We start from the raw sequence: 112,143 nt of genomic DNA on the forward strand, positions 1-112,143 counted from the left end.
CGTCGCACCGCTGTCGGCCCAGCCGTGCGCGAGCAGGTGCGCCGCCGAGAGGTTGTCGACCTTGAACGCGAAGCCCATCACGATCTGCGCGGCCGCGGGGAACGGCTTGGTCAGTCGTCCTGCGGATGCGGCCTTCACGCAGGAGCCGAGAGCGTACCGGGGCACTTCTGCATACGACGGTGCCGAGGCGAGGGTGGAAACCCACTTCGCGGTCGCATCCTGCGCGTCGAAGCTGTCGATGAAGATGAGGGACATTGGATACTCCTAGCCGTAGTAGACCTGGATCAGAAGATCGGCGCCGGGATCTCCGGAGCCGACCGTGGGCACCTCGACCGTCATGCCATCGCCGGGGAACCACAGAACGCTGTCGAGATACATCGAGCTATAGGGGCCCGTCGGGTGGGCACCATGGGGCCCGTGCGTGTAGGCATTCGGCTCGATCGCGACCGTTGTTTCGCCCGCGGGGATCGTGATCGGCGTTGTCGTGATGCTGTTCCCGTCGACACGGATGACGATCTCGATCGGCCCGCCGGTCGGAGCGGCCTTGACGGAGGCCCGTACGAGCCCGACACGGCGGGCATCTGTTCCGTCGTTGACGAGCGGCACGCTCTCTTCGCGGGGCGTCAGGTTGCCGCTGGCCGAGATCTCCTTTGAGACACTGCGCGACTGGACGTGCCGCCAGTAGAAGGCGTCGAGCGGCCAAGCGATGTCACGACCCACGTCGTCTTTCTCGATCGCGATCGCGGGCGTGATGATGTTTTGCCAGCGGTTCCACTGGACGGCCCAGCACGTCTCTGCATCCGTGCCTGCCGGGAGCACGAGCCGATTCCAGTAGTAGCTCGGGCTGCCCGGGTTCGGGTTGTACTCCCACGGCACGATGCCGCTGTCCGGGTACCGGTAGGCAGTCGTCTGTGCCACATCGTTCGACCCGAAGTCGAGCACTGCCGAGTGCTCGCGCTCCTTGTAGATGCGAATGTTGAAGTTCATGTTCTGGAGGCCACCGAACCCCCAGCCGTCGGACGGGATGAAAACCTCGAACTGCTCACCGTCGTAGTGCGGGCGCAGTTCGATGTCGTAGTTGATCGGGAATTGATCCCAGCTGATCCCCTGGTTGAAAGGGCTGTTCCACGAGACGAGCGACATGCTCTTGCCGTTGTTCTCGAACTCCACGGCGGGCAGGCCGCTCTCGCCGGTATCGGTGCTGCCGGTCGTGAGCCAGGTGAGCTGGTTCCACCCGTACCAAGGCGCGCCATCCTCGAGAACGACGTAGAGCGTCGGAACCCCGCCCGCGAGGTTGGGATACCACTGGGGTTCGCCAGCCGGGTCGGTCTGCACCGCGTGCCCCGCGAGGTAGCCATCGTCAGGGCCGGCGGGCAAGCCCTTCCGCTTCTTGAGCTCTTCGATTTCGATCTCGTGCTCGTCGACCTGGGCCTGCGTGTCCTGGTTCGCGACGTTCACCGTCGCGCCGAGGTTCATCGCCGAGACGGCGCTCTTGCGGGCCGACTGCCCCGTGCCGGTCGCGGCCTCGAGCGCTGCCCAGAGCGCTTCCCGATCAGCCTCGAGCCAGCGGAGGTAGTCGGTCATCTCCCGGGGCGCGTTGCGCCGCGGGCGCTTCGGTCGCGGGGGCAGCGTCACTGGATCGCCAATACGGTCACGACGAGATCGACAGGGGGCGTGCCGGTGCCGATGTCGTCGACGTCCATGGTGAGGAACGCCCCAGCCTCCCAGACGGTGACGTTCGGGTCGGTTGCGACGTCGCTCGTGAGGCCGGTCGGGCGTCGCGACTGCGTCGTGAAGATCGTGGTGCCGCCTTTGTGGATGTCGACGATCACGTTGCCGGATCCGGGTGCAGTGCCGATCTCCATCCGCACCGATGTGATGGTGAGGTCGTGGCCCGTCTCGTTGACGTAGCGGAGCTTGCCCGTCTCGACAGCGAGGGCCCCGCGGATCGTCCAGCGGTAGACCTGAGGCGGGACGATGCCCGGCGTGGCCGGCGTGAAGACGACCCACTTATCGCCGTCGTGGATGAGCATGTCGCCCGCGATGGGCGCGGTCGTCGTCGTGTCGACGTCGGTGAGGTCATCGAGCACGGAGACGCCGCCGCCGTTGCCGGGCAGGAACTTCCCGACCGACTCGTCAAAGACGAGCGTGTCGCCATCGGCGACGCCCGCGATATCGACGTCGGAGAGGGAGTCGATCGACGCGGTGCCAGGAATGAACTTGTCCTCGGCCGCGCTGAAGACGAGCGGCTGACCGTCAACCGGGGGCGTCGTCGTGGTGTCGACGTCGGAGAGCGAGTCTGTCGTGAGCGCGTCGAGGCGGGTGATCGCGGTGTCAGCCGTCGCGGCCGCGGCCTCGATGCCCTCCTCCATGTGGTTGAGGCGCGTCGCCGTGATCTTGGTGCCACCCGGAGCGAGCGGGTACCACGTCTGCCGCGTGTATCCCATTCAGCCAGCGTACGGGCGACGTTCAGGGAACGCTCAGACTTCACTCCGCGGGGTAGACCTCGTCGGGGTACCACGCGTCGGGGTAGACGTTCGTGATCGGCTGCACGGGGGCGTCGACGGGCCGCAGGCGCATGTCGTCGAACGTCGCGTCGCCCCAGAAGTTGCGCCAGTCGTCGTACGTGAGTCCGCTCCCGACCCATGCGGCGTTGAGGTCGTCGATCGTCGTGTCGACCTCGGCCGTGTAGGAGTGGAGGTCGTCGGCCGTGTTGTTGCGGATGCGGTGCCACGTGCCGTCGGCGAAGACACGGGCCCCGGCGAGGTTGCCGTACGCCTGGTTGGCGAAGTAGTCCTCGAACTTGTTGATGCCCCGCGTCGAGACGGTGATCTTCCGCTGGCAGCCGGAGTACCGCATCGCGGTCGGCAGGCCGACGATGAACGCCTGATCCTTCGTGCGGATGCACTCGTTGTCGACGGTGACGCCGACCTGCTCCGTCGCGTGCTCGTCGTCGGGGCTCGCGTCGAGCGTCAGGATCTCGCGCTTGTACGTGATGCCGGTACCGAGGAGGCGCAGCGACGAGTACGCGCTCGAGCCGCCCGCGGGCATCGCGATGCGGTACGGCGAGTACTTCTCGACGCTCATGCCGACGAGGGTGATCTTGAGCTTCCGCGTCGTCTCGTCGATCTCGACGGTGAGGCGGCCGCCGTTGTCTTCCCAGTACTCGGGCACGATCATCTTGTCGTCGTTGCCGGCCACGGCGTAGACGCTCGAGTCGTCGTAGTAGCGGTCGACGTCGTCGACGCACACTGGCTGCTGCACGTCGACGAGCGAAGCGTCGAGCTCGAACTCGAATTCGGCCGTCTCGCCCGCGTCGACCGTGAGCACGTCGACGTCGTCGTTCCAGCCTCCGGCGGGGTAGACGAGAGCGTTGGTCACCCACTTCGACTGGTAGTAGGCGATCTCGACCGTCTTCGCGAGCTCGCCGTCGTCGATCGACCAATCGAAGGAGGCGTCGCGGTGGCTGGAGGCGATGATTTTGCGCGGCGGCCGCACCTTGATGACTCCCGCGACAAGCGACACCTCGACCTGGAAGGCCGAGCACGCGCGCTTCACGGCCTCCCAGACGTTCATCTTGCCGCCGGGGACGATCGCAGTCTTCGACGCGATGCTCGAGTCGATCGTGAAGCCCGACGTGATGCCGCACGACTCGAAGTAGAGCGTCATGAGCCCGCCGAGCGTGCCGCTGTACGGCGGGATGCGCTGCTCGACGTTCAGCAGCACGAGCCGCGAGAATGCCGTCACGGTGATGTCGCTGCGGTTGCCGCCGTAGGCGTCGACGATGCCCTCGGTGAGGCCGCGCTCGGTGTGGTCGACCTTGACGAGCGCGTGCCGGATGGAGCGGTTCTCGGGCCGGTTCGGGATCTCGAACGTCATCTGACCGACGCCGCCGGTCATGTCGGACGGGTCGAGCGGTGTGCTGTCCTCCTGGACGCCGAGCTTCTTCGCGGCCCACTCGGGCCGGTCGTCGAGCTTGATCTGCACGCCCATCAGAGCCACGCCCCCGTCTCGCCGAGCACGACGGTGTAGGTCGTGTTGAAGAGCCGCGGGTGCGCCGAGTTCGGCACCTCGGGCGGGATCGACAGGAACTCGTAGCCGCTCGAGCCGTGGCCCGTGATGAAGTCGCCGGGCTCGGGCGTCTGGCCGGTGCGGAGCACCTGGACGATCATCGCCCAGAGCGTGAACGAGTCCGTCTCGCCGTCGGGGATGCTCGCGAGGTCGAGGGAGAGCTCGATCCACGACTGCGCGCCACCGACGAACGCCTCGTTGACGCGCGTGGAGGTGTTGACGCCGAGCACGGTCGGGTTGACCTTCGCGCCCGCGACCATGCCCTCGTACGGCGTCACCTTCACGCGGCCGTTGGCGCGCGAGTCGCCGTGGATGCCGACGTGCGCGGTGTGCCCGGGCGGGATCGGCACGAGCACCGTGCGCGGGGTGTCCGTCTTCATGACGGTGTACTCGGCGCCGTGCGCGGGGTACTTGAAGCTGAAGTCGCTGTTGGTCTGGAGCACGGGGCGGCGCTCGTCGACGAGCGGGATCGCGTCGCGCGTCGCGAGCCACGGCATCGACCACGCCGGGTTCAGTGCGTTCTCGGGGGAGTACATGGGGTCGTGCCAGTACACGAGCTCGTCGCCGTAGCGGCCGCGCGCGTAGTCCCAGATGAAGGCGAGCTCGCGGGCGTTCGTCATCGCCCACTCGAGCGTGCGCCGCGCGTGACCGTCGAGGGAGGCGTCGAGGCCGAGGCCGCCCGAGAGGTAGGTCGACATGCTCTCGTAGCGGTCGGTGTCGTACGACGCCTCGGCCTTGTACGGCTTCACCCACTGCATCAGTCGACGGTTGCCGAACCAGAGCCGTGCCATCAGGAACCTCCAGTCCGGTCGTTGGTGACGGCCCCGGCGCCGGCCATCCGCGCGATCGTGTTGCCGCTGATCGTGACTCCGACGCGGGCGGCGATGCGCTCGAGCAGCTGGCGCTCGTAGCTGCCGAGCGAAGTCGGGCCGCCGCCGCCCGCCATCGCGGGCGCGGATGCCTTGCCGCCGCCGAGGATGGCCTTCACGAGCGCGATCGTGGCGCCGTCGGCGCTCATCATCGATCCGAGCGTCGAGGGGCCCCAGGCTGCCGTCGAGGGCGCGTCGAAGACGAACTCGCGCTTGTGCACGACGCCCGCCGCCTGACTCCACCAACCGTCGCCCGTGTAGCCGCCGTCGGCGTAGCCGAAGACCTGCCCGCCCTGGCCGCCTGCGCCGAGCCCGATGTGGAAGGAGGGGTCGTTGAGGTTCTGGCGGATGGCCGCCTGCATGCGCATGAGCTCGTCGTACGACGGCAGCTTGTAGGCCACCGGGACGATGGCCGGCGGGATCTTCGGCGCCTTCCACCCGAGGCCGCCACCGTTGGCGATCGACGAGGCGGCGTTGCGCGCGGACTTCTTGGCCTGGGCCTCGAACTCGGCGAGCGCCTGCAATGCGGGGTTCACGTTCGCGTCGACGGTGATGTTGCGCGGCACGCGCTCGATCGCCAGCGTCATGTCGTCGAACGAGGCCGCGAACCGCAGCACCTCGTCGCGGTTGTAGCCCATCTGGGTCGCCTGCCGGATGAACTCTTCCTTGAGCTCGGCGGCCTTCCGCTTGAGGTCTTCCTGCGACATGCCGTTCGCGGCGTACTGCTCGAGGAGATCCTGGTACGACCCCATGAGGTCGAGCAGGGATGCCCGGTTCTCGATGGCGGCCTCGCTGTTGCCGGTGAGGCTCTTCGAGTTCTTGGCCCGCTCCTCGGCGAGCTTCTTCTCGGTGTCACCGATCTTGTTGTTCACCTCGGCGAGGTCGGCCCGGATCTCCTTGGCGCGCGCCGTGTCGCCGTAGTTCTCGGCGACGGCGAGCCAGAACTCGAGGTCGCCCTTGTCGGAGGAGAGCTTCTGGAGCTCGACGCGGTAGTCCGCGATGGCCTCGGCCGCGTCGGCGTTCGCCTTGGCGATCTTCTGCCACCCGGAGGCGATGTCGTCGAGCGCCTGCCCGGCGCCGAACCGGATGTCGAAGGCGCGATCCATCACGCCGCCGAGGTCGCTCGCGTAGTCGGTGAGGGTGCGGACTTCCTCGGCGGCCGCGGCGACCGAGCCGCCCATGTTGGTCGCCGACACCGAGGCGTCTTCGAGGCCGTACTGGAACGCCGACAGATCGACGTTCGCCTTCGGGAGCACCGCGCCCGAGCCGCCGCCGAGCAGGCCGATCACCCGAGTGAGCCCGATGAGTTGCTGTGCGCTCGCGTAGCCGCCCTGCACGAGCATGTCGAACAGCGCCTTCATGTTGGCCGCAGCCTGGGGGCCGCCGCCGGCCGCCGTGTAGATGTCGGAGATGACCTGCTGGAGCGCCTGCGAGTTCGCGGCCGACTCCGCGCCGTTGTTGTAGAACTCGGCGCCGAGCGCGGAGAGGGAGTTGGCGAGCGCGTACTGCGCGTTCACGGCGCCGTAGACCTGATCGAGGTACTGCTGCACGCCGGTCGCGGCGCCCTCGAAGACGGCGTCGCTCTCCTCGGCGATAGGGTAGAGCGCGTCGACGATCGCGTTCATCGCGTCGCTCTGCGCCGCTTCCTTCATCCCGCTCGACACGGCGCTGCCGATGGCGCGCCCCGCCTCGTCGGCCTTGCGCAGCACGTCCTCGCCGCCGATCGCCTCCGAGACGACGGCTTCACCGCTCGTGTCGCCCGCCTTGGCGAACTCGAGCGCGAGCCCGGTGCGCCACGAGTCCATGTACGCCTTCGCGGCGTCGTAGCCCTTGGTGCTCGCGAGCTCGATGTACTTCTCGAGGTCGAACGCCTCGAAGTCGACTTCGGTGCCGAACGCCTCGAACTTGTTGTCGCCCGTGAGCTTCTGGAGGGCGTCGAGGTTCTCGAAGATCGCCTTGAACGAGTCGGACTGGACAAGCTGGTTGCGGAGCCACTGCTCGGTGTTCTCGCCGATGCGGAGCGTCTGCACGTCGATCGCGTCGGCGGCGCCGGAGGTGGCGGCGTCGACCTGCTTCTGGGCGTCGATCGCGCGCTGGAGCACGTCGGCCCACGAGTCGACCTGCCCCGAGTTGTTGCCGATCGCGTCGTTCGCGTCCTTCACGCTGGAGGCGAACTTGGAGGCGTTGTCGGCGCGAATCGCGTCGGAGAGGCCGTCGAGCGAGCCGAAGTAGTCCTCCGCCTTGGCCGAGCCGTCGTCGAAGGCGCCGTTGAGGTCGAGCAGCGACGCCGCGAGGTCGGCGACGAGCAGCACGGTGCCGATGATCGGGATCGCCTTGAGCGCCTTCGAGAAGATCGTGGCGCCGACGCCCGCCGCCGAAAGCCCAGTCGCCGCGCCCTCGCCGCCGGTACGCACCGACGCCAGCGACCGCGACGTGATGCGCGCCGTGGCCGAGACGCCGATCAGGCGCTCGACCGTCTGGGCGAGCCGGAAGTTGAAGCCGGTCAGCTGGCCGTCGAGGCCGGTGAGGGCGGTGCGGATCGCGTAGAGCGAGGCGAGCCAGATCGCGCCAGCCGAGACGACCGCGGCCATGCCGCCGACGAGCACGAGCAGCACGGTGCCGACGAACGCGACCCCCTGGCCGAAGTCGGTGCGCAGGAAGTCGGCCGCGTTCTGCGCCATCTTGGTCAGCAGGTCGAGCATCATCATGAACGGCTCGAGGTTCGAGTCGCCGGATGCCTCGGCGATCTCGCCGATTGCGTTCGCGAGGAACTGGAGCTTGGCGGCCGCGGTGTCGAACTTCTGCGCGGCCGACTCGTCCATGAAGCCGTTCGTGGAACCCTCGCGGGCCTCGTTGAACGACTTCGTCACGAGGTCGGCGTTCTGCGCGAGCGAGATCAGGGTCGGCGTGACGCGCTGCCCTTCGAGGCCGAGCACGTTGAGCGCGCCCGTGATGTCGCCCGTGGCGCCGAGCCCCTTGATGAAGGCGAGCGTCGTCTCCGAGGCCGCGGTGCGCCAGCCGTTCGCGAACTCCTCGGCGCTCATGCCCGAGATGCTCGCGAAGTTCTGGAGGTCGGCGCCGCCGCCGCGCACGGCCTTGCCGATCGTGCTGAAGAGGTCGTTGGTGACGCCGCGCGCGCGCTCGCCGGGGATCTGGAGGGAGGCGTAGGCGGTCGCAAGGCCGACCGTCTCCTCGGCAGCGAATCCGACCTGCGTCGCGTAGGGGCCGATCTCAGAGGCCACCTTCATGATCTGACCCTCGGTGGCGGCCGAGCGCACGCCCGCGAAGGCGATCGACGACGCGAGCCGGTCGTAGCCGTCAGCGCCGAGGTGGAGGATGTTGACGAGCTTGCCCATGTCCTCGGTGACGGCCGAGGGGTCGAGGTCGGTGACGGCCGAGAACTTGCCGATCGCGTTCGTGAAGGTCGCGAGCGCCTGCGGGTCGTCGATGCCCAGCTGGCCACCCTGCTTGGCGACGGAGGCCAGATGCTCGTACGCCTCGGGCATGTCTCGCGTGAGCAGCCGCAGCCGCTCGCGCAGCACGCCGAGCTCGGGGTCGTCCTCGCCGATGCCGGTCGTGCGCGCGACGTCCGTGAACGCCCGCTGGCGCGAGACGGCGACAGCCTCATAGGCGGCGACGAGGCCAAGCGTGGCCACAGAGACGGCGGCGGTCGTGGTGCCGACGTCGTAGAGCGCGTAGCGCTGCGTGACGAGCGAGGTCGTGTGCTGGTTCGTCGCCTCGATGCCGCGTCGCTGGTGGTCGAGGTACTCGTTGTAGAGCTTGTCCTGCGCCGCCCGCTGCTTCGCGATGCCCTGCTCCTGGCTGGAGAGGTAGTCGTTGTAGAGCCGCTCCTGCTCGGTGCGAACCTTCTTCTCGGCGTTGTACTGGTGCGTGAGGTAGTCGTTGTAGAGCCGGTCTTGCTCGGTCGCCTTCGCATCCTTGCCCTTGGCCTGCGACGACAGGTAGTCGTTGTAGAGGCGATCCTGCTCGGCGCGCAGCTTCTCGAGCGCCGCCGCCTCCTTCTCGCGACTGCGCACGATGTCGCGCGACACCGACACGGCGTTCTGGCCGCGGGCGTCGTCGATCGCGATGTACTCGCGGAGCGCCTGCGTGCTGTACGTCTCGAGCTCGCCGCGGTTCTTGCCGTCGAGCGAGCCGTTCACCACGTTCAGCTGCGCGGCCTCGCGCTGCACCTGGATGAACTTCTCCATCTGGGCGACGAGATCGCCGAAGCCCTCGGCATACTTCCGGGTGTCCTGGCCGCCCTCGCGCATCGCGGCGCCCGTGCCGGCGATTCGCTGGGCGGCGCCGAGGAGGGCCGCCTCGATCTTGTCGCCGGACGCGGAGACGTCACCCTGCGCCTGACGGAGTTGGGCGAACTGGGTGAGGAGATCGTTGAGCGCCTGGACGACGCCTTCGACGCCGTCGATGCCGACTGAGAAGCGCATCCGCTCTTCCTCGTCCATCGTCACCGCCTCTCGATCGCTCTCAGGATTCTATCGACGACCATCCAGCTAACTCCCAGATTCGAGCTCGGCGAGCTCGGCCTGCTGCTGCGCCAGCGACTCGTAGTAGGCGTCACGCAGGGTCGCCGGATCGCCGCCGGAGAGGAGCACGGGCCTCACGTACAGCTGCACCCCGGCGTCGAGCTTGACGTCGTTGCGCGCGTTGGCCTGCTCGCGCTCGTGCAGCGCGGCCGCGGCGCCGCACGAGTCCTCCATCACGTCGAAGACGAGATCGTGGCTCTCGTTGTGGCAGATGTACTTCGGGAGGTGGCACTGCTTGCAGATCTCGGCCTGGAGGATCGCCCACGCCTCGAGCAGCAGGAAGTCGTGCTCGTCCCACGGTTCGTTCGGCTGCGTGTGGATGAGCAGCGCCGTCGGCCGAATCTGAGCGGCGATCGCTTGGCCCAGCAGTGTGGCATCCCTCGCCCCGGCCCGGGTGGCGAGGTAGCCGGCTAGAAATCCGCGTTGTCGGTGGCCGCGTAGGCGATCGCGTTCGTGAACTGCGTCTCGCTGAACGCGCTCCAGAGCCGATCCCACTGCTGTCGGGGAAGGAGGTGCTGGAGCGCCTCGGCCTCCTCGAACGACATGCTCTCGAACGTGCGGTCTTCCTGGTGGTCGCGCCACCGGGTGACGGCCTTCGCGAGCAGGCCCGAGCGCGCGACGCGCTTCACGTCCGGCTCGTCGATGGGGTCGATCTTGCCCTTGGAGCCCATGAACTTCCGGGCGGCCTTCTTGGAGTTCATCTGCTCGACGATGGGCGGCACGGCCTGCCACTTCAGCGAGATCGCCGACCCGTCCAGCTGCGCCTCGAGCTCCTTGACGACGTCCTCGGCCTGGGAGAGCGCCTTCTCGTCGAGTGCGACGGCCGGCACGATGACCTCGTGCGTCTCGGGGTCGACGATCGCCTCGCGCGCGGCGCGCCGGATGCGGTCGACCTCGGCTTCGGCGTCGGCGAGCGCCTCGCCGCCGAGCTCGTCGGTGTAGACCGTGATGCTGCCCTGGCGCAGCTTCCGGTTGCGGAGTCGGTCGGCGAGGCTGTATCCGTCGCGCGACTCGGTGACGATCTCTTCGATTTCCTGCTCGGTCTTGGACATGGGGCCTCCTCAGTTGCGTGTGCCGGAAAAGGTGACGCCCCCGGAGCGCCTGGCACGGAGCGCTCCGGGGGCGACGATCAGGAGACGGTGACCGGGATCGCCGTCGCCGCGGTCGCGCCGGGGTACGACGCGACGAGCGTCACGGCGCCGGCCGCGAGCGGGATGAAGACGCCGCCGCCGTCCGAGAAGACCTTCGTGGGGTCGCTCGACGTCCAGATCGCGTCGCGGGTGATGTTGAGGCCCGAGAGCAGCGCGTTCGCGTAGAACGGGTCGCCCACGCTCGCCGTCGCCGGGCCCGTCGCGGTGACCGCGACGGGCGTCGTGTCGGCGACGAGGATGTTCGGGTAGACCTCGCCGTCCGGCTGGACGCTCAGCATGCGGATGCGGCCGCCCGCGCCCTCGGTGTTGTGCTGCTGGCCGTCGGTCTTCACGCGGAAGACGCTCACGACGTCGCCGGGGGCGGCGAGCGAGTTGTTCGGCTTGCCGAGGCGCGTGACGATCCAGAGCACGGTGCCCTGCGCCTTGGTCAGCACCCACACCTTCTGGAGGATGTCGGCGACGTTCGTGTAGTCGCTCGGCGTGTAGGCCGGGATGTCGCCGCCGAAGTTCATGAAGCCGTCGCCCTGCGCCGACGCGTCGTCGGTGAGGGAGCGGTCGTCGGTCGACGGGGTGGCCTGGACGCCGAAGCTGTAGCCGTTGGCACGCACGGCGTCCGAGATGTTCAGCATCGCGTTGATCTCGTCGTCGGTGGGGTGCGACGGGTCGACGAACGGGTTGCCGGAAGCGAGCGCCGCCCAGACGGTGAGCCGCTTGTTGGTGAGGTACTTGACGTCAGTCACGATGGGTTCCTTTCGCGGCTCAGGACAGCAGGCTGTACTCGGGGTTGATGAGGCCGGTCGGCTTGAAGTTCTGCGTGAAGCTGACGTACTGCTGGTCGCCCACGTTGTCGACCGGCGCGTCCGTGCGCACGCCGTAGAGGCTCACGACGTCGGCGGCGGCGAAGGCCGTGTTCCACTTCTTGCCGCCCTGGATCCGGTCGACGAGGGCGTAGCGCGAGCCCTTGACGCGGAAGAGGTTCGACGCGAGGTTCCAGACGCCGTTCGCTCGGTCGTCGACGTCGCGGAAGCACTCGAGCACCGCGTTGACCTGCGCGAACTTCGTGTCGACCTCGTTGCCCACGCTCGTGATGAGCGGGTTCTGCTCCGTCTGGCTGGCGGCAAGGCCGAGGTTCGCGTTGTCGCGGATCGCTCGGCTGATGTTGCCGCCGATGCCTGCGCCGACGGCGCTCGGCGTCGTGACGGCCAGCCAGAAGTTCAGGGCCGCGGCGGTCGGCGCGGCGAACGGCACGATGCTCGGCGAGGCCGGCGCACCGTAGAGGATGTTCGCGACGCCGTCGATCTCGACGAGCGGCACGGCCATGATCGTGCGCGTCTCGCGCACGAGGCGCTTGATGGACATCAGTCACTCTCCGGGAGGTCGAAGTCGAAGCCGTCGGGGTCGCCGTCGGCGGTGGACGTGTCGAGGTCGTCCGAGTCCTCGTCGTCCACGACCGGGGCCGGGGCGTCGAGCTCGAAGTACTCGCCGACCTGAACGATGCGCCCCTCGTCTTCGGGACGAACGCGCTCGAGGTCGGGGAAGATCGCGGCCTGCTCGGGTTCGAGGTACCCGACGCGGCCGTTCCGCTTGTTGCGGTAAGGGGCGCTGCTCATGCCGCCCACCGTACAGCCAACGTTCAGCGAACGCTCAGAATCGGCAGTCAGAGGTTGATCGTGACGTGGAAGTGCGAGACGACCTGAAACCGGCTCGGCCGCGCGGTGCGATCGGGGAGGCTCGTCGAGCCGCCGTTGCCCTTCACCTCTCCGGCGAGCACGCCGTTCGGCTCGAAGCCGATGAGGCGCCGCCGCGCGGCCGCGGCGAGGTCGACGGCATGCCGCCGAGTGCCCGCCGTCGAGGCGACGGTGAACGGCATGACGTAGGGCACGTCTGCGGCGCCGTCGGTCATCGTCGCGTCGCCCTCCGTGGGGAACGGGTCGAAGTACTCGACCGTGAGGTAGGGCTTCACGGTGTCGTCCTCGGTGTAGCGCGCGTGCATTGCGTCGTCGGGCCACCCCTCCTCGACGCGGCCGCCCGCGAGGGTCTTCAGGTGCTCGAAAATGGCTGCCTGTTCGGCGAGTCCGTCGTGGCTCATCCTCTGCCTCTCAGTCGGGCGGCCATCTGGCCGAGCACGGTGCGCGCGTGCATCGCGGTGCGCAGGTAGGTCGCGGCGAGGGTGCCGGCCGCGGGGATCCGGCCCTCGGGATCGCCGTGCTCCTGGTCGCTCATGTACGGGTTGGCCGCGACGACCTCGGGCGCCCAGCCGACGACCGCCTCGGCGCCGTCCTCCGTGCGGCGTGCGATGCCCCTCGCGTTCTGCCACATCCGACCCGAGCGGACGCGACCGGCGATCCGGTACCCGGCGTCGTCGGGGTGGTAGTACGACTCCGGGTTGTCGCGGCGCTTGCGGCCGGTGCGCGTCTCGGCCTTCACGAGTTGATCCTCGAGCGTGTTCTGCGCGAAGTCGGCGATCTCCACGGCGGCCTCCATGACCGCATCTGGGAGCTCGTCACGCAGCCGGCGAACTCGCATCTCGAACCGCCCGATGCCGCCGTTGTCCGTGAGCATTAGCGACTAATCCTCTCGGGTGATCTGGTACCAGTTCGAGCGCGCCAACGTCGAGTCGAGCGGGCCGACGACGGTGAACGATCGACCGTCGATGCTCGGGTTGGTGCTGCCCTCGATCTTCAGGCGCACGCCGCGGCGCACGCGCGCGAGCATCGGCGTCTGGGCGAGGCTCACGTAGTGCACGAGCCGAGCACTCCATCCGCCGCCCGGAACCTGCTCGTTCATCGAGACGGCGACCGCATAGGCCGGCGCCTGGAACATCACGCCGTGCTCGGCGGGCTTGCCCTCGTCCGTGTCGGGGTTCCACGGCACGGCCGGGGTCACGACGACGTCGGGATCGAGGAACGTCGCCGTCGCCGTGCGCAGCGGCGCGATCACGTCGTCCGTCATTGCGAACGGATCGGCGGTGGCGCGAAGCGACGGGTGCGGGAGGGCCATGCCGCAAGGGTACGGCTACGCGGCGGCCTTGGTCACGGACTTCGGCTGCGGGAAGCCGTGCTTGCACGCGCGCTTCTCGACCCACGCCTTGAGGCAGTCGGGGTCGATGCGCCAGTTCGAGCCGGCGCTGCGCTGGAATCCGTGGAGCTCGCCGGAGCGCAGGGCATCGGCGACGGTTTCGCGGTGGCGCTGGCTCGCTTCGGCGGCCTGGGTGGTCGAGAGGTACAGGGGGGTCACGTTGTCTGTCATGGCTCAGACACTCCCAGACCGTTAATCGCAGCGCAACGCATTGGATTAAAGTCGCTCACTTGCGTAGCATCAGAGTTATGGCATGGACAGTTCGGCGACCGAACGGCCGCTACACGGGGTACTACCGGACGCCCGACGGCAAGCGCCGATCGGCGGGCACCTTCGATCACAAGAAGCGTGCGCTGAATGAGGCCGCGGCCAAGGAGGGAACCTCCCGCGAGCTCGGCTGGCGAGATCCCGGCGCGGCCGCGCGCACATGGGGCGAGTGGTGCGAGACATGGTGGCCGACCCGAGCCGTCGAGCCGTCGACGCTGCGGGAGGAGGGGTACGTGCGCGACCTCCACCTCCTGCCGCGATGGGGCGAAGTCAGGCTGATCGACATCACGCGCTTCGATCTGAAGGCGTGGGCGGCCGAGATGCTGGCGGCCGGCGCCGCGCAGGCCACCGTGCAGAAGCGCATCAACATCATGTCGGCGAGCCTGAACGGCGCGATCGACGCCGAGATCCCGATCGTCAACGTCGCCGCCCGCATCAAGGTCGTGCGCGGCACGAGCGACACGCGCCGGTACCTCACGCACAAGGAGACTCGGCGGCTGCTGAAGCGCACGCCGGTCGAGTTCGATCGCGACGTGATCTCGCTGCTGCTCGGCACCGGGATGCGCTGGGGCGAAATGGTCGGCCTCCAGATCCCTCGAGTCTCGCTGAAGCGCCGCACGATCCGCGTCGCCGAGACGTGGGACACGAAGACGGGCGCGCTGAAGGCGTACACGAAGTCGGGCAACTCGCGGAACGTGCCGATCCCCGAGTGGCTGGTGCCCGTGCTCGAGCGCCTGATCGGGAAGCGGAAGGAAGGGCACGTGGTGCTCTGGCAGGGCGAGCGCCTGAAGTACACCTCGTGGCGGAAGCGCGCGTGGATCCCCGCAGTGAAGACGGCGAAGCTGACCGGCACCCGCATCCACGACCTCCGGCACACGTTCGCGTCCTGGCACCTTCAGGCGGGCACCTCGCTCGCCGAGGTCGGGAAGCTGCTCGGGCACGCCTCGGCGGCGACGACGCAGATCTACGCCCACCTCGCCGAGGAGTTCAGCGGGGCGGTGAAGTCGGCGCTCGATGCGCCGTGGTCGGATGCCAAGCGGGTGACAAAGGGAATCGTGACGAGGCTGCGGAGTACTGGATGAGACTGCGATCTGATCCCGCCCGCGCGAGCCCGCACCCCCGGAATCTCGGGCGAGAGCGGCGATCCACTGTGATTCGCTGTCTCCCGCTGCGGCTCTGATCGAGGCGGCTAACCACCCTGCTAAGGTGGAGTCCCCGTAAGGGGACCGCGGGTTCAAATCCCGCCGTCTCCGCACTGATGGCTGTTTGAAGAACTCAGGCTTTTCGTTAGAAGAACTGAATTCGTAAAGGCTCCTGACTAATAGTCAGGAGCCTTTTTCGTTCCTTCGTGATGGCTTCTCGCACCGCTGCGGCAGCTCAAGAGACGAAAAAGCGCCCGATCCGCGTGGTTGGGCGGAATCGGGCGCGTTGAATCGTCTCTTGTTGCGGGTGCGCGGGGGTGTCAGGAGGGCAGTGAACTGCGCGAGATGTTTAGGTTCTCAGCGGTGGGTCGTCGTCTTCGAGGCCGAAGTCGGATGGGTGTGGTTCACGCAGATCACTGACATCGTCGCGCTTGAACCAGGGAGTTACGTAGCGGGAGTTCCTGGTCTTCGACCGCTGTGTCTTGACGAATCTGCCGTGTTCTTCGGTCTCCTTCTTCTCCTGCAGGAAGCTGAACACTTTGCGGAGGTTCGCTGAGACGAGCACGAAGGTGATGAGGAACTGCTGGGCGGCGAGGCCGCGCATGCGGCGCCGGCCGCGGGATTCGAGGTCGTGAGTGCCTTCGTCCTTGAGGTACCCGTGGAATCCTTCTGAGGTGTTGCGGTCGACGCCATAGATGTCGTCCCACTCACGGGATCCGAATCGAAGGTCGGGGTCTTGGCGCCATTTGAGCGCAAAGTCCTTGTGGATCTTGATCGTGGCCTTGGTGCAGCACTCGTCGGGATGCTCGGGCAGGTCCGGCTTCTGGATGCGAGGGATATCGACTCGTGAGGTGAGTGCGCGCTTCTCGCGAGCTTCGCGCATCGCATCGGTCTCGGTGAGCTCGCGGAGCGGGCAGCTGACTTTCGCGTTCGCGCCGTACGCAGGGCAGATGTATCGCTGGTTGCCTTCGTCGTCGACCTTGGCTTCTTTGGGGCGCATCTCGTAGGCGACGCGCTGATCGATCCAGTTGCGGTACGTCTCTTCGTCGATCTCTTTGTCAGCGGCGAGGACAGATGCCTTCTTCAGGTTCTCTGGCATCGCGGGGCAGTAGAAGCGCCCTTCGATGTGTTGAGCGCCGTGCACCTGGTCGTGGACGCCCAGCATGTTACGCCGGAATGCGGTGACAGGGTTCCAGCCGAGCTCCCGCGTCGGGAGGTGCAAGCGCTCAACGTCCCAGCGTGCGTAGTAGTCGAGGTCGGTCGTGACACGGCCGGGTGTGTGCCCGCGTTCGTTGATCGAGTGGAGGAGCCGTACGAGCTCTTCCGGGATATCCACGGATGGGGAGCTCATGGAAGCAGCGATGGCGATGGACGGGAGACGCGCTTCGCCGTTGCGGGTGGAGGTGATCTCGAGGAGGTTGAGCACGCCGCCCCAGTGGTCGCCGTAGTCAGCGTTCTCGACTCGCAACAGGGGCTCGGTGATGTGCCAACCCATCTCGGGTTCGAGGACTTTGGGGTTCTTCTTCTCCTTGCCGTCCGCATCGAACTTGGATCGTCCGATCTTCCCGGCGGTCTGTACGAACGTCTGGTCGGCGGTGACGTCCAGGTGACCGCGCTGACGTCGAAAGCGGCGGGGGAGTTCGCGGAAAGTTCCCTCGAGGAGGAGGTTGGTGAACCTGTCGAGTCGTTCCTTCCTGCGTCGCTCCAGGTTCTTGTCGCGGAGGGACTGGAACGTGGCACGTTGGGCGCGGTCGGTCGGTGTCCGGCGATCGAGTTCGGGGAAAGGGTCCATCAACGTGATGATGCGGGTCATCGCGTTGCGGACGTTCTGGTACCACCGTCGGCGAGTGTCCTGATTGGAACGGAAGTCGTCTGGAAGCGGGAGGCCGAGCTCGCCGCGTGCGTTCTTGGTTAGCCGGATGGACAGGAGGTTCGTGACTTCCGTGATCCACATCGGGCTGTACTCCTGAGCGAGGAGGAAGAGTGCGACGAGGATCTGCAGATCCGTGTGGTGCGGGTCTGCTCCGCCCGGCCCGGTATGAGTGCGTTCCTCCCGCCGCGCCTCGGCGATATCGCTCAGGACGCCGGATCGCTTGATGAATCGAATCGCGTAGCCGACCTCATTCCGGTCGAACTTCGAAGTCCGGCCTGGCATCCAAGTCGAGCCCTCGGCGAAGAAGCCTCCACGACTACTCACAGGTCCTCGCCGCCTGCCTCGCGTGCGTACTGAGGTGCGCTTGCGCCATCGAGCCGCTCCATGAGCCGCAGGATCTGCTCGAACGACTGATACCCGCCGAGTTCTTGGAGTCGCAGGATGTCGACGCCTCGTCGGTAGAGCGATGCGACCCACGTCGCACGAAGGATCTGAGCATTCGGCTGAGGAGGGTGCGCGGAGAGCTGGCCGATACCCTGACGCAGAGTCTCCGTTCGCGTCCGGTTCTCCCACGCGAGGTACTCCTCGGCGTCGGTTCGGTGACCAATCGCTGCGAGCAGTGTGGTCCGCCAGGCTTGTCGAACTGGGACGGTTCGGGCGCGTTCACCACGCACATCAACTAGGAGAACACCCTCCCTCTCGGTGATGTCGCCGAGCCGGGCATCAAGCATCTCGGTGACAGTCAGGCCGGCACCTGCGCCAAGCGCGAGCAGCGCTGATCCGTCGCGACGCCCGCGAAGCGTTGGGCGAGCATTGACCTGGGAGATCATCCGTGTGAGATCGCGCTGGCTGTAGATCTCGGCGCGATGCCGATTCTTCGGGGCCACGATTCGTCGACGCGGTGTTCCGGTCGAGATGGATCGATAGCGTTCGAGGGTGATCTCGGTGGTGTACTGCTGATTCGGCGTCTCGGCCCGCAGTTCTGCGCGCAGCCAACGCCGGATGTTTGCCTCGTCAAACGCGACCTCGTCCGTCAGGCTGAGACCGGCCTTCTGCCAGAGCCAGACTGAGTACTCAGTAAGGTGCTTCAGGTCTGTCCGGGCGGTGCGGACGTTGTCAGGGCCGTAGTTCACCACGCTCCCGACAACGAAGTCGCGAACGTTGGGCCAGTACTTCCGCTCCGGCCCTTGCGGTGAGTACTTTTCAGCCATGACGCGCACCGCATTCGAGTCGCGGTGATGGTTATCACCATTGTGGGACTTGGGGTCGTGATTTGTCGAGATCGGGGTCACGTATAGAAGGCCATGCGTCGAGACTTGCGGGTCTTTTAGGTCTGTATTCCTAAAAGGTATGTTTATCCCGTGACGGATCCCCGATTTAGGCCGTGTGAATGGTGCTCGCCGATTGGCGGTTTTGGGCGTGACGACGTGACGTGGAAAGACGCCCGGAGCTCAAGTGACCGGGACAGACGGCTCGCCGCTCAAATGCAGCACGAGTTCGCACTGCGCATCCGCGGAGCCCTTGGTGTGAAGAGCATCCGACGGTACGCGAGTGATTCTGGGCAGGACTACACCCGACTGAGGCGTCTCCTCGCAGGCGACATCCTCATGCGGTTCGAGGACGTCGCGCGCGCGCACCGCACGCTCGGAATCTCGCTGTCGGGCCCGACAGTGCCAGATTGATCGTCGACCCGACGGGTCTGCGGTTTCGTGTGACGCTCCCGCGGCGAGGGCGCTGCCCCGGTGGACAGCGAGTGACTAGCCTTGTGCCATGCCCCGCAAGCCGCGCCCCGAACCGGCCGAACTCGCGCCAGGATGGCCGGCCCGGCCCTCAGGGGATACAGCAGGCGAGGCGGCGCGCCGGTTCGCGATCGCTCTCCGAGATGCGATGGGGGATCGAAGCATCCGGGAGACGGCGCGACTCGCTGGTCTTAGTCACGCCGCGCTCGTGCGGTATCTGGCGGGAGAGACCTGGCCGGACCTGTACGCAATCGCGCGACTCGAGGCGGCTCTCGGGCTCGACCTTTGGCCCGGCCGACCGCGCTGACAGGCTCGAATCACGAGGAATCGGCCGGCGCCAATAGTTGCCCCTCGGTCCTGTAGGTATCCAGCTCATTTTGGATCTGCGGTCGGTGGAAGCCGAAAAGGCGAATCCTCCTACGCATGGTTGCGCTCTATTGATCTTCAACGGATTGAGCTTGGGTCTCTCTCTTGGCGGCGACAAACGCAACCAACGCGAGGTAGCCCGCAGCTACAAGATCGAGCGGCATCCAAACTTCACGTGTGAGGTTGATTGGCACGAATGGATTCCAGAGGATCGCGATCGCAACAAGTCCGATGACCCAATTGGTCTTGTCGCGCTCGGCGCATAGGAATCCCGCAATTGAAGCGGTGATGAAGACTCCCCAGCGCAGGAATTCGTAGTACCCGTAGTCGAGTTCGAAGGTCGCAGCTACCAGGAGCCCAGCCCCAACGATCGCAACGCCGCGCAGCCACAGCCGCTCGGTCTCCCGCGATGCAGCGGCTTTCGCGACGGCTATCGCATGGCGGGTGGCTTCTTCGGTGCTCCAAATGAAGCCGTGCCGGATGCGTCCACCGTGTTCCATCTCTGCCCATGGACCCATCGGATGCTTGAGAGCCCGTCCGTATCTGGCTAGCAGCCGTTCGATTTCCTGGCGACCTGGAAGTTGGCCGAGCCGTCGGATCCCGGGTCGGTGGCTCCCTGCGCCATACATCTGAGCCAACACAAGGTCCACGCTTCCGTCCGCGTGCTCTATGAGTGTTGCCTGCTGCGTCCGGGTCAGTTCATCGTCGGTCAGCGAATCGAGCGGCTTCGCATCGTCCCACCAGTAAGCCATGGCGATGAGCGTAGCGCCCGGGCCGCCTGCAATCGCGGTGGATCGTATTCCAACGGCAGGGACTGGCCTTCAACGCAACGCCGCGATCGCATCCGCTTCCGATGGTCGCGCCGCGTGCTTCAGAAACCGGTCGAGCGGTTCGACGGTGCTGAGCCCTGCCGCGGCGAGGAGTGGCACGAGCGGAGTCCCGCGGTCGATGTGATGAAGTATCCAGGTTGCGTGCATCCGGCGAACGGTGAGGGGCGGACTGCCATTGCTCTTCCGAATGAAGTGACCGGTGAGGTTCGCGCCGCGGTAGTTCCGTCCGGGGAGGAACGCCCACTCGTCTGGTCTGCCGAGTCGGACCGACTCGCGCAGTACGTAGTCCCATTCCGCGAGCACTGGAACGGTCCGTGCCCGGTCCCCGATCACCCCGACGGTTACGTACTCCCGGGCATCGATGTCGCCGCAGCGAACCGCGATGAGTTCCTCGTTCGAAAGCCCCGCCCCGAAGCCCAAGGCGAGGAGAACGTCGCCGTTCACGCGTCGAAGTGCTGTGCCTTGGGCGAGCGCCCAGCTGCGGAAACTCGCTTGCTCGCGGAGAGTGTACGGTGCGGACGCGTCGGCCTTGCCATACGGTCGCATCGGAGCGCTGGGATCCTCGGGCAGCAACACCTCGGATACGCGCAGTAGCCGCGACCGCATCGTTCCCTTTCCTGCGCGACTGTACTGCGGCATCCCGAATGCGACGAACCGCTCGATTGTGCGCCGGTTTAGCACTGAGTCAACGTCGAGCGTGAGCCCAGCAGACTGCCATGCCCACAACGCCAACGGCCCGACAGCCGCAGACAATTCCTTGGGGGAGTACACCGTGGTTCCGTTCGCCGCGCCTACTACTTCGGTGACGAACGACTCGAGCTCCGCCCAGTAGGGCGCCGCGAGCCTCGGTGTGTACTCGTACTGGTCACCGCTCATGATCGGATCGCCCTCCCGGCCTCAACGCAATTGTGGTGTTTAATATCACCATACGCACGCGCGCCGGCTCCAGTGCCGGACGTGGCGGTGTTGACTGCTCGCGCTCGGCGTCTCTGTGGGCTTGCGCACGCGCTACAGTGGCGGCATGGTTGGTCGTAAGAATCACCACTCGCAGGAAGAGATTCGGGTCGCCATGCTTCGGGACAACCTGCTTCGCGCAATGGGCACAGCGTCGCGTCGAGAGGTTGCGGAGCAGGCCGGGCTCGAGGTTGAGGACATTGATTCGCTGCTCGCGTCGTCGACAGTTGGCGACCTGTACGTCGTTTCGCGGCTTGAGGCAGCGCTTGGCGCAGCACTCTGGCCGCGGCTTAACCTGGGCGGTGACGCGCGGGAGTCATCGACTCCCGCGGAACTTGACGATGGGCGCTGACCGATGTTGCGCCGGCGATCGCGTGCGGCGCGGCGGGCCGAAGCGGACCAATGGCGCCAAGTGGAGTACTGGGCGTTCGGGTACGGCACGGACTTCGCGATGCTGGCGTCTCAGGCTAGGCGACGGGACATCCTGCCTTCCGTGCTCCTCGCTCGCTATGGGCGAGCGCTCCGCTATGAGCGGCTGCCGTTCGAATGGCGTGTGCGGCTCGATGCTCTCGCGCCGGGTGTGTTCAATCAGGAGGTTCTCGGCCAGTCGAAGTGGTGGATCGATTTGTTCGGTGCCGCGTATCGGATACGCAGTGAGCAGTTCCAGACTGCGCACCTCCTCCACGTGGTCATGTTTCTTCGGGAGTACGCAGCCCTTCGTGGTGAAGACGGGCGGGCCATCCGAGATTCGCCCCTAATGCAGGAGCTCGTCGCCGAGCTCGCGAGGCGCACGGGAGATCCGAATCCCTTGATCCGGCACTCCGAGTAGCCAGAAGTTGCTGATGCAGCTCGGGTGGCCGCTCGATACCTTGCTCGCCATGCGGGGGATGACACGTCCACCGATATATGGTAGTTAATATCACCATGAATGGCGGGGGTGGCAACCTGTTTGCGTTGAAAGGGCAGGCGGTCGGGATCGTCGGTCGCGTGGGCACTCACCAGGATCAGCTCGAGCGCTGGATGACGCGCTTTGCAGAGCGTGGAATCCGGAGCGTGGTGCAGCTCGGCAATTGGCAGATGGGGTGGGCGGAGTCGGCTGCGAAGCCTGCGTTTGTCGACCTCGATGAAACGCTTCGCCGCAACGGTCAGACGCTCTTCATGGTCGACGGCAGCCACGACGACCTACGCCTTCTTCATCTACCCCTGGATCGAGAAGGCACTGCGCCGTTGGCTGCAAGGATCCGGTACCTCGGCCGCGGATGCCGAGGCGTGTTCGATAGTGGGGCGCAATGGGCTGCGATGGGTGGAGGCGCAACGATCGGAGTTGCTCCAGACGGGCGATTCGACGTCCAGGTCACGGATCGCGCAAGACGGTCTCCCGATGAGGTCATCTCGCCAGCAGACGTGGCGGCGCTAGGTGACGCGCAAGTCTCGGTGCTGTTTGCGCACGATGCACCCTCGGGTGTGCCGGCGCTACGCGAATTCTTCAGGACGGCGCTCCATTCGAAGCTCTTCACCTTCGAGGAGCGCCTCTACGATCTGAAGGCTCGAGGGGCATTCACGAAAGCGTTCCATCTCGTGCGGCCCACCATTCATTTCGGTGCACACTTCCCGATGTACACAAATCAGGTCGTCGGCTTCGACGACGGCCAGGGTCTTGGGTACGCGTGCCGCATCGTGCTCCTCGACTCCGTCACCACCTCTCTCCCATGCGCTGCAATCCTCGACGTCGACACCTTGGGTGTCACGGTGCTGAACCACGAGGGCGAGGAGGTTCAGTCAGAGCCGCAGGTGCTCGACCTCACTACACAGACGGCCGGCCAATGGCAGGTCCATACGCGCGACTCCACCCACATCTTCGACCTTGACCGGAGGCGCTGGCTTCGAATTCCCGGGCCGCATGCACTCGACTGGCATCGTGCGACGCAGCCACTGAGATCTATCACCGCATGCAAGGTTGGTGAACGTGGGCACTGGACCATGCGGAGCGAAGAGTTCCTGATCGAGTACTACTGGTGTGATTCATCCGTGATCCGTTACATCGAGCCGTTCGACGGAGAGTGGCCCGGGATGGATGCGTAAAGCATCGCGGAGTTCATGTCGCGGCCGCGGGTGGCAAGCGCGGCCTGTCGTGCCGCAATCGCGACGGGCGTCGCGGTCGACGGCGTTCGCAAGCACGGCGCCGTCGTCAAATCAAGTTCGCAACTCGAGAAGACACGTGCCTACAATTCGAACATCAGTTCGAATCGACAGGGGGTCCCATGCTCACTGTCCTGGCGCCACTCACAATCGTCGACGCGCCTCGGCTCCTTGCCCGCGCGGCCCCGGTCGCTGTGCCGGCGGGGTTCCCGTCGCCAGCTCAGGACTATTACGGCGGCCCGGTCGATTTGAATGAGCACCTGATCAAGGATCCGGTCAGCACCTTCATCGTGCGCGTATCAGGCGACTCGATGATCGGCGCCGGGATCTACGACGGTGACGAGATCTTGGTCGACCGCGCGATCGACCCGAGGCCCGGGCATGTCGTGGTGGCGGTCGTGGACGCCGAATTCACGTTGAAGCGTCTGGACTCGCGCCGCGGTCGGCTCATGCTCTGTGCGGAGAATCCGGCCTACCCCGATATCGAGATTGCAGAGGGCTCGGAGGTCTCGATCTGGGGCGTGGTGACGGCGAACATCCATCACCAGCATGTCTAGTCGAGGACCGCGGCGCATCGCGCTCGTCGACGTCAATAGCTTCTACGTGAGTTGTGAGCGGGTCTTCGACCCACGTCTCGTCGGCCGACCCGGGGTTGTGCTCAGCAATAACGACGGATGTGTCGTCGCCCGCAGTGACGAAGCCAAACAGCTCGGGATCGAGATGGGTACCCCGTGGTTCCAGCTCGCCGCGCAGGCACCGCGCTGGGGGCTTTGGCATCGCTCGAGCAACTACGAGCTCTACGGCGACCTCAGCGCCCGCGTCATGAAGCTCCTAGCCCGGCACAGCGCGTGGCAGGAGGTGTACTCGATCGATGAGAGCTTCATCGGCCTCGCCGGCGACGTCGACGAGCTCACCGAAGTCGGCCGCCGCATCCGTGCCGAGGTGCGACAGCACGTAGGACTTCCGGTATGCGTCGGGATCGCATCGAGCAAGACGCTCGCGAAGGTGGCGAACAAGGGGGCGAAGAAGCACAAGCAGCTTGGGGGAGTGGTGCACTGGGACGTCTATCCCGATGAACAGAAGACGAGGATCCTCGACTCCCTCGAGGTTGACGAGCTCTGGGGTGTCGCCGGCCGCACGAAGAAGCGGCTCGCGGAACTCGACGTACACACCGCACGTGAACTCCGCGACGCTGACCCGAAGCTGATCCGCAAGAAGTTCTCCGTGGTGCTGCAGCGCACCGTGTACGAACTGCGCGGCACCTCATGTATCCCGTTCGAGTCAGCGCGGGCCGCGAAAGATCAGCTGATCTACTCGCGCATGTTCGGGCAACCCGTGAAGACCCGCGCGGAGATGCACCAAGCGCTCTCGATCTACGCCCAACAGGCAAGCCGCAGACTCCGCAAACAGGGCAGCGTCGCGAAGCAGCTGCAGGTGTTCGCCGCAACGAGCATGCATAGCTCGCGCACCTATGTCAGCCACTTCCGGTCGGTGCGTCTGCCGATGCCGGCCGACGACCCGATCACGCTGACCAAAGCGGCGATCGCCGCGCTCGAGCATGAACTCGTCGATGGCGCCTGGTACGTTCGCGCCGGCATCGTGCTCATCGACATCACCCCGAAGGCGAGTCACGCGATGCTCGAATCGTTCGTGCCAGCGTTCGAGCAGCGGAACCTTGGCCAGTTGCTCGACCAAGTCAACCGGAAGCAGGGCAAGGGAGCGATCGGCATCGGCATGGCTGGTCTCAATGGCGGCCCCGTTTGGAAGATGCGACGGGACCAGTTGTCTCCCCGCTACACCACGCACTGGAACGAACTCGCGATCGCCAAGGCCGTCTAGGCGTTGGTGCGGCGACGCAGCGGCCTAGAGTCGAAGTCGCTCAGCCGATCAGCGTTCGGAGAAGCTCGCGGACGCGAGTCTCGATCGAGTCGCGGACCGCGCGCACGCCGGAGAGCGGGAGGCCGGCTGGGTCGTCGAGGTCCCAGTCGAGGTATCGCTTCCCGGGGTAGATCGGGCACACGTCGCCGCATCCCATCGTGATGACGACGTCCGCAGCTCGGACGACCTCATCCGTGAGCGGCTTCGGGTACTCACCGGCCAGCGGCGCCCCGATTTCATCGAGGGCCGTCACAACCGTTCCGCGAACGCCGGTGGCCGGCGCCGATCCTGCGGTGCGCACGATGACGCGGTCGCCCGCGAGCTGGCGGAGAATGGCCGACGCCATCTGCGAACGACCCGAGTTGTGCACGCAGACGAAGAGCACCTCCGGCACCCCGTCGCTCGACGCCGAAGAGGCAGCAAGCGCATCCAGCCGGTCGGCGGCGAAGCGGGCGGTGAGCGACGTGAGGTGCTGACTGGTGCCTTCTCGCGCGACGAGCAGCTCTCGGCTCTCGCGAACGTACTGCTCGACGGTCTCGGGGTTGAAAGTGCCGGCGAAACGATCGCTGAGATCGCGGATGACCCGGGCGAGGCCGTCGTCATCCACGGTGGAGGCTTCATCCATGAGGAGGCCGGTGATCCAATCGCGGTGTGCGGGTGACACCGAGTACCAGACTCTCCGGCCGTCGGGTTGGCGCTCCAGGATCCCTTCGTCGAAGAGAGCGCGAACGTGGTGACTCACCGTCGGCTGCCTCAACCCCAACCGGTCAGCGAGGTCTCCGACGAGCCCCCGCTGATCTTCGCTGTCGAGGATCATCGAGAGGATGCGCGCACGGGTCGGATCTCCGACAAGACGGAGTTCGCTGGCACCCGCGGGCGTTGAATCCATAGACCACAGTCTATCGAGTCGGAAATCATTCAGGGTCGGCGTTGCGACAGCTCTGGGTGGGCTCGTCGACGCCGGATTGCGAGGAACATGAGCGGGGCGCCGACCAGGGTGGGAAGAACCCAGAGCACCCATTGGGGCAGAAGCTCCCAGACCGGTAGCTGGGGGCCGTTGTCGACAAGGAACGCGGTGAGCATCGCGATGTAGGACACGCTCATCGCGGCGATATGCCAAGCATCCGTCGCCCGCAGGCGTCGGTTCACTACACCGAGCGACGCGGATGCCATCGCGATCATTCCCAGCACGAGGAGGTGCACGTTGAGTGGCCAACGGATGGTCACCATGATGACCATGGTGATGAAGATCACCCCCAGTGCGGTGACGTAGGTCCACCCGAAACGACGATGGCGGCGCGTGCCCTTCTTCATCAGCATGACCGCTGCACCGGTGACGACGGCGGTGATACCCGCTGCGATGTGCAGGGCCACGGATACGAGGAACAATGGCCCGGCGTCAGGGATCTCGATGCCGAAGAAGTCGATCATGCTTGCCCGTTCGTGTGGTCAGTGAATCCGACGATTCTGACGGTCCCGTTGAACAGTTGAGCGTCCGCGAGGCGGCACTTCGCGTCGGCGGCTCCGGCGGCGGCCGCCAGACCCGCGCCACACGGTTCTCGCGATCCTGATCGCTGCTCGCCTGGGATCCATTGCCCCCCGGTTCCATCATCTTCGAACTCCAGGCGATCGGCGAGTACCTGGCGTGTGCGAGATCTTCGAAGCGGGAAGGGATCGAAGATGCTGCCGCCGAATGCGAGCCGCGCGCCAATGCTGAAGTTGGGACGGTGCCGCCTGGAGTCGGGCCCGAGAAGCGTCCCGCAGCCACGTGGGACGGGCGGGGTCGATTGCAGGTGCGACGGGTGTAGCTACTGTTCCTCGAGATCGTTCGCTCGAGCAGCTTCAACTACAGGCTTGTCGTCGGCGTTAGGTACTTCTGTTGTTGTTACTCCGAACCCGCGAGCATCACGGTCGAACACCTGCACAGCTGCCTGAAGGAGCGGCCATTGAATCTTCTCGATGAACCGCTCGCCCGAGAGCGATTCGTACAAATGCGCAAGGACGTCCTCGATCCAGACGTTATAGCGAAGTCGTTCACGTCGGAGTGACCATTGCCGCTTCACGGTTACCTGCACACATACATCTACTTGGAGGTCTAGCGTGTCCCAGCCTGGTTTGCCTACGTAGAGTCGAGAGAGCCCGAACGGTGCATCTCCACTGAAGCCTGGCACTTTGGCGGTAATTCGGGCATCGAGGTTCGGCCCCTCGATGAGAAGCTCCCCGCGCTCGGTCCTCCTGATGGTGCTGTTGTGTGGCAACGTGAGCTCGAACCGGTGGTAGTAACCGCCGGCCGCGTTGCTGGTCGATACGAGCGTCCAGCCCTTGTCGGAGTTGTCGCGCGAGGTGTCGAAACCCTCTCTGTCCGCGAGATCGCGGGAGAAGAGCTCTAGGAATCGATTCTTGAGGAGGATGTCCGGCAGGTCAGATCGACTGTAGGTGCGCAGTTTCTCCCGCGGCAGATCCGCCCGATTGAAATGATCGCCAAGTGTCATGCTGAGCCGGTCGATGACGATGTACTCGACAAGCTCATCAAGCAGACGTCGACCTAGATTCGGCTTCCCGATCATGCCCCTATCGAGGTCGGCCATTGGTGGCTCGGCATCCCACTGTCGTCGCAGGGCCGGATTTTCTGAGAAAGCCGCGGATAGATAACGCACGGCGTCCTCGGCGAGGTCATACTCCGGAACGTCGACCAGAGCATTTGCTTCCCGGTCGTAGAGGATGAACCCACTGATATCCATTGAGTGGACGACCGCCTTCAGTCGGCTGCGCGCCACGTACACAATCGGAACCAATCCGAACCCGATTCCGACGGCGAAACAAACCCACAGAGGGAGCCAAGTTGAGAGCGTGGTCGAAATGAGATTCACACCGAGGGCTACTGCCAAAGTCAGAAGCACTACTTCCGTCAACGACGCTCGAACCAGCGGAATGCCTGAAATCACCCTGTGGTGTGCCTCACTTGGCTGCCGCGACATCGCTTTCCCTTCGAAGTGGTAAGCCGATCCTAGGGCGGCCCGTACCGCGGAGCACATGACTTGAATCTGCGACATGACTCGGCACCCTCTCCGGCTGTCGTCTGCAAGTGTTCACCGCCGCTAGGGGGTGAAGTGAACGCGCGGCCTGGCTCGCTCCGAAGAGGGATGATCAGGCGTTCGTTCGCTCCGCCACTCGGCGCGGGGTCGCCAAGGCGCCCGTGGGCGCGGTGAACCGCGGGCGTAGCCAGAGCGCGACGTAGACGAGCGCCACGAGGGCGGGGACCTCGATGAGGGGGCCGACGATGCCGGCGAGGGCCTCCCCGCTGGTCGCTCCGAAGGTGCCGATGGCGACGGCGATAGCCAGTTCGAAGTTGTTGCCGGCGGCCGTGAATGCCAGCGTGGTCGTGCGTTCGTAGCTGAGTTTGACGAGCTTTCCGGTTGCGAAGCCGAGGGCGAACATCGCGGCGAAGTAGACGAGCAGCGGAAGGGCGATGCGGGCGACATCGAGCGGCTGGTCGATGACCTGTTGGCCTTGGAGCGCGAACAGCATGACGATCGTGAAGAGCAGCCCCGCGAGCGCGAGCGGGCTCACCTTCGGCAGGAACTGGTTCTCGTACCAATCGCGACCGCGACGGCGTTCGCCGATGAGCCGGGAGAGGAAGCCCGCGAGGAGCGGGATGCCGAGGAAGATCAGAACGCTGATCGTGATCGCGCCGATGGAGAATTCGGCGCTCGTGGTCGGCAGGCCGAGCCAACCCGGCAGCACCTGCAGGTAGAACCAGCCGAGCCCCGCGAATGCGATTACCTGGAACACCGAGTTCAACGCGACGAGGAAGGCGGCAGCTTCGCGGTCGCCGCAGGCGAGGTCATTCCAGATCAGGACCATGGCGATGCAGCGTGCGAGGCCGACGATGATGAGGCCGGTGCGGTACTCGGGCAGGTCAGGGAGCAGGATCCAGGCGAGCGCGAACATCAGCGCCGGCCCGATGAGCCAGTTGAGGACGAGCGACGACACGAGGAGCTTCCGGTCGCCTGCGACAGCTCGAGCGTCGGAGTAGCGCACCTTCGCGAGGACGGGATACATCATCACGAGCAGTCCGATCGCGATGGGAATGCTCACTGACCCGATCGAAGCGGCGTGGAGGAACTCTCCGAACGCCGGGGCGAAGACCGACAAGCCGATCCCGACCGCCATCGCCAGGAGAATCCAGACGGGCAAGAGACGGTCGGTTGCGCTGAGCCGTGCAGGCAGAGCGGGGTTACTCACGTTCACTCCTCGTGATCTATAGACAAGAGTCGATGTGAACCTTAGGAAGGATATTGATTCTCGTCAATATTGACAGTTATCAATATTCGTTGCATCATGGCTGCATGAGCTCGACGATCACACTCCCGGTGACGGACGTCACCGCGTGCTGCGCACCGCTTGACCGCGAGGTGCTGGCGGCTGACAACGCCGAGGCGCTCGCCCGGTCGATGAAGGCCCTCGCCGACCCGGCCCGGCTCCGGCTCGTGTCGATGGTCGCCGCCCACGAGGGCGGCGAAGCATGCGTCTGCGATCTCATCGAGCCGCTCGGGCTGTCTCAGCCCACGGTGTCCCACCACCTGAAGGTCCTCACCGAGGCCGGCTTCCTCACGCGGTCCAAGCGAGGCCAGTGGGCCTACTACCGACTCGTTCCCGGCGCGCTCGACTCCCTCAGCCGCCTGCTCGTCACCATCTGACCACCCACAACGGAAGAAGAACTGCGATGACCCTCGCCGAGCTGCCCACCCCGACCCTCACGAAGTTCGACCGACTCACCGGCCTGCCCGTCGCCGTGATCGGCGCGGGACCCGTCGGTCTCGCCGCTGCCGCGCAGCTGCTCGAACGCGGCATCGACGTCGTCGTCCTCGAAGCCGGCGAGTCCGCCGGTGCGGCCGTGACGTCCTGGGGTCACACGCGGCTCTTCTCCCCGTGGGAGTACCTGATCGACGAAGCGGCCGCCCGGCTCCTCGACACGACCGACTGGGAGTCGCCCGCCGCGAAGCGGCTGCCGTATGGGCGCGACCTCGTCGAGCAGTACCTCGAACCGCTCGCCGCGACCCCCGAGCTCGCACCGCGCATCCGCTACGGCGCCACGGTCACCGACGTGAGCCGCCAGGGCATGGACCGCACCCGCTCGAACGGTCGCGCGAGCGCACCGTTCGTGATCCGCGTGCGGGACGAGTCGGGCAACTCCGAGCAGGTCCTCGCACGTGCGGTGATCGACGCATCCGGCACCTACTCGAGCGCCAACGGCCTCCTCGCGAGCGGCCTGCAGCCCGCCGCCGCCGAAACTGTCCGGGAGCACATCACGCACGCGCTCCCCGACGTGCTCGGCGCGGACCGCGACCGGTTCGCCGGCAAGGCCACACTCGTCGTCGGCGCCGGGCACTCCGCCGCGAACACGCTCATCAAGCTCGCGCAGCTCGCTGACGAAGTCCCCGGAACCACGGTCACCTGGGCGATCCGGAACGTGAGCCCGGTCCGGGTCTACGGGTCCGAGAACGACGAGCTCGAAGCGCGCGGCAAGCTCGGCAGCACCGTCCACGACCTCGTGCGCGCCGGAAAGGTCGCGCTGGTCGACCGATTCGAGATCGACGACGTGGAAGCGACCGACGACGGGCGTGTCCGCGCCGTGGGTCGTCGCCGCCACGAAGCGGCCGCCGTCGAGGCGGACACCGTCGTGAACGCGACCGGCTTCCGCCCGAACCTCGACATGCTCCGCGAGCTCCGCCTGCAGCTCGATGAGGTCGTCGAGGCGCCCGCGAAGCTCGCGCCCCTGATCGACCCCAACCTGCACAGCTGCGGCACTGTCTACCCGCACGGCGTCGACGAGCTCGCGCACCCCGAGCCCAACTTCTTCGTCGCCGGGATGAAGAGCTACGGGCGCGCACCGACCTTCCTCCTCCTCACCGGATACGAGCAGGTCCGCTCCATCGCCGACGAACTCGCCGGCAACACCGCCGCAGCTCGACAGGTGCAGCTCGTCCTCCCCGAGACCGGTGTGTGCTCGACGACCGCCCCGAACCCCGACGGCACGGTCGCCGACTCCGACAGCTGCGCCACCGACTCGGCCTGCGGAACCACGCCTGCGGCCGCCGCGACCACCAGCAGCTGCTGCGGATGAGCCACCACCTGCGATTCCGGCCAATGGAGCGCGACGACTGGGAGTCGGTCGAAGCGATCTACCGCGCCGGAATCGCGACCGGGCACGCCACGTTCGAGGTCGAGCCACCGACCGACGACGCGTTCTTCGCTTCGAAACCTGCGGCACTCAGATGGGTGGCCGTCGACGCCGATGACGTGATCTGCGCGTGGGCGGCCGCCGGCCCTGTGTCGTCGCGTCCCGTGTACTCCGGTGTCGCCGAGCATTCCATCTACGTTGACCCGGCTGTTGGCGGCCGCGGTGTCGGGCGAGCGCTGCTCGAGCACTTCATCGAGCGGTCCGAGGAAGCCGGCATCTGGATGCTGCAATCGTCGATCTTTCCCGAGAACCTCCCCAGTCTTGCCCTGCATGACAGGCACGGCTTCCGGCGAGTCGGCGTTCGCGAACGCATTGCTCTCATGGGCTTCGGCCCGAATGCTGGAGTGTGGCGGGATACCGTCCTGCTTGAACGCCGAAGCGAAGTGGTCGGCCCATAGCGAGAGCGCATGTCGGGGAAGCTCTGTTGACTTCACAAACCATAGATCACCATCTATGATTGAGGTAAAATGAAGGAGTTCACCATGACGACGAAGCCCACCGTTCTCTTCGTCTGCGTGCACAACGCCGGCCGCTCGCAGATGGCCGCCGGCTACATGCAGGCCCTGTCGGGCGGCCGTGTGGAAGTGCTCTCCGCAGGCTCCGAACCGAAGGACCAGATCAACCCCATTGCCATCCAGGCGATGGCCGAAGAGGGCATCGACATCGCGAACAACGTTCCGAAGGTCCTCACCACCGAGGCGGTCCGCGACTCCGACGTCGTCATCACCATGGGCTGCGGCGACGCCTGCCCCATCTTCCCGGGCAAGCGCTACGAGGACTGGAAGCTCGACGACCCCGCCGGTCAGGGAATCGACGCCGTGCGCCCGATCCGCGACGAGATCCGCGGCCGCATCGAGCAGCTGCTGTCCGAGATCCTGCCCGAGCCTGTCGACGCGTGAATCATGCCTGACACTGAGCGGCGGGCGCTGCCAGGGCTGGCGTACCCGGAGGAATACCTTCACCGACTCGCCGGCGACCTGGCGCTCCGGTTCGCGGGGGTGTTCACCCCCGAGACCGTCGAGCGCTACGTGCTCGAGTCGTACACGGGCCTACTTCGCACAGCGAAGGTGAAGGCGCACCTCGCTCAAGCGACGATTCGGTTCACCACGGACCGTCTGACCGCGCTCGCGCAAGCGAAAGGCGCAGTCGCGCACGACCTCCCCGAGGTGCTGTTCGTCTGCGAACAGAACGCCGGTCGCTCGCAGATGGCCGCCGCGCTGACTGCAGCGATGAGCGGAGGCAGAGTGCATGTGCGCTCGGCCGGATCCATGCCCGCCGCGCAACTCAACCCTGCGGTGATCGCGGCGCTCGCCGAGCTCGACATCGACCTGACGCACGAGTTCCCGAAACCCCTCACCGACGACGTCGTCCAAGCCGCGGACGTCGTCATCACCATGGGCTGCGGTGACGCCTGCCCCGTCTACCCGGGCAAGCGATACGTCGACTGGGCGCTCGACGACCCGGCCAACCTGCCCATCGAGCGGGTCCGGCTCATTCGCGACGACATCACCAATCACGTCCACCAGCTCCTCGCCGAGCTCGGAATCGAAAGCAGAGTCCCTTGATCATCGAGAACGTCATCGTCATCGGCGCCGGCCCCGCTGGCTACACCGCCGCGACCTACCTCGCCAGAGCCGGGCTCGAGCCCATCGTTCTGGCCAGCTCCGTCGAGGCCGGCGGAGCGCTCATGAAGACGACGGAAGTCGAGAACTTCCCGGGCTTCACCGACGGCATCATGGGGCCCGACCTCATGGAAGCGATGCGCACACAGGCTGAGCGGTTCGGAGCTCGGATCGTGTACGACGATGCGGTGGACGTCGACCTCACGGGTCCGGTCAAGACGGTCCGCACCATCAACGGAGTCGACTACGCAGCGAATGCGGTCGTCCTCGCGATGGGGTCCGCGTACCGGAAGCTCGGGGTGCCCGGGGAAGAGGAGCTGAGCGGCCACGGCGTCTCCTGGTGCGCCACCTGCGACGGGTTCTTCTTCCGCAACCAGGACATCGCCGTCGTCGGAGGCGGCGACTCAGCTGTCGAGGAAGCGCTCTTCCTCACCCGCTTCGCCGACTCGGTCACCCTTGTCCACCGGCGAGACGAACTGCGCGCGTCGAAGATCATGCAGGAGCGCGCCCTCCAACACCCGAAGATCAACGTCGCCTGGAACTCCGAGGTGATCTCGGCACACGGCAACGACAAACTGACGGGACTCACCCTCCGCGACACGATCACCGGCGACGAAAGCGCGCAGACGGTGACCGGGCTCTTCGTAGCGATCGGGCACGATCCGCGCAGCGAACTGGTGCAGGGCCAGGTCGATGTCGACGACGACGGGTACGTGCTTGTCGCATCACCGACCACCCAGACGAACCTCCCCGGCGTCTTCGCATGCGGTGACCTCGTCGACCGTCGATACCGCCAAGCGATCACGGCCGCCGGCAGCGGCTGCGCCGCAGCCCTCGACGCGCAGCACTACCTTGCCGGGCTGGTAGCGGAAAGTACCGAGCAGGATGAGGCTGAAGCGGCCTGACTTAGGGGCAAAGCGGCGCTACCCAGAACGATGCAACCTCCTCAAGGGTCGCATCAGCCTTCTCGTTGGCGCGCGTGTTGTCGTCGCTGCGAGACGGTGTCGCTCTCGGACTTATACTTTCGCGATGCATAACACGATTTAGTCCTCAGGATTAATCTATTGTGTCTCGAACCGCTTCGGAGTCATCGAGAAGGCTCTGGTGCCGTGTCGCATCGGAACGCTCCAATCACGTCTCGGCAGCCGATCTTGGCTGACCCCTCATGTTCCGAACAGCCGCCCGAAGAGACTCCGGTCCGGCGCCTTCGCAAGTCCCTTGTTCGCGAGTTGCTGCTGGGCGCTCTTCGTGAGATACGTGCCGGAACGGGAGATCCAAGGGTCGAGTTCCTTCCGCAGCACGGCCTTCTGCTTCAAGGTCAGCTTGTCGGCCACCGCGAGGAGGAGGCGCGCTGCGATTTGCACGTCCGATTTCACATCCCGCTTGCTCAGTCGGAGCACTGCTTCCACGGCCGACTCGGTGAGCTTGTCCGTGTGCGGAAGGGTGAGCAGTAGCCCGCACGCCTTACCTCGCGCTTCGGTGGTTGCTCCTGTCGACATCGTGTCCACGATCTCCGAGTACAGCTCATCCGGCATCCCGCCTGCAGCGACAGCGGTGAGGATTGCGTCACTGACTCTCGCCTTACGTAGAGCACGCCACGCCTGTTCCCGGTCAAGCTCGGTCGAACGCATCGAGAAGGAGCGCCACGCGGATGAGGAGACAGCGGTCAAAGAGGTCAGCTTTTTCACTTCGTCAAACCCAGGAGCTGTCGCGATCCATTCGTTCACGACGGTCCGGTCTGATTCGGCTTCACCGATCTGCTCGTGGGTGAGCCGGGCAACGTCCTCGCCCGCAGCGAGCGCCACCTCTTGCGCGGCAAGGAGGACCCGCAGATGGGGAACGGTCGGCTCGGAATCCTCGGCGAGCGTTTCGGCGACGCCATTGGCGACGCCCGGCGATTCCTGACGAACGGCGGCGACGACGGTGTCGAGTTCGTCATCGTCGTCAGCGGCAAGCGTTGCCAGACCGTAGAGACGGATCCTCTGGGTCTCGGCCGGGTCCAGGGGCGCGATCGCGTCGAGCAGGCCGTGCGCGGTGGTGAACCGCTGTTCGTCCCACGCGTCCCAGTCCTGCTCGATCGCGTCGCTGAGGGCCGCCACGAGAGTTGAAGCGTCGACCTTTCGGCCCCGGACGAGCTTCACCACCTGTCGCACGTTTGACACGGCGTTGTTTTGGGTCAGTGCCTCAGCGCCCGGTGCCACGCCACGACGGAGCAGCGTACCGGCCGCCTTCATCACGAGGGCGAGATCCGTATCGTGCTCAAGGTCCAGCAAGTGCACCCACCGTCCGGCGGCGTGCCGAGGCTGATCCGTGCAGGCCGTGAGCAGTGCGACGTTCACTTCGTCGCTGAGGCCGCGGTCGATATCGGACTGGATTAGTCGGTCATGAACCGTGAGCGCCCAACCGTTGACCGTGCCGATGGCCCGGAGTGCGCCGAGGAGCCATGGGCGGGTCGCTCCTTCGAGCGGGAAGTCCGCCCAGTGAGCGGTGATTAGGTGCATGGAGGCTTCGGCCTCCTCGACCGCCTCGGCAAATGCAATCTCGTTGGCCTCGGTTTCTTCTTCGGCCGCTTGCTTGCCTGCAACAGTCGCCGAAGCGGGTGTGACCGGTTCCGGCTCCGTGTGCTTGAAACGGTCGACGAACGCGCGGGTGAACGCCTCATCGGGCCGTGCGGTGGTCTGACGCGCATCCCGCTCGATGAACGCTGCGAGAAGGTTGGCGTCTGCCGGAGTCGATGAGAACAGGTAGCTGCCGATGACGCTGGCCGCGCTTGCCCAATCCTCCTCCTGTATCGACTGGACGAGCGTGCGGCACACGACCGGCACCGAATGCTCGTCCGCGTCGAGGACGCTATCGAGGAAGTCATCCACTTCAGCGCGATCGAACGATACCGTCAACGCTGCGGCGAACCCAGACAGGCTCTCGGTGCTCAGCCGGCTGATGATGGATACGTCGGCCCTGCATCGCGCCCAGACTGCCCGCATTTGGTCGGCCGACGATGGGGTCAGCGAAGGCAGCGTGTGAGCAACCGTGCCAGCCAGTTCGATGAGGGCGCGTGCTCCTTCAGCGGATTCCACCTCCACCTCCTCGAGCAGGTAGGTGAGGCTCTGCCTGCGGTCGGTTTCCGATGCCGAGGCAAGCCCTGACGCAGTTTCACTGATCGGCGCGTCAGCTGCGGCAAGGAGCAGGTTGTAGACCGAGGAGTCCTCGAAGCTGACGAGCATGCCGTCCGCGTGCATCAACAGCAGGTCCGCGCGCGGCAACGTGCAGCCCATGTCGTTGAGCTTCTGCAGATAGCGATGCAGGTTCGCCTTGAGCTGGTTACCCGCATCGGAACTGGAGCGACCCGTGAGTGCGATCGCGTCGAGATCACGGGTCTCGTCCGACGGCTCGCGGTCCTTCTTGGGTTTCGACGCGGTCCGATAGGACCGGTAGAGACTCTTCAGAGGTTCGCGGGCAGGTTCGCTGTTCGATGCGATGAACCTGAGGAGTTCCGGTTCGCGCTCCATGTCGGAGACCAAGTTCGGGAACTCGGTCTGTAGCACGGTCAACACGGCGATCTCGTCCGCCCGGTTGAGCCAGTCGAAGCCGAGCCCTTGGAAGATTCGGACGTTGACTGCGAAGTCGTTCAGCAGCACCTTCGTCCGACGTGGGCTGGTCAGATGGATCGGCGTGAGGATCGAGATCGCGCGCTCGAGCGCCCGGTCAGCGTGCCGGTCGAGCTCGGCCCACAGCCCGCCACGGCCCTTCACGAGGGATAGCGCGTAACGGCGGAATGTGTGGATCCGCTGTGGCGGGAGCGAGATCTGGAACTGGAAGATCTTGTCCAGGTACTCGCCGCTCGTCTGGTAATACGGGCCGGAGGCCCGTTCCGGCACCTCGTGCCGCATATGTTTCGCGATCGTCGCCGAGACTGCTTCTCGGTCGAACGCGACCACGAACACGCATCGATCGTGACCTAGGAAAGTGCGGAGTCCCTCGAGTGTCTTCATCACATCTTCGGCGGAACAACGATCGAGTTCGTCGATGAAGATGATGTACCTTTGGTCGTTCTTTCCGAGCAGCTCATCGAAAAGCTGGCTGAATTGCGTCACGTGGCCCGGTGCGGCCTCTTCGACTGTCACCTTGGTGAGCTCGAGCAGCGCTGTGATCACGATGAAGATGAGCGAACTGCTCGCGGCGAAACCTGCCCACGCGCCGATGTTCTTCGCGAGGGCTGGCCAGAAGTCCACCGAGTCGGTATCGATGATGTTCAGGATGACCGTGAAAAGGAACGGGATCACGAGGAAAAGAAGGATGAGGATCCCGGCCGACCAGGCCAGCGTCTTCCTCGGCGTCCAGTCGGTGGTGAACTGACGGAACGGGAGATTGACCGCCCGAGTTGTCTGGAACAACCGGTTCGCGATAGCCGGATCTGCGCCTTTGATCTGGGTAGCGATTTCGGAAAGGAAGTTCGTGTGGAACGCCGAGCCGGCATTTCGCCAGGCGTCAAACACGAGCGGAACTGCGGTCGCGTCGACAGTTGCGAGCTCCTCGCGAAGCAATCCGTAGAAGCTGCTCTTCCCGGAACCCCAGGGGCCGAACAAGGCGATGTTCAGTTTTCCGTGCACCGTCGTTGCCAACTGCGCGACCCTGAGTGCGAATGATCGATGGTTCAGTAGATCAAGATCTTCGGTGATGCGGCCATCCGCGATGCGGTCGAGCGGTTCATCGGGGACCAGATCATCGGCGGTCAGTGGTGGTGCGCTGGTCATTTAGCTCCGGCCGGCGTGTGTCATCTGCAGTCGGGGCAACGATGTACGGCCGCCGGACCGTGAGACGTAATGCATGAAACGTCACATCAGCGTGTCGCCCAGCGGTAAAACGGTACTCGTCGAGCGAGCTACAACCGCCACCACAAGGCTGTCGGCTATCAGCCCACTAACGCGGCCAGCAAACACCCCCAGTTCGGGGGGGGTAAGGCGCGTTCCACGCGCTCAAGTATGTGTCGTCCAACCCCAGGCCTCACAGCAAGGAGATTGCGGCGGCGAGCAGTTTATCCATGGTGCGCTCTCTGAAGGTCCCGGCGTCAGTACAACAGAGGCGCTCCAGCCAAGTGCATTAACGGAACGCGGCCCGCTGACGGTAGTTGGGTTCGCTCAACATGGTGCGCAATGAAGGCAACGGATTGCTGGCGCCACTTAGCGAGGAGATCTTTGGGATGCCTTCGCTCTAAACTTGGGATGCGATTTGAAAGCGTGCCCAAACGGGGCTGAAGTACCGCGCCTTCTAACAGCCCCACTGAGGCGTGATCTGAATTCTTATGGATCGCAGCCTGAAATCTCAGCGGCAACAGAAAAGCCCCCGCGGTTCGCGGGGGCTTTCGTTGTCTCCGGCTTCGTACTGTAGCGTCTTGTACTTTTCTCGGGCGTAGATTCATTGCCGTCCTCGACATGCTTCGGCTGCGAGCTAGTCTTCGTCGCTGAGCGTGTTCACCGCGCCTTGCACACCGCGACAGCGCACCCTCTACCGGACGTCGCGCCGACTCTCTCGGAACCGGTCAGATTCGGGTCTGTATTGCCTGTCTCCGGCTAGTGACGCCGAGCTTTCGGTAGATCGATCGTTGGTGGGTCTTGATGGTATTGACAGAGAGGTGGAGCGCCTCAGCGATTTCGGCCGCGGTCATGCTAGTCCGGAGGAGGCTGAGGACTTCCCGCTCCTTTTGTGTCAGGTTTGCCGCAGTCGGCGAGTCGGTGTCGTGATCCGCGAGAAGTTGCCCGATCCAGGCTTCATGCCGCGATCCCCACTTGGCGTGCAGCTCGAGCGCGGACCTCACCGTGGGGTCATGGTCCGTGAATGGGAGGGCGATGCTCTCGGGTTCGGCAAGGTCGAGCGCGTGCTCAAGTTCTATATGCGCGGTCCGGTCGCGATTGGTCTTGAACGCCGCCATCGATCGGGCGAGCGCGGCGGACACAGCGACGTAGCTCGGGAGGTCGGACCGGCTTGAGAGAACACGAAGCGCTTGCTCTGACTCGGTCGTGAGACCGATCCAGCGGTAAAGGATCGCGGTCTTCACCAGCACGGTCGGAGTGGTGATATCGGGTGGGATGCTCCGCGCAAGCGATTCCGCGATGTCTTGGCGTCCGCCGGCGTAGGCAAGGAATGCTCGCGCAAGCCGAACGTAGATCTGCCAGGGTAGGCCATTGCGTGTTGCTTGTGCGTCGAGTTGCATGATGTTCGATGCGGCGTCCGCGATATGGTTCGCGTTGCGGGTCTCTGCCGCGGCAAGGGCGTCGAACACGGTCGCGAGAGCGCCGTACGGAAGCGAGCCGTCTCCATGGGCGCGCGCGGCTTGGAGCTTGATGCGAGCGGTTTCGAGATCATGACGCCAATAGGCGATAAACCCGCGGCAAAAGTCCTCGAGACCCCCGTCGTACGTGTCCCACTCATCGGACGCGATACCGCCCAAGAGGTCGAGCGTGTCCAAGGCCGCGGAGAAGTTTCCGTCGTAGGCGAGTGCGAAGCTGAGGTTGGCTGCAGCATGCCGAGCAATTCGGGTGAGTCCTTGCGCGGTGGCCTCGCGATGTGCTGATCTCAGCAACCGTGCTGCGCCACCGACTTCGCGGCGCAGGCGGAGTTCGGTCCAGCCGAGGATGAACAACAGCCCTACCGAAGTACTTGGCGGGAGAGGTTGGGTCCGCAACCGATGCTGGAGGGCGTCGCAGGCATCGGCCAACGTGCCCGCAGGGTTCGCTGTCAACAGTGTCGCAACGTCACTGACGAGGCCGACCTCGGTGGCACGGTCAGTGCCAATCCGCTCAGCACGATCTCGCAGTATGCCTGCTTTGAGTTCGTCGCCGACGATCGCCGCACAGCATGCGCGGAGTGTGATCACGAACGCGTCAGCGGCGAGTTCTGGCGGGAGTCGTTGGCAAATGGCGTCCAAGGTGGACGCCTGCCCCTCGAGGACCAGGGGCAACCATTGGTTGCGGATCAAATCAAGTGCGAGTTGCGCGTCCATTGCGCGGTTGGCATGGTCGATGGCCTCGTGAGGGCGGGACATGGCCAAGTGCCGGGCCGCAATTGCGTTCAGCTCTCGGTATCTGGCGGGGTCCCGCTGGAGCAAACGTCTCTGGCAGTGCTCCGCGAAGAGATCGTGCCACCGGAATCTGGTCCCCAGGCCGTCACGCAGGACGTCGATGAGTAGGCCTGCACGGACGCACGCTTCGGCCCTGTGGCTCGAATCCTCGTTTCCAGTCAACGCAGAGGCGAGATCCCTATCGAACGTTGCCGTTATCGACGTCGCGTCGACAAATTCGCGAAGATCTGGGGGGAGCTGGTCTAGAGTTCGGTCGAATAGTGAAGCGAGTTGGAATTGAGCGGAAGGGTCAAACCCCGGTTGATGAAGCGCCAGGACGCTCCCGGCCACCCATCCTCCTGTGAGGGTGAGTATCTCGGCTGAGGGAATCTTCCTCGGCATCGTGCTGATAGCTAGATCGAGTTCGTCGAGATCGAAGTCAAGTTCAGACCTATCGATCAATGACGACTCGGTTGAGAGATCCATTTTCATCGCTGTACGAGAGATCAAGATGAAACGGGTCTTCTCGCAGCCGTTGATGACTTCCTCGACGCCAGCCAACGCGTCGGAGGATTCGATTCGATGCAAGTCGTCTATCACGACAGTCGTTGGATCTGTGTAGGCCTCGAGAAGAGCCGTGACCTCGCGGATCGATTCCGGGGGGCGGATCCGTCGCCGAGCACCGGAAGACGCGTTGGGCCGGGGTGCGCTCGCCATCAACCGCACGAAGTCGAGCGGGTTGGTGTCGAATCTGCTGGCGGTCAACCAGATCACGGGATGCGGATGGCTACGGGCCCATTGAGCGCACGCGGTGGTCTTTCCAGAGCCGGCTGGTGCTACGACGAATACGACTTGGGTGCGGGAAAGAGCCGCGGCGAGCTGGCTGACGACGCGTGCTCGAGGGATGACATTCGGTCGTTCGGCCGGCTGAGTGGTGTGTTCCCAATCAGAGGGTCCCCCTCCGGGGACGGGGGTGAGCATGTGCGTAGATTAGTCCCGATCCGGGCGAAAAGGAGTGGGCAGTTCCAGAAAGGAACTGCCCACTCAGGAAGGTGCGGTCCTACTCCGCGGTCTTCCGGCGTAGGGCGACGAGGAACGCGATCAGACCTGCGGCGATGGCTACAAGAGCTGAAGCGATCGCAGCGACGAGATCCATACCGGTGTTTGCGAGCCCGGTAGCTTCAGTCGGAATAGCGCTGTTTCCTTCAGTCTCTTCGTCCGGCTCAGGCGTCTCGGAGGGCGTGGGGGTTGGTGCCGCCACATTCACGGTGAATGTCGTGGTGGCCGACGCCGGGCCGGTCAGCCCGGCCTCGTTCGTTGCGGTGGCGGACACAGAGTGAGCTCCCGCAGACAGTTCCGTCGCGATGTCGAAGCTCCAGCTCTCGCCAGCGTCAGTTGTCGTCGTGCCAACGATTTCGCCGTCGAGCGTGATGGTGATGGTCGTGTACATTTCCGCAGTCCCGGAGATTGTGGGAGTTCGTTCAGTCGTCTCCGAACCGTTCGCCGGACTCGTCAGGACGGGCGCAATGGGTGCCGGTACTGCAACCGTGAAGGTCGCAGTACGTGCAAGGCTGATGTTCCCGGCGGCATCGCGCACGCGCACGGAAACGAGATGTGCACCGTTGGGCAGCCCTGTCGCAGGCGTGAATGCCCAGCTGCCAAGACTGTCGACGACTGCACGACCAGCCGCGACACCATCAATCGTGACGTCGACGAATTCGTGTGCATCTGCGGTTCCAGCGATCAGGGGACGAGAGCTTGCGACCGTGGCGCCCGCTGCGGGGCTCGTGATTGTCGGTCGGCCTGGCGCGACCGTGTCGGTTGTGAACGTGACAGTCGCGGAAGGAACGCTGGTTTCCGCCCCCGCGTTCGTTGCAGTGGCACTGACCGAGTGTTCCCCGTCCTCAAGAGAGAGCGCGCCATCGACGTTGAACAGCCAGTTCCCAGTTTCGTCGGAGGTGGTTGTTCCGACGACGGCCGTGTCGATGGTCACGGTTATCGTCGAGTCAGCTTCCGCGGTACCACCGATCGTCGGTGTGGAACTGTTCAAGCTCGAATCCTCGGCCGGGGTCGAGATCAGGGGAGCGGGAGGAGCGGCGAGGGCGGCGGGCGCCGGGTCCACACCGTCCACTCTTACCTCAAGGGGGTTGCCCGACGTCGGAGAATCATCGACGACCGCTTGGGCAGGTTGTACGGCTGCACCCGCGAACACGAGCGACAGCGCAATGGCGCTGCCGAAGATGGCGCCTCTATGCTTGGCTCGATTTCTAGAAATACTCATGGTGTTCCTCTGAACAGCCAGGTGATCCTTGAGGCAACGATCGGAAGCGCGTTTGACAGCACGTTTCCAAGGTGCGCAAGAACGGTCGGGAGACCTCGCCTGGCAGTGGCTATTGGGTAATTTGGGCGGCGCCATGTTGGTGGCGATCATTCTGAGTTCATGACGACCCCAACACAGAACTGACGTCCTCTCGTTATTAGACTTGCCGATCCATTCGTCGGTCAAGGCTGACCGGTATCTGCAGTGAATAGATCACCCTTTCCGGGTGAGGTCGGGTGAGCGCCGCGTTCAGTGAGATTCAGGGCGCAGAGCATTCGCTCTCTCGAGGGTGTCGGCTGGGCGGATACAGATGACGCCACAGGGTCTCAGCCGCGTCATCTTGGACAAGGCTGCGATTCGTATCTCTCGACCGTAGACCTCGCCGGAATCACCCGAATGGGATGAGTTTTGGGCCCACGGACTGGTCATCACTTGATTCGAACATCGATGTCGTATCTCCTAGGTGGGCGCCAGTCTTGGCGTTCGGGAAATGAGGCGGTTCGGGTAAGCCCGCCTCAGCCGGCCTGGCACTCGGGGCAATCGACGGGTGCCGGCCGGCGCCCGTCACCATTGATGAGCAGTCTGGCTAGGTGTTCCAGCGCTGAGTCGTCAGAGAAGTGTCTATCCGGGCTGCACCACTTGGCCGCACGCCAATGGATGTTCGCTTGAGCGTCAGCCGCCGCCGAAAACTCGTCCAATGGGTGCTCGGTCAAGTGATTATTGTGCGCAACGAAGGCAGCGGATGTTGGAAGCAGTTGGTGAGGGGGCCGTTGGGATGCCTTCGCTCCCAACTGGGATTCGATCGGAAGGCGTGCCCAAACACGGTCATCGCCGTCATCGCCCGTCGCGCTGGTCCGCGCCGTCGCACAGCCGCCATACCGCCCGCCTCCACCTGAGCTTCGAACCCGCGCCCAGAGCGGCTCGCCGCCGCCCTCTCCGCCCGCCGGGGACGTTCCCGCCCGCCGTGCGCGGGCTGCTCCGCGGCCGGCAGCACGCGCACCGGTTCGTCATCCCCGTTCGATCCTAGGAGTTGCCCGACGCGCGGCCGTCCGATCGGAGCGGTTCCACCGCGCTGCTCGCGTCGCCGGGGAGGAAGGAGTTCGCCCGCGGTTCAGTCCTCGGGGCCGCCGGCGCCCTCCGCGCCCCGTTCGGCCGGAGCGGCCGTGAGCCGCTGCGAGATCTCGGCCGAGATCGACTCGATGTGGAAGCGCGCGGCGGCCTCGGCGCGCTCGGCGTCGTGCGCGCGGATCGCGTCGAGGATCTCCTGGTGCTCGCGCATCGAGTTGGCCCGTCGCCGCTCGGACTGCATGCGGGCGTCGCGTACCGGGGCGATGTCGTGGGCGAGGCGCTCGCTCATCGCGGCGAGCAGCGGGTTGTAGCTCGACCGCGAGATCGCCTGATGGAACGCCTTGTCGAGCTCGCCGTAGCGCTCGGTCGAGATGTCGGCGGTCATCTCGGCGAGGAGCTCCTCGAGCTGCACGATGTCGCGGGGCGTCGCGCGGGCCGCCGCGAGCGCGGCGGTCGGCGGTTCGACCACGAAGCGGAACTCCATGATCTGCGCGATCTCGGGCTCGAGCTTGGTGAGGCGGTTGGCGAGCTGCACCGACTCGGACGCGGCGGTATGCCCGCGGGAGAGGATCGTGGTGCCGCGGCCCGGCTTGCGGTCGATGAGCCCCCGGATCTCGAGCTCGCGCAGCGCCTGACGGAGCGAGACGCGCGACGTCGAGAAGATCTCGGCGAGCTCTCGTTCGGAGGGCAGCCGGTCGCCCTCCTGCAACTGGCCGTCGAGCATGAGCCGTTCGATGTCGATCGAGATCCGGTCGGGCAGCGAGATCGACCCCGCGGGACGGACTTGGCTCCAGTCGACCATGCGATTCCTCCCTCACCGCCATTCGGGCGGGCTTTCCGTTGCGAGCGTAGCCGGATGGCCGTTGACGCGTCATCGATCATCCCCTAGATTACTCAACTAATCGACTGTTGGACTAACCAATTGCCCGACGTCCCGATACGCAAGGAAGCGAATGGACCGCATGCCCCGAGACCTCATCGGCCCCGACGAGTACGCCGCCCGCGTCACCGCGCTGCGCGCACTGCTGCGAGAGGGCGGACACGACGCAGCACTGGTCTGGGCGCGGGGCGGGGGATCGGTCGACCGGTACGCCGACCTGCGCTACCTCACCGGCTACTACCCGGTGTTCCCCACGATTCGCGACCTCGAGGGGGTCTGGAGCGATCGCGGGCTCGCCGCCGCGCTCGTCACCGCCGACGAGGTCGTGCTCTTCGCCGACGAGGTCGGCGTCGACGAGGCCGCGTCGGGGGTCACCACGTGGATCGGCCGGCACGGCTCGGGGGACCGCACCCTCGTCGGCGACGTCGTGGCTGCGCTCGGCGAGCGGATCGGCGTCCGCTCGCTCCTGCTCGTCGCGACCGACGCCATGTCGGGCAAGCAGGCGCGCGCGCTCGCGGCCGAACCGGCGTTCAGCGCACTCGCCGTCGCCGATGACAACGGGATCGTCGAAGGACTGCGCCTGCGCAAGTCCGCCGCCGAGATCGCCCTGCTCCGCGAAGCCGCGTCCATCGCCGAGGAGGCGCTCGAGGCGGGCTTCGCCGCGATCCGGCCGGGCGCCCGCGAGGCCGACGTCGTGGCCGCCATGGCCGAGGTCGTCAGCCGGCGCGAGGCGGTGCTCGCCAACGCCTTCGTCTACACGTTCCAGTCGACCGGCGGCAGCGAGGACAACCGGCTTCCGATCCACAGCGGTCGCGTCTTCGCCGAGGGCGACCTGTTCACCGTCGACCTCAGCGGCACCTACGCCGGGTACTTCTTCGACCTCGCCCGCAGCGTCGTGGTCGGCGGTGCGCCGACGGCCGACCAGACGGCCTCGTACGAGCTCGCCCGTGCCACGGTCGACGCCGTCGTCGACGCATTCCGGCCCGGGGCCGTGCTCGGCGACGCGGCGCGAGCCGGGTCCGACCTTCTTCGCGCCGCCGGCGTCGACCCCGAGCGGGCCGAGTTCACCGCCCGGGGGCACGGCCTCGGCCTCGGCTTCGAGGCGCCGTGGATCAGGGACAACTCGACCCTCGTGCTCGAGGCGGGGATGGTCGTCTCCGTCGAGCAGTTCTGCTTCGTCGGCGACACCGGGGCCACCTTCGAGCGCAACCTCGTGATCACCGAGGACGGGGCCGAGGACCTCGTCGCCGTCCGCGACTTCTGGTCGTCCTGACCGCCCTCGATTCGAGCGCACCCCAGCATCCCCCGAGCACCTCCCCAACCCCACCCAGCGATGAGAGGAACCACCCCCATGAAACGCTCGCGCGCAGCCAGGCTGGCGGTCGCCGGCCTGGTCGTCCCCACCCTGTTCCTCGTCGGCTGCACGGGCGCACCGCGACCCGACGCCGACGCCGCCTCGGCCGAGCTGCCCCGCGGGCTCGCCTCGACCCCGCCCGGCACCGGTGAGGTCGACTCCGTCACCTGGAACATCCAGACCGGCGAGCCCGCCTCGCTCGACTGGATCTACGCGTACGACGACTCGAGCAACCTCACGCTCGCCAACATGTGCGAGGGGCTCGTGCGGCAGAACGAGGACCTGAGCCTCAGCCCTGCGCTCGCCGAGCAGATCGACCACCCCGACGAGCTGACCACGGTCTTCACCCTGCGCGACGGCGTCACCTTCTGGGACGGCACCCCGCTCACCGCCGCCGACGTGGTGTTCAGCCTCGAGCGTCACCGCGACGCCGATGCCGGCTCGTACTGGGGCGTTCCGTTCTACGACAGCGTCGACTCGATCACCGCCACGGCGGAGAACGAGGTGACGGTGCGCTTCTCGCAGCCCGACTCCCTCTTCGAGCGCATGCTCGGCACCGCCGCGGGGATCATCGGCAGCAAGGCGTTCGTGGAATCGCAGGGTGCCGCCTACGGCACCGCCCAGGGCGGGGTCATGTGCACCGGGCCCTTCGCCTTCGGCGAGTGGCGCTCGGGGTCGAGCATCACCATGACGAAGAACGAGCAGTACTGGGACCCCGAGCTCGTGCCGCTGGTGCAGGAGCTCACCCTGACCTTCGTCGCCGACGAGAACACGATCACCAACAGCCTCGTCTCCGGCGACATCGACGGCGCCTACGCGACGCCGCTCTCGGCGACCGAGACGCTCGCGTCCTCCGAGAACGGCACCCTCTCGCTCGGCACCTCGACCGACTGGATGGCGATCCGCCCGACCGAGAAGGAGGGTCCGATGCAGGAGCTCGCCGTGCGACAGGCGCTCAGCCTGCTGCTCGACCGGGAGGCCATCGCGAAGACCGTCTTCCGCGGAACGGCCACGCCGTCGCTGACGCCGATCCAGCCCGGAGCCTGGGGCTACGCCGCCGACACCTGGCAGGCCGCCTACGACGAGATCCCGGCACCCGTGTTCGACGTCGCCGCGGCGAAGCAGCTCGTCGACGACAACGGACTCGCCGGCACGAGCATCTCGATCGCGATCCCCGCCGACAGCGAGGCCGAGGCGAAGACCGCCGAGATCCTGACGTCGGCCGCCAAGCAGGCCGGGCTCGAGATCGACATCACCACGATGCCGCAGACCTCGTTCACCGAGCTCTACTTCGACGCGGCGGCACGCGCCGACTACGACGCCTTCCTCGTGCAGGAGTACGGCGCCGGCGTCTCGGACCCGATCGTCTCGATGAGCGAGTTCACCCCGCTCAGCGCCTACAACTACGGCGCCTACGACGACCCGGTCCTGACCGACAGCGTCCGGCAGGGCTTCGCCACGACCGACGACGAGGCCCGTGCGGCGACGCTCATCGAGGGCCAGGCCCGCATGGTCGACGACCTCCCGCTGATCACCGTCGTGAACCCCGAGCACCGCGTGTACATGAACGACCGCATCACGGGGGCCACCGCGTCCCGCGCCGCGCTCTACTACCCGTGGGCCGCGAAGATCGGCACCCCCTAGGGAAGGACCATCCGGTGGGGCGGGCGCGAGCCCGCCCCACCAGGAGAACGACCATGCTCCGATTCATCCTGATCCGCGTCGCCGAGGGCGCGGCGACGCTCCTCGTGTCGTCGCTGCTGATCTTCGGCGCACTGTTCCTCGCGCCGGGCGACCCCATCGCGATCCTCATCGGCAACCGCACCGTGAGCCCCGAGACCGTCGAGGCGCTGCGCGAGCAGTACCACCTCGACGACCCCTTCCTCCTCCGCTGGTTCGCCTGGCTCGGCGACGTCGTCACCGGTGATCTCGGCCAGTCGATCACGTATCGCGACGACGTCTGGAACCTGCTCGAGCCCCGGCTCGGAACGACGGCACTCCTCCTCGCGATGAGCCTCGTCGTCATCATCGTCGTGGGCGTCGGGCTCGGCGTCGTCTCGGCGCTCGGCGGTCGCCGGCTCGGCGACGTGCTGCTCGGAGCGACCTCGGTCGGCGTCGCGGTGCCCTCGTTCGTCGCGGCGCTCGTGCTGATCTCGCTCTTCGCCGTCGGGCTCGGCTGGTTCCCGACCTTCGGCTCGGGCGGCGACGAGCTGGGAGACCGGATCTACCACCTGATCCTGCCCGTCATCGCGCTCACCATCGCCTCGGGCTCGTACGTCGTGCGGGTGACCCGCGCGGCCCTCCGGGAGGAGGCGCAGCGCGACCACGTGCAGACCGCGATCGGCCGCGGGCTGCCCCGCGGCCGGACCATCGCCCAGCACGTCGTCCGCAACGCGCTCACACCGATCGCGACCGTCGTCGGCGTCACGCTCACCAGCCTCGTCGTGGGCTCGATCGTCATCGAGAAGGCATTCGCGCTCGACGGCATCGGACTGCTCCTCACCGACGCCGTCCTCAGGAAGGACTTCGCAGTGGTCCAGGCGATCACCCTGCTCCTCATCACCATCGTGGTCGTCGTCGCCCTGCTCATCGACATCCTCCAGGTGGCGGTCGATCCGCGCGTCCGGGCGAGGGTGGTGCGCCGATGACCGCCACGCTCCTCCGCACGAAGCGCGAGGCCGCGCCCGCCGCGCGCCCGCGCCGGGACATCCCGCTCATCGTCGCGGTGATCGTGCTGGCCGTGTTCGTGCTCGCCGCCGTGTTCGCGCCGCTGCTCACGCCCATCGATCCCACGGCGTCGGACTTCAGCCGGACCTACCGCCCGATGGAGCCGGGGGCGATCCTGGGTACCGACAGCTCGGGCCGCGACATCTTCAGCCGGCTCCTCTACGGCGCGCGCGTGAGCCTCGTCGCGCCCGCCGTGATCGTGCTCGTCGCGGGCGTCCTCGGCACCCTCATCGGCACCGCCTCCGCGGTCGCCGGCGGCGTGGTCGACCGGGTGCTCAGCCGGCTCCTCGACATCGGCTTCGCGTTCCCGGGCATGCTGCTCGCCATCCTCGCCGTCGCCATGTTCGGCGCAGGCCTCGCCCCCGTGGTGATCGCACTGGCCATCGCCTACGTGCCCTACATCGGCCGCATCGTGCGGAACGTCGCGGTGGGCGAGATGGTGCTGCCCTACGTCGACGCCCTCCTCAGCGTCGGCCAGAGCCGCTGGCGGATCGCCGTGTTCCACGTGCTGCCGGCCGTGCTGCCGACGGCGATGGCGCAGATGACCGTCTCCTACGGGTACGCGATGGTCGACCTCGCCGCGATGTCGTTCCTCGGCATGGGCGTGCAGCCGCCGACGGCGGACTGGGGCCTCATGGTCGCCGAGGGCCAGGCGGGCGTCATGCAGGGCTACTGGGAGGAGTCGGTCGTCGCATGCGCGGCGATCGTCGTCTCGGTGTGCGCCGTCTCGCTCATCGGCGACCGGCTCGCCGATCGCGTCGGCAAGGTGAAGGAGATCCGCATATGAGCCTCGTCACGGTCGCGGACCTCGCCCTCCGCACGAGCACGGGCGACACCATCGTCTCGGGCATCGACCTCGCGATCGGCCACGGCGAGATCGTCGGCGTCATCGGCGAATCGGGTTCGGGCAAGTCGATGACCCTGAAGGCCATCGCGGGCCTCCTGCCGGGCGGCATCGAGGCGAGCGGGTCGATCGTGTACGAGGGCACCGAGCTGACCGCGCTGTCGCGTGGCGCCTACCGGGCGTTCCGCGACCGCGAGCTCGGCATCGTCTACCAGGACCCGCGCGCACGTGAACCCCGTGCACACCGTCGGCGAGTTCCTCACGGAGGCGCTCCGGGTGAACCGGCGGATGAGCCGCCGCGATGCGTTCGCCCGCATCGCCGAGCTGTGCCGCGAGGTCGGCATCACCGATCCCGAGACGCAGCTCAAGGCCTATCCGTACCAGTTCTCGGGCGGCATGCTGCAGCGCGCCGTGATCGCGGCCGCCCTCGCGACCGACCCGCGGCTCATCCTCGCCGACGAGCCGACGACGGCCCTCGACGTGACGAGGCAGGCCGAGGTCGCCGCGCTCCTGCGCGGCCAGGTCCGCGAACGCGGCATCGGCATGATGTTCATCACCCACGACCTCGAGCTGGCCGCCGCGCTCTGCGATCGCGTCTACGTGATGTACCGTGGCGGCATCGTCGACGGGTTCAGGGCCGACCGCATCTTCGAGTCGCGGCATCCGTACACGATGGCCCTGCTCCGCGCCCGGCCCAGCCTCGGCAGCGATCGGCGACGTCTGGCGACCATCACCGAGGAGCTGCGCGCCGAGATCGACGAGGAGGTGGGTCGCCGATGACGACCACGATCACGAGTCCCGACGTCCTCATCGAGGTGCGCGATCTCCGCAAGGTGTTCCACCGCGGCGGTCGCGACCTCGTCGCGGTCGAGGGGGCGAGCTTCGAGATGGTGCGAGGCCGCAACCTCGGCATCGTCGGCGAATCGGGGTCGGGCAAGTCGACCACCGCGCGCATGATCATGGGCCTCGAGCAGGCCACCTCCGGCAGCGTTCGCGTGTGCGGTGAGGACATGACCGTGCCGGCGCGCTCGGCGCGCGCCCGCCGGCGCCGTGCGAAGCTCACGCAGATGGTCTACCAGGATCCGTTCGGCTCGCTCGACGCCCGGCAGACCGTCGCCTCCTGCCTGCGCGAGGTGCTGCGCATCCACGGCCCGGCGTCGAGCTCCGAGCGCGAGCGGAGGATCGCCGAGCTGTGCGACCTCGTGGGTCTGACCGCAGTGCAGCGCGAGCGCAGCCCGAAGGACCTCTCGGGTGGGCAGCGGCAGCGCGTGGCCATCGCCCGGGCGCTCGCGGTCGAGCCCGAGATCGTCGTGCTCGACGAGGCCGTGGCGGCGCTCGACATCTCGATCCAGGCCCAGATCCTGAACCTGCTCGTCGATGTGCAGCGCGAGACCGGCACCGGCTACGTGCTCATCTCGCACGACCTCGCCGTGGTCGGCCACCTCACCGACGACGTCGTGGTCATGCGGAACGGCAGGATCGTCGAGCAGGGGCCGACCGCTCGCGTGCTGACCGAGCCCGCCGACGAGTACACGCGGATCCTCCGCGACAGCGTGCCGTCGCTGGACTGGCGGACGCCGGGCGTCCTCGAGGCCGTCGCCCGACAGGTCGGCCCGCGCGGCGAGTTCGCGACGACCGGCATGGCCGTGCCATCCGCCATCGAGGGGAAGCAGTGAGTCCGATGACGACATCGACCGAAGTCGGAAGACCGCGGGGATCGCAGGGCGCGCAGGCCGCGCAGGGCGCGCAGGGATTCCAGGCCGCGCGGGGCGCGATCGCCACCTCGCACCGCCTCGCCACCGAGGCGGGGGCCGACGCGATCCGGGCCGGCGGCAACGCGCTCGACGCCGCACTCGCCGCAGCCGCGGCGCTCTGCGTCGTCTACCCGAACAACGTCGCGCTCGGCGGCGACCTCGTCGCCCTCGTACGACGGCCCGACGGCACCGTCGTCTTCGTCAACGCGACCGGACCGGCGGCCGGCGAGTCGAGCGTGGAGGAGCTGCGCGAGCGGCACGGGGAGGCGCTGCCCGCGCGAGGCGTCGACACGGTGACGGTCCCGGGCGGCGTCCGGGGCTGGCAGCTCCTGCACGAGCTCGGCGCGACCCGCACCTGGGCGCAGCACCTCGACGCGGCGGTGCGCTTCGCCGCCGACGGCGTGCCGACCGCCCGATCGGTCGCGGCGGCGATCGTGGACGAGCGCTCCGACCTCGAGGCGGATCCGGGGTGCCGACGGCTGTTCCTCCCCGGCGGCGAGGCGCTTGCCGAGGGTGCACCGCTCGTGCAGCCCGAACTCGCCGACACGCTCCGGCGGCTCCAGGCGGGCGGCCCCGACGAGTTCTACACGGGTGCGCTCGCCGAGCGATGGGTCGAGGGACTCCGCGCACTCGGTTCGAGCATCTCGCTCGCCGACACCGCCCGGTACCGGGCCGAGACAGCCGAACCGATCGAGGTCCCGTTCGGCCCGTACCGCGTGCTCACGAGCCCGCCGAACACCCAGGGCTTCTCGCTGCTGCGCACCCTCGGCGCCGTGCAGGCCGGCGAGCTCGCCGACCCGCTCGCGAGCGGGGCCGGCGCCACCGCCGCGATGTTCGCCGCCAACAACGCCGTTCGCGACTCGCTGCTCGCCGACCCCGCGTTCGGCGGGCTCGGCGGCGCGGAGCTCATCGGGGCCGACACGGCCGACGACCTCGGCGAGGTCGCGGCGCGCGCGGCGGGCGACACGGTCGGCCTCAGCGCGATCAGCGCCGACGGGTGGGCCGTCTCGCTCGTGCAGTCCGTGTACTTCGGCTTCGGCGCCTGCGTGCTCGAGCCGACGACGGGCATCCTCTTCCAGAACCGGGGCACCTCCTTCTCGCTCGACGCGGCCTCGCCGAACGTGATCGCCCCCGGCAAGCGGCCCCGCCACACGCTCATGCCGGTGCTGGTGCTCCGCGACCGCGAGGTCGCGTGGGTGTCGGCGACGATGGGCGGTCAGGCGCAGCCGCAGATCCACGCGCACCTGCTCCTGCGCTCCTTCGCCGGGGCCACGCCCGAGGAGGCGACGCACGCGCCGCGCTGGGTCGTCGGCGTGCAGGACGTCGGAGACCAACGTCGCACCGTCACGGTCGAGGCCGACGTGCCCGACAGCGTGCGCGAGACGATCGCGGCGGCCGGCTTCGCCGTGAAGCTCGTGCCGAGCCGCGACGAGCTGCTCGGCCACTCCAACCTCATCCGCGTCGAGCCGGGCGGCTTCGCCGCCGCGAGCGATCCGCGCTCCGACGGCTCGGCCGTCGTCATCGGCCCCGAGGGCTGATCGGCGATGATCGACCAGAACGGGCGCGGCACCGACCGCGCCGCCATCTCCACGACCACGGAACCGGAATCGATGACCGAGAACCACCGCACCGCCCTTCTTCCCCTCGTCCTCGTCGGCATGCTCGGAGGGCTCCTCTCGGGGCTCTTCGGCATCGGCGGCGGCCTCGTCATCGTGCCCGCGCTCGTGCTCCTGCTCGGGATGCCGCAACGCCTCGCCGCGGGCACCTCGGTCGCGGCGATCCTGCCCGCGGCCGCCGTCGGGGCGGTGAGCTACGCGATCCAGGGCCACGTCGACTGGGTCGCCGCGCTGCTGCTCGCGGCGGGCGTGATCCTCGGCTCCCAGGTCGGCAGCGCGCTCCTCGCGAAGCTCCCGGTGCGAACGCTGCACTGGTTCTTCCTGGCGTTCCTCCTCGTCGTGATCGTGAGTCTCTGGTTCGTCGTGCCCCAGCGCGACAGCGAGATCGGCGTCACCTGGATCTCGGGCGCGCTGCTCGTGGTCACCGGCTTCGTGACCGGCGTGCTCTCGGGCGTGCTCGGCGTCGGCGGCGGCATCATCGTGGTGCCCGTGCTGATGTTCTTCTTCGGTGCGAGCGACCTCGTCGCCAAGGGCACCTCGCTGATGATGATGATCCCCGGCTCGATCTCGGGCACGCTCGCGAACTGGCGCCGCAGGAACGTCGACCTGCGCACGGCGGCGGTCGTCGGCATCGCGGCGAGCGTGATGTCGCCGATCGGCACCGTGATCGCCGCGGGCATCGACCCGTTCTGGTCGAACGTCGTCTTCTCGATCTTCCTCGTGTTCGTCTTCGCCCAGATGCTCGGCCGGCGCATCAAGGACGTCCGCTCCCGTCGCGAGCAGTGACCGGCTGTCGGCGCCGCTCGCTACACTCGTCTGGTCACTGAATTCAGGGGGAACTGCACCATGCAACGAATCATCACTTCCACCGCGCTCGTCTTCGCCGGTGCACTGCTCTTCACCGGCTGTGCCACGAGCAGCAACGACGGCACGACCGCCCAGGGCGGCGACGACTGCGAGGTCGTCCGCGTCGCCGTGCGCGACATCTCGAACGGCGCGCAGAACGCCATCCTCACCTCGACCGAGCAGGCCGCGCTCCTCGAGAAGCTCGACGGCTACTCCGAGCGCGTCGACGAGCTCGACGAGCAGGCCGCCGACGACTCCGACCTCGCCGCAGCGCTCGACACGCTGCAGGAGAAGATCGAGGCCGCCGAGACCTACGCCGCGACGCTGCCGACCACCGCGACGGAGGACTTCGAGGCCGACGCCGACGCGCAGGCCGCCGCGACCGGCGACATCCAGACCGCTGCGGTCGCCGTCACCGAGGTCTGCTCGGCCGAGTAGTCGGGGCATCCCCAGCACGCGAGCACGCGGCATCCCCTCGCGGGATGCCGCGTGCTCGCGTTTCGGCCGTCAGGCCGACTTCTTCGTCGTCTTCTTCGCCGCGGTCTTCCTCGCAGGAGCCTTCTTCTCAGCGGGGGCCTTCTTCGCCGCCGGCTTCTTGTCGGCGGGCGCCGCCTTCTCCTCGGCCTTCTTCGCGCCGCCCCCGCGCTTGGCGGCGATCGACTGGCGCAGCGCCTCCATGAGGTCGATGACCTCGCCGCCCTTCTCCTCCTCGGGCTCCTCGCCGAAGGTGGCCGCCGTGTCGAGCGCCTCGCCCTGCTCGAGCTTCGCCTCGATGAGCGTGCGCAGCTCCTGCTGGTACTCGTCGACGTACTGCTCGGGGTCGAAGTCGGAGACGAGGCTCTCGACGAGCTGCTTCGAGAGCTCGAGCTCCTTCGCCGAGATCTTGACGGGTTCGTCCAGGGACTTGAACTCGGCCGCGCGCACCTCGTCGCTCCAGAGCAGGGTCTGCACGACGAGCACGTCGCCCTGCACGCGCAGTGCGGCGAGGCGGGTCTTCTGCCGCAGCGCCATCTGCACGATCGCGGTGCGGTCGGTCGACTCGAGGGTCTCGCGCAGCAGCACGTACGCCTTGTTCGACGCGGAGTCGGGCTCGAGGTAGTAGCTCTTGTCGAGCATGATCGGGTCGATCTGCTCGCTCGGCACGAACTCGACGACCTCGATCTCGCGGCTGCGCTCGGCGGGCAGCGCCTTCAGGTCGTCGTCGGTGATGACGACGGTGCGTTCACCGTCGTCGTAGGCCTTGTCGATGTTCTGGTAGGCGACGACCTTGCCGCACACCTCGCACTTGCGCTGGTACCTGATGCGCCCGCCGTCCTCGTCGTGCACCTGGTGCAGGGACACGTCGTGATCCTCGGTGGCGCTGTACAACTTGACGGGCACATTGACGAGGCCGAATGTGACCGCCCCCTTCCAGACGGCTCGCATACCCCCTAGTACACACCCGGGGATGCCCCGTGGGAACCCCGGCCTTCGACACGGCGGGCACGAGGCGGCAGGATGGGGGCATGGCCGATGGGGAACGGCAACTCGTCGAGGTCGACGGTCGGCGGCTCAGGCTGACGAACCTCGACAAGGTCATGTATCCCGAGTCGGGCATGACCAAGGGCGAGGTGATCTCGTACTACGCCGAGATCGCCCCCGTGATGCTGCCCCACGTCGCAGGGCGGCCGATCACGCGCAAGCGGTGGGTGCACGGGGTGGGCACGGCGGATGCCCCCGAGTCGCCCTTCTTCGAGAAGGCGCTCGCCGACCACGCCCCAGAGTGGATCAGGCGCGGCGTGATCGAGCACTCCGACGGGCCGAAGACGTATCCGATCGCGGGCGACCGCGCGACCCTCGTGTGGCTCGCCCAGCAGGCGGCACTCGAACTGCACGTGCCCCAGTGGCGCTTCGCCCCCGACGGCGTGCCGTCGAACCCCGACCGCATGGTCTTCGACCTCGACCCCGGGCCTGGCATGGGCCTCGCCGAGTGCGCGGAGGTGGCCCGGCTCGTGCGCGACCTGGTCGCCGGCATGGGGCTCGAGGCGATGCCGGTGACGAGCGGCAGCAAGGGCCTGCACCTCTACGCCGAGCTCGACGGCTCGCAGACCTCGCAGCAGGTCTCGGACGTCGCGCACGAGCTCGCGCGCGCGCTCGAGGCCGATCACCCCGAGCTCGTCGTCTCGAGCATGCGCAAGTCGCTGCGGGGCGGCCGCGTGCTCATCGACTGGAGCCAGAACAACGGCAAGAAGACGACGATCGCCCCGTACTCGCTGCGCGGCCGGCTGACGCCGACGGTCGCGGCGCCGCGCAGCTGGGAGGAGCTCGACGACCCCGGGCTGCGGCATCTCGAGGCGCACGAGGTGCTCGCGCGCGTCGCCGAGCACGGCGACCCCATGGCCGGGCTCGCGGATGCCTCGGGCCCCGGCCCGCTCGCGACGTACCTCTCGATGCGCCGCGAGGGGCGCACCCCCGAGCCGATGCCGAGCGCCCCCGGCGACGACCGCGCGGGGGAGGATCCGCGGTTCGTGATCCAGGAGCACCATGCGCGGCGCCTCCACCACGACCTGCGCCTCGAGCGCGACGGGGTGCTCAAGAGCTGGGCGGTGCCGAAGGGGGTGCCCGAGAGCTCGGGGAAGAACCACCTCGCCGTGCAGACCGAGGACCATCCGATCGAGTACCTGACGTTCGAGGGCACGATCCCCTCCGGCGAGTACGGCGCCGGGTCGATGACGGTGTGGGACACGGGCACCTACTCGGTCGAGAAGTGGCGCGACGACGAGGTGATCTTCACCCTGCGCGGGTCGAGCGGGGGTCCGCTCGGGCGGGTGCGGCTGGTGCTCATCCGCACCGACGGCAGCGGCGAGAAGAGCACCTGGCTGCTGCACCGGATGAAGGACCAGCAGCACACCGCGGCCCCCGCCGACCGCACGGCGACGGCGACCGCCCCGGCACCGGCGCGCGAGACCCCGCCTCGAGCTGCGGCGATCGACAAGCCGATGCTCGCGACCCCGGGAACGCTCGGGATGCTCCGCGGCGAGGACTGGGCCCTCGAGTGGAAGTGGGACGGGATCCGCGCCATCGCCCGGGTCGAGGCCGGCGGCGTCCGGCTCCTGAGCCGCAACGGCATCGACGTCACCGCCCGCTACCCCGAGCTGCATCGGCTGCCCGAGCTGCTCGACGGCGACGCCGTGCTCGATGGCGAGATCGTCGCGCTCGACGCCGAGGGCCGCCCCGACTTCGGCGTCCTCCAGCAGCGGATGGGCCTCACGAAGGCGCGCGAGATCGCGGCGGTCGCGGCATCCGTGCCCGTGCGCCTGCTGCTCTTCGACGTGCTCGAGGCCGGCGGCGAGTCGCTCGTCGACGAGCCCTACCGGGTGCGCCGGACCCGCCTCGAATCGCTCGTGCGCCCACGCCGGGGGGTGCCGGTGGAGGTGCCCGCGCCAGCGACCGGCGACCCCGAGGATGCGCTCGAGGAGAGCAGGATGCTCGGCCTCGAGGGGCTGGTCGCGAAGCGACCCGGCTCGGTGTACCGGCCGGGGGTGCGCTCCGACGACTGGCTGAAGCTCAAGCTCACCCGCACGCAGGAGGTGGTCGTCGGCGGCTACCGACGGGGGGTCGGGAGTCGCGCCGGGCTCATCCGATCGCTCCTCGTCGGCATCCCGGTCGACGGCGGCGACCTCGCCGAGGGCGCCGGCCTCGAGTACGTCGGCCGCGTCGGCTCGGGGTTCCGCGAGCGCGAGCTCGAGCGGCTGCGCGCACGGCTCGACGCCGCGATGCAGGCCGACCCGCCGTTCGTCGAGGTGCCCGCGCTCGACGCCGTGGACGCCGTGTGGGTGCGCCCCGAGCTCGTCGGCGAGATCGAGTTCAGCGGCTGGACGGGCACGGGCGTCGCCCGGCATCCGCGCTGGCGCGGGCTCCGGCCCGACAAGTCGCCCGACGAGGTGCGTCGCGACGACGACGGGTGACGAGCGGCTCGCGTCAACCCCGTTGAGGCGAGCCGACGCAGCGGCCTACCGTGGGCACCGATCCGGGAGCCGGACGGAGGGACCACGCGGGATGGACGCAGCGCGCGAGCAGGACGCCGGGAGGCGCGACGACGAGGCGGTCGAGACCGAGCCGCCGACCGGGCCGAAGCGGTTCCTCAAGGCACTCGGGCCGGGGCTCATCACGGGCGCCTCCGACGACGACCCCTCGGGCATCGCGACCTACGCGCAGGCCGGCGCGATCTACGGCTACGGCACGCTCTGGACGGTGCCCTTCGTGCTGCCGCTCATGATCGCCGTGCAGGAGATCTGCGACCGCACCGCCTCGGCGACCGGCAAGAGCCTCGGCGCCCTCGCGAGGAGCCGGTTCACCGGTGCCTGGCGGTTCGTCGTGCTCATCCTCCTCGTCGCCCTCTTCGCCGCGAACGGCCTCAACGTCGCCGCCGACCTGCTCGCGGTCGGCGAGGGCATGGAACTCCTTCATGCCGGGCCCGCCCAGCTCTGGAGCGCCGTCGCCGGGCTCGCGATCGGGGCGGTGCTGTTCTTCGGCTCCTTCGCGATGGTCGCGAAGATCATCCGCTGGCTCTGCCTCAGCCTGTTCGCCTACGTCGGCGTGCTCGTGGTCGCACAGGTCGACTGGGCCGACGTGCTGCGCGGGCTCGCGGGCTTCCAGTTCAGCCTGTCGCCCGCCTACCTCGGCATGGTCGTCGCGATCCTCGGCACGAGCCTCTCGCCGTACCTGTTCTTCTGGCAGAGCGAGGACCGCCTCGAGGAGCTGCGGGAAGCGCCCGAGGGCGGCGACCAGCCCGTGCCCCTCGAGCGCCGTCGGAGCGCCACCGCCAGGCGGCAACTCGTCGACACCCGGGTCGACGTGGTCGTCGGGATGGTGTTCTCGGTGCTCGTCATGTTCGCGATCATCGTCGCGACCGCGGCGACGCTCGGAGCCGAGGGCAAGTCGGTGCAGAGCGCGGCCGACGCGGCGGCGGCCCTCGAGCCGATCGCCGGGCCCGCGGCATCCGTGCTGTTCGCGCTCGGATTCATCGGCTCCGGCCTCCTCGCGGTGCCCGTGCTCATCGTCGCGGGGTCGGCCGCGCTCGCCGCGGCGCTCGGCAAGGACTGGAGCCTCGCGGCGAGCCCGCGACGCGACCCGTTCTTCTACACCCTCGTCGGCGTCGGCACGGTGGGCGGGGTGGTGCTCGCGGCCGTCTCGACCGATGCGGTCACGCTGCTCGTCTTCAGCGCGCTCATCAACGGCATCGTCGCGGCGCCGTTCCTCATCATCGTGATGGTGATCGCCCGGAACCGCGAGATCATGGGCCGATATCGCGTCGGGGCGGTCGCGGCGACCTTCGGCTGGATCGCCGCCGCCGTGATGAGCGCGGCGAGCGTGATCGGGCTCGTGCAGACCGTCGCGGGCGGATTCGGCGGCTGAGACGCGCGCTCAGGACTCGTCGGAGGCGAGCAGTTCGAGCAGGCGGCGTTCCCGGTCCTTGCCGGATGCCACGACCGCGCCCTGATCGTATGCCGCCACCACGCGCGGGTCGATGTAGCTGCCCTTGGCGATCGCGGGCGTGTTGCCGAGGGCCAGGGCGGTGGCCTCGATCGCGTCGCGCACCGCCGCCGCGCGGGCTCGCGCGGTGCCGGCCGGGCCGATGAGTGCGAGGTGCTCGGCCGCGACGAGGGTGCCGCGGAGGGTGCGGAAGTCCTTGGCGGTGAACTCGCCGCCGGTGCGTTCACGGATGTCGCCGTTGACGTCGACCGGTGCTGCGGCGCGGAACGCCCGGCCCTCGGTCCAGGCGTACAGCCGGGCCGCTCGCGATCGTTCGGCCGCATCGCCGACGTAACCGGCGAGGCCGGTGTCGGCGAGGCGCAGCTCCTGGGCGATCCCGCCCTTCGCGCGGAACCGGAATCGCACCGTCTCGTCGTCCTCGAGGCTGGCGTTGCGCACGAGCAGCGTGGTCAGCCCGCGGTTGCGGAAGCCGGCGAGCGACTCCTCGGAGCCGATCCGGATCCCGCCGAGGTCGAGCGTCGTGAAGGCGGCCGCGAGCACGCGTTCGCGAGGCATCCCCTCGAGCGCGAGGTCGCGGCGCGCGCTGCGCCTCGCGGCAGGAAGCGCACGCGCGAGTTCGGCCATCCGCTGGAACTTCTCGGCGTCCTGCCGTTCCCGCCACGCCGGGTGGTACAGGTACTGCCGCCGTCCGGCGGCATCGACCCCGACCGCGAGGATGTGGGCGTTCGCCGCGTCCGAGATCCACACCTCCTGCCAGGCCGGCGGCACGGCGAGCTCGGCGATGCGCTCGCGCTCGGCGCGCCCGGCCGTGCCGCCGTCGCGATGCACGTAGCCGAAGCCGCGCCCGCGCCGCACCCGGGCGTACCCGGGTGAGACGTAGGGCACGACCCGCTTCAGCCGTGGCATGCCGCGGTCCGCGCGCGGCTCAATGGTTGCGCAGCGCCGAGACCAGCTCGGCCTTGCGCTTGCCGCTGTATCCGGTGAGGCCGAGCTCCTTCGCGCGCGTGCGCAGCTCGTCGACGGTCCAGTCGTCGTAGTCGCCGTGCTGTCCGCCCTTGCGGCCGATCGCGCTTCGCCCCTGCTTCGCCGCGGCGTTCGAGATGCGCGCGGCCTTCTCCTTCGAGGCGCCGTCCTCGCGGAGCTCCTCGTAGAGCTCCGGATCCTTGAGCGACGCGTTCCTGCGTCCGGGCATGATGTGCTCCTTCCTCTCGTCGCCGTGCTGCGTGCTGCTCCGCCGCGATCGCCGCCCCGTTCAGAACGGCCGGCCGCCGGTCACGGGCAGCACCGCGCCCGACACGTACGAGGCGTCGTCGGACGCCAGGTACACGTACGCCGGCGCGAGCTCGGCCGGCTGGCCGGCCCGCCCGAGCGGGGTGTTCTTGCCGAAGTCGTTGATCTTGTCCGGCCATCCCGTCGACGGGATGAGCGGCGTCCAGATCGGGCCCGGCGCGACGGCATTGACGCGGATGCCCCGCGGCCCGAGTTCCTCGGCGAGGGCCTTCGTGAAGGCGACGAGCGCCGCCTTCGTCATCGCGTAGTCGACGAGGGCCGGCGACGGCTCGGTGGCCTGGATCGAGGCGGTGGTGATGATGCTCGACCCCGGTTCCATCAGCGGCACCGCCGCGCGCGCGAGGAACACCGGCGCGAAGAGGTTGACCCGCATCACCGCCTCGAAGTCGTCGCTCGGCACGCTTTCGATCCCCCCGCGATCGCGCTGGTGGGCGGCGTTCAGCACCAGCACGTCGAGCCCCCCGAACGCCTGCTCGGTGTGCTCGACGAGCTCGATGCAGTGCGCCTCGCTCCGGAGGTCGCCCGGCAGCAGCAGCGGATCGCTGCCGGCGTCGGTGATCCAGCTCGCCGTCTCCTCGGCGTCCGGACGCTCTTCGGGCAGATAGGCGATCGCGACTCTCGCGCCCTCGCGGGCGAAGGCGATCGCCACCGCGCGCCCGATGCCCGAGTCGCCGCCCGTGATGAGCGTGCGGAGTCCCTCGAGCCGGCCGTTGCCCTGGTAGCTCTGCTCGCCGTGGTCGGGAAGCGGCACCATCGCCTCGGTCAGCCCGGGCGGCGCCTGTTCCTGACGCGGGAATCGGTCGGTCGTGTGCTTCGTCGTCGGATCGATCAGTCGTTCGTTCAGCATCGGTCTTCGCCCCCTCGACCCGAGCCACGGTACGCGCCGCCGCAGGGGGCATGGGAGGGGTTGACAGCGCGGTGCCCAAGCCTTGGTGCGCGGACGGTGCACGCGCTTACACGGCGGCCGGGCGCGAGGTCAACCCCTCGCGCCGGGCGACCCGGCCCCCGTACCTTCGAAGCGAAGGAGGAATCATGAACATTCTTGTCGTCATCATCGCCATCGCCGCCATCGCGCTGCTCATCACGGGCGGGATCGTACCGACGCTCAACTTCCTGCTCTGGGTCGGACTGGCGCTCGCCGTCATCGCCGTGATCGTGTTCCTGGTGCGCTACATCGGCGGGAACCGCACGGTATGAAACCCACGCGAACGTGCAGCGAGCGGGGGGCCCGACGGGCCCCCCGCTCGCTGGGCGGTGGGCGGACCGCCCGTCCCGAAGCGGGCGCCGTGCGCGCCGGAGAGGCATAGGCTGACGAACGTGGGAACCCTCTACTACGGCGATTCCGGCACGCCGATCGGTATCGAGGACCGGGTACTCGCGCACCTGAAGGTCGCGATCATCACGAAGCTGCGGCGCGGCGAGAGCTTCACCCTCTCGTGGCAGCACGCCGACGGCCAACCGCGCGGGCGCAGCACCCTCTGGGTGCACCAGTCGGTGCCGCTGCGATTCGTGTTCGACGAGCCCGAGACGCCCGAACTGAGCCGCCAGTGGATCGAGGAGCTGATGCGCTCGGCGAACAGCACCGGCGGCGTGCAGCTCGTGCCCGAGCATCTCGACACCGGCACCATCCCGACCGCCGACGAGCAACCCGTCCAGGTCGGCGTCGACGTGCAGGAGATCGAGCGGGACCGGTAGGCCGACGGCGCGACGCGGCAGGCCTCCGGCCGGCCCGGAGGCCGGCCGGACGCCTGCGTGCCCGGTGGTTCCGGGACCCGGCTCACACCGTGAGATCGGGGTCCGAGCCCCGGGTCCCGTCGTCATGCCCGGCGCCGCGCGGGGCAGTGGGGAGCGTCCCGCCCCGGTGGATCTCGCCGCGCCATCCGCCGGTCTCGACACCGCGCTCCTCGACGAACTCCTTGAACCGGTTCAGGTCTCGCTTCACCTGCAGGTCGTCGATCTGCAGGGCGGCGCCGGCGTGCTCGACGAATCCCTCGGGCTCCCACTCGAGCTCGAGGTCGATGCGGGTACGGTCGGGTCCCTCGGCGGCGAACTGCACGCGGCCGCGGTGCAGCACCTCGCCCGAGCTGCGCCACGCGATGTGGTCGTCGGGTGCCTGGTCGCTGATGTCGGCATCGAACTCGCGGCGCACACCGCCGATCGAGACCACCCAGTGCGTGAGGTCGTCGTCGAGCTGCGTCACCTCGTCGACGCCGGTCAGGAACTCGGGGAACGTCTCGAACTGCGTCCATTGGTCGTACGCCACGCGGATGGGGACGTCGACGTCGGTCGATGCGGTCACGGTCGTGCTCATGATGATCCTCCGTTCCGGGCGCATCGTGGCGCCCGACGGCCACCGTAGGCAGCGGCGGGATCGGATCGCGAGGGGCTTGTGAGTCGGCGCGCGTGCTGGTAGACGGGAGTGGGGGAGCATTTCGGGCTCCGGGATTCCGGGAGGTGGTACCGATGGGCGCCGAAGAATCTCAGGCGGCTCGACCGTCGATCGAGGACTGGTGGCCGAAGCTCTCGATCCACGCCAAGCATCTGCTGCTCGCAGACCTCGAGGCACCGGTCCACGAGGACGTCGCGGCCGAGATCGAACGCATCTCGGGCGCGCACGCTCCCGACCTGCTCTCGCACGAGGAGCGCCGCTTCGTGCTCACGCAGATCGAGCCGGTCGACTGACCTCGGCGCTCAGTCGCTCTCGAACTCCTCGACCTCGGCGGGCTCGGGCACGAGGTGGAGGCCGCTCGTGCTGTTCGCGGTCAGGAGCAGCTGCTCGATCCACAGCCGGTTGAGGGTCGGCGGGCGATTGCCGCTGAACACGAACTGCAGCGGGATCGACTCGTTCAGCCACAGCGTCGTGCGCCCGCTGCCGTTCTCGACCCCGTGCTCCCACGTCATCGCGAAGCTCTCGGACCGGCGCAGCTTGTTGAGGATGGCGATCCGGAGGTGGGCGAGGGTGCGGTCGTCGATTTCGAGCTCGCGCGTCGAGGAGTTGTAGATCAGTTTGCCCATGGCTGCACTCTAGCGGCGTCGGGAGGGCGGGGCGCCCCCGTTGACCGGACGTCCCCTGTCAAGCCCCTGACGGTCGCGCGAGCTCACCGCTAAGACGGGATGATGCGAGCCGTCACCTGGCACTCACCGAGGACCGTCACCGTCGAGGACGTGCCGGATGCCGCCGTCGTCGACCCGGGCGATGCCCTCATCCGGGTGACGTCGACGGCCATCTGCGGGTCCGACCTGCATCTCTACGACGTCTTCGGCCCGTTCATGCGGCGCGGCGACGTGCTCGGGCACGAGGCGATGGGCGTCGTCGAGGCGGTCGGGTCGTCCGTCGGTCGCATCGAGGTGGGCCACCGGGTGGTCGTGCCGTTCGTGATCGCCTGCGGCGAGTGCGCAATGTGCGCGCAGGGCCTGCCGACCCAGTGCGAGACGACCCAGAACCGCGAGCAGGGCACCGGCGCCGCCCTCTACGGCTACACGGAGCTGTACGGCGCGGTGCCGGGCGCCCAGGCCGAGTACCTGCGGGTGCGCCTCGCCGACGCGAACGCGGTCGTCGTCGGTCGCGACCTGCCCGACGAGCGCTACCTCTACCTCAGCGACGTGCTGCCGACGGCGTGGCAGGCGGTGCGCTACGCCGGCGTCTCCCGTGGCGACACGCTCGCCGTGCTCGGGCTGGGGCCGGTGGGCCAGCTGGTCACCCGCATCGCCCGCCGGGAGGGCATCGCCGTCATCGCGATCGAGCCCGTCGTCGAGCGGCGCCTGATGGCCGAGCGCTACGGCGCGGTGACGCTCGACCTCGACGACGTCGACGCCGTGGTCGACGCCGTGCGCGCCTGGACGGACGGTCGCGGCGTCGACGCGGTCGTGGACGCCGTCGGTCTCGAGGCCGACGGCAACGCCGCGACGGCGCTCGTGCAGAACACGGTCGGAGCACTGCCCACGCGCGTGGCGAAGACCATGATGCGACGGGCGGGCGTCGATCGCCTCGCCGCTCTCGACCTCGCGATCGAGCTCGTCCGCCGGGGCGGCACCGTGTCGATCGTCGGGGTCTACGCGGGCATGCTCGACCCGATCCCGATGATGCAGGTCTTCGACAAGCAGCTCACGCTGAGGGCCGGTCAGGCGAACGTGCAGCGCTGGATCCCGGAGCTCCTGCCGATCGCCGAGGCCGATGGCGACCCGCTGGGCCTCGAGGACCTCGCGACGCATCGTGCCCCGCTCGAGCGGGCACCCGAGATGTACGAGCAGTTCAAGCACAAGGCCGCCGGGTGCATCAAGGTCGTGCTGCGACCGTAGTCGGCGGGAGCCGAAGGAAACCGGACGGCGAATCAACCCCTTGGCCCTCCGCGAGCCAGAGGCGCATCATTGGAGCAGGACCCGAGCCAGAGATCGCATGGGGGTCATCATGACCGAGACGCATGATCGCACGGTCCGCTACGCCGAGACGCCCGTCCAGAAGGCGGCGATGATCATCGGCATCGTCTTCCTGGTCGTCGGCGTGGCCGGCTTCATCCCGGGCATCACCACGGGGGTGGACGCGCTCGCCTTCGCCGGGCACGAGTCGGGGGCGATGCTGCTCGGGATCTTCCAGGTGTCGATCCTCCACAACATCGTGCACCTGCTCTTCGGGGTGCTCGGGCTGGTCTTCGCGACCGGCGTCGGCGGCGCGCGGAGCTACCTCGTCCTCGGCGGCCTCGTCTACGCGGCCCTGCTGCTCTACGGGATCGTCATCCGAGGCGACCACCCGGCGAACTTCGTGCCGCTGAACACCGCCGACAACTGGCTGCACGCGGCGCTCGCGGGAGGCATGATCCTGCTCGGGCTGCTCCTCCCTCCGACGCGCGCGGCCCGTGTCGGCGCCCCGCGGACCGCTCGGGCGTGAGCTCGATGCAGTGATCCCGGGCGCGGCGGCGCCCGGGAGGTCGGGTCACGCGCCGGTCTCGTGGTGCGGCGTCGCGACCGGCTTCGACTCGGGCGAGCCGCGCTGGCGCAGGTACACCGAGGCCCCGACGATCGCGGCCACGGCGAGGAACTCGCTCTGCCAGTTCTGCATCGACTCGAACCAGAACTGCGCGGTGCCGAGGTACTCCCACGGCGAGAGGCCGGGGAGGCCGTGGAGCCGCTGCTCCTCGGAGTAGGCCTCGGCGCCGCCGACGGCGTGCAGCCAGAACGAGAGGCCGAAGAGCACGAAGAAGAAGATCGCGAGCGAGTTCTCGTACAGCACCAGCACGAACCCGCCGCGACGGACGGGCCACGGGGTGCCGGGGCCCTGCTCGGCTGTGCGGGGGTCCTCGTCCTGCGGGGTCTTCTCGCCGATCGGCTTCGACTCGCTCGACCCCTTCTGGAAGAGGAAGACCGTGAGCACGACGTAGGCGCCCACCTGCAGGAACTCGGACTCCCAGTTCTCGAAGGTGGCCTCGATGAACTGCCCCGACCGGAGGTACTCGGACAGGAGGAGGGGGTCCGCGCCGTGGTCGAGACGCTCCTCGTTCGCGACCTGGAACCCGCTCGCGGCCATGCCGGCCAGGCACAGCAGGAAGATCGCCATGCAGATGAGGAACAGTGCATGCTCGTGCAGCCAGCGGCCGAACCCGCCGCCGCTCTCGGCCGCCTGCTGCCGGCTCCTCGTGGCTTCCTTCGTCACGGCAGCCTCCTTCCTTCATCTCGATGCTCCCCCGCGTCGAGAAGTGCAGCAAGGGCTTGACGTGCTCGCTCGGCGTGGGCCGCAGGCGCTGTCGAGTTCTTGCATTCCGTCGCGTAGCATTGCGGCCATGTCGAGAAGGCTGGCGGACGTCGCGCGCAAGGTCGGGGTGAGCGAGGCGACGGTGAGCCGGGTGCTCAACGGCAAGCCGGGGGTCTCGCCCTCGACCCGCGACGCCGTGCTGACCGCCCTCGACGTGCTCGGCTACGAGCGCCCGACGAAGCTCCGCGGCGAGCGGGCCAGGCTCGTCGGTCTCGTGATGCCCGAGCTGCAGAACCCGATCTTCCCCGCGCTCGCCGAGGTGATCGGCGGCGGCCTGGCCCAGAACGGCTTCACCCCCGTGCTCTGCATCCAGACCGCGGGCGGCATCTCGGAGTCCGACTACGTCGAGCTCCTGCTGCACCAGCAGGTCTCCGGGGTGATCTTCGCGGGCGGGGCGTACGCGCAGGCCGACGTCAACCACGATCACTACGAACGCCTGCGCGAGCTGAAGCTCCCGACGGTGCTGGTCAATGCCCCCATCGCCGGGCTCGACTTCGCCACGGTCTCGTGCGACGACGCCATGTCGATGGAGCAGGCGCTCGGGCACCTCGCCCAGCTCGGGCACGAGCGCATCGGGATCCTCCTCGGCCCGAGCGACCACATGCCCTCGCGGCGCAAGCACGCCTCGGCGATCGCCACGGCGGCGGGGCTCGGCCTCGAGCTCCCCGACGAACGCGTCGTCCACTCCTTCTACTCGCTCGAGTCGGGCCAGACCGCGGCGGCCAAGCTCCTGGCCGCGGGGGTCACCGGCATCGTCTGCGCGAGCGACCCGATGGCGCTCGGCGCGGTGCGCGCGGCACGGCGTGCCGGCCTCCGCGTGCCCGAGGACGTGTCGGTGATCGGCTTCGACGACTCGGCGCTCATGAACTGCACCGAGCCGCCCCTGACGACCGTGCGGCAGCCCATCGAGTCGATGGGCAAGATGATCATCGAGCTGCTCATGCGGCAGATGTCGAGCGAGCGCGCGATCGGCGACGAGGTGTTCTTCGCACCCGAGCTCGTCGTGCGCGCGTCGACGGCTCCGGCTCCGGCGAACGTCTAGCGCCGGCTCGCCCGTCCGGTCGTCCGGCCTTCTCCGGGCGACGGCTCGAGCGCGCCTGCGCGACCGCCGAACGGGGCGACCTGCAAGCGGCTGTCGCAACTCGGCGCAAGTTGTAGCAAACTGATGTCCGATTGTTGAATAGTTGCATCATTCTGTTGCTCTCATTACGTTGAGCCGCATCGACGCCGCCGTCTCCCACGGTCCGGCGCGACGCCCGCCCGACTCGAGGAGAAGCGACCGCGTGACCATGCCGCTCACCGACACCCCCGCCGCCATGCCGAGCGCGTTCACCCGCGACCCGCTCTGGTGGCGCAGCGCCGTGATCTACCAGGTGTACGTGCGCAGCTTCGCCGACTCCGACGGCGACGGCACGGGCGACCTGCGCGGCGTGCTCAGCCGTCTCGACTACCTCGCCGACCTCGGGGTCGACGCGCTCTGGTTCAACCCGTGGTACCCGTCGCCTCTCGCCGACGGGGGCTACGACGTCGCCGACTACCGCGGGATCCACCCCGCCTTCGGCACCCTCGCCGACGCGGAGGAGCTCATCGCCGAGGCGGCGGCGCGAGGCATCCGCACCATCATCGACGTCGTCCCGAACCACGTCAGCTCCGAGCACCCGTGGTTCCGGGCGGCGCTCGCCGCCGGTCCCGGCAGCCCGGAGCGCGAGCGGTTCTGGTTCCACCCGGGCAAGGGCCCCGGCGGCGACGAGATGCCGACGAACTGGGTCTCGAACTTCCAGGGCGACACGTGGACCCGCACCGTGGACCCCGACGGGACTCCGGGGGAGTGGTACCTGCACCTCTTCACTCCCGAGCAGCCCGATCTCAACTGGAACCACCCCGACGTGCGCGCCGAGCACGAGGACATCCTGCGGTTCTGGTTCGACCGCGGCGTCGCGGGCGTCCGCATCGACTCGGCGGGGCTCCTGATCAAGGATGCCGCGCTGCCCGAGGTTCCGGCCGAGCCGGGGCCGGGCGAGCATCCCACCGAGGACCGCGACGAGGTGCACGAGGTCTACCGGTCGTGGCGGCGCATCGCCGACTCGTACGAGGGCACGCGCGTGCTCGTCGGCGAGGTCTGGGTGCCGGATGCCTCCCGCTTCGCGGCCTACCTGCGCCCCGACGAGATGCACACCGCGTTCAACTTCGACTTCATGACCCGCCCGTGGCGGGCCGATGAGCTGCGCGAGTCGATCGACCTCATGCTCGCCGCACACGCGCCCGTCGACGCGCCGAGCACCTGGGTGCTGTCGAACCACGACGTGACCCGCCCGGTCACCCGCTACGGCCGCGACGACTCGAGCTTCGCGTTCGCGAAGAAGCGGTTCGGCACGCCGACCGACCTCGTGCTCGGCACCCGGCGGGCGCGCGCCGCCGCCCTCCTCAGCGCGGCGCTGCCCGGCTCCCTCTACCTCTACCAGGGCGACGAGCTCGGCCTCCCCGAGGTCGAGCTGCCGCGGGAGGTGCTCGAGGACCCGATGCACTTCCGCTCGGGCGGCGTCGACCCCGGCCGCGACGGCTGCCGCGTCCCCCTGCCCTGGCGCGGCACCGCGACGCCGTTCGGCTTCAGCCCCGACGGGGCGGCCCCGTGGCTGCCGCAGCCGGCCGAATGGGCGGCGCTCACCGTGCAGGCCCAGCAGGCCGACCCCTCGTCGATGCTCTGGCTGTACCGGCAGGCGCTGCGCCTGCGCAAGCGGGAGCGCGCCCTCGGCGACGGGTCGATGAGCTGGATCGAAGCGGGCGCCGACGTGCTCTGCTTCCGCCGCGGCGACGACCTCGTCGCGATCACGAACCTCGGGCCGGCGCCGGTCGCCCTGCCCGACCACGAGAGCATCCTGCTCGCGAGCGCCCCGCTCGAGGCCGGGCTGCTCCCGAGCGATGCGACGGCCTGGCTGCGCATCGCGCCGGTGCCGAGGCATCCCTGAACCGCACCACCGCACCATCCCAGCACAGCACCGAAAGGAACAGGACAATGAAGTCATCACGCAGCATCGCGATCGCGGGTCTCACCGCGCTCGTGGTCGCCGGCTCGCTCGCCGCCTGCAGCGCCGACCCGGGCGGCGACGACGGCAAGCTCGAACTGCGCGTCGCCACCTTCCCGCCGGGCGCCGACCAGGCCGCCTACGACGCCTTCGCCGAGCAGGAGAAGCAGTTCGAGGACGCCAACCCCGACATCGACATCGTCGGCCTCGAGTACGAGTGGACGGCTCCGACCTTCGCCGCCCAGCTCGCCGGTGGCAGCCTGCCCGACGTCTTCACCGTGCCGTTCACCGACTCGAAGACCCTCCTCGAGAACGGGCAGCTCATGGACGTCACGAAGGAGATCGACGACCTCGGCTACTCCGACAAGTTCAATCCGATCATCCTCGAAGAGGTCACCGGCGCCGACGGCAAGCTCTACGGCTTCCCGCGCCAGGCGTACGCCAACGGCCTGCACTACAACCGTGCGCTCTTCGAGGAGGCCGGGCTCGACCCCGACAACCCGCCGACCACGTGGGACGAGGTGCGCGCGGCCGCGAAGACCATCTCCGAGAAGACCGGCAAGGCGGGCTACGCGACCATGGCCGCAGGCAACACCGGCGGCTGGCAGCTGTCGGTGCAGGCCGACTCCCGCGGGGCATCCCTCCAGGAGGCGAACGACGACGGCACCTACACCTCGACGATCGACAACGACGCGACGAAGGCGACGCTCCAGTACCTGCACGACCTCCGCTGGGAGGACGACTCGATGGGAGCGACCTTCGACCTCGACTGGGGCAGCATCAACCAGGAGTTCGCCGCCGGCAACGTCGGCATGTACACCTCGGGCTCCGACGTCTACACGGCCCTCGTGCGCGACTTCGGGATGAGCCCCGACGTCTACGGCCTCACCGTGATCCCGACGGAGGACGGCGGCGGCGTGCTCGGCGGCGGCGACATCGCCGTCATGCCGCCCACGCTCGACGACGAGACCAAGGCGGCCGCGGTCGAGTGGATCGACTGGTACTACATGCAGAAGCTCCTGGACGAGGACGCCGCCGTCGCCGATGCGAAGGCGCTCGCCGCCTCCGACCAGGCCGTCGGAACCCCGGTGCTGCCGGTGCTCGACAAGGACACCTGGGACCAGCAGCAGGAGTGGATCGCGCCCTACGTCAACGTGCCGCAGGACCAGATGACCGGCTTCTTCGAGGGCATCTTCGAGCAGACCCCCGTGGGCGAGTTCAAGGGGCAGACGCAGCCGATCTATGCCCTCATGGACAACCTCGTGCAGGCCGTGCTGACCGATGAGAACGCCGACATCGACGCGCTGCTGAAGCAGGTCGACGTCGACGCGCAGGCCCTGCTCGACCAGTGACGACCGTGATCGATCGGGATGCCGCGGCGGAGACCCCGCCGCGGCATCCCGCCGCCCCTCGAGCGGAGCTGCGGCCGCGCCGCCGCCGCACCCCGGCGACCTGGGTGCGCGGCGGCGGGCTGTGGAACCTCGCGTTCCTCGCGCCGATGCTCGTCGTGTTCGGAGTCTTCAGCTGGGGGCCGATCGCGCAGGCGGTCGTCATGAGCTTCCAGAAGACGAACCTGATCACGCCGCCCGTGTGGGTGGGCCTCGACAACTTCGCGCGCGTGCTCAGCGACCCGAACCTCGGAACCGCGGTGCTCAACACGCTCTACTTCGCCGGTCTCGCGCTCGTGTTCGGCTTCCCGCTGCCGATCCTCATGGCGGTGCTCATGAGCGAGGTCCGCCGAGGCAAGGGCCTCTACAGCGCGCTCGCCTACCTGCCGGTCGTCGTGCCGCCCGTCGTCGCGGTGCTGCTCTGGAAGGTCTTCTACAACGCGAGCCCCGACGGCGTCTTCAACACGATCCTCGGCTTCTTCGGCATCCCGCCGCAGCCGTGGCTGCAGTCGTCGGCGACCGCGATGCCCTCGCTGGTCATCGAGGCGACCTGGGCCGCCGCAGGCGGGTCGATCATCATCTACCTCGCGGCGCTCATCGCGGTGCCGCCCGAGCTCTACGATGCGGCCGAGGTCGACGGCGCCGGCATCTGGCGCAAGATCTGGCACGTCACGCTCCCGCAACTGCGGGGCATCCTCTTCATCATGCTGATCCTGCAGGTCATCGGCACCGCCCAGGTGTTCCTCGAGCCCTATCTCTTCACGGGCGGCGGGCCGAACAACTCGACCCTCACCGTGCTGCTGCTGATCTACCGCTACGCCTTCCAGAACAGCCTCGGCGGCGACTACGGCGAGGCGACGGCGCTGAGTCTCATGCTCGCGATCTTCCTGGGCCTCCTGAGCTGGCTCTACTTCAAGCTGACCGACCGTTGGAGCACGAATTGACCACCGCGCAGGGCACCGCCCCCGCCACGACGGCGGACTCGATCACCCTCCGTGCTCGGCTGTCGCGGATGACGCGACGCCGGCAGGAGGGCCGGGACGACCGGGGCGACCGCGGCATCGTCTCCGAGCACGAACGCAAGCGGGGCGGCGTCCGCGCGTCGATGGGCGCGATCCACGTGTTCCTCTTCGTCGGGCTCGTCGTCGCGGGGCTCGGTCCGCTGCTGTGGCTCGCCAAGGCGGCGGTCACCCCCACCCAGGACACGCTCACCCAGCCGTTCGCGCTCTGGCCGAACGGCCTCGACTGGGCGAACCTCGAGCAGGCGTGGAACGACATCCACATCGACCAGTACTTCCTGAACACGATCTGGGTCGCGGCCGGCTCGTGGTTCTTCCAGCTGCTGATCGCGACGACGGCCGGGTACGCACTGTCGATCCTGCGGCCGAAGTACGCACCGGTGCTGAACGCGCTCGTGCTCGCGACGCTGTTCATTCCCGCCGTCGTGCTGCTCGTGCCGCTCTACCTCACGATCCTGCACCCGCCGCTCATCGACACCTCGCTCCTCAACACCTACTGGGCGGTGTGGCTGCCCGCGGCCGCGAACGCGTTCAACATCCTGCTCGTGAAGCGGTTCTTCGACGGGCTGCCGCGCGAGGTGTTCGAGGCCGCCCGCACCGACGGCGCAGGGCCGTTCCGGGTGTTCTGGTCGATCGTGCTGCCGATGTCGAAGCCCATCCTCGGCGTCGTCTCGGTGTTCGCGGTGATCGCCGCCTGGAAGGACTTCCTCTGGCCGCTGCTCGTGCTGCCAGACCCCGCGGTGCAGCCGCTGTCGGTGCGGCTTCCTGCGGTCCAGTCGCAGACCGAGCTCGACGTCTTCCTCGCGGCGCTCGCGATCTCGACGCTCATCCCGGTCGCGCTCTTCCTGGTGTTCCAGCGCCTGTTCCTGCGCGGCGCCGGGCTCGGAGGAGCGGTCAAGGGCTGAGGATGCCGCGGCGCGGCGCCGTTCAGCCGACTCCCCGGTGGAGGGCGTCGGCCGCCGTCGGTAGGGTGGCGCCCATGGAGCACCCCCGCGTGGTCGACCCCGCGCACCCGCTCGTCGAGCGCGTGCGGGCGATCTGCCTCGAGCTGCCCGAGGCGGTCGAGGTCGAGGCATGGGGCCGGCCGACCTTCCGCGCGGCGAAGCCGATCTTCGTGCACGTCTCCGCGAGCATGGAGCGGCCCCTCTCGATCGTCGTGAAGACCGACCCCGACGAGCACCTCGCCCTCGTGCAGGACGACCGGTTCTTCGGGCCGCCGTACTACGACCGCGCCCGCTGGGTCGCGACCGACCTCGACGGGCCCGACGCCGACTGGGAGCTGCTCGCCGAACTCATCGAGACCTCGTACCGGCAGGTCGCCAACCGCCGCCAGCTCGCCGCGCTCGATGCCCAGCGACCCGAGCACGCGGGCGGGTGAGGCGCTCGATTGGCGCGAACGCGAACCGTGCGTTAGAGTTACGTGGTTGCCTGATCGCAGATGATGCGGCAGGCGACAAGCCATGCGCCCGTAGCTCAATGGATAGAGCATCTGACTACGGATCAGAAGGTTGGGGGTTCGAGTCCCTCCGGGCGCACGGAAGAAGGCGGTCCGCATCATGCGGGGCCGCCTTCGTCGTTTCCGGGTCGGTCGCGGCGGCCGTCGGCGAGGGCGGCGCCGCCTGTGAATGCACTGCGCATCATGGCAGCGATGCCATCCGCGAGATGACAGGGCGCAGAGGCCGTCGCTAGGCTCGGTCCCAGGCGTGATTCCCGTTGATCGAAGGTCGACGATGAGGGGTGTGTGCGCGGGGGTGGCCCCCGCCTCATTCGACCTGGGGCTCGCATCGCGGTTCCACGTGGTGCACCCGGTCGCAGCCGGCCGTGGGGGGCATGGTCGGCCCGTCATCGCGCCCGAGGCGCTCGCCGCGAGTCATCCGGGCCGCCTCGTCTCACTCGTGCGCCGCCTCTACGCGGCGCTCATCGCCGTCGCGATCTCGATCGTGCTCGCCGGCGTGCTGGCGCCCGCGGCCCTCGATCCCGCGAGCGCCCTCGACGTCGTCGGGCTCATCCCCGCGCTCGCCGGCGGGGCGGCGGTGTGCGCCGCGCTGCTCGCGGTCTCGGCCTCGCACGCCGGTCTCGCCTCGATCGCGCACCTTCGCCTGCCCGGCCTCGCACCGGGGCCGCGCGCGGCCGCCAACGGCCTCGCGTGGGCGGCGCTCGCCCTCCTCGCCGTGCACTTCACCGCGGCGGCATTCGAGCCGCTGCCCGGCGGGCATCGCGCGATCGGCTGCCTGCTCGGGGCCGGCTTCGGTTTTGGCACGTACCGACTGCACCGGCATGCGCTCGACCACGAGGCCTACCGCAGCTTCAACCTGGTCGCGATGCTGCTGGCGGCGGGCAGCCTCGCGAGCATGAGCCTCACGCCGACGGGCGACTGGTGGGCGCACAACTTCAGCACGCTCGGCACGTCGAACGACCTCGCCGCCGCCTGCTTCAACGTCGCCGTGGTCGTCTCGGGCGCGGGCATGGCAGGGCTGTCCGGCGCGCTCACGCGGGCGCTCGCGACGGGCGCGTTCGCCATCCGCCGAGGGGCGCGCACGACGATGCGGGTGTTCATCGGGCTCGTCGGGTTCGGGCTCATGGGCGTCGGCACGGTGCCGATCGACCGCGAGACCGATCTCCACAACGCCTTCGCCCTCGGCGCGGCGGTCGCGTTCATGCTCCTCTGCATCGGCGCGCCCTGGTACGCGAGGCGGATGCCCCGCCGCCTCCTCGTCTTCTCCTACGCCGCGCTGGCGCTCGAGCTCGTGGCGATGGCGGGGTACGACGCCCTCGGCTGGTTCAGCCTGACCGTCTTCGAGATCATCGCCTTCGCGCTCGTGTTCGCCTGGCTCATCGCGCTCGTCGCGACGACCTCCGCCCACCACCACCATTCGCGCCCTCGTTCGCTGTCGGCGCACGGCGGACCGGAATCCTCCGACGTGCTCGGCGTTATGTTCGGTAGAGAGTTGAGTCGAGACGGCTCAATGTCACCGATCAGGAGGAAAGATGGCCACCGCCTACGACCCGTTCCGCGACCTCGACCGAGTCGCGTCCGCGCTGTTCGAGCCCCGCCGCGGGCCGCGCCGCATGCCGATGGATCTCTACCGCGACGGCGACCACTACGTGCTCACCGCCGACCTTCCGGGCATCGACCCCGGTTCCGTCGACATCGACGTGGACGGCCAGTTGCTCACGATCCGGGCTGAGCGCACCCTCGCCGCCGGCGACGGCGTGAAGTGGATCACCCGCGAGCGCGAGGCCGCATCGTTCCTGCGTCAGCTGAACCTCGGCCAGGGCGTCGACACCGAGCGCATCTCGGCGAGCTACACGAACGGCGTGCTGAGCGTCACCATCCCCGTCAGCGAGAAGGCGAAGCCGCGCAAGATCGCGGTCGAGCACGGGGATGCCTCGGGCTCCGAGTCGCCCGTGACCGAGCGCGTCGAGCCGGTCGAGCAGTGACCGGCGACACCGGCACCGTCGAGATCACGCGACTCGACGAGCGCCATCGCTACCAGCTCGTCGTCGACGGCGAGCGCGCCGGATTCGCCCAGTACCGCCTCGAGCCCGGCCGGGTGGTGTTCACCCACACCGTCATCAAGCCCGAGTACGAGGGCCGGGGCCTCGGCAGCCGGTTGGCGAAGTTCGTGCTCGACGACGCCGTGGCGCGGGGCGAGCGCATCGTCCCCGAATGCCCGTTCATCGCCGCGTACCTCCGGAGGCACGACGACTACGAGGCATCCGTCGACTGGCCCTGACCTGGGCGACGACCGCGAACGGAACGGCCGGTGATCGGAGGATCACCGGCCGTTCCGCATGCCGGTGCGGAATCACCCCCTGTTGGGGGCGGTGCGCCGCGACCTGTGCGGGATTACCATTTCGAGCACAACCCGAGTCCGACCCGACCGGACCGGCCGGTCATGCCTCGACGGCCGAGCGATCGGAATGTCCCTATCGATCGCTCGGGTCAGGCTCGCCGAGCTCAGTTCGGGTCGCTCGGCGAGAGGGTCTCCCCAGGAGACCGCGATGGGGTGGGAGGTAGGGTTCCCACCCCATCGTCACGCGCTCGGCGACCCTGGCCGGTGCTTCAGGCGCGCTCGGCGAACCCGCGGATGAAGAGCGTCTGCGCGGCGATCATCCGCTCGATCTCACCGGGGTCGACCGACTCGTCGGAGGCGTGGATCCGCGACTGCGCGGTGTCCTCGGCGCCCCAGAGGATGATGGCCGAGCCGGGCGAGACCTTCTGGAGCGACGCCACGAGCGGGATCGACGCCCCGCTGCCGATGTTCTCGACCGCGGCGCCGTAGGCCTGCTCGAGCGCGGACTCCGCGGCGACGATCGCCGGGTTCGAGGCATCCACCGCGAAGGCGTGACCCACCTTCACCTTCTCGACCTCGACCTCGCAGTTCCACGGCCGCTGCGATCGCAGGTGCGACATCAGGGCCTCGAGCTGCGCGTCGCCGTCGGACCCCGGCACGATCCGCATCGACAGCTTCGCGGTGACCGAGGGCAGCAGCACGTTCGAGGCCTCGGCGGTGTTCGGCAGGTCCATGCCGAGCACCGTCACCGAGGACTTCGCCCAGATGCGGTCGGAGAGCGAGCCCGTGCCGAGGAACTCCACGCCGGGCAGGATCGCCGAGCCCTCGCGGTACACGTCCTCGTCCATGTCGGCGCCGCTCCACGACGAGCTGTCGACGCCGGGGATCACCGTGTCGCCGTGCTCGTCGTGGAGTGTGTCGAGGATGCGGATCATCGCCGTCATCGCGTCGGGTGCCGCACCGCCGAACATGCCCGAGTGCACGGGGTTGGCGAGCGTGCGCACGGTCACCGTGCAGGCGACGTCGCCGCGGAGCGCGGTCGTGAGACCGGGGCGCCCGACCCGCTGCGGGCCGATGTCGCCGATGACGTAGGCGTCGGCGGCGAAGAGCTCGGGGTTGGCCTCGACGAAGCCCTCGAGGTGCGAGATCGTCTCCTCCTCGCCCTCGACGAGGATCTTGATGCGGCACGGGCGATCGGGCCCGATGAGCTTCAGCGTGCCGTAGTGGATGACGAGGCCCGACTTGTCGTCGGCGGCGCCGCGGCCGTAGATGCGGCCGTCGTCCTTCGTGACGGGCTCGAAGGGGCTGCTCGACCAGCCCTGGCTGTCGGGCGCGGGCTGCACGTCGTAGTGGGCGTAGAGCAGGACGATCGGCGACCCTTCGGGGCCGGGGAGGTCGGCGTAGACGCACGGGTACCCGCCGGGCACGTCGAGGAGGCGGACCCCCTCGGCCCCGGCCGCCTCGAAGAGCTCGACCACGGCCTCGCCCATCTTGTGCACCGGTTCGGGGTCGAACCCCGGGAAGGCGATGGACGGGATGCGCACGAGGCCCTCGAGGCGTTCGATCACCTCGGGCATGAGTGCTGCGGCGGCGGACGAGACGTTTCCGGGGTCGTTCATGGGTTCCTCCTCGGACGGACGGTCGGACGGACGGACGGATGGACGGATGGTCGAACGGTCGCCGCGGGATCAGGCGGGCACGACGAGCTGGATCAGCAGGCCGGCCCCCACGACGGCGACCCACGAGACGAGCATCGGGATCGTGAAGGAGTGCCAGACGGGCACCTGGGTCAGCTTCGTCGAGCCGGTCAGGTCGGTCTCGACCGCCGCGATCTGCGAGCCGTTGGCCGGGAACAGCCAGACGCCGATGAGCGACGGCCACATCGCCGTGATGACGCCCGGGGCGAGTCCGGCCGCGAGCGCGATCGGGATCATCGTGTTCGTCGTCGCCGACTGGCTGGTGGTGAGACCGCAGACGACGAAGAGGGCGACGGCCAGCAGCAGCGGGTTGGCCTCGATCATCGCGCCGAGCGGCTCGATGATGGTCTCCTCGTTCGCGGAGATGAAGGTGTCGGCCATCCAGGCGATACCGAAGAGCGCCACCGCCGCGACGAAGCCGGCCTTGAGCAGCGGCTGCTCCACCACCGCCGACGGCTTCACCTTGCGCACGAGGATGATGACGAGCGCGACCGTGAACATGATCATCTCGATCACGGTCGACATGCCGATCGGCACGAGTTCGCCCTCCTCGTCGGGGAAGGCCGGCCGGAGGCCCGGGAACAGCCCGAGGAGCACGATGAGGAGCGTGCCGGTGACGAAGATCCACGCGGAGACGGCGCCGCCGGGCGGTACCGGGTGCTCGATGCGCACCGGCTTCACGTCGGCCGAGGCATCCGAACCGCCGGTCTTCACCGCCGTGGCGGTGCCGCCGGCGCTGCCGCCGCCGACCTTGGCCTCGTAGCGCGCCTTGAGCGCCAGGGGAACCTCGACGGTGCCCGCCTTGACCCGCTTGAGGAACTCGGGGTCGTCGAGGAGGTCCTTGCCGACGCGCTGCTGCACGATGGATGTGACGATGCAGGCGACGATCGCCGCGGGGATGGTGATCAGCAGGATCTGCGGGAGCCCGTAGCCCGTGCCGTCCATCAGCACGAGGTAGGCGGCCATCGCCGCCGAGACCGGGCTGGCCGTGATGCCGAGCCCCGAGGTCACGGTCGAGGAGGCCAGTGCGCGCTCGGGTCGCTGCCCGTTGCGGTAGGCGGTCTCGTAGATCACCGGGATGAGGGCGAAGAAGATGTTCGAGGTGCCCGAGAGCACCGTGAACACGAAGGCGACGATCGGTGCGACGTAGGTGAGCCGCTTGGGATTGCGCTGGATGATCTTCGAGGCGATCGACACCAGGTAGTCGATGCCGCCCGCCGCCTGCATCGCCGACGACGCCGTGATCACCGCGATGATGATGAAGAAGGCGTCGACCGGGATCGACCCGGGCGGGAGCTGGAAGACGAACACCAGGATCACGGTGCCGACGACGCCCCAGAGGCCGAGGCCGAGGCCGCCGGTCCGGACGCCGAGCACGATCGCCCCGATGACGACGGCGGCCTGCAGAATCACGAGCAAGATGTCCATGGAATCCCCCCACAGGATTGGACTGGAACTCACCTCTGGAGCTGCACGTCGCTCGCTCCTGAGCCGACAGTACTGCGGCGCGAGCGGATTCGTCCAGTGTCCGCGCCGCCGCCCCGCGGGGGCTCGGACCGGGCTCGGATCAGGGCTCCGTCGGGCTCAGTCTCGCGCGGACTCGGGACGCGCTCGGACGCTGAGATCGGCGAGGGTGTGCAGCTCCTCCTCCGACAGGGAGGCGCCGAAACGCCGGTGGATGGCGTCCATATGCTGGATGGCGACGCGGCGGAACAGGGCGAACCCGACGTCGGTGATGCCGACGATCGTGCCGCGGCCGTCGTCGGGGTCGGGCTCCTTCACGACGAGGCCGCGCGCGGTGAGCCGGTCGATGAGCCGGCTGATGCTCGGCTGCGTGATCAGCGAGTTGCGGTTGAGCTCCTTCAGCCGGAGCCGGCGGCCGGGCGCGCGCGAGATGTTGAACAGCACGTCGTACTCGTTCAGCGACATGAGCTCGGTGGGGAACTCCGCCGCGAGCTCTCGCATGGTCATCACCTGGGTGCGGAAGAGCGCCTCCCATGCAGCGACCGTGAGTGCGCGTTCGGCCATCGGGGCTCCCTTCGTCATCGACTCATCCAACATTAGGGAATCGGCGGAGGAAACGGTTGAGGGCCGGTCGTAGAGGCTGACGACCGGCCCTCTCCCTTGCACCAAGAGTGTCCTGCAATCACATTCCGCGCCGTCCGCCACAGCAAACGTTCGGCGCACTTCCGAATATATAACGGATCGGTAACAGGCGCTAGTTATCGTTTCGTGATTTTCCGGATGGCGGACGGATGGCGCCCGTCGGGGATCAGTACAGGTCGGGCGAGGGCGTCGAGGCCTGGCGGATCGAGACGTCGGCGTGGCGGTCGAAGCGGTAGCCGACGCCGCGCACGGTGCGCACGATGTCCTGGTAGTGCGCGAGCTTCGAGCGCAGGCGACGCACGTGCACGTCGATCGTGCGCTCGCTCGGCGCCTCGTCGTCGGCGTCCCACAGGCTCTCGATGAGCTCGTGGCGGTCGATCGTGCGGCCCTCGCGCAGCACGAGGTACTGGAGCAGCTCGAACTCCTTGTAGGTGAGGCCGGCGGCCTCGCCGTCGAGCAGCACCCGCTTGCGCGAGATGTCGATGATGACGCCGTTGGGGTGGCGGTCGGCGTCGTTGCGGGCGCCCTGGCCGTCGCGCTGCTTCGCGAGGGCCGACGGGTCCTGCAGGGCGAGGCGCACGACGTCGACGTCGCGGCCGCCGGCGCCCTCGGGCGCCAGTGCGACGGCGGCGTAGGTCTCGGACGAGGGCGAGACCTCGGCCGTGAGCGCGCGGAGCGCCTCGACGATGCGGTGGAGCGTGGTGCCGTCCTCGGCGGCCTTCGCTTCGTCGATGCCGACGTAGAGCACGAAGCCGCGCGCCTCGGTGCCCTCGGGCACGGCGCGGACACGAGGTGCGGCGGGAGCGGCCGGCGCCGCGGCGGGGGCGAGGCCGGCGGCGGCCGCGTTCGAGAGCGAACGGAGCGGAGCGGCCGAGGGGGCGGCCGACAGCGACGGTGCGGTGCGGGCCTGGACGGGACGGACGGAAGCGGTGCGGACGGGAGCGAGAGCGAGAGACATGACGTGAGTCCTTGTGTCGGAGGGTGCTGCAAGAGACCCCGGTCTGCGGGGTCGGAACGAACGGCCGAGCGGCCTGGCGAACCCCCGGGATCCGGTGGGTTCAGTGGAGTCCGTGCCGATCGGGATGCTGATCGGCTGCGTGACTCGGCGGAGGGGTCGCGGTCAGCGGCACATTCGACAACACATGGGTGCACGCGACGACATCATCATGTCGTTCGTCCTGAGAGCGCCGAGGGCGGTCAGGGTGCGTGCGTTGTCAGTCATGGGTGCGAGTAAATCCGACGGTCGAGCATGTGTCAATTCATGTCCCTCGGATGACGGGGTGTGACGTCGCAGTGGGTGCGCGTCAGCGCGAGGCATCCGGAAGAATCAGACGGCCGGATGCCTCGCGTGAAAGATTCTGCGATCAGACACGAATCTCGAAAATCTTCCGCAGTCGAACTGCGCCTCGGCGTGTCGAGAGGCGAAGATTCTGCGAAGCGGATGCCTCGGGGCGCGCTTATACCGTGCCGTAGAGGCGGTCGCCCGCGTCGCCGAGCCCGGGCACGATGAAGCCGTGCTCGTTGAGGCGCTCGTCGACGGCGCCGAGCACGATGGTGACCTCGCGGCCGTGCATCGCCTTCTCGACGGCCTCGAGGCCCTCGGGCGTGGCGAGGATGCAGATCGCGGTCACGTCGTCGGCGCCGCGCTGGAAGAGGTACTCCATCGCCGCGGCGAGCGAGCCGCCCGTCGCGAGCATCGGGTCGAGCACGAAGCACTGGCGGCCCGACAGGTCGTCGGGCAGACGCTCGGCGTAGGTCGTCGGCTCGAGGGTCTCTTCGTTGCGCGCCATGCCCAGGAACCCGACCTCGGCCGTCGGCACGAGCTTGACCATGCCCTCGAGCATGCCGAGGCCCGCGCGCAGGATCGGCACCACGAGCGGCTTCGGCTCGGCGATGCGCACGCCGGTCGTCGGCGCGACGGGCGTCTGGATGTCGACGGGCTCGACGCGGACGTTGCGCGTGCCCTCGTAGGCGAGGAGGGTCATCAGCTCTTCGACGAGCGAGCGGAAGACGGGCGACGGGGTGTTCACGTCGCGGAGCACCGTCAGTTTGTGGGTGATGAGCGGGTGATCGGCAACGTGGACTCGCATAGGCTCGATTCTAGTTTGCAGGGGTCGTGATCTGTCAGGGGTCGGCGAGGGGAGCACGGCATGGATGCTGCGGGGCCGGCGACCCATCGCGAGTGGATGCGGCTCGCCCTCGGCGAGGCCGCACTGGCCCCCGCCACCCGCGACGTGCCGGTCGGCGCGGTCGTGCTCGACGCCGACGGCCGGGTCGTCGCCACGAGCCGCAACGAGCGCGAGCTGACCGGCGACCCCACCGCGCACGCCGAGGTGCTCGCGCTGCGCCGTGCCGCCGAGGCCACCGGCGACTGGCGCCTCGAAGGCTGCACGCTCGTCGTCACGCTCGAGCCGTGCGTCATGTGCGCCGGTGCGATCCTCGCCGCGCGGGTGCCGACCGTGGTCTTCGGCGCGTGGGACGAGAAGGCGGGCGCGGCCGGTTCGCTCTACGACGTGCTGCGCGACCGGCGGCTCAACCACCGCGTCGAGGTCTACGCGGGCGTCGAGGCCGAGGCGTCCGCGCGCCTGCTGCTCGACTTCTTCGAGGATCCGCTGCGCCGGCCCTCGTCGTAGTCGTCGAGGTCGCGCAGCCGGCGGACCGGGCTGAACCACAGGATGACGGGGCCGAGGAGCAGCAGGAACGCCGAGCCGAGCAGCACGGTCGCGCTGCCGAGCTGCGCCGCGAGGAGCCCTGCGGCGAGGGCGCCGACCGGGATCATGCTCCAGGAGACGAAGCGCACGGTCGCCATGACGCGCGAGAGCAGCTCGGGCGGGCTCGCGACCTGGCGGTAGGTGCGCGTCACGACGCTGCCGGGCACGACGGCGGCGCCGAAGACGAGGGTGCCGATCGCGAAGCAGAGCCATCCGGCCGGTCCCGCGCCGAGCGGGATCAGCGCGGCCCCGGCGAAGGCGACGAGGCCGTCGACGAGCAGCACGCGCGCCGAGCCGAACCGGCGCACGAGCCAGGGCGTGGCCGCCGCGGCGAGCAGTGAGCCCACGCCGTCGGCGGCGAGCAGCACCCCGACCATGGCGGGCGGCGCATCGAGGTCGCGCACGAGGTAGACGGCGAACAGGCCCGCCTGGACCCCGCAGACGAGGTTGATGACGCAGGCCCACCACGTCGCCGGCGCCATCACCGGGTGGCGGACGACGAAACGCCAGCCCTCGGCGATCATGGCGCCCATGCCGACCCGCGGCGCACCTGCGGGCGGGGCGGGCTCGCGCCGCTCGGGCAGCCGCCTGAGCAGCATCGCCGAGGCGAGGTAGGAGACGACGTCGACGAGCAGGGCGGGCACGGCACCCACCGCCTGCACGAGCAGGCCCGCCGCCGAGGGGCCGCCCAGCTGGGTCGCGGCCTGCGTGCCCGAGACGAGGCTGTTGCGGCTCGTCAGCTCGTGTCTCGGCACGACGGAGGGCAGGAAGGTCGTGTTGGCGGTGAAGTAGAAGACCTCGGCCACGTTGACGGCGAGGGCGGTGAGCACGAGGTGGCCGAGCGAGAGCGACCCGAGCAGCCAGGCGATCGGCACGGTGAGGATCGCCGCCGCTCGAGCGAGGTCGGCGACCACCTGCGTCGTGCGCAACGGCAAGCGGTGCACGATGGCGCCCGCGGGCAGGCCCAGCACGACCCACGCCAGGTACGACGAGGCGGCGAGCAGCCCCGTCTCGACGGGGCCGGCGTCGAGCACGGTCACCGCCGCGAGGGGCAGCGCGACGGCGGTGACGGCGGTGCCGATGCCGCTCGTCGTGCTCGCGGTCCAGTAGATCCAGAACGGCCGTGCACTCGTGGCCATGCCCGCCTCCTCGTTCGTGACGAGCGCGCGGGAACAGATGGATGCGCGTCGTCGTTGGTAAGTTCCAAAATGGAACTTACACGATGCGCCGGATGGACACATCGTCCGGCCGGCGGGAGGATGGAACCCATGCGCCGCGAGGACCTCACCGACAGCTCGTGCGGCATCGCGCAGTCGCTCGGCATCGTGGGCGACTGGCAGAGCCTGCTCATCGTGCGCGAAGCCGCCGCCGGTGTGACCCGCTTCGAGGGGTTCGCCCGCGAACTCGGCGTCTCGCGCCGCGCGCTGACCGAGCGGCTCGGGGCGCTCGTCGAGCACGGCGTGCTCGAGCGGGTGCCGTACTCCGAGCGGCCGCCGCGGCACGACTACCGGCTCACGGCGAGCGGCGAGGGGCTGCTGCCGGTGCTGCTCGCGCTCCAGGAGTGGGGCACGCGGTTCGTCATGGGCGACGGCACACTGAGCGGGGCGCTCGGCGCAGGAGATCTCGCGCGGGCTCGCGCCCTGGCGGGCACGCGCGTGCCCGACGTCGAGCTCGCCGCGCACGACGGGTCGGCCGTGCGCCTCGTCGACCCCGACCGCTGGACGGCCCTGTTCTTCTTCCCCGGCGCGTACGCACCTGGCACCCACGGCTACCCGCCGCGCTGGGGCGAGGTGCCGGGCACGGCCGGCTGCACGCTCGAGTGCGTCAGCTACGGGCGGCGCAGCGGCGAGCTCGCGGCGGCCGGTGCGCGCGTGCTCGGGGTGAGCACGCAGCATCCCGAGCAGCTCGCGGCCTTCGCCGCGCACGCCGAGCTGCCGTACCTGCTCGCGTCCGACCAGGACGGCCTCGCCGCCTCCGCGCTGCGGCTGCCGGTGTTCCGCGCCGGCGGGGCCGACCGGCTGAAGCGCGTCACCCTGCTCGTCGATCCCACGGGCACGGTGCGACACGTGCAGGCGCCGGTCGTCGATCCCGCGCAGTCGGTCGACGACGTGCTCGGGCTGGTGCGCGAACTGGCCGGCGCCACCGCCGAGTAGCCTGCCGTACCATCGCCGTCTTGATCGCGGATTCAGGAAACAGCGAGATGCGCAGGACGATTTCGCGAGAAACGTCCTGCGCAGCTCACTTCCTCCTGAAATCGTGCGGTCGCCCCGGGAGGCGGCGGGGTCAGTCGCGCGCCGCGATCCCGTCGAGGTACTCGCCGAGCAGCAGCGCCGATGCCGCCTGCGCCCGCGGCCCGTGCACGGCCCGCTCGGCGCGCAGCTGCTCGCGGCTGAGCCCGTACTCGGGCAGTTCGTCGCCCCACGCCGCGAGCCAGTCCTCGTGGATCTCGTCGTCGACCTCGGGGTGGAACTGCACCGCCAGCAGCCAGTCGCCCTTCGCGAACGCCTGGTTCTCGTACTGCGCCGAGGAGGCGAGGCGGGTGAGGCCCGCGTCGTCGGGCAGCTCGAAGCTGTCGCCGTGCCACTGCACCGCGGGCACCCCGGCGAAGTGGCGCACCGGCGACGCCGCGCCCGCCTCGGTCGGCTCGACGTTCAGCCAGCCGACCTCCTTGCGCTCGCCCTTGTAGGCGCGCCCGCCGAGCGACTCGGCGAGCAGCTGCGCCCCGAGGCACACGCCGAAGATCGGCGCCTCGGCGGCGATGCGCTCGCGCAGCAGCGCGATCTCGTCGGCGAGGTAGGGGTACCGGTCGGTCTCGTAGGCCGCCTCGTCGCCGCCCAACACGATGACGAGGTCGGCGTCGAGCGGGTCGAGCGCCGAGACATCCGTCGTGGGGGCGTCGACCGTGACGATCTCGTAGCCGCGACCCTCGAGCGTCTCGCCGAGGTTGCCGAGGCCGATCGCCGAGTCGTGACGCAGCACGAGCGCGACGCGGCGCCCGCGGGCGCCGTCGGCAGCGCTCACTCGAGGCCCTTGATGACGATCGCGTCGGTCGGGGGAGCGGGCAGGTTCGGCTCGACGTAGACGTCGGGCTCGATGTAGATGACCCGCGCCGCGGGTACCGCCTGGCGGATCCGCTGCTCGATGACGTTCGTCGCGGCGGCGACCTCGAGCAGCCGCTGGTCGGCGGCGAAGCCGAGCTTCGCGGCGACGAGCAGCTCGTCGGGCCCGAGGTAGAGGGTCTTCATGTGGATGATGCGCTCGATCTCGGGGCCCGCGGTGATGGCCTGCTCGATCTTCGCGACGTCCTCGTCGTTCGCGCCCTCGCCGACGAGGAGCGACTTCGTCTCGATGCCGAGGACGATCGCGACGAGCACGAGCAGCGTGCCGATCATGAGCGTGCCGATCGCGTCGAACAGCGGGTTGCCGGTGATGACCGTGAGGCCGACGGCGATGAAGGCGAAGACGAGGCCGACCAGGGCCGCGATGTCCTCGAGGAGGACGACGGGCAGCTCGGGCGCCTTCGCCCGGCGCACGAACTGCACCCAGCTCTGACGCCCGCGCACGTGGTTCGACTCCTTCACCGCGGTGCGCAGCGAGAACGACTCGAGCACGATCGCGATCGTCAGCACCAGCATCGGCAGCCAGGCGTTCTCGAGCTCGTGCGGGTGCGTCAGCTTCTCGACGCCCTCGTAGATCGAGAAGATGCCGCCGACCGAGAACAGGATGATCGAGACGACGAAGGCGTAGACGTAGCGCTCGCGGCCGTAGCCGAAGGGGTGCTCCTTGTCGGCGGCCTTGCGCGCCTGGCGCCCGCCGAGGATGAGCAGCAGCTGGTTGCCGGCGTCGGCCACCGAGTGCACGGCCTCGGCGAGCATCGAGGCCGAGCCCGAGAAGAACCACGCGATGAACTTCGTCAGGGCGATGCCCGTGTTCGCGAGGAAGGCCGCGATGATTGCTTTGGTGCCGCCGGATGCGCTCATGGCGACAATCCTAGGATGGTCGCCATGACCCCCGAAGCATCCGAGTCAGCCACCGTGACCCTTCCTCCCATCGCCTTCCTCGGGGCCGGCTCGATGGCCGGCGCCGTGATCTCGGGGCTCCTCCAGCCGGGCGTCGTCGTCGACGGCGGCATCCGCACCACCAACCGCACCGCCGAGAAGGCGGCCGCCTTCGCGGGCGTGTTCGGCGTCACCGCCTACGCCACCGAGACGGATGCCTCGGCGAACCGCCGCGCCGTCGAGGGCGCGAAGCTCGTCGTCGTCGCCGTGAAGCCCGCGATGGTGCCCGACCTCCTCCGCGAGATCGCCGACGCGCTCGAGCCGGGCACGGTCGTCGTCTCGGTCGCCGCGGGCGTCACCGTCGCGACCTTCGAATCGCTGCTGCCCGCGGAGGTCTCGGTGATCCGCTCGATGCCGAACACGCCCGCGGTGGTCGGTCGTGCCGTCACCGGCGTCTCCGCCGGAACCCGCTCGAGCGACGACGACCTCGCGCTCGCCGTGGCGATGTTCGAAACCGTGGGCGACGTGCTCGTCGTGCCCGAGGCGCAGCTCGACGCACTCTCGACCATCTCGGGCTCGGGCCCGGCCTACGTCTTCTACCTGATCGAGCAGCTCACCGCGACGGCGGTCGAGAAGGGCTTCACCCCCGAGCAGGCGGCGCTCATGGTGCAGGGCACCTTCCGCGGCGCCAGCGAGCTGCTCGCCGCCTCGGGCGAGGAGCCCGCCGAGCTGCGTCGCCGGGTGACGAGCCCGAAGGGCACCACCGAGCGGGCCGTCGCCGTGCTCGAGCAGGCCGAGCTCAAGCAGACCTTCGATCGCGCCACCGACGCGGCGCTCGCCCGCGCCCGCGAGATGGCGGCCGGGGCATGAACGGGGGCTCCGCGACCGCGCCCCTCGCCCGTGCCGCCGGCCTGCGCCTCGACGGCGAGCCCCGGTTCGCGTGGCGCGGCGTCATGCTCGACGTCGCCCGGCGGTTCCGGCCGATCGCCGAGCTCGAGCGCTTCGTCGAACTGCTCGCCGCGCACGGCCTCAACGTGCTGCAGCTGCACCTCACCGACGACCAGGGCTGGCGCTTCGAGGTGCGCGCCTACCCGCGGCTCACCGAGGTCGGCGGGCGGCGCTCGCAGTCGCAGCTCGGCCACGGGCCGCGCTCGACGCTCGACGGCGTGCCGCACGCGGGCTCCTACACCCAGCACGAGCTGCGCGGGCTCGTGCGGTTCGCGGCCGAGCGGGGCATCCGCATCGTGCCCGAGATCGACGTGCCGGGGCATGCGCAGGCGATCCTCGCCGCGTACCCCGAGTTCGGCGTCGGCGGGGCCGACGCGGTGCGGGCGCGGGTCGCCGAGCCGTGGACCCGCTACGGCATCAGCGACGAGGTGCTGAGCGTCGAGGAGGCGACCCTCGAGTTCGTGGGCACCGTCTTCGACGAGCTGTGCGAGGTGTTCGACGCCGAGTTCATCGGCATCGGCGGAGACGAGGCCCGCAAGCGGCTCTGGCGGGAGGATCCGCGCACGCAGGAGCTCATGGCCGAGCGAGGCCTCGCCTCGGAGGACGAGCTGCAGTCGTGGTTCCTCCAGCAGATCGCCGACCGGCTGCGCGCCCGGGGGCGTCGCGTCGTCGGCTGGGACGAGATGCTCGAGGGCCGCGACCCCGCGCCCGATGCCGTGGTGGCCTCATGGCGCGGGCCGGTCGGCGCCGAGCTCGGCGCGCGGCTCGGCCACGAGGTGGTGCTCTGCCCCGACCTCTGGACCTACCTCGACTACCGGCAATCGGATGCCGCGGAGGAGCCGATCCCCGTCGGCACCGTGCTCTCCATCGAGGACGTCGCGACCTTCGACCCCGTGCCGTCGGACGCACCCGAGTGGTACGCCGAGCGCATCGCGGGGGTGCAGGCGAACGTCTGGACCGAGCACCTCGACACGCGCGAGCGGCTCGACTACGCCGTGTTCCCGCGGCTCGGGGCGTTCGCCGAGGTCGCCTGGAACGGCGGTCCGCTCGACTGGGCCTCGTTCGAAGAGCGCCTGCCCGCCTACCTCGGCTGGCTCGACGAGCAGGCGGTCGACTACCGGCCCATGGCCGGCCCCCGCCCCGACCAGCAGCGGCCGGGCGTGCCCGGCGTGCCCCGGGACCGGGCCGACCGGCTCGCCGAGCTCGCACGCCTCACGGCGAACCTCTGAGCCGGCGGGCTCGTAGCGGCGCCGATGCGGCGCCGACACGCCACCGGCCGACGGGGGTTGCGGCCGTGCGACGTCGGAGTCGTCGGACGCGGCGCGCGACACGCCGGCCTTCCGTCTCCGGCGGCGGCGTGTCGGTGCTCGTGTCCGGCGACTCGTCACGCGGTGGGCGACCCGGGCCTGTGTTCCGGTTCGAGCAGCAGCAGCAGCAGCAGCCCGCCCGCTCAGCTGCGGGCGGCGGCGAGCCGGCGGCGTGCGGGCCCCGCGGCGAGCCAGGCGATGCCGGCGACGACGCCGACGACCGCGACCGTGACGGCACCGACGCCGACCGCGTCGGCGACGGCGTCGGCCTCGAGCCGCTCGCCCTGCCGAAGCTCGTACGCGAGCGCGAAACCGACTGCGAACAACCACGTCGCGACGATCAGGATTGCGGGGATCACTGGGATCTTTCGCATGTCCACCTCCTTTCGCATGACCTGCCAGCATAGCCGACTGGGGAGGAAATTTCCTGAACAGGTGGCATTTCTCGCGCGAAGTGACTTCCGCGGGGAAGCGGGCTATGGTCTTCGGAAGCCCGCCAGCTGATGAAGGGAAGCGAGCTCGAATGTCGAAGAAGTCCCCGCGCGGAAACGGCGCGAAGAAGACCGCCCAGCTCTCGCTCAAGGAGAAGCGCGCGCAGAAGCGCGAGAAGCTCGACGAGGGGTTGATCAAGCCGCGGAAGCGGTGATCGATGCCGCGTCGATCGGCTGGTCCGATCGACGCGGCGCCGGTCGCGTGCCACGCTGTGAATGCGCCATGGAGCGGGTCGTTCAGCGAGGGCGGGGCGGAGCCTCCACCTATATTGGATGATATCCAATTCATAGGAGGTGACACGTGTCGGGATTCGTGATCTCTCGGCGCGGGGTGCTCACCGCAGCGGGCTTCGGCCTGCTCGGCATCGGTGCGGCCGGCTGCACCCCCACGACGCACCCCGACGCGTCGGCGTCGGGCCGCACGGCAGGGGAGGGCGCCATGGGCCGCAGGCTCGGAGCCGAATGGGAGTCGCATGCGCTCACCGTCATGTCGTGGCCGACCGCCGCGATCTGGGGCGAGGATCTGCCGTACGTGCGCGACGACATCGCGACCATCGCCGCGACGATCGCCGGGTACGAACCGGTCGTGCTGCTCGCTTCGCCCGGCGATGAGGAGGATGCCGCGTACGAGGCCGGCGACGACGTCGAGGTCGTGACCGTGCCGGTCGACGATCTGTGGGCCCGTGACACCGTGCCGGTCTTCGTCGAGGGCCCCGACGGCCTCGAGGGCGTCGACCTCAACTTCAACGGCTGGGGCGGAAAGCAGCTGCACGACGACGACTCGGGGGTCGCGGCGGCGTTCCTCCGCGAGTTCGGGATCCCCCGCGTCGTCGCCTCGCTCGTCGCGGAGGGCGGCTCGCTCGAGACCGACGGGCTCGGCACCCTGCTCGTCACCGAGAGCTCGATCGTCAACGGCAATCGCAATCCCGGCCGCTCGCGCGACGAGCTCGAGGCCGAGCTGATGCAGCTGCTCGGCATGCGCAAGGTGATCTGGTTCGACGGCGTCGTCGGCGAGGACATCACCGACGCGCACATCGACTCCCTCGTGCGCTTCGTCGCACCGGGCGTCGTGCTGCTCGACGTGCCGGGGCCGGGCGCGCCCGACGACGTGTGGGCGCGTTCGAGCGCCCAGGCGCGCTCGGTGCTCGACGGCGCGACGGATGCCACGGAGCGCGCGATCGAGGTCATCGAGCTGCCGCAGCCCGACTTCGCGAAGATCCGGGGCGAGGGCGACGACTTCCTCGCCTCGTACGTGAACTTCTACATCGCCAACGGCGCCGTCTTCCTGCCCGAGTTCGGCGACCGCAGCGCAGACCGCCGCGCGCGGGACATCCTGCAGGAGCAGTTCCCCGACCGTGACATCGTGCCGATCGCGATCGACACCGTCGCCTCGGGCGGCGGCGGCATCCATTGCGCGACGCACGACCTCCCGGGAGAACCCGAGGAGTGATTCGACGGCGTCGACGACGAGGCCCGGGGCGCCGACGCACCCCGGGCCTTTTCGTGCCCGGAGGCCGGCGGTCCGCCGTCGTTTGACAAGCGGGCGACTGGCGATGATGATGTTTGGATATCATCCAATTTTGACCGATGACGACGTCGTCATCGGGGACAGGAGTCCCTCATGGCCCCCTCCATGATGAAGGCGCTCGCCGCGCTCGCCGGTGCGTTCGCGGTCGCCGCGCTGGCCGCCTGCAGTCCGGCCGGCAGCGCCGCCGACCCGGCCGACGACGGCACCCTCCATGTCGCCCGCGCCGAGTCGTTCGACGGCTGGGACCCGGACAAGGCGGCCGCCTACTCGACCTACCAGACCCTGCAGGGCGTGCTCGAGCCGCTGCTGCGCGTCGCACCCGACGGCACCGGCGTCGAGGCCGGCCTCGCCGAGTCGTGGAGCTACGACGCCGACGCGCTCACCTGGACCTTCGTGCTGCGCGAGGGCACCGCGTTCAGCGACGGGAGCCCCCTCACCTCGGCCGACGTCGCCTTCTCGGCCGGCGTCTGGGCCGAGGGCCCGAACTACGGCGCCCTGTACGCGAACCTCACCGGGGTCACCACGCCTGACGAGCGCACCGCGGTGTTCTCCCTCGCCGCCCCCGATTCGACCCTGCCCGTGCTCATGACGTGGTCGTCGTCGGCGATCTTCCCCGAAGACTTCGGCGGGCTCTCCAAGGAGGAGTACTTCGCGAAGCCGGTCGGCGCCGGGGCCTTCGTCGTCGCCGACTGGACGCCGGGCGGCCGCATCACCCTCGAGAAGAACCCCCACTACTACCTCGAGGGGCGCCCGTACCTCGACCGGGTCGTCATCGAGGTCGTCGCCGACGCGACCGAGCGCGGAGCGCAGTTCCAGGCCGGCCAGGTCGACATCGCCGAGTACGTCTCGGCGATCGACGCGAAGCAGTACGGCGACGGCCTCGTCGACCTGCCGGTCGGGCAGGTCGAGCACCTGAGCTTCAACACGACCCGGGCGCCCCTCGACGACCCGCAGCTGCGTCGCGCGCTCGCGCACGCGATCGACTACGACGCCATCGTCGAGGGCGCGTTCCGCGGCTACGGCTCGGCACCGCGCGGAATCATCCCGCCGAACCTCGCCAACTGGGCGCCACCGAGTGCCGCGCCCTTCGCGCTCGACCTCGACGAGGCGCGCGAGCTGCTCGCCGACTCGGCGACGCCCGAGCCCGGCCCCCTCGAGCTCATCTACGACGCCGGCAACCCCACCGACCACCTCGTCGCGCAGGTCGTCGCGGCCAACCTCGCCGAGCTCGACCTCGAGGTCACCCTCACCGCGCTCGAGACCGGCGCGTTCCTCAGCCGGGCGTACGGACTCGACGCCGACATGGTGCTCTGGTCGTACGGCGCCGTCTCGCCCGATGTGATCGACCCGCTCGGCTGGATCCACGGCACCTCGTGGCTCTTCACCGGCTTCGAGGGCGAGACCGTCGAGCAGCAGTTCTTCGCCTACACCGCGACCGAGTCGCCCGACGAGAAGCAGTCCATCGTCGAGGCCGTGCAGGACGACGCCCTCGCGAACGCCCAGGCCATCAGCCTCGCCGAGTTCCAGGTGCTGCACGGGGTCGCCGATCGCGTCTCGGGCTTCAGCGCCGCGCCGTGGGGCATGTACTACTGGGACACGATCGAGGTCGGCGAAGGCTGATGGGCCGCTACCTCTTCATCGCGAAGCGGGTCGTGTTCGCGATCCCGCTGCTCTTCGCGATCGTGCTGCTCGTCTTCCTCATCCTCAAGGTGACGCCGGGCGACCCCGCCCGGCTCATCGTGGGGCTCCGGGCATCCGACGCCGAGCTGGCGGTCGTCCGCGCCCAGCTCGGCCTCGACGACCCGGCGATCGTGCAGTACCTCCGCTACGTCGGCGAGGTGCTCACGGGCAACCTCGGCTACTCGTTCAAGTCGAACGAGCCCGTGGCGAGCCTCATCGGCGAGCGGATCCCGGTGACGGTGTGGCTGCTCGGCTTCGGCACCCTGCTGTCGCTCGTGATCTCGGTGCCGCTCGCGATCCTCTCGGCACGCGGGCCCGACCGCCCGTTCGACCACGCCACCCGCGCCTTCGGGCTCGTCGCCCTCGCGATGCCGTCGTTCTGGGTCGGCATCATCCTCATCCTCACCGTCGCGCTGCCGACCGGCTGGTTCCCGGTCGGCGGCTTCGGCGAGACCCCGGCCGAGCACCTGCGCTCGATCGCGCTGCCGGCGCTCACCCTCGCCCTCTCGATCGCGCCGCTGCAGGTGCGGAGCCTGCGGGCGAGCATGATCACGGTGCTCGGCGCCGAGCACGTGACGACCGCCCGATCGCTCGGCATCGGCCGCTCGCGCATCATGTCGCGCTTCGTGCTGCGCAACGCCGCCCCGCCGACGGTCTCGATCCTCGCGCTGAATCTCGGCTACCTCCTCTTCGGCGCCGTGGTGATCGAGACGACGTTCGCGCTGCCCGGCATCGGGCAGGGCATCGTGCTCGCGGCGAGGCAGCGCGACATCCCCTCGATCCAGGGCTACACCCTGCTGTTCGCCGTGGCCGTGGTGCTCGTCTTCCTCATCGCCGACGTCATCACCTCGATCGCCGACCCGCGACTGGAGGTCGAGTCATGAGCCCCGGCACCGTCACCACCGTCACCGCCGCCGCGGCCGACGCCATGCCGGCCCGCTCCGTGATCGGCGCCGAGCGCGTGCGACTCCCGCGTCGCGTGTGGGTCGGCACCGGCGTGGTCGCCGCGTACGTGCTCGTCGCCGTGTTCGCCCCGCTCGTCGCGCCGTACGACCCGCTCGAGCAGGACATCGTGAACGCCCTCGCCGACCCGAGCCCCGAGCACTGGCTCGGCACCGACGAGCTCGGCCGCGACGTCGTGTCCCGCCTCGTGTACGCCTCGCGCATCGACCTCCTCGTCGGGTTCCTCGGGGCGGCGCTGCCCGCGATCCTCGGCACCGCGCTCGGCGCGATCGCCGGGTTCCGCGGCGGCTGGGCCGACGGCGTCATCATGCGCGTCTCCGACGTCGTGCAGGCGTTCCCGACGTACATCCTGATCATCGCGCTCGTCTTCGTGCTCGGGCCGGGGGTCACCTCGATCCTCGTCGCCTTCACCTGCATCGCGTGGGTCGCGTACGCGCGGCTCATCCGCACCGAGGTGCTGCGCACGCGCGGGCTCGAGTACGTCTCGGCGGCCCGCGCCTCCGGGCTGTCGCCGAGCCGGGTGCTCTGGCGCCACGTCTTCCCGAACTCGGTGGGCCAGACGCTCGTCTACCTGCCGAGCGACATCGTCGGAGCGACGCTCGGACTCGCGGCGCTCTCGTTCCTCGGTCTCGGCATCCAGGCCCCGACGCCCGAGTGGGGCGCCATGATCGCGGCCGGCCAGCCGTACATCCGCGAGCAGTGGTGGCTCTCGACCGTGCCCGGACTCGTCGTCGTGGGCTTCGGCCTCGGGCTCAGCCTCATCGGAGAGGGAATCGAAGAATGGACCAGGAAGTGAGCCGGCCCGTGCTCGGCGTCGACGGGCTGCGGGTCGATCTCGCGCTCGGCGGAGGCACGATGCATCCCGTCGACGGGGTCTCGTTCGCGGTGGCACCGGGCGAATCGCTCGGCATCGTCGGCGAGTCGGGGTCGGGCAAGAGCCTCTCGCTGAAGGCCGTGCTCGGGCTGCTTCCGCCGGGCGGCACCGCCGCAGGGGACATCCGCTTCGACTTCGCCGGCGGTGCGGGCTCGGGAACCGACGCCGGCGATGTCGAGCGCGTGCGCGGGCACGGCGTCGCGATGATCTTCCAGGAGCCGATGACGGCGCTCAACCCGACCATGCGGGTCGGCGAGCTCATCGGCGAGGCGGTCAGCGCACGGCGGCGGATGCCCCGGCGGGACGTGCGGGCACGGGTGCTCGAGCTCATGGCGAGCGTGGGCATCCCCGAGCCCGAGCGGCGGGCCCGCATGTGGCCGCACGAGCTCTCGGGCGGGCTGCGCCAGCGCGTCATGATCGCCGCAGCCCTCGCCACCGAGCCCGAGCTGCTGCTCTGCGACGAGCCGACGACCGCGCTCGACGTCACGATCCAGGCGCAGATCCTCGAGCTGCTGCGGCGCCTCCGCGCCGAGCGCGGGCTCGCCATGGTGTTCGTCTCGCACGACCTCGCGGTCGTCGCCGAGGTCTGCGACCGGGTGGCCGTGATGTACGCCGGCCGCATCGTCGAGATCGGCCCGGTGGAGGAGGTGCTGCGCTCGCCGAGGCATCCGTACACGGCCGCACTGCTCGCCTCGGCGCCCTCGTTCGCGGGCCTCGGCGGCGCGCTCGCGACGATCCCGGGTTCGCCGCCCGACCCGCGGCGGTTCCCCGAGGGGTGCCGCTTCGCCCCGCGATGCGCGTTCGCGCAGGACGACTGCCGGGTCGCGAGGCACGAGCTCGTCGGCGACGACGAGCGGCGCGCGACGGCGTGCATCCACCCCGAGGTGCTGTTGGAGGTCGGCGCATGAGCGCGTATCTCGAGGCCCACGGCCTGCGGGTGAGCTACCGGACGGGTTCGGCGTTCGCCGCCCGGCTGCGCGGTCGCCCGGTACCCGAGGTGCACGCCCTCGACGGCGTCGACCTCGTCGTCGAGCGCGGCTCGGCGGTCGGCATCGTCGGCGAATCGGGGTGCGGCAAGTCGACCCTCGCCCGCGCGATCGTCGGACTCGTCGAGCTCTCCGCGGGCTCGCTCGCCCTGGACGGCGAGCCGCTCGGAGGGCACCGCACGCCGGCGGCGACCCGGCGCATCCAGATGGTCTTCCAGGACCCGAGCGCGTCGCTCAATCCCTCGATGACGATCGGGCAGACGATCGGGGAGCTGCTGAAGGTGCATCGGATGGTGCCCGCACGCGAGGTGCCGACGCGCGCGGCGGAGCTGCTCGAGCTCGTCGAGCTGCCGGTGTCGCTGCTCGGCGTGTACCCGCGTCGGCTGTCGGGCGGGCAGCGCCAGCGGGTGGGCATCGCCAGGGCGCTCGCGCTCGAGCCCGAGGTGCTGATCGCCGACGAGTCGGTCGCCGCGCTGGATGTCTCGGTGCAGGCCGCGATCCTCAACCTGCTCGAGCGGCTGCGCGTCGAGCTCGGCCTGACCCTGCTCTTCATCTCGCACGACCTGGCGGTCGTGCGACACCTCACCGACCGGCTCGTGGTCATGACCGCGGGCCGCATCGTCGAGGACCGGCCGACCGAGGAGCTCTTCCGCGACCCGCACCACCCGTACACGGCGACCCTGCTCGCGGCGGCGCCGCGAATGGGGGCGGCCTGGGCCGCCGTGGAGCCGGCCGCTGCGCCGGAGCCGCTGGCTAGGATGGTGACGCGATGAGCGAGGGGACGGCGGTGTGACGTGGTGACGGACCGGCGCGCGAAGGGCAGGGCCCGCGAAGAGCTCGTCGTCGAGGCGGCGGCGAAGGCGATCGCCGAGCTCGGCCTCGCGAACGTGCGCGTCTCCGACATCGCCGAGCGCGCGGGCATGCGCCCCGGGCACATCACCTACTACTTCCCCTCGAAGACCGAGCTGCTGATGCTCGCGATCCGTCAGAGCGAGGAGGAGCTCGTCGAGCAGGCCGAGGCCGAGCTCGGCGGCATCGTCGAGCCCTGGGCCCGGCTCGAGCGGCTGATCGAGCTCTCGGCGTCGAACGGGCGCGGCGACCCCGGCTGGATCCTGTGGTTCCAGGTCTGGTCCGACGCGGCGACCGACGACGTCGTCTCCGAGGTGCACAACGAGCTCGACGAGGGCTGGCGCCAGATCCTCCGCGACGTGCTCGAGTACGGGCGCGAGCGCGGCGCGTTCGCCTTCGACGAGCTCGACGAGGTCTCGCAGATCCTCTCCGCGACGATCGACGGACTCTCGATCCAGCTCACGGTCGGGGCGGCGGGCGTCGACCACGAGCGGCTGCTCGCGCTCTGCATGCAGACCTGCGCGGCGTTCCTGGGCGAGCCCGCGCGACGCTGACGGCGGCGCGCCGAGGCGGACCGCCGTGCCCTGCTCGACGAGGTTCGAGACGGGATGCCTCGCCATGCCCACGGGGCGCGGCGAGGCATCCCGTTCGTCGACTCGAGCGCAGTTGCGAGAATCTTGGTTCTCATCCAAAATAGTTGGGACATCGCATTCCGCACCGACGCGCACTCCCTGGAGGTCCGCCGTGACTCAGACGACTCCCACCCCGGCCGCGGCCGGCCGCTCGACGCAGACCCCGGCCGAGGCCGGCTACTCGATGCCCGCCGAATGGGCGCCGCACTCGGCCTGCGTGATGATCTGGCCCGCGCGCCGCGAGCTCTGGAAGGACCGCTTCGAGGAGGCCAAGCGCGACTACGCCGCCGTCGCCCGGGCGATCGCCGCCTTCGAGCACGTCGTCATGCTCTGCAACCCCGGCCGCGCCGCCGAGGTGCGCAGCCTCTGCGGCGCGGGCGTCGAGCCCCTCGAGGTGCCCGTCGACGACTCGTGGGCGCGCGACAGCGGGCCGGCCTTCGTCACGAACGCCGCCGGCGATCTCGCCGCCGTCAAGTTCGGCTTCAACGCGTGGGGCGGTCGCTGGCACCCGCACGACAGCGACCGGCTCATCCCCGAGCGGCTCGCCGAGCACTTCGGAGTGCCGCTCTTCCGGGCCCCGTTCGTGCTCGAGGGCGGCGCCTTCTTCGTCGACGGCGAGGGCTCGCTCATCACCACCGAGCAGTGCCTGCTCAACCCGAACCGCAACCCGCACCTGTCGAAGGCCGAGATCGAGCAGGGCCTCAAGGACTACCTCGGCGTCACCACGGTGACCTGGCTGCCCTTCGGGCACAGCCTCGACGTCGGCCCGGCGGGCACCGACGGCCACGTCGACGGCGTCGCCCAGTACGTCGCCCCCGGTCGGGTGCTGCTCGAGGTGCCCTCCGACCCGCGCTCGAGCGAGTACGAGCGCGCCCGTGAGAACCTCGCCCGGCTCCGGGGCTCGCGCGACGCCGCTGGCCGCACGCTCGAGATCGACCTCCTCGACCCCGATCTCGAGTCGGAGGTCTCCTACGCGAACCACTACCTCGCCAACGGGGCCGTCATCGTGCCCGTCGAGGGCGACGAGCGCGACGCGGGGGTGCTCGAGTTCCTCGCCCGGGTGCACCCCGACCGCGAGATCGTCGGCGTACCCGGCTCGACGATCGCCTTCGGCGGCGGCGGGCCGCACTGCATCACGCAGCAGGTGCCGGCCGCGGGGGTCGTCGCCTGATCGGCTGCACCTGACCGCGCAGAACCTCGCGGCCTCGGACGCCCATTGGTTCCGTCAGGAGGAAGGTGGAGGATGGGCATCACGTGGGGAGGTGTTCGAGCATGAGGGTGGACTCCCTGACGGCGCCGACCGGGCGCGAACCCGCGCTGCGATCGCGCCTGCGAGGCGACGGCACCGCGGAGCGGGCACTCGTCCTGGGCTCGACGGGCTACCTCGGCGGCAGGCTCGTGCCGCGCCTCCTCGCGGCGGGGTACCGCGTGCGGGTCCTCGTGCGCAGCCCCGAGCGGTTGGCGGCGTTCGCCTGGGGCTCCGACGTGGATGTGGTCGTCGGCGATGCCCGCGACGCCGACGCCGTCGCCCGTGCGATGCAGGACGTCGACGTCGTCTGGTACCTCATCCACTCGATGACGAGCGGCCGAGGATTCGCCGACCTCGATCGCCGCGTGGCGCTGGTCGTCTCCCGGGCGGCGCGTGACGCGAAGGTCCACCGGATCGTGTACCTGGGCGGCCTGCATCCGCCTGAGGCGGAGCTCTCCGACCACCTGCGTTCCCGAGTGGAGGTCGGAGAGATCCTGCTCGGGTCCGGAGTGCCGACCGTGGCGCTGCAGGCCGGCGTCGTGATCGGATCGGGCTCGGCGTCCTTCGAGATGATCCGCCATCTCACCGAGGTCCTTCCGTACATGCCCGCGCCCCGTTGGGTCAGGAACCTCATCCAGCCCGTCGCGGTCCGCGACGTGCTCTACTACCTCCTCGCCGCCGCCCATCTTCCGGCCGGGATGAACCGGGCGTTCGACATCGGCGGCCCCGATGTGTGGCGGTACGGGCAGATGATGAACGGCTATGCGATCGAGGCCGGCCTGCCGCAGCGCGGGATCGCGGCGCTCCCGGTGCTCACGCCGACCCTCGCCTCCCACTGGGTCAACCTCGTGACGCCGATCCCTCGTGCGCTGGCCCGGCCGCTCGTCGAGTCGCTGCAGAACGACTGCGTCATGCAGGACCACGACATCGACGCGTTCATCCCGCCGCCGCCCGGCGGGCTCACGCCGTACCGCGAGGCGGTGTCGTTGGCGCTCGGCCGGGTCGAGATCGACGAGGTCGAGACGAGCTGGCTCGACGCCAAGGTGCCCGAGGCGCCCAGCGACCCGTTGCCGAGCGATCCCGACTGGGCGGGCCGCACCGTGTTCACCGACGATCGATCGCGCGACACGTCGGCGAGCGTCGCGGCGTTGTGGTCGGTGATCGCCGGCATCGGCGGCGAGAACGGGTGGTACTCGACCCCGGTCCTCTGGTCGCTCAGGGGCTGGGCCGACCGTCTGGTCGGCGGTGTCGGCCTCTCGCGCGGGCGCCGCAGCAGAACGCGTGTCGCAGTCGGGGACGCGATCGACTTCTGGCGCGTCGAGGCCTGCGAGGAGGAGCGCCTGCTCAGGCTCCGCGCCGAGATGAAGCTCCCGGGCAGTGCCTGGCTGGAGTTGCGTTGCGAGCCGAGTGACGGCGGTTCACGGTACACCCAGCGGGCCGTGTACTTCCCGAAGGGCCTCAGCGGGCGCCTCTACTGGTGGGCGATCCTCCCGTTCCACGGCGTCATCTTCGCGGGCATGCAGAACCTGATCGTCGCGATCGCCGAGGGCAGGGATCGGACCTCCGGGTCGGACTCGCCGGGCGGCGACCCGACGTCGGGATGACCGCCGCCGCAGCGCGAGACCCGCGGCACCCGGTCAGCGCCGCTCGAGCAGCACCATCACCTCGAAGTGCGTGGTCTGCGGGAACATGTCGAAGACGCGCGCCTTGACCGGGCGCAGCGACGGCATCGCCGCGAGGTCCTTCGCGAGCGAGGCCGCGTTGCAGCTCGAGTAGAGCACGTGCGAGACCTCGGATGCCTCGAGCCAGCGTGCGAGCTCGGCACCGATGCCGCGCCGGGGCGGGTTGACGATGACGAGGTCGGGGGCGTCGCCGGGTCGCGCGCGCAGCGCGAAGTCGGTCGCATCGCCCGAGGCGAAGCGCAGGCGCGAGAGCGCGGCATCCGTTCGGCTCAGCTCGGCGCTCGCGACCGCCTCGACGCTCGTCTCGATGCCGGTGACCTCGGGCCCCGTGACCTCGGGGCCGTGGGAGGCGCCGTCGCCGTCGACGGCGGCACTGCCGCCCGCGATGTGCAGGGCGAAGCCGCCGACGCCCGAGTAGAGGTCCCACGCCGAGTCGGGTGCGAGATCGCGGATCCAGTCGCGGGCCTCGGCGTAGAGGGCCGCGGCGATCTCGGTGTTCGTCTGGAAGAAGCTCTGCGGGCGCAGGTGCATGGTGACGTCGTTGAGCCGCATCGCGAGGGTCTGCGCCTCGGTGAGCACGATCTCGTGCTCGCCCTCGAGCACCGCCTTGTGCTCGGGCAGCACGTTCGCGGTGACGACCCGGGCGTGCGGCAGCTCGGCGAGGAGCGCCGGCAGGTGCTTGCGCAGGCGCGGCACGGGCTCGGTCGAGCGCAGTACGAATCGGATCATGAGCTCGCCGTCGGGCGACTCGGTGACGATCAGGTGCTTGAGCTCGCCCGCGCGACGTCGTACGTCGTACGGAGTGAGCCCGGCGAGGGTGATGAATCGGGCGAGCACCGGGAACGCCGCCCGGTGGCCGGGCGAGCAGATGCCGCACGCCTCGAGGTCGATGCCGTGCCCGTCGGCGTCGAGGATGCCGATGGTGGGGGCATCCACGGTGCCGCCGACGACCATCTTCGCCTTGTTGCGGTACCCGTCCTCGCGGCTCGCGACCGGCGCGAGCCACTCGGGCACGTCGAAGGGGGCGAGCAGCTCCTCGGCGTGACGCTGCTTGCCCGCGAGCTGCTCGGGGTACGGCCGACCCATGAGCGCGCACGAGGTGCAGCGCCCGGCGTCGAAGTACGCGCAGTCCACCCGTCAAGCGTAGGCCGCCGGGCGCGGTGCTCGGTCGCCCGCGGCTCGCGCAGCCGTGAAATGCAAGCCGCCGCGGCGCGCCCTTCGGATTTCGTCGGATATCGCTGCGAACACCGACGAGATCGTCAGATTTCGAAGATTGTGCAACGAAATCGTTGACCCTGTCGTGGCGGCGTCGCTAGCCTGCGGGCACGGATGAGGCATGAGACGAAGGAGTCGAGATGGCGAAGCACGGGGACGACGAACTGGGGATGTCGGCGGGCATCAGCCGACGCGATCTGCTCAACGGGATGGCCGTCGTGGCGGGCGCCGCGGCACTCACCGCGGTGCCGGGCGGAGCCGCGCACGCGCAGGCCGGCGGAGGCCACGCGGCCGCGAGCCGCCCGCGGCAGACGGGGCTCGTCGGGCAGACCGACGCCGCCCGCACGGCCGGCCACGGTGCGACCTTCGGCGGGGCCGACTTCGGCAAGCCCAAGGAACTGCGCGAAGCGTACGACCTCGTGGTCGTCGGCGGCGGCGTGAGCGGCCTCGCGGCCGCGCACTTCTACCGCAAGCGCTTCGGCGCCGACGCGCGCATCCTCGTCGTCGAGGCGCTGGCCGACTTCGGCGGTCACCAGCACCGGAACGAGTTCTCGGTGCGGGGCCGCACGCTGCTCAGCAACGGCGGCATGGTCAACCTCGACAGCCCCGACACGTGGAACGCCCCGTCGCTCGAGCTCATGGACGACCTCGGCATCGACTTCGCCGAGCTCGCCGAGGGCGTCGACACGGGGCTCTACGGCTCGATGGGACTCACGAACGGGTACTTCTTCCCCGAGGAGTCGTTCGGCGCCGACACCTTCCTGCGCCGGGCGCCGGGGGAGTCGACCGCCTCGCTCGTGTCGCGTCTTCCGCTCTCGCAGCAGGCTCGCGACGACATCATGCGGATCGAGACGTTCAGCGACGACGTGCTGCCCGGCATGAGCGACGCCGAGAAGAAGCAGGCGCTCGCGCGCATGACGTACCGGGAGTACCTGCAGAACCTCGTCGGCGTCGGCGACGAGGCGCTCGTCTACTACCAGAAGCGGCCGCACGGGCTCTGGGGCGCCGGCATCGAGGCCGTGCCCGCGGGCGACTGCTGGGGCGTCGGCTACCCCGGCTTCGGCGGTCTGGGCCTGAGCCCCGAGCCGTACCCGGGCATCGGCCGCACGCCGGCGATGACGCTGACGACGACGGACGAGGAGCTCTACTACTTCCCCGACGGCGGGGCGACGGTCTCGCGACTGCTCGTCTCCCGGCTCGTGCCGCAGGTCTTCGGCGGCGTGCAGACGCAGGAGAGCATCATCGGCGCCTCGGCGAACTACGCGCTGCTCGACCACCCGAAGTCGAAGGTGCGGATCCGCCTGAACAGCATGGCGACCGCGGTGCGCCACCGCTCGGGCACGAGCGGTCCGATCGACGTCGACTACGTCAACGGCGGCAAGGCGTACCGGGTCGAGGCGAAGCACGTCGTCATGGCGTGCTGGAACGCCGTCTCCTCGTACGTCGTCGACGGGCTGCCGGCCGATCAGGTCGAGGCGATGCGCTACGGCGTCAAGGTGCCGCTCGTCTACGCGCGCGTCGCGCTGAAGAACTGGACGGCGTTCGCGAACGCGGGCGTCTCGCGGGTGACGCCGTACCACCACTTCTGGGACAGCCTCGGCCTCGCGACCCCGACCGACCAGGGCGGCTACCGTTCGGCGCGCGACCCGAAGGAGCCGATCGTCGTCTCGCTGTCGAAGACGCCGAACCTGCCGGGCGAACGCATCACCCGCGACCAGCACAAGGCGGGTCGCCGCAAGCTGCTGCAGGTGACGTTCGAGGACTTCGAGCGGGACATCCGCGACCTCATGCAGCGGTCGCTCGGTTCGGCGGGGTTCGACGCGAAGCGCGACATCGCCGCGATCACGGTGAACCGCTGGTCGCACGGCTACGCGTACGAGTACAACTCGATCGCCGACCCGTCGATCTTCGGTCCGCTCGATCAGCAGCCGTTCCAGGCCGCGCGCCGCAGGCACGGCAACATCACGATCGCGAACTCCGACGCGCAGGCCTTCGGCTACACGCACGCCGCGGTCGACGAGGCGAGCCGCGCGGTGGCCGAGCTGAGCTGAGCGAGGCCTCGCGGGCGACCCCGGCCGTGCTCATTTCGGCCGGCCGGGGTCACCCGCGGTACCACTCCTCGTCGATGCTCGCGAGGCGCGACGGCATGGCCTCGCCGCCGAGGCCGAAGAAGCGCTGGAAGTTCATGATGAGGGGTCGCCAGCGCTCGGGGTCGATGCGGTTCGCATGGCCGGCCTGGCGCAGCGACTCGACCACGTGCACCCGGGTGATGCCCAGCTCGACCGCGAGCAGGCTGGCCCCGGCCGCCGTCGCGGCGCCGCCCATCGGATGGATCGTGACGACCCGGCCCTCGAGGTGCACCGGGAACTCGGCCACCCGCGGGGGCGCGACGGTCTCGGCGGGCATCGGCCGCACCCCCGCCAGGCCGAACTTGTCGCGCACGTGCCGGTAGCCCGCCGCGGCCTTGCGCTCGGAGACCGGGTCGCGGCCGGTCGTGAGGGCCAGCCGGTCGACGGCGTCGACGTGGTCGACCGAGGGCAGGTTGATCACGACCTCGCCCGTCGCGAGGATGTTGCGGCCGGTCTGGCTGCGGGCGGCGACCCCGAGCATGGCGCTCTGGCCGAGCCACCACACGGAGGAGTTCGGGGCGAGGTTCGGGTGGCCCTCCTCGTCGACCGTCGAGAGCAGCGACACCTGGGTGCCGAAGTAGAGGATCGCCGGCGAGATCGGCGTGTGCCGGAGGCTGTGCGTGTGCGCGTCGATCTGGGTCAGGGTTCCCACGTGCTCGCCTTCCTGGTCGGGGTTCCAGCCTCGCGGGGCGGTGACCGCGCCTCCGGCGGGTTCCGGACCTCGCGTCGGGGCAGGCCGCCGCGGGTGCCCGCCGGTGCCGACGCTACGGTGGTCGGATGAGCGACCTCTCCACGCCACGACGCCCCCGCCTCGGCGACCCCGTGCGCGTGCGCGCGCTCAAGTGGGGCGAGGCGCCGCACTGGGCGTTCGACGGCCGTTGGCTCGGCGCCGACGTGCACGGCGACTGGATCGGCTTCGGGCCCGGTACGCGCTTCGCCCGGCCGGGCCACGAGTTCACCGCCGACTGGCCGTCGCTCACGCTCGTCGGCCCGACGGGATGGCTGCCCGCGTTCAACCTCGGCCATCCGCGCGGTCTCGGCATCTACGTCGACCTCGCCACCGTGCCCGAATGGCGGGCGGATGCCTCGGGCTGGACCGTCTCGTACGTCGACCTCGACCTCGACGTGGTCGCGCGCGACGGCGAGGCCCCGTTCATCGACGACGAGGCCGAGTTCGCCGAGCACGCCGTGGCGTTCTCCTATCCGGCCGAGCTCGTCGCGCGGGTGCGCGCCGACGCCGATGCGGTGCTCGCCGCGGTCCGTCGGCGTGAGGCGCCCTTCGACGGCGCGACCGCGGCCCACTGGTTCGAGCGTCTCGCCGCGCTCGGCGGGGAGGGTGCGCTCGGCGGGCTCGGCGGGCTCGGCGGGCTCGGTGGGCTCGGCGGGCTCGGCGGGTGAACTCAGCGATTCAGGAAGATGCGAACTATTCAGGACGGAATCGTCGAAAACGTCCTGAGCAGCCGCCTATTTCCTGAAACGGTGAGGCGGCGGCGCAACCGTGACGCGCGACCGTGACGGGCGACTGCACCCGGGTACCGCTCACGGCTCGAAGCGGTACCCCATGCCCGGTTCGTTGAGGAAGTGCCGGGGCGTGCCCGGAACCGGCTCGAGCTTGCGGCGCAGCTGCGCGACGTAGAGCCGCAGGTAGCCCGCGTCGTTCGCGTGGAACGGCCCCCACACCTCGCCGAGCAGCATCTCGCGGGTGAGCAGCCGCCCCGGATGCTTGAGGAAGAGCTCGAGCAGCCGCCACTCGGTCGGCGTGAGGCGAACGGATGCCGCGTGCCCGTCGTCGCCCGCGGGCCGGATCGTCTTCGCCGCGAGGTCGACCTCGAGCTCGCCGATGCGGTGCACGGCTGCCGCGTCGACCTCGTCGGCGGGGCGACGCGACCTGGCGCGGATGCGGGCGAGCAGCTCGTCCATCGCGAATGGCTTGGTGACGTAGTCGTCGGCGCCGGCGTCGAGCGCCTCGACCTTCTCGGCCGAGTCGGTGCGGCCCGAGAGCACGAGGATGGGCACGCTCGACCACGCCCGCACCGCGCGGATCACGTCGAGGCCGTCGACCTTCGGCATGCCGAGGTCGAGCAGCACGAGGTCGGGGTGCGCGCTCGCCGCGAGGTCGATCGCCTCGGCGCCGTCGCGGGCCGACACCACCTCGTAGCCGCGCGCGCCGAGCGTGATGCGCAGCGCCCGCTGCAGCTGGCCGTCGTCGTCGGCGAGCAGGATCCTCATCGCGCCTCCTCGGCTGCCGGCAGGGTGATGACCATGGTGAGGCCGCCGCCCGGGGTGTCGTCGACCTCCAGTGTGCCGTCCATGCCCTCGACGAACCCCTTCGAGAGGGCGAGCCCGAGCCCGAGCCCGGTGTCGTTGTCGGTGTCGCCGAGCCGTTGGAACGGGGTGAACACCTCGTCGCGCCGCTTGGGCGGGATGCCGGGCCCGCGGTCGACGACCCGGAGCTCGACCCGCCCGCGGAACGCCGACGCCGAGAACCGCACGCGCTCGCCGGGCGGCGTGTGCCTGACGGCGTTCGCGAGCAGGTTCACCACGACCCGCTGCAGCAGCACGGCGTCGGCGAGCACCGGCCTCACGTCGTCGGCGAGGTCGAGCTCGACGTCGCCCGGTCCGAGGCCGAGCTCGTCGAGCGCGGGGAACACGACGTCGGCGACCTCGGTCGGCGCGAGCGTGACCGCCAGCGCGCCCGCCTGCACCCGGCTCACGTCGAGCAGGTTCGTCACGAGCTCGGCGAGGGCGTCGAGGCTCTCGGCGGCGGTCGCGAGCAGCTCGTCGCGCTGAACCGCGGGAAGCTCGAGCTCAGGGGTGCGCAGCGCGCTGACCGCCGCCGATGCGGAGGTGAGCGGTCGGCGCAGGTCGTGCCCGACGGCCGCGAGCAGCGCCGAGCGCACCCGGTCGGTCTCGGCGAGCCCGGCCGCGGACTCGGCGGCCCGGGCGAGGGCGCCGTGCTCGATCGCCTGGTCGAGCTGGGTCGCGATGACCTGCAGCAGTCGGCGTTCGGATGCCTCGAGGTCGGCCCCGTGCAGTTCGAGCACCCCGCGCCGGCCGATGGGCACCTCGGTCACCCGGTCGTCGCGGGCCGGCTCGCCGTCGGCGACGCGGGTCTCGCCGTCGACGAGGAGGCGCACGCCCGTGAGGCCGAACGCCTCCCGCGTGCGGGTGACCATCGCCTGCAGCGCGTCCTCGCCGCGCAGGACGCTGCCGGCGAGCGTGGCGAGCAGCTGCGACTCGGCGGCCGCGCGTCGGGCCTCGCGGCCGCGTCGTGCCGCCTGGTCGACGACGTAGCTCACGAGCAGCGCGTTCGCGACGTAGAAGACGAGCGCGAGCAGCTGCCGGGGATCGTCGATCGTGAGCGTGTACAGCGGGGCCACGAAGAGGTAGTTGAGCGTGATGCCCGACAGGACGGCCGCGAAGAGTCCGGGCCAGATGCCGCCGACCAGCGCGACGACGATGACGAGCAGCTGGTAGGCGAGCACGTCGCTCGTGATCGAGGTCTCGGTGTGCAGCGCCGAGAGCAGCCAGCTGAGCAGGGGCCCGGCGACGAGCGCGAGCGCGAAGCCGGCGATGAGCCGGGTGCGGCTGAGCGCCCCGCCGAGCTTCGGCAGCGAGACGGTCGAGCCGGCAGCGGCGTGGTTCACGATGTGCACGTCGATGTCGCCCGACTCGCGGATGACGGTCGCCCCGATGCCCGGCGACGAGAACGCCGCCGCGAGCCGGGAGCGACGGCTCACGCCGATGACCAGCTGCGTGGCATCCGCCGATCTCGCGAACTCGACGAGCGCCCGCGGCACGTCCTCGCCGACGACCTGGTGGAACGTGCCGCCGAGCTGCTCGACGAGCGTCCGCTGCTGGTCGAGGGCACCGGGATGCCTCGCCCGCATGCCGTCGGGATTCGTGACGTGCACCGCGAGGAGCTCGCCGCCCGACGAACGCTGCGCGATGCGCGCCCCGCGTCGGAGCAGGGTCTCGCCCTCGGGGCCGCCGGTGAGCGCGACCACGACGCGCTCGCGCGCCTCCCAGGTGCGATCGATGCCGTGCTCGGCGCGGTAGGCCTTGAGCGCCTGGTCGACCTCGTCGGCGAGCCACAGCAGGGCGAGCTCGCGCAGCGCCGTGAGATTGCCGAGCCGGAAGTAGTTCGACAGCGCCGCGTCGATGCGTTCGGCCGGGTAGACGAGGCCGCTCGACAGGCGATCGCGCAGCGCCTGCGGCGCGAGGTCCACGACCTCGATCTGGTCGGCGGCGCGCAGCACCCGGTCGGGGATCGTCTCGCGCTGCGGAACGCCCGTGATCTGCAGCACGACGTCGCCGAGCGACTCGATGTGCTGGGTGTTCACCGTCGAGATGACGTCGATGCCGGCGGCGAGCAGCTCCTCGACGTCCTGCCAGCGCTTCGCGTGGCGCGACCCCGGGGCGTTCGTGTGGGCGAGCTCGTCGACGAGGGCGACCTCGGGGCGGCGGGCGAGCACCGCGTCGAGATCCATCTCGTCGATCGACATGCCCCGATGCGTCGAGGGCCGTCGCGGCACGATCTCGAGCCCGAGCGTCATCGCCGCCGTCGCCCTGCGCCCGTGCGTCTCGACGAAGCCCACGACGACGTCGCGCCCCTCGCCGACGAGCCGCTTGCCCTCCTCGAGCATCGTGTAGGTCTTGCCGACGCCGGGAGCGGCGCCGAGCAGCACTCGCAACCGCCCCCGCTTCATGTCGTCAGTCTCCCACCATCGCGGCCAGCGCGAGGTTCAGCTCGAGCACGTTCACCGTCGGCTCGCCGAGGTACCCGAGATCGCGGTCCTGCACGTGCGACTCGACGAGTTCGGCCACCTCGGCCTCGGGGAGGTCGCGGGCGGCGGCCACGCGGGCCGCCTGCTGGCGTGCGTACTCAGGACTGATGTGGGGGTCGAGTCCCGAGGCCGATGCGGTGAGCGCGTCGGCCGGCACCTCGTCGCCCGCCACGCCGTCGGCGTCGACGAGCTGCGCCCGGCGCTCCCCGATCGCCGACACGAGGTCGGGGTTCTCGGGGCCGAGGTTGCTGCCGCTCGACGCACCGCCGTCGTAGCCGTCGCCGGCCGCCGACGGACGGGGCTGGAACCACTCGGGCAGGGGTGCGCCCGAGGCATCCGCGAAGGACTGGCCGATGAGCGAGGAGCCGACGGCGTCGCCGGAGGCGTCTCGCACGAGCGAGCCGTTCGCCTGGGCCGGCAGGGCGAGCTGTCCGATCGCGGTGACGGCGGCGGTGTAGGCGACGCCGAGCACGAGGGTGAAGACGAGCATGGCGCGGAGCGCGACCCAGTGGGTGCGGAGCGTGGTGCGGGTGGAGGTCATGTTCCTGTTCCGTTCAGGTGAGTTCCGGCCGCTGCGCCACTTCGGCGGCCTCTGCGCCGGATGACGTGGCGCGCGCGATGGCGAACTGGCGCAGCGGTGACGGGGTCATGGGCTCAGAAGCCGGGGATGAGGCTGACGACGAGGTCGATCAGCTTGATGCCGACGAACGGGGCGACGATGCCGCCGAGCCCGTAGACGAGCAGGTTGCGGCCGAGCACGGCGGAGGCACCGCCCGGGCGGTACTTCACGCCGCGGAGCGCCAGCGGGATGAGCACGACGATGATGATCGCGTTGAAGACGATCGCCGAGAGGATGGCGGAGGCGGGCGAGTGCAGCTGCATCAGGTTGAGCACCGCGAGCCCCGGGAACACCCCCGCGAACATCGCGGGGATGATCGCGAAGTACTTCGCCACGTCGTTCGCGATCGAGAAGGTCGTGAGCGCGCCGCGCGTGATGAGCAGCTGCTTGCCGATGCGCACGATGTCGATGAGCTTCGTCGGGTCGCTGTCGAGGTCGACCATGTTGCCGGCCTCCTTCGCCGCCGAGGTGCCCGTGTTCATCGCGACGCCGACGTCGGCCTGCGCGAGCGCGGGGGCGTCGTTCGTGCCGTCGCCCGTCATCGCGACGAGGTTCCCGCCCTTCTGCTCCCGTCGGATGAGCTCGAGCTTGTCCTCCGGGGTCGCCTCGGCGAGGTAGTCGTCGACGCCCGCCTCCTTCGCGATCGCGGCGGCCGTGAGCGGGTTGTCGCCCGTGATCATGACCGTGCGGATGCCCATCGCACGCAGCTCGGCGAAGCGCTCGACGAGGCCGTCCTTCACGATGTCCTTCAGGTGCACGACGCCGAGCACGCGGGGTGCGGAACCATGCTCGTGCACCGCGACGACGAGCGGCGTGCCGCCGCCGGTCGAGATCGCGTCGACGCGCTGCTCGAGCTCGTCGAGCGTCGGCGAGGCGAGACGGCCGGATGCCTCGACCCACGCGGTCACGGCCGAGCCGGCGCCCTTGCGCACGACGGTGCCGTCGGCGAGGTCGAGCCCCGACATGCGGGTCTGCGCGGTGAACGGCACGACCTCGCCGGCGGGCGCGACATCGAACCGGATGCCTCGTGCCGCCGCGAGCTCGACGATCGAGCTCCCCTCGGGGGTGGGGTCGGCGAGCGAGGCGAGCGCGGCAGCCCGCACGAGCTCGGCCTCGTCGACGCCCGGCATCGGCACGAACTCGCTCGCGCGGCGGTTGCCGTAGGTGATCGTGCCGGTCTTGTCGAGGAGGAGCGTCGTGACGTCGCCCGCGGCCTCGACTGCGCGGCCCGACATCGCGAGCACGTTGCGCTGCACGAGGCGGTCCATGCCGGCGATGCCGATCGCCGAGAGCAGCGCGCCGATCGTCGTCGGGATGAGGCAGACGAGCAGGGCCACGAGCACCGTGATGCTCACGGGCGACGCGGCGTACGAGGCGATCGGGTTGAGCGTCAGCACGACGACGACGAACACGATCGAGAGGCTCGCGAGCAGGATGTTCAGCGCGATCTCGTTCGGCGTCTTCTGCCGGGCCGCGCCCTCGACCAGCGCGATCATGCGGTCGACGAAGGTCTCGCCGGGCTTCGAGGTGATGCGCACGACGATGCGGTCGCTGAGCACCCGCGTGCCGCCCGTCACCGCCGAGCGGTCGCCGCCCGACTCGCGCACGACCGGGGCCGACTCGCCCGTGATCGCCGACTCGTCGACCGAGGCGATGCCCTGCACGATGTCGCCGTCGCCGGGGATGAGCTCGCCCGCCGCGACGACCACGAGGTCGCCGAGCCGCAGCTCGGCCGACGAGACGTCGGTCAGCGCGCTGCGCTCGGCGAGGGCGTCGGACACCGCGTCGTAGAGGTCGACGCGGTGCGCGACCGTCGAGGTGCGGGTCTTCCGCAGGGTGTCGGCCTGCGCCTTGCCGCGACCCTCGGCGACCGCCTCGGCGACGTTCGCGAAGACCACGGTCAGCCACAGCCAGGCGGCGATGGTCCACGTGAAGCCCACGGGCACGGCGCTGCCGCCCGAGGTGCCCGGGCCGCCGAGGAAGGGCTCGGCGATCGCCAGCGCGGTCGTGAGCGCCGCGCCGACCTCGACGAGGAACATGACGGGGTTGCGCCACATCTGCCGTGGGTCGAGCTTGCGCAGCGCGCCGGGGAGCGCGGCGACGAGCTGGCGGGGCCCGAACGGGGCCTTCGGCTTCGGGTGCGGGTGGGGGAGGTGCCCCTCGGCCGCGGCGGAGGCCGTGGCATCCGGATCGTGCGGAGCGGTGGTGAGCGTCATGACGAGCTGAGTCCTTCTGCGAGGGGTCCGAGCGTGAGCACGGGGAAGTAGGTGAGGGCGGTGACGAGCACCGTGACGCCCACGAGCAGGCCGACGAACTGCGGCTTGTGGGTCGGCAGCGTGCCGACGGTCTCCGGCGCCCTGCCCTGCGCGGCGAGCGAGCCCGCGAGCGCGAGCACGAACACGATCGGCACGAACCGTCCGAGCAGCATCGCGACGCCGAGCGCCGAGTTGAGCCACGGGGTGTTCGCGGTGAGGCCCGCGAAGGCCGAGCCGTTGTTGTTCGACGCGCTCGTGAAGGCGTAGAGCACCTCGCTCATGCCGTGCACGCCGGGGTTCCAGATCGAGGCCTGCTCGACGTCCTCGCGGACGCCCGGGATCGCGAAGCTCAGCGCGGTGCCGGCGAGCACGAGGGTCGGCGTCACGAGGATGTAGAGGCTCGCGAGCTTGATCTCGCGCGGGCCGATCTTCTTGCCGAGGTACTCGGGGGTGCGGCCGACGAGCAGGCCCGCGATGAACACCGCGATCACGGCGAGCACGAGCATGCCGTAGAGGCCCGAGCCGACGCCGCCGGGGGCGACCTCGCCGAGCATCATGTTGAGCATCGGCATCATGCCGCCGAGGGCGGTGAACGAGTCGTGCATCGAGTTGACCGCGCCGGTCGAGGTGAGCGTCGAGGTCGTGCCGAACAGGGCCGAGCCGAAGATGCCGAAGCGCGCCTCCTTCCCCTCCATCGCGGCGCCGGCGAGCTCGGGCGCGGTGCCGCGACCCGCGGACTCGATCGCACTGAGCAGGGTGAGCGAGACCACGAAGAGGGTCGCCATGACCGCGAGGATCGCGTAGCCCTGCTTGTTCGAGCCGACCATGCGGCCGAAGGTGCGGGGGAGGGCGAACGGGATCGCGAGCATGAGCACGTTCTCGAAGAGGTTCGTCCACGCGGTCGGGTTCTCGAAGGGATGCGCCGAGTTCGCGTTGAAGAAGCCGCCGCCGTTCGTGCCGAGCAGCTTGATCACCTCCTGGCTCGCGACCGGCCCGCCGGGCAGCTGCTGGGTGCCGCCCGCGAGGGTGGCCACCTCGGTGAAGCCGTTGAAGTCCTGCACGACGCCGCCGATGAGCAGCACGATCGCGCCGACGATCGACAGTGGAAGCAGCAGGCGGAAGGCGCCGCGCACGAGGTCGACCCAGAAGTTGCCGATCGTCGCCGAGCCGCGCCGGGCGAAGCCGCGCACGAGGGCGACGGCGACGGCGATGCCGACGGCGGCCGAGACGAAGTTCTGCACGGCGAGGCCCGCGAGCTGCACGGTGTAGCCCATGGTCAGCTCGGGCGAGTACGACTGCCAGTTCGTGTTCGCGACGAACGAAGCGGCCGTGTTGAACGCGAGCCCCTCGGGCACGGCCGGCAGGCCGAGCGAGTAGGGCAGCAGGGCCTGCATCCGCTGCAGCGCGTAGACGAGCAGCAGGCCGACGAGCGAGAATGCGAGCACGCCGCGCAGGTAGGCGGGCCACGATTGCTCGGCGCGCGGGTCGACGCCGATCAGCCGGTAGAGGCCGCGCTCGGGCCGGGCGTCGCGGTCGCTCGTGTAGATGCGGGCCATGTAGTCGCCGAGCGGGCGGTACAGCAGACCGAGGATGAGCGCGAGGGTGGCCGCCTGCGCGACGGCGAGGAGAGCCCCCATCATCCCCGACCCCCTCGCGTCATCGCTTCGCGCTGGCGCGAGCCTCTGGGTCGGGGGCCCAACCGCTCGGGGTTCACGAGGGCGACCACGAGGTAGACGACGGCGGCGATGCCCAGCGCGGCGGCGAGGAGCGCGAACACGATCATCCCCGCTCCTCTCCGCCCGCCGCTTCGCGTCGGGCCGAGCCCCGGGCGCGTGGGCCCAGCTGCTCGACCCCCTTCGCGATGAGGCCGACGACCACGAAGACGGCGAGGATGCCGATGAGGGTGACGATGTCGAGCACGGAGACTCCAGGGTTCGGGATCCGCCCCGCACCCGCGGCGGCGGGCAGCGCCCCTGCGCTGCACCCCCGATGCAACACCTCGCCGGATGCCCCGGGCCCGATCCTCACGGACCCCTAACGCCCGCTCGCGGCATCCCTACGCGAAGCTCACGGTTTCAGGAAATAGTGCCCGCTTCAGGACGGAATCCCGCGAATCGTCCTGAGCAGCTTCAGTTCTCCTGAAACGATGCGTTCGCGGCGGCGGCGGCGGCGGCGGGGGCGGCGGCGGGTGCGGCGGCGCCGGCGGCACGCAGCGCCTCCCACTCGGCGAGGAGTTCGGGCATCTTGCCCTCGATGAAGCGGAAGAACGCGACCATCTCGCTCGTGCGCCGGGTGCCCGCCGAGTCGGGGTCGCCGAGCGCGTCGATCGCCTGCGCCGCCGTCTCGGCGAAGGTGCCGTAGACCGAGTTCTTTCCGGCGAGCGCGGTGTACCAGGCGTCGTCGAAGATCTCCCACCGCTCGCGCCGACTGCCGGGATGCGGCATCCGGTGGATGATGCCGAGG

Annotated in this window: 106 protein-coding genes, 1 tRNA gene and 2 pseudogenes (2 of these 109 cut by a window edge); 56 read left to right on the forward strand and 53 right to left on the reverse strand. The window is 69.2% G+C overall.

Annotated elements, in window-relative coordinates; translation table 11 throughout:
- The 15 genes from ACFVTH_RS08980 to ACFVTH_RS09050 all read right to left on the reverse strand — a co-directional run.
- A protein-coding gene (locus ACFVTH_RS08980; protein ID WP_387089425.1) for a hypothetical protein crosses the window boundary here: on the reverse strand, positions 1-255 show its 5' portion. It extends 750 nt beyond the left edge of the window; only the first 255 of its 1,005 coding nucleotides appear in the window; the start codon lies at positions 253-255; the stop codon falls past the left edge of the window.
- A 9-nt stretch (positions 256-264) separates the two neighbouring features.
- Positions 265-1,584: a hypothetical protein gene (locus tag ACFVTH_RS08985; RefSeq protein WP_387089428.1), complete on the reverse strand. Its 1,320-nt coding sequence runs from the start codon at positions 1,582-1,584 to the stop codon at positions 265-267.
- 47 nt (positions 1,585-1,631) lie between these two features.
- Positions 1,632-2,447, reverse strand: coding sequence for a hypothetical protein (locus ACFVTH_RS08990; protein ID WP_387089431.1), 816 nt, complete (start codon positions 2,445-2,447; stop codon positions 1,632-1,634).
- 40 nt (positions 2,448-2,487) lie between these two features.
- Complete coding sequence (locus ACFVTH_RS08995; protein ID WP_387089434.1) at positions 2,488-4,002, reverse strand: hypothetical protein; 1,515 nt, start codon at positions 4,000-4,002, stop codon at positions 2,488-2,490.
- Positions 3,993-4,862, reverse strand: a complete 870-nt coding sequence (locus ACFVTH_RS09000) for a hypothetical protein (protein WP_387089437.1) — start codon at positions 4,860-4,862, stop codon at positions 3,993-3,995. The genes ACFVTH_RS08995 and ACFVTH_RS09000 overlap by 10 nt, the downstream gene beginning before the upstream one ends.
- Positions 4,862-9,388, reverse strand: coding sequence for a phage tail tape measure protein (locus ACFVTH_RS09005; RefSeq protein ID WP_387089440.1), 4,527 nt, complete (start codon positions 9,386-9,388; stop codon positions 4,862-4,864). Before ACFVTH_RS09005 ends, ACFVTH_RS09000 begins: the two co-directional genes overlap by 1 nt.
- Before the next feature lie 66 nt (positions 9,389-9,454).
- On the reverse strand, positions 9,455-9,982 hold the full coding sequence (locus ACFVTH_RS09010) for a hypothetical protein (protein WP_387089443.1): 528 nt from the start codon (positions 9,980-9,982) through the stop codon (positions 9,455-9,457).
- Positions 9,898-10,539, reverse strand: coding sequence for a hypothetical protein (locus tag ACFVTH_RS09015; RefSeq protein ID WP_387089446.1), 642 nt, complete (start codon positions 10,537-10,539; stop codon positions 9,898-9,900). The genes ACFVTH_RS09010 and ACFVTH_RS09015 overlap by 85 nt, the downstream gene beginning before the upstream one ends.
- A gap of 77 nt (positions 10,540-10,616) precedes the next feature.
- Positions 10,617-11,378, reverse strand: coding sequence for a hypothetical protein (locus ACFVTH_RS09020; protein ID WP_387089449.1), 762 nt, complete (start codon positions 11,376-11,378; stop codon positions 10,617-10,619).
- Positions 11,379-11,397: 19 nt separating this feature from the next.
- Complete coding sequence (locus tag ACFVTH_RS09025; RefSeq protein ID WP_387089452.1) at positions 11,398-11,997, reverse strand: hypothetical protein; 600 nt, start codon at positions 11,995-11,997, stop codon at positions 11,398-11,400.
- Positions 11,997-12,248 (reverse strand): hypothetical protein, encoded by a 252-nt coding sequence (locus ACFVTH_RS09030; RefSeq protein ID WP_387089455.1) that lies wholly within the window; start codon positions 12,246-12,248, stop codon positions 11,997-11,999. Before ACFVTH_RS09030 ends, ACFVTH_RS09025 begins: the two co-directional genes overlap by 1 nt.
- Before the next feature lie 47 nt (positions 12,249-12,295).
- Positions 12,296-12,727 (reverse strand): hypothetical protein, encoded by a 432-nt coding sequence (locus tag ACFVTH_RS09035; RefSeq protein ID WP_387089458.1) that lies wholly within the window; start codon positions 12,725-12,727, stop codon positions 12,296-12,298.
- The gene (locus ACFVTH_RS09040) at positions 12,724-13,200 is read right to left on the reverse strand and encodes a hypothetical protein (RefSeq protein WP_387089460.1); all 477 of its coding nucleotides are present in this window, start codon (positions 13,198-13,200) and stop codon (positions 12,724-12,726) included. The genes ACFVTH_RS09035 and ACFVTH_RS09040 overlap by 4 nt, the downstream gene beginning before the upstream one ends.
- Before the next feature lie 6 nt (positions 13,201-13,206).
- Positions 13,207-13,638, reverse strand: a complete 432-nt coding sequence (locus tag ACFVTH_RS09045) for a hypothetical protein (RefSeq protein WP_387089463.1) — start codon at positions 13,636-13,638, stop codon at positions 13,207-13,209.
- Between the two features lie 15 nt (positions 13,639-13,653).
- Positions 13,654-13,887: a helix-turn-helix domain-containing protein gene (locus tag ACFVTH_RS09050; RefSeq protein WP_387089466.1), complete on the reverse strand. Its 234-nt coding sequence runs from the start codon at positions 13,885-13,887 to the stop codon at positions 13,654-13,656.
- A 77-nt stretch (positions 13,888-13,964) separates the two neighbouring features.
- Here ACFVTH_RS09050 and ACFVTH_RS09055 point away from each other — a divergent pair, with 77 nt between their 5' ends.
- A complete protein-coding gene (locus ACFVTH_RS09055) occupies positions 13,965-15,065 on the forward strand; it encodes a tyrosine-type recombinase/integrase (protein WP_387089469.1) in 1,101 nt (366 codons plus the stop codon).
- A 409-nt stretch (positions 15,066-15,474) separates the two neighbouring features.
- On the opposite strand, the gene ACFVTH_RS09060 is transcribed toward ACFVTH_RS09055, so the two are convergent.
- Positions 15,475-17,280: a hypothetical protein gene (locus ACFVTH_RS09060; RefSeq protein ID WP_387089472.1), complete on the reverse strand. Its 1,806-nt coding sequence runs from the start codon at positions 17,278-17,280 to the stop codon at positions 15,475-15,477.
- 38 nt (positions 17,281-17,318) lie between these two features.
- Positions 17,319-18,290: a tyrosine-type recombinase/integrase gene (locus ACFVTH_RS09065; RefSeq protein ID WP_387089475.1), complete on the reverse strand. Its 972-nt coding sequence runs from the start codon at positions 18,288-18,290 to the stop codon at positions 17,319-17,321.
- Positions 18,291-18,885: 595 nt separating this feature from the next.
- On the opposite strand from ACFVTH_RS09065, the gene ACFVTH_RS09070 reads away from it, so the two are divergent.
- Positions 18,886-19,044, forward strand: coding sequence for a helix-turn-helix domain-containing protein (locus tag ACFVTH_RS09070; RefSeq protein WP_387091814.1), 159 nt, complete (start codon positions 18,886-18,888; stop codon positions 19,042-19,044).
- A 127-nt stretch (positions 19,045-19,171) separates the two neighbouring features.
- Here the strand turns inward: ACFVTH_RS09070 and ACFVTH_RS09075 are convergent, their stop codons facing one another.
- Both ACFVTH_RS09075 and ACFVTH_RS09080 read right to left on the reverse strand, forming a co-directional pair.
- Positions 19,172-19,855, reverse strand: coding sequence for a DUF6804 family protein (locus ACFVTH_RS09075; protein WP_387089478.1), 684 nt, complete (start codon positions 19,853-19,855; stop codon positions 19,172-19,174).
- A 69-nt stretch (positions 19,856-19,924) separates the two neighbouring features.
- A complete protein-coding gene (locus ACFVTH_RS09080) occupies positions 19,925-20,809 on the reverse strand; it encodes a hypothetical protein (protein ID WP_387089481.1) in 885 nt (294 codons plus the stop codon).
- 145 nt (positions 20,810-20,954) lie between these two features.
- On the opposite strand from ACFVTH_RS09080, the gene ACFVTH_RS09085 reads away from it, so the two are divergent.
- The 5 genes from ACFVTH_RS09085 (at position 20,955) to ACFVTH_RS09105 (ending at position 24,865) form a co-directional block, all read left to right on the forward strand.
- Complete coding sequence (locus ACFVTH_RS09085; protein ID WP_387089483.1) at positions 20,955-21,239, forward strand: hypothetical protein; 285 nt, start codon at positions 20,955-20,957, stop codon at positions 21,237-21,239.
- Positions 21,240-21,380: 141 nt separating this feature from the next.
- Positions 21,381-21,716 carry a hypothetical protein gene (locus ACFVTH_RS09090; protein ID WP_387089486.1) on the forward strand — a complete coding sequence of 112 codons (336 nt, stop codon included), beginning with the start codon at positions 21,381-21,383 and terminating at the stop codon, positions 21,714-21,716.
- 95 nt (positions 21,717-21,811) lie between these two features.
- Entirely contained in the window at positions 21,812-22,969 is a 1,158-nt protein-coding gene (locus ACFVTH_RS09095; protein WP_387089489.1) for a hypothetical protein, read from the forward strand.
- Between the two features lie 179 nt (positions 22,970-23,148).
- Entirely contained in the window at positions 23,149-23,583 is a 435-nt protein-coding gene (locus ACFVTH_RS09100; protein WP_387089492.1) for a LexA family protein, read from the forward strand.
- Complete coding sequence (locus ACFVTH_RS09105) at positions 23,576-24,865, forward strand: Y-family DNA polymerase (protein WP_387089495.1); 1,290 nt, start codon at positions 23,576-23,578, stop codon at positions 24,863-24,865. Before ACFVTH_RS09100 ends, ACFVTH_RS09105 begins: the two co-directional genes overlap by 8 nt.
- Positions 24,866-24,905: 40 nt before the next feature.
- Here ACFVTH_RS09105 and ACFVTH_RS09110 read toward each other — a convergent pair whose 3' ends face one another.
- The 4 genes from ACFVTH_RS09110 to arsB form a co-directional block, all read right to left on the reverse strand.
- Positions 24,906-25,793, reverse strand: coding sequence for a metalloregulator ArsR/SmtB family transcription factor (locus ACFVTH_RS09110; RefSeq protein WP_387089497.1), 888 nt, complete (start codon positions 25,791-25,793; stop codon positions 24,906-24,908).
- A gap of 29 nt (positions 25,794-25,822) precedes the next feature.
- A complete protein-coding gene (locus ACFVTH_RS09115) occupies positions 25,823-26,335 on the reverse strand; it encodes a hypothetical protein (protein WP_387089500.1) in 513 nt (170 codons plus the stop codon).
- Between the two features lie 377 nt (positions 26,336-26,712).
- A complete protein-coding gene (locus tag ACFVTH_RS09120; protein WP_387089503.1) occupies positions 26,713-27,957 on the reverse strand; it encodes a hypothetical protein in 1,245 nt (414 codons plus the stop codon).
- A gap of 94 nt (positions 27,958-28,051) precedes the next feature.
- Positions 28,052-29,134, reverse strand: coding sequence for an ACR3 family arsenite efflux transporter (gene arsB / locus ACFVTH_RS09125; protein WP_387091816.1), 1,083 nt, complete (start codon positions 29,132-29,134; stop codon positions 28,052-28,054).
- A gap of 119 nt (positions 29,135-29,253) precedes the next feature.
- Between arsB and ACFVTH_RS09130 the strand changes: the two genes are divergently transcribed.
- The 6 genes from ACFVTH_RS09130 to trxB all read left to right on the forward strand — a co-directional run bounded on the left by ACFVTH_RS09130 (position 29,254) and on the right by trxB (position 33,675).
- Positions 29,254-29,604, forward strand: a complete 351-nt coding sequence (locus ACFVTH_RS09130; RefSeq protein WP_387037192.1) for a metalloregulator ArsR/SmtB family transcription factor — start codon at positions 29,254-29,256, stop codon at positions 29,602-29,604.
- A gap of 26 nt (positions 29,605-29,630) precedes the next feature.
- Positions 29,631-31,031, forward strand: coding sequence for an FAD-dependent oxidoreductase (locus ACFVTH_RS09135; protein ID WP_387089506.1), 1,401 nt, complete (start codon positions 29,631-29,633; stop codon positions 31,029-31,031).
- A complete protein-coding gene (locus ACFVTH_RS09140; RefSeq protein ID WP_387089509.1) occupies positions 31,028-31,546 on the forward strand; it encodes a GNAT family N-acetyltransferase in 519 nt (172 codons plus the stop codon). Before ACFVTH_RS09135 ends, ACFVTH_RS09140 begins: the two co-directional genes overlap by 4 nt.
- Before the next feature lie 84 nt (positions 31,547-31,630).
- On the forward strand, positions 31,631-32,047 hold the full coding sequence (locus ACFVTH_RS09145) for an arsenate reductase ArsC (RefSeq protein WP_387089511.1): 417 nt from the start codon (positions 31,631-31,633) through the stop codon (positions 32,045-32,047).
- 3 nt (positions 32,048-32,050) lie between these two features.
- Complete coding sequence (locus ACFVTH_RS09150; protein WP_387089514.1) at positions 32,051-32,713, forward strand: arsenate reductase ArsC; 663 nt, start codon at positions 32,051-32,053, stop codon at positions 32,711-32,713.
- Positions 32,710-33,675, forward strand: a complete 966-nt coding sequence (gene trxB, locus ACFVTH_RS09155) for a thioredoxin-disulfide reductase (protein WP_387089517.1) — start codon at positions 32,710-32,712, stop codon at positions 33,673-33,675. Before ACFVTH_RS09150 ends, trxB begins: the two co-directional genes overlap by 4 nt.
- Positions 33,676-33,933: 258 nt before the next feature.
- Here the strand turns inward: trxB and ACFVTH_RS09160 are convergent, their stop codons facing one another.
- From ACFVTH_RS09160 to ACFVTH_RS09175, 4 genes are all read right to left on the reverse strand, one after another.
- Entirely contained in the window at positions 33,934-37,524 is a 3,591-nt protein-coding gene (locus tag ACFVTH_RS09160) for a P-loop NTPase fold protein (RefSeq protein ID WP_387089520.1), read from the reverse strand.
- A 785-nt stretch (positions 37,525-38,309) separates the two neighbouring features.
- Positions 38,310-40,808: a LuxR C-terminal-related transcriptional regulator gene (locus tag ACFVTH_RS09165; RefSeq protein ID WP_387089523.1), complete on the reverse strand. Its 2,499-nt coding sequence runs from the start codon at positions 40,806-40,808 to the stop codon at positions 38,310-38,312.
- 79 nt (positions 40,809-40,887) lie between these two features.
- The gene (locus tag ACFVTH_RS09170; RefSeq protein WP_387089526.1) at positions 40,888-42,333 is read right to left on the reverse strand and encodes an Ig-like domain-containing protein; all 1,446 of its coding nucleotides are present in this window, start codon (positions 42,331-42,333) and stop codon (positions 40,888-40,890) included.
- 925 nt (positions 42,334-43,258) lie between these two features.
- Positions 43,259-44,017: a FadR/GntR family transcriptional regulator gene (locus ACFVTH_RS09175; RefSeq protein WP_387089529.1), complete on the reverse strand. Its 759-nt coding sequence runs from the start codon at positions 44,015-44,017 to the stop codon at positions 43,259-43,261.
- A gap of 151 nt (positions 44,018-44,168) precedes the next feature.
- On the opposite strand from ACFVTH_RS09175, the gene ACFVTH_RS09180 reads away from it, so the two are divergent.
- From ACFVTH_RS09180 to ACFVTH_RS09225, 10 genes and pseudogenes are all read left to right on the forward strand, one after another.
- Positions 44,169-45,368, forward strand: coding sequence for a M24 family metallopeptidase (locus ACFVTH_RS09180; protein ID WP_387089532.1), 1,200 nt, complete (start codon positions 44,169-44,171; stop codon positions 45,366-45,368).
- 78 nt (positions 45,369-45,446) lie between these two features.
- Positions 45,447-47,093: an ABC transporter substrate-binding protein gene (locus ACFVTH_RS09185; RefSeq protein WP_387089535.1), complete on the forward strand. Its 1,647-nt coding sequence runs from the start codon at positions 45,447-45,449 to the stop codon at positions 47,091-47,093.
- 53 nt (positions 47,094-47,146) lie between these two features.
- On the forward strand, positions 47,147-48,097 hold the full coding sequence (locus tag ACFVTH_RS09190; protein WP_387089538.1) for an ABC transporter permease: 951 nt from the start codon (positions 47,147-47,149) through the stop codon (positions 48,095-48,097).
- Complete coding sequence (locus ACFVTH_RS09195; RefSeq protein ID WP_387089541.1) at positions 48,094-48,963, forward strand: ABC transporter permease; 870 nt, start codon at positions 48,094-48,096, stop codon at positions 48,961-48,963. The genes ACFVTH_RS09190 and ACFVTH_RS09195 overlap by 4 nt, the downstream gene beginning before the upstream one ends.
- Positions 48,960-49,223: pseudogene (locus tag ACFVTH_RS09200) on the forward strand (ATP-binding cassette domain-containing protein); the annotation flags it as partial. The gene ACFVTH_RS09195 and the pseudogene ACFVTH_RS09200, both read left to right, overlap by 4 nt.
- A gap of 25 nt (positions 49,224-49,248) precedes the next feature.
- Positions 49,249-49,800, forward strand: coding sequence for an ATP-binding cassette domain-containing protein (locus ACFVTH_RS09205; RefSeq protein WP_387089544.1), 552 nt, complete (start codon positions 49,249-49,251; stop codon positions 49,798-49,800).
- Positions 49,797-50,696, forward strand: coding sequence for an ABC transporter ATP-binding protein (locus tag ACFVTH_RS09210; RefSeq protein WP_387091819.1), 900 nt, complete (start codon positions 49,797-49,799; stop codon positions 50,694-50,696). Before ACFVTH_RS09205 ends, ACFVTH_RS09210 begins: the two co-directional genes overlap by 4 nt.
- Before the next feature lie 5 nt (positions 50,697-50,701).
- Entirely contained in the window at positions 50,702-52,312 is a 1,611-nt protein-coding gene (locus tag ACFVTH_RS09215; protein WP_387089547.1) for a gamma-glutamyltransferase family protein, read from the forward strand.
- A 72-nt stretch (positions 52,313-52,384) separates the two neighbouring features.
- Complete coding sequence (locus ACFVTH_RS09220; RefSeq protein WP_387091822.1) at positions 52,385-53,176, forward strand: sulfite exporter TauE/SafE family protein; 792 nt, start codon at positions 52,385-52,387, stop codon at positions 53,174-53,176.
- Between the two features lie 60 nt (positions 53,177-53,236).
- On the forward strand, positions 53,237-53,674 hold the full coding sequence (locus ACFVTH_RS09225) for a hypothetical protein (protein WP_387089550.1): 438 nt from the start codon (positions 53,237-53,239) through the stop codon (positions 53,672-53,674).
- Positions 53,675-53,743: 69 nt separating this feature from the next.
- Here the strand turns inward: ACFVTH_RS09225 and ACFVTH_RS09230 are convergent, their stop codons facing one another.
- On the reverse strand, positions 53,744-54,661 hold the full coding sequence (locus ACFVTH_RS09230) for a Ku protein (RefSeq protein WP_387089552.1): 918 nt from the start codon (positions 54,659-54,661) through the stop codon (positions 53,744-53,746).
- 80 nt (positions 54,662-54,741) lie between these two features.
- On the opposite strand from ACFVTH_RS09230, the gene ACFVTH_RS09235 reads away from it, so the two are divergent.
- Positions 54,742-57,183, forward strand: a complete 2,442-nt coding sequence (locus ACFVTH_RS09235) for an ATP-dependent DNA ligase (RefSeq protein ID WP_387089555.1) — start codon at positions 54,742-54,744, stop codon at positions 57,181-57,183.
- Positions 57,184-57,274: 91 nt separating this feature from the next.
- A complete protein-coding gene (locus ACFVTH_RS09240; RefSeq protein WP_387089558.1) occupies positions 57,275-58,633 on the forward strand; it encodes an NRAMP family divalent metal transporter in 1,359 nt (452 codons plus the stop codon).
- 9 nt (positions 58,634-58,642) lie between these two features.
- Here the strand turns inward: ACFVTH_RS09240 and ACFVTH_RS09245 are convergent, their stop codons facing one another.
- From ACFVTH_RS09245 to ACFVTH_RS09255, 3 genes are read right to left on the reverse strand one after another with little or no spacing between them, the layout of a single operon-like run.
- Positions 58,643-59,617 (reverse strand): DNA topoisomerase IB, encoded by a 975-nt coding sequence (locus tag ACFVTH_RS09245; protein ID WP_387089561.1) that lies wholly within the window; start codon positions 59,615-59,617, stop codon positions 58,643-58,645.
- A 19-nt stretch (positions 59,618-59,636) separates the two neighbouring features.
- Positions 59,637-59,903, reverse strand: a complete 267-nt coding sequence (locus tag ACFVTH_RS09250; protein ID WP_387089564.1) for a Rho termination factor N-terminal domain-containing protein — start codon at positions 59,901-59,903, stop codon at positions 59,637-59,639.
- Positions 59,904-59,963: 60 nt separating this feature from the next.
- Positions 59,964-60,848 (reverse strand): SDR family oxidoreductase, encoded by an 885-nt coding sequence (locus ACFVTH_RS09255; protein ID WP_387089566.1) that lies wholly within the window; start codon positions 60,846-60,848, stop codon positions 59,964-59,966.
- A 185-nt stretch (positions 60,849-61,033) separates the two neighbouring features.
- On the opposite strand from ACFVTH_RS09255, the gene ACFVTH_RS09260 reads away from it, so the two are divergent.
- Positions 61,034-61,198 carry a hypothetical protein gene (locus ACFVTH_RS09260; protein WP_387089569.1) on the forward strand — a complete coding sequence of 55 codons (165 nt, stop codon included), beginning with the start codon at positions 61,034-61,036 and terminating at the stop codon, positions 61,196-61,198.
- Positions 61,199-61,318: 120 nt separating this feature from the next.
- Positions 61,319-61,696 carry a hypothetical protein gene (locus ACFVTH_RS09265; protein WP_387089572.1) on the forward strand — a complete coding sequence of 126 codons (378 nt, stop codon included), beginning with the start codon at positions 61,319-61,321 and terminating at the stop codon, positions 61,694-61,696.
- 82 nt (positions 61,697-61,778) lie between these two features.
- Here the strand turns inward: ACFVTH_RS09265 and ACFVTH_RS09270 are convergent, their stop codons facing one another.
- Entirely contained in the window at positions 61,779-62,312 is a 534-nt protein-coding gene (locus ACFVTH_RS09270; protein WP_387089574.1) for an SRPBCC family protein, read from the reverse strand.
- 152 nt (positions 62,313-62,464) lie between these two features.
- Here ACFVTH_RS09270 and ACFVTH_RS09275 point away from each other — a divergent pair, with 152 nt between their 5' ends.
- Positions 62,465-62,683: a hypothetical protein gene (locus tag ACFVTH_RS09275; protein WP_387089577.1), complete on the forward strand. Its 219-nt coding sequence runs from the start codon at positions 62,465-62,467 to the stop codon at positions 62,681-62,683.
- Between the two features lie 9 nt (positions 62,684-62,692).
- Here the strand turns inward: ACFVTH_RS09275 and ACFVTH_RS09280 are convergent, their stop codons facing one another.
- Positions 62,693-63,016, reverse strand: coding sequence for an ATP-dependent DNA ligase (locus tag ACFVTH_RS09280; protein ID WP_387089580.1), 324 nt, complete (start codon positions 63,014-63,016; stop codon positions 62,693-62,695).
- A 102-nt stretch (positions 63,017-63,118) separates the two neighbouring features.
- On the opposite strand from ACFVTH_RS09280, the gene ACFVTH_RS09285 reads away from it, so the two are divergent.
- Positions 63,119-64,300, forward strand: coding sequence for an alcohol dehydrogenase catalytic domain-containing protein (locus tag ACFVTH_RS09285; protein WP_387089583.1), 1,182 nt, complete (start codon positions 63,119-63,121; stop codon positions 64,298-64,300).
- A gap of 109 nt (positions 64,301-64,409) precedes the next feature.
- Entirely contained in the window at positions 64,410-64,886 is a 477-nt protein-coding gene (locus ACFVTH_RS09290) for a DUF4383 domain-containing protein (protein ID WP_387089586.1), read from the forward strand.
- A 45-nt stretch (positions 64,887-64,931) separates the two neighbouring features.
- Here the strand turns inward: ACFVTH_RS09290 and ACFVTH_RS09295 are convergent, their stop codons facing one another.
- The gene (locus tag ACFVTH_RS09295) at positions 64,932-65,648 is read right to left on the reverse strand and encodes a DUF6766 family protein (protein ID WP_387089589.1); all 717 of its coding nucleotides are present in this window, start codon (positions 65,646-65,648) and stop codon (positions 64,932-64,934) included.
- A gap of 127 nt (positions 65,649-65,775) precedes the next feature.
- On the opposite strand from ACFVTH_RS09295, the gene ACFVTH_RS09300 reads away from it, so the two are divergent.
- The 10 genes and pseudogenes from ACFVTH_RS09300 to ACFVTH_RS09345 all read left to right on the forward strand — a co-directional run bounded on the left by ACFVTH_RS09300 (position 65,776) and on the right by ACFVTH_RS09345 (position 74,914).
- Positions 65,776-66,789 (forward strand): LacI family DNA-binding transcriptional regulator, encoded by a 1,014-nt coding sequence (locus ACFVTH_RS09300; RefSeq protein WP_387089591.1) that lies wholly within the window; start codon positions 65,776-65,778, stop codon positions 66,787-66,789.
- A 247-nt stretch (positions 66,790-67,036) separates the two neighbouring features.
- A complete protein-coding gene (locus ACFVTH_RS09305) occupies positions 67,037-68,713 on the forward strand; it encodes a glycoside hydrolase family 13 protein (protein WP_387091825.1) in 1,677 nt (558 codons plus the stop codon).
- A gap of 47 nt (positions 68,714-68,760) precedes the next feature.
- Complete coding sequence (locus ACFVTH_RS09310) at positions 68,761-70,122, forward strand: ABC transporter substrate-binding protein (RefSeq protein WP_387089594.1); 1,362 nt, start codon at positions 68,761-68,763, stop codon at positions 70,120-70,122.
- Positions 70,123-70,226: 104 nt separating this feature from the next.
- A complete protein-coding gene (locus ACFVTH_RS09315) occupies positions 70,227-71,102 on the forward strand; it encodes a carbohydrate ABC transporter permease (RefSeq protein WP_387091828.1) in 876 nt (291 codons plus the stop codon).
- A 68-nt stretch (positions 71,103-71,170) separates the two neighbouring features.
- Positions 71,171-72,082: a carbohydrate ABC transporter permease gene (locus tag ACFVTH_RS09320; RefSeq protein WP_387091830.1), complete on the forward strand. Its 912-nt coding sequence runs from the start codon at positions 71,171-71,173 to the stop codon at positions 72,080-72,082.
- Between the two features lie 74 nt (positions 72,083-72,156).
- On the forward strand, positions 72,157-72,555 hold the full coding sequence (locus ACFVTH_RS09325) for an MmcQ/YjbR family DNA-binding protein (RefSeq protein WP_386938916.1): 399 nt from the start codon (positions 72,157-72,159) through the stop codon (positions 72,553-72,555).
- Positions 72,556-72,639: 84 nt separating this feature from the next.
- A tRNA-Arg gene (locus ACFVTH_RS09330) sits at positions 72,640-72,712 on the forward strand.
- A 786-nt stretch (positions 72,713-73,498) separates the two neighbouring features.
- Positions 73,499-74,014, forward strand: a pseudogene (locus ACFVTH_RS09335) (DUF998 domain-containing protein); the annotation flags it as partial.
- Between the two features lie 151 nt (positions 74,015-74,165).
- Entirely contained in the window at positions 74,166-74,618 is a 453-nt protein-coding gene (locus ACFVTH_RS09340; RefSeq protein WP_387089597.1) for an Hsp20/alpha crystallin family protein, read from the forward strand.
- A complete protein-coding gene (locus tag ACFVTH_RS09345) occupies positions 74,615-74,914 on the forward strand; it encodes a GNAT family N-acetyltransferase (RefSeq protein ID WP_387089600.1) in 300 nt (99 codons plus the stop codon). The genes ACFVTH_RS09340 and ACFVTH_RS09345 overlap by 4 nt, the downstream gene beginning before the upstream one ends.
- 329 nt (positions 74,915-75,243) lie before the next feature.
- On the opposite strand, the gene ACFVTH_RS09350 is transcribed toward ACFVTH_RS09345, so the two are convergent.
- The 5 genes from ACFVTH_RS09350 to upp form a co-directional block, all read right to left on the reverse strand.
- Entirely contained in the window at positions 75,244-76,593 is a 1,350-nt protein-coding gene (locus ACFVTH_RS09350) for a M20/M25/M40 family metallo-hydrolase (protein ID WP_387089603.1), read from the reverse strand.
- A gap of 69 nt (positions 76,594-76,662) precedes the next feature.
- Positions 76,663-78,099, reverse strand: coding sequence for an SLC13 family permease (locus ACFVTH_RS09355; RefSeq protein ID WP_387089606.1), 1,437 nt, complete (start codon positions 78,097-78,099; stop codon positions 76,663-76,665).
- A 156-nt stretch (positions 78,100-78,255) separates the two neighbouring features.
- A complete protein-coding gene (locus ACFVTH_RS09360; RefSeq protein WP_387089609.1) occupies positions 78,256-78,717 on the reverse strand; it encodes a MarR family winged helix-turn-helix transcriptional regulator in 462 nt (153 codons plus the stop codon).
- A 226-nt stretch (positions 78,718-78,943) separates the two neighbouring features.
- Positions 78,944-79,735, reverse strand: a complete 792-nt coding sequence (locus ACFVTH_RS09365) for a winged helix-turn-helix domain-containing protein (RefSeq protein WP_387089612.1) — start codon at positions 79,733-79,735, stop codon at positions 78,944-78,946.
- Positions 79,736-80,234: 499 nt separating this feature from the next.
- A complete protein-coding gene (gene upp, locus ACFVTH_RS09370) occupies positions 80,235-80,867 on the reverse strand; it encodes a uracil phosphoribosyltransferase (RefSeq protein WP_387089615.1) in 633 nt (210 codons plus the stop codon).
- A gap of 60 nt (positions 80,868-80,927) precedes the next feature.
- Here upp and tadA point away from each other — a divergent pair, with 60 nt between their 5' ends.
- On the forward strand, positions 80,928-81,410 hold the full coding sequence (gene tadA, locus ACFVTH_RS09375) for a tRNA adenosine(34) deaminase TadA (RefSeq protein WP_387089618.1): 483 nt from the start codon (positions 80,928-80,930) through the stop codon (positions 81,408-81,410).
- Here the strand turns inward: tadA and ACFVTH_RS09380 are convergent.
- Positions 81,329-82,627: an MFS transporter gene (locus ACFVTH_RS09380; protein ID WP_387089621.1), complete on the reverse strand. Its 1,299-nt coding sequence runs from the start codon at positions 82,625-82,627 to the stop codon at positions 81,329-81,331. The two genes, tadA and ACFVTH_RS09380, sit on opposite strands and share 82 nt — an antisense overlap.
- A 129-nt stretch (positions 82,628-82,756) precedes the next feature.
- On the opposite strand from ACFVTH_RS09380, the gene ACFVTH_RS09385 reads away from it, so the two are divergent.
- A complete protein-coding gene (locus ACFVTH_RS09385; protein WP_387089624.1) occupies positions 82,757-83,641 on the forward strand; it encodes a winged helix-turn-helix transcriptional regulator in 885 nt (294 codons plus the stop codon).
- 130 nt (positions 83,642-83,771) lie between these two features.
- Here ACFVTH_RS09385 and ACFVTH_RS09390 read toward each other — a convergent pair whose 3' ends face one another.
- Both ACFVTH_RS09390 and ACFVTH_RS09395 read right to left on the reverse strand, forming a co-directional pair.
- Entirely contained in the window at positions 83,772-84,509 is a 738-nt protein-coding gene (locus tag ACFVTH_RS09390) for a gamma-glutamyl-gamma-aminobutyrate hydrolase family protein (protein ID WP_387089628.1), read from the reverse strand.
- Complete coding sequence (locus ACFVTH_RS09395) at positions 84,506-85,468, reverse strand: cation diffusion facilitator family transporter (protein WP_387089631.1); 963 nt, start codon at positions 85,466-85,468, stop codon at positions 84,506-84,508. Before ACFVTH_RS09395 ends, ACFVTH_RS09390 begins: the two co-directional genes overlap by 4 nt.
- 24 nt (positions 85,469-85,492) lie before the next feature.
- On the opposite strand from ACFVTH_RS09395, the gene proC reads away from it, so the two are divergent.
- Positions 85,493-86,356 carry a pyrroline-5-carboxylate reductase gene (proC, locus tag ACFVTH_RS09400; RefSeq protein ID WP_387089634.1) on the forward strand — a complete coding sequence of 288 codons (864 nt, stop codon included), beginning with the start codon at positions 85,493-85,495 and terminating at the stop codon, positions 86,354-86,356.
- On the forward strand, positions 86,353-87,663 hold the full coding sequence (locus ACFVTH_RS09405) for a beta-N-acetylhexosaminidase (RefSeq protein ID WP_387089636.1): 1,311 nt from the start codon (positions 86,353-86,355) through the stop codon (positions 87,661-87,663). Before proC ends, ACFVTH_RS09405 begins: the two co-directional genes overlap by 4 nt.
- Positions 87,664-87,884: 221 nt before the next feature.
- Here ACFVTH_RS09405 and ACFVTH_RS09410 read toward each other — a convergent pair whose 3' ends face one another.
- Positions 87,885-88,115 (reverse strand): hypothetical protein, encoded by a 231-nt coding sequence (locus tag ACFVTH_RS09410; protein WP_387089639.1) that lies wholly within the window; start codon positions 88,113-88,115, stop codon positions 87,885-87,887.
- A gap of 149 nt (positions 88,116-88,264) precedes the next feature.
- Here ACFVTH_RS09410 and ACFVTH_RS09415 point away from each other — a divergent pair, with 149 nt between their 5' ends.
- From ACFVTH_RS09415 to ACFVTH_RS09460, 10 genes are all read left to right on the forward strand, one after another.
- On the forward strand, positions 88,265-88,387 hold the full coding sequence (locus ACFVTH_RS09415; protein ID WP_376942031.1) for a hypothetical protein: 123 nt from the start codon (positions 88,265-88,267) through the stop codon (positions 88,385-88,387).
- 146 nt (positions 88,388-88,533) lie between these two features.
- Complete coding sequence (locus ACFVTH_RS09420) at positions 88,534-89,682, forward strand: agmatine deiminase family protein (protein ID WP_387089642.1); 1,149 nt, start codon at positions 88,534-88,536, stop codon at positions 89,680-89,682.
- Positions 89,683-89,853: 171 nt separating this feature from the next.
- Positions 89,854-91,380 (forward strand): ABC transporter substrate-binding protein, encoded by a 1,527-nt coding sequence (locus ACFVTH_RS09425; protein ID WP_387089645.1) that lies wholly within the window; start codon positions 89,854-89,856, stop codon positions 91,378-91,380.
- Positions 91,380-92,324, forward strand: a complete 945-nt coding sequence (locus tag ACFVTH_RS09430) for an ABC transporter permease (RefSeq protein ID WP_387089648.1) — start codon at positions 91,380-91,382, stop codon at positions 92,322-92,324. The genes ACFVTH_RS09425 and ACFVTH_RS09430 overlap by 1 nt, the downstream gene beginning before the upstream one ends.
- Positions 92,321-93,199: an ABC transporter permease gene (locus tag ACFVTH_RS09435; RefSeq protein ID WP_387089650.1), complete on the forward strand. Its 879-nt coding sequence runs from the start codon at positions 92,321-92,323 to the stop codon at positions 93,197-93,199. The genes ACFVTH_RS09430 and ACFVTH_RS09435 overlap by 4 nt, the downstream gene beginning before the upstream one ends.
- The gene (locus ACFVTH_RS09440) at positions 93,184-94,185 is read left to right on the forward strand and encodes an ABC transporter ATP-binding protein (RefSeq protein WP_387089653.1); all 1,002 of its coding nucleotides are present in this window, start codon (positions 93,184-93,186) and stop codon (positions 94,183-94,185) included. Before ACFVTH_RS09435 ends, ACFVTH_RS09440 begins: the two co-directional genes overlap by 16 nt.
- Positions 94,182-95,036, forward strand: a complete 855-nt coding sequence (locus tag ACFVTH_RS09445; RefSeq protein ID WP_387089656.1) for an ATP-binding cassette domain-containing protein — start codon at positions 94,182-94,184, stop codon at positions 95,034-95,036. Before ACFVTH_RS09440 ends, ACFVTH_RS09445 begins: the two co-directional genes overlap by 4 nt.
- Positions 95,037-95,057: 21 nt before the next feature.
- Positions 95,058-95,666 carry a TetR/AcrR family transcriptional regulator gene (locus ACFVTH_RS09450; RefSeq protein ID WP_387089659.1) on the forward strand — a complete coding sequence of 203 codons (609 nt, stop codon included), beginning with the start codon at positions 95,058-95,060 and terminating at the stop codon, positions 95,664-95,666.
- A gap of 190 nt (positions 95,667-95,856) precedes the next feature.
- Positions 95,857-96,915: an agmatine/peptidylarginine deiminase gene (locus ACFVTH_RS09455; protein WP_387089661.1), complete on the forward strand. Its 1,059-nt coding sequence runs from the start codon at positions 95,857-95,859 to the stop codon at positions 96,913-96,915.
- A gap of 101 nt (positions 96,916-97,016) precedes the next feature.
- Positions 97,017-98,597: an SDR family oxidoreductase gene (locus ACFVTH_RS09460; protein ID WP_387089664.1), complete on the forward strand. Its 1,581-nt coding sequence runs from the start codon at positions 97,017-97,019 to the stop codon at positions 98,595-98,597.
- Between the two features lie 33 nt (positions 98,598-98,630).
- On the opposite strand, the gene rlmC is transcribed toward ACFVTH_RS09460, so the two are convergent.
- The gene (gene rlmC, locus ACFVTH_RS09465) at positions 98,631-99,809 is read right to left on the reverse strand and encodes a 23S rRNA (uracil(747)-C(5))-methyltransferase RlmC (RefSeq protein ID WP_387089667.1); all 1,179 of its coding nucleotides are present in this window, start codon (positions 99,807-99,809) and stop codon (positions 98,631-98,633) included.
- A gap of 221 nt (positions 99,810-100,030) precedes the next feature.
- Between rlmC and ACFVTH_RS09470 the strand changes: the two genes are divergently transcribed.
- Positions 100,031-101,941, forward strand: coding sequence for an NAD(P)-binding protein (locus ACFVTH_RS09470; RefSeq protein ID WP_387089670.1), 1,911 nt, complete (start codon positions 100,031-100,033; stop codon positions 101,939-101,941).
- A 49-nt stretch (positions 101,942-101,990) separates the two neighbouring features.
- On the opposite strand, the gene ACFVTH_RS09475 is transcribed toward ACFVTH_RS09470, so the two are convergent.
- A complete protein-coding gene (locus tag ACFVTH_RS09475; RefSeq protein WP_387089673.1) occupies positions 101,991-102,671 on the reverse strand; it encodes a flavin reductase family protein in 681 nt (226 codons plus the stop codon).
- A gap of 125 nt (positions 102,672-102,796) precedes the next feature.
- Here ACFVTH_RS09475 and ACFVTH_RS09480 point away from each other — a divergent pair, with 125 nt between their 5' ends.
- Positions 102,797-103,417 (forward strand): DUF402 domain-containing protein, encoded by a 621-nt coding sequence (locus ACFVTH_RS09480; RefSeq protein WP_387089676.1) that lies wholly within the window; start codon positions 102,797-102,799, stop codon positions 103,415-103,417.
- Positions 103,418-103,558: 141 nt separating this feature from the next.
- Here ACFVTH_RS09480 and ACFVTH_RS09485 read toward each other — a convergent pair whose 3' ends face one another.
- The 8 genes from ACFVTH_RS09485 to ACFVTH_RS09520 all read right to left on the reverse strand — a co-directional run.
- A complete protein-coding gene (locus ACFVTH_RS09485; RefSeq protein ID WP_387089678.1) occupies positions 103,559-104,248 on the reverse strand; it encodes a response regulator in 690 nt (229 codons plus the stop codon).
- A complete protein-coding gene (locus ACFVTH_RS09490) occupies positions 104,245-106,728 on the reverse strand; it encodes an ATP-binding protein (protein WP_387089681.1) in 2,484 nt (827 codons plus the stop codon). The genes ACFVTH_RS09485 and ACFVTH_RS09490 overlap by 4 nt, the downstream gene beginning before the upstream one ends.
- A gap of 4 nt (positions 106,729-106,732) precedes the next feature.
- Complete coding sequence (gene kdpC, locus ACFVTH_RS09495; RefSeq protein ID WP_387089683.1) at positions 106,733-107,347, reverse strand: potassium-transporting ATPase subunit KdpC; 615 nt, start codon at positions 107,345-107,347, stop codon at positions 106,733-106,735.
- A gap of 113 nt (positions 107,348-107,460) precedes the next feature.
- Entirely contained in the window at positions 107,461-109,641 is a 2,181-nt protein-coding gene (gene kdpB, locus ACFVTH_RS09500; RefSeq protein ID WP_387089685.1) for a potassium-transporting ATPase subunit KdpB, read from the reverse strand.
- Positions 109,638-111,317 carry a potassium-transporting ATPase subunit KdpA gene (gene kdpA / locus ACFVTH_RS09505; RefSeq protein WP_387091833.1) on the reverse strand — a complete coding sequence of 560 codons (1,680 nt, stop codon included), beginning with the start codon at positions 111,315-111,317 and terminating at the stop codon, positions 109,638-109,640. The genes kdpB and kdpA overlap by 4 nt, the downstream gene beginning before the upstream one ends.
- Complete coding sequence (locus ACFVTH_RS09510) at positions 111,317-111,463, reverse strand: potassium-transporting ATPase subunit F (RefSeq protein ID WP_387089687.1); 147 nt, start codon at positions 111,461-111,463, stop codon at positions 111,317-111,319. Before ACFVTH_RS09510 ends, kdpA begins: the two co-directional genes overlap by 1 nt.
- Positions 111,460-111,600 carry a hypothetical protein gene (locus tag ACFVTH_RS09515; RefSeq protein ID WP_387089689.1) on the reverse strand — a complete coding sequence of 47 codons (141 nt, stop codon included), beginning with the start codon at positions 111,598-111,600 and terminating at the stop codon, positions 111,460-111,462. The genes ACFVTH_RS09510 and ACFVTH_RS09515 overlap by 4 nt, the downstream gene beginning before the upstream one ends.
- Before the next feature lie 209 nt (positions 111,601-111,809).
- On the reverse strand, positions 111,810-112,143 hold the 3' portion of the coding sequence (locus ACFVTH_RS09520; RefSeq protein ID WP_387089691.1) for a GbsR/MarR family transcriptional regulator. It continues 203 nt past the right edge of the window; the window shows 334 of its 537 coding nt (coding positions 204-537); its start codon lies off the right edge, out of view; its stop codon occupies positions 111,810-111,812.

Source organism: Agromyces sp. NPDC058104 (genome assembly GCF_042884835.1).
GTDB lineage: Bacteria > Actinomycetota > Actinomycetes > Actinomycetales > Microbacteriaceae > Agromyces.

Excerpts from the sequence above, each read along its gene's own strand:
- ACFVTH_RS09340 (WP_387089597.1), top strand. The coding sequence starts at position 74,166 with ATGGCCACCGCCTACGACCCGTTCCGCGACCTCGACCGAGTCGCGTCC.
- ACFVTH_RS09385 (WP_387089624.1), top strand. The coding sequence starts at position 82,757 with ATGCGCCGCGAGGACCTCACCGACAGCTCGTGCGGCATCGCGCAGTCG.
- ACFVTH_RS09310 (WP_387089594.1), top strand. The coding sequence starts at position 68,761 with ATGAAGTCATCACGCAGCATCGCGATCGCGGGTCTCACCGCGCTCGTG.
- ACFVTH_RS09000 (WP_387089437.1), bottom strand. The coding sequence starts at position 4,862 with ATGGCACGGCTCTGGTTCGGCAACCGTCGACTGATGCAGTGGGTGAAG.
- ACFVTH_RS09305 (WP_387091825.1), top strand. The coding sequence starts at position 67,037 with ATGCCGCTCACCGACACCCCCGCCGCCATGCCGAGCGCGTTCACCCGC.
- ACFVTH_RS09095 (WP_387089489.1), top strand. The coding sequence starts at position 21,812 with ATGAATGGCGGGGGTGGCAACCTGTTTGCGTTGAAAGGGCAGGCGGTC.
- ACFVTH_RS09185 (WP_387089535.1), top strand. The coding sequence starts at position 45,447 with ATGAAACGCTCGCGCGCAGCCAGGCTGGCGGTCGCCGGCCTGGTCGTC.
- ACFVTH_RS09445 (WP_387089656.1), top strand. The coding sequence starts at position 94,182 with ATGAGCGCGTATCTCGAGGCCCACGGCCTGCGGGTGAGCTACCGGACG.
- ACFVTH_RS09320 (WP_387091830.1), top strand. The coding sequence starts at position 71,171 with ATGACGCGACGCCGGCAGGAGGGCCGGGACGACCGGGGCGACCGCGGC.
- ACFVTH_RS09255 (WP_387089566.1), bottom strand. The coding sequence starts at position 60,848 with ATGCTGAACGAACGACTGATCGATCCGACGACGAAGCACACGACCGAC.
- ACFVTH_RS09150 (WP_387089514.1), top strand. The coding sequence starts at position 32,051 with ATGCCTGACACTGAGCGGCGGGCGCTGCCAGGGCTGGCGTACCCGGAG.
- ACFVTH_RS09215 (WP_387089547.1), top strand. The coding sequence starts at position 50,702 with ATGACGACATCGACCGAAGTCGGAAGACCGCGGGGATCGCAGGGCGCG.
- ACFVTH_RS08985 (WP_387089428.1), bottom strand. The coding sequence starts at position 1,584 with ATGACCGACTACCTCCGCTGGCTCGAGGCTGATCGGGAAGCGCTCTGG.
- ACFVTH_RS09175 (WP_387089529.1), bottom strand. The coding sequence starts at position 44,017 with ATGGTCGACTGGAGCCAAGTCCGTCCCGCGGGGTCGATCTCGCTGCCC.
- ACFVTH_RS09425 (WP_387089645.1), top strand. The coding sequence starts at position 89,854 with ATGGCCCCCTCCATGATGAAGGCGCTCGCCGCGCTCGCCGGTGCGTTC.
- ACFVTH_RS09460 (WP_387089664.1), top strand. The coding sequence starts at position 97,017 with ATGAGGGTGGACTCCCTGACGGCGCCGACCGGGCGCGAACCCGCGCTG.
- ACFVTH_RS09115 (WP_387089500.1), bottom strand. The coding sequence starts at position 26,335 with ATGATCGACTTCTTCGGCATCGAGATCCCTGACGCCGGGCCATTGTTC.
- ACFVTH_RS09130 (WP_387037192.1), top strand. The coding sequence starts at position 29,254 with ATGAGCTCGACGATCACACTCCCGGTGACGGACGTCACCGCGTGCTGC.
- ACFVTH_RS09085 (WP_387089483.1), top strand. The coding sequence starts at position 20,955 with ATGGTTGGTCGTAAGAATCACCACTCGCAGGAAGAGATTCGGGTCGCC.
- ACFVTH_RS09480 (WP_387089676.1), top strand. The coding sequence starts at position 102,797 with ATGAGCGACCTCTCCACGCCACGACGCCCCCGCCTCGGCGACCCCGTG.
- ACFVTH_RS09430 (WP_387089648.1), top strand. The coding sequence starts at position 91,380 with ATGGGCCGCTACCTCTTCATCGCGAAGCGGGTCGTGTTCGCGATCCCG.
- ACFVTH_RS09005 (WP_387089440.1), bottom strand. The coding sequence starts at position 9,388 with ATGCGCTTCTCAGTCGGCATCGACGGCGTCGAAGGCGTCGTCCAGGCG.
- ACFVTH_RS09355 (WP_387089606.1), bottom strand. The coding sequence starts at position 78,099 with ATGGACATCTTGCTCGTGATTCTGCAGGCCGCCGTCGTCATCGGGGCG.
- kdpA (WP_387091833.1), bottom strand. The coding sequence starts at position 111,317 with ATGGGGGCTCTCCTCGCCGTCGCGCAGGCGGCCACCCTCGCGCTCATC.
- ACFVTH_RS09245 (WP_387089561.1), bottom strand. The coding sequence starts at position 59,617 with ATGCCACGGCTGAAGCGGGTCGTGCCCTACGTCTCACCCGGGTACGCC.
- ACFVTH_RS09070 (WP_387091814.1), top strand. The coding sequence starts at position 18,886 with ATGGGGGATCGAAGCATCCGGGAGACGGCGCGACTCGCTGGTCTTAGT.
- ACFVTH_RS09290 (WP_387089586.1), top strand. The coding sequence starts at position 64,410 with ATGACCGAGACGCATGATCGCACGGTCCGCTACGCCGAGACGCCCGTC.
- ACFVTH_RS09190 (WP_387089538.1), top strand. The coding sequence starts at position 47,147 with ATGCTCCGATTCATCCTGATCCGCGTCGCCGAGGGCGCGGCGACGCTC.
- ACFVTH_RS09035 (WP_387089458.1), bottom strand. The coding sequence starts at position 12,727 with ATGAGCCACGACGGACTCGCCGAACAGGCAGCCATTTTCGAGCACCTG.
- ACFVTH_RS09225 (WP_387089550.1), top strand. The coding sequence starts at position 53,237 with ATGCAACGAATCATCACTTCCACCGCGCTCGTCTTCGCCGGTGCACTG.
- proC (WP_387089634.1), top strand. The coding sequence starts at position 85,493 with ATGACCCCCGAAGCATCCGAGTCAGCCACCGTGACCCTTCCTCCCATC.
- ACFVTH_RS09080 (WP_387089481.1), bottom strand. The coding sequence starts at position 20,809 with ATGAGCGGTGACCAGTACGAGTACACACCGAGGCTCGCGGCGCCCTAC.
- ACFVTH_RS09060 (WP_387089472.1), bottom strand. The coding sequence starts at position 17,280 with ATGCCAGGCCGGACTTCGAAGTTCGACCGGAATGAGGTCGGCTACGCG.
- ACFVTH_RS08990 (WP_387089431.1), bottom strand. The coding sequence starts at position 2,447 with ATGGGATACACGCGGCAGACGTGGTACCCGCTCGCTCCGGGTGGCACC.
- ACFVTH_RS09490 (WP_387089681.1), bottom strand. The coding sequence starts at position 106,728 with ATGAAGCGGGGGCGGTTGCGAGTGCTGCTCGGCGCCGCTCCCGGCGTC.
- ACFVTH_RS09120 (WP_387089503.1), bottom strand. The coding sequence starts at position 27,957 with ATGTCGCAGATTCAAGTCATGTGCTCCGCGGTACGGGCCGCCCTAGGA.
- ACFVTH_RS09180 (WP_387089532.1), top strand. The coding sequence starts at position 44,169 with ATGGACCGCATGCCCCGAGACCTCATCGGCCCCGACGAGTACGCCGCC.
- ACFVTH_RS09220 (WP_387091822.1), top strand. The coding sequence starts at position 52,385 with ATGACCGAGAACCACCGCACCGCCCTTCTTCCCCTCGTCCTCGTCGGC.
- kdpC (WP_387089683.1), bottom strand. The coding sequence starts at position 107,347 with ATGACCTCCACCCGCACCACGCTCCGCACCCACTGGGTCGCGCTCCGC.
- ACFVTH_RS09040 (WP_387089460.1), bottom strand. The coding sequence starts at position 13,200 with ATGCTCACGGACAACGGCGGCATCGGGCGGTTCGAGATGCGAGTTCGC.
- ACFVTH_RS09105 (WP_387089495.1), top strand. The coding sequence starts at position 23,576 with ATGTCTAGTCGAGGACCGCGGCGCATCGCGCTCGTCGACGTCAATAGC.
- ACFVTH_RS09485 (WP_387089678.1), bottom strand. The coding sequence starts at position 104,248 with ATGAGGATCCTGCTCGCCGACGACGACGGCCAGCTGCAGCGGGCGCTG.
- ACFVTH_RS09440 (WP_387089653.1), top strand. The coding sequence starts at position 93,184 with ATGGACCAGGAAGTGAGCCGGCCCGTGCTCGGCGTCGACGGGCTGCGG.
- ACFVTH_RS09325 (WP_386938916.1), top strand. The coding sequence starts at position 72,157 with ATGGAGCACCCCCGCGTGGTCGACCCCGCGCACCCGCTCGTCGAGCGC.
- ACFVTH_RS09075 (WP_387089478.1), bottom strand. The coding sequence starts at position 19,855 with ATGGCTTACTGGTGGGACGATGCGAAGCCGCTCGATTCGCTGACCGAC.
- ACFVTH_RS09145 (WP_387089511.1), top strand. The coding sequence starts at position 31,631 with ATGACGACGAAGCCCACCGTTCTCTTCGTCTGCGTGCACAACGCCGGC.
- ACFVTH_RS09025 (WP_387089452.1), bottom strand. The coding sequence starts at position 11,997 with ATGTCCATCAAGCGCCTCGTGCGCGAGACGCGCACGATCATGGCCGTG.
- ACFVTH_RS09230 (WP_387089552.1), bottom strand. The coding sequence starts at position 54,661 with ATGCGAGCCGTCTGGAAGGGGGCGGTCACATTCGGCCTCGTCAATGTG.
- ACFVTH_RS09360 (WP_387089609.1), bottom strand. The coding sequence starts at position 78,717 with ATGACGAAGGGAGCCCCGATGGCCGAACGCGCACTCACGGTCGCTGCA.
- ACFVTH_RS09235 (WP_387089555.1), top strand. The coding sequence starts at position 54,742 with ATGGCCGATGGGGAACGGCAACTCGTCGAGGTCGACGGTCGGCGGCTC.
- ACFVTH_RS09240 (WP_387089558.1), top strand. The coding sequence starts at position 57,275 with ATGGACGCAGCGCGCGAGCAGGACGCCGGGAGGCGCGACGACGAGGCG.
- ACFVTH_RS09300 (WP_387089591.1), top strand. The coding sequence starts at position 65,776 with ATGTCGAGAAGGCTGGCGGACGTCGCGCGCAAGGTCGGGGTGAGCGAG.
- ACFVTH_RS09260 (WP_387089569.1), top strand. The coding sequence starts at position 61,034 with ATGAACATTCTTGTCGTCATCATCGCCATCGCCGCCATCGCGCTGCTC.
- ACFVTH_RS09100 (WP_387089492.1), top strand. The coding sequence starts at position 23,149 with ATGCTCACTGTCCTGGCGCCACTCACAATCGTCGACGCGCCTCGGCTC.
- ACFVTH_RS09405 (WP_387089636.1), top strand. The coding sequence starts at position 86,353 with ATGAACGGGGGCTCCGCGACCGCGCCCCTCGCCCGTGCCGCCGGCCTG.
- ACFVTH_RS09410 (WP_387089639.1), bottom strand. The coding sequence starts at position 88,115 with ATGCGAAAGATCCCAGTGATCCCCGCAATCCTGATCGTCGCGACGTGG.
- ACFVTH_RS09195 (WP_387089541.1), top strand. The coding sequence starts at position 48,094 with ATGACCGCCACGCTCCTCCGCACGAAGCGCGAGGCCGCGCCCGCCGCG.
- ACFVTH_RS09160 (WP_387089520.1), bottom strand. The coding sequence starts at position 37,524 with ATGACCAGCGCACCACCACTGACCGCCGATGATCTGGTCCCCGATGAA.
- ACFVTH_RS09045 (WP_387089463.1), bottom strand. The coding sequence starts at position 13,638 with ATGGCCCTCCCGCACCCGTCGCTTCGCGCCACCGCCGATCCGTTCGCA.
- ACFVTH_RS09030 (WP_387089455.1), bottom strand. The coding sequence starts at position 12,248 with ATGAGCAGCGCCCCTTACCGCAACAAGCGGAACGGCCGCGTCGGGTAC.
- ACFVTH_RS09015 (WP_387089446.1), bottom strand. The coding sequence starts at position 10,539 with ATGTCCAAGACCGAGCAGGAAATCGAAGAGATCGTCACCGAGTCGCGC.
- ACFVTH_RS09365 (WP_387089612.1), bottom strand. The coding sequence starts at position 79,735 with ATGTCTCTCGCTCTCGCTCCCGTCCGCACCGCTTCCGTCCGTCCCGTC.
- ACFVTH_RS09380 (WP_387089621.1), bottom strand. The coding sequence starts at position 82,627 with ATGGCCACGAGTGCACGGCCGTTCTGGATCTACTGGACCGCGAGCACG.
- ACFVTH_RS09285 (WP_387089583.1), top strand. The coding sequence starts at position 63,119 with ATGCGAGCCGTCACCTGGCACTCACCGAGGACCGTCACCGTCGAGGAC.
- ACFVTH_RS09140 (WP_387089509.1), top strand. The coding sequence starts at position 31,028 with ATGAGCCACCACCTGCGATTCCGGCCAATGGAGCGCGACGACTGGGAG.
- ACFVTH_RS09270 (WP_387089574.1), bottom strand. The coding sequence starts at position 62,312 with ATGAGCACGACCGTGACCGCATCGACCGACGTCGACGTCCCCATCCGC.
- ACFVTH_RS09435 (WP_387089650.1), top strand. The coding sequence starts at position 92,321 with ATGAGCCCCGGCACCGTCACCACCGTCACCGCCGCCGCGGCCGACGCC.
- ACFVTH_RS09280 (WP_387089580.1), bottom strand. The coding sequence starts at position 63,016 with ATGGGCAAACTGATCTACAACTCCTCGACGCGCGAGCTCGAAATCGAC.
- upp (WP_387089615.1), bottom strand. The coding sequence starts at position 80,867 with ATGCGAGTCCACGTTGCCGATCACCCGCTCATCACCCACAAACTGACG.
- ACFVTH_RS09110 (WP_387089497.1), bottom strand. The coding sequence starts at position 25,793 with ATGGATTCAACGCCCGCGGGTGCCAGCGAACTCCGTCTTGTCGGAGAT.
- ACFVTH_RS09250 (WP_387089564.1), bottom strand. The coding sequence starts at position 59,903 with ATGCCCGGACGCAGGAACGCGTCGCTCAAGGATCCGGAGCTCTACGAG.
- kdpB (WP_387089685.1), bottom strand. The coding sequence starts at position 109,641 with ATGACGCTCACCACCGCTCCGCACGATCCGGATGCCACGGCCTCCGCC.
- ACFVTH_RS09050 (WP_387089466.1), bottom strand. The coding sequence starts at position 13,887 with ATGACAGACAACGTGACCCCCCTGTACCTCTCGACCACCCAGGCCGCC.
- ACFVTH_RS09055 (WP_387089469.1), top strand. The coding sequence starts at position 13,965 with ATGGCATGGACAGTTCGGCGACCGAACGGCCGCTACACGGGGTACTAC.
- tadA (WP_387089618.1), top strand. The coding sequence starts at position 80,928 with ATGGATGCTGCGGGGCCGGCGACCCATCGCGAGTGGATGCGGCTCGCC.
- ACFVTH_RS09350 (WP_387089603.1), bottom strand. The coding sequence starts at position 76,593 with ATGAACGACCCCGGAAACGTCTCGTCCGCCGCCGCAGCACTCATGCCC.
- ACFVTH_RS09395 (WP_387089631.1), bottom strand. The coding sequence starts at position 85,468 with ATGAGCGCATCCGGCGGCACCAAAGCAATCATCGCGGCCTTCCTCGCG.
- ACFVTH_RS09165 (WP_387089523.1), bottom strand. The coding sequence starts at position 40,808 with ATGCTCACCCCCGTCCCCGGAGGGGGACCCTCTGATTGGGAACACACC.
- ACFVTH_RS09470 (WP_387089670.1), top strand. The coding sequence starts at position 100,031 with ATGGCGAAGCACGGGGACGACGAACTGGGGATGTCGGCGGGCATCAGC.
- ACFVTH_RS09510 (WP_387089687.1), bottom strand. The coding sequence starts at position 111,463 with ATGATCGTGTTCGCGCTCCTCGCCGCCGCGCTGGGCATCGCCGCCGTC.
- ACFVTH_RS09275 (WP_387089577.1), top strand. The coding sequence starts at position 62,465 with ATGGGCGCCGAAGAATCTCAGGCGGCTCGACCGTCGATCGAGGACTGG.
- ACFVTH_RS09415 (WP_376942031.1), top strand. The coding sequence starts at position 88,265 with ATGTCGAAGAAGTCCCCGCGCGGAAACGGCGCGAAGAAGACCGCCCAG.
- ACFVTH_RS09210 (WP_387091819.1), top strand. The coding sequence starts at position 49,797 with ATGACGACCACGATCACGAGTCCCGACGTCCTCATCGAGGTGCGCGAT.
- ACFVTH_RS09135 (WP_387089506.1), top strand. The coding sequence starts at position 29,631 with ATGACCCTCGCCGAGCTGCCCACCCCGACCCTCACGAAGTTCGACCGA.